The sequence below is a fragment of the Burkholderia sp. NLJ2 genome (assembly GCF_049487195.1).
Classification (GTDB): domain Bacteria; phylum Pseudomonadota; class Gammaproteobacteria; order Burkholderiales; family Burkholderiaceae; genus Burkholderia; species Burkholderia pyrrocinia.
The window spans coordinates 287,144-400,511 of the sequence record NZ_CP137808.1 but is presented as its reverse complement, the minus strand read 5'-3'; the positions used below and the strand labels follow the sequence as shown (position 1 = coordinate 400,511).

General features: G+C 64.3%; 109 protein-coding genes, 7 tRNA genes and 3 rRNA genes (2 of these 119 cut by a window edge). 34 read left to right on the top strand and 85 right to left on the bottom strand.

What is annotated here, in order from left to right:
• The 3 genes from ccsB to R9B84_RS01805 form a co-directional block, all read right to left on the bottom strand.
• Positions 1-389, bottom strand: the 5' end (the start) of a protein-coding gene (gene ccsB, locus R9B84_RS01815) for a c-type cytochrome biogenesis protein CcsB (RefSeq protein WP_423759003.1). 802 nt of this gene lie to the left of the window's left edge; 389 of the gene's 1,191 nt are visible here — the first part of the coding sequence; it begins with the start codon at positions 387-389; the stop codon falls past the left edge of the window.
• Positions 390-393: 4 nt separating this feature from the next.
• Positions 394-2,610, bottom strand: a complete 2,217-nt coding sequence (locus tag R9B84_RS01810; RefSeq protein WP_423759002.1) for a cytochrome c biogenesis protein ResB — start codon at positions 2,608-2,610, stop codon at positions 394-396.
• Between the two features lie 216 nt (positions 2,611-2,826).
• Positions 2,827-3,480, bottom strand: coding sequence for a c-type cytochrome (locus R9B84_RS01805; RefSeq protein WP_423759943.1), 654 nt, complete (start codon positions 3,478-3,480; stop codon positions 2,827-2,829).
• A 214-nt stretch (positions 3,481-3,694) separates the two neighbouring features.
• Here R9B84_RS01805 and yihA point away from each other — a divergent pair, with 214 nt between their 5' ends.
• Positions 3,695-4,354, top strand: a complete 660-nt coding sequence (gene yihA, locus R9B84_RS01800) for a ribosome biogenesis GTP-binding protein YihA/YsxC (RefSeq protein WP_423759001.1) — start codon at positions 3,695-3,697, stop codon at positions 4,352-4,354.
• Positions 4,355-4,607: 253 nt separating this feature from the next.
• The gene (gene hemB, locus R9B84_RS01795; protein WP_034209736.1) at positions 4,608-5,606 is read left to right on the top strand and encodes a porphobilinogen synthase; all 999 of its coding nucleotides are present in this window, start codon (positions 4,608-4,610) and stop codon (positions 5,604-5,606) included.
• 156 nt (positions 5,607-5,762) lie between these two features.
• Here hemB and dsbD read toward each other — a convergent pair whose 3' ends face one another.
• The 55 genes from dsbD to R9B84_RS01520 all read right to left on the bottom strand — a co-directional run bounded on the left by dsbD (position 5,763) and on the right by R9B84_RS01520 (position 53,275).
• The gene (gene dsbD / locus R9B84_RS01790) at positions 5,763-7,616 is read right to left on the bottom strand and encodes a protein-disulfide reductase DsbD (RefSeq protein WP_423759000.1); all 1,854 of its coding nucleotides are present in this window, start codon (positions 7,614-7,616) and stop codon (positions 5,763-5,765) included.
• Positions 7,609-7,935, bottom strand: coding sequence for a divalent-cation tolerance protein CutA (gene cutA, locus R9B84_RS01785; RefSeq protein WP_034183607.1), 327 nt, complete (start codon positions 7,933-7,935; stop codon positions 7,609-7,611). The genes dsbD and cutA overlap by 8 nt, the downstream gene beginning before the upstream one ends.
• A gap of 201 nt (positions 7,936-8,136) precedes the next feature.
• A complete protein-coding gene (gene rplQ, locus R9B84_RS01780) occupies positions 8,137-8,532 on the bottom strand; it encodes a 50S ribosomal protein L17 (RefSeq protein WP_006477175.1) in 396 nt (131 codons plus the stop codon).
• A 138-nt stretch (positions 8,533-8,670) separates the two neighbouring features.
• Entirely contained in the window at positions 8,671-9,648 is a 978-nt protein-coding gene (locus R9B84_RS01775) for a DNA-directed RNA polymerase subunit alpha (protein WP_006477176.1), read from the bottom strand.
• Positions 9,649-9,772: 124 nt separating this feature from the next.
• Entirely contained in the window at positions 9,773-10,396 is a 624-nt protein-coding gene (gene rpsD / locus R9B84_RS01770) for a 30S ribosomal protein S4 (RefSeq protein ID WP_129513518.1), read from the bottom strand.
• Positions 10,397-10,550: 154 nt separating this feature from the next.
• Entirely contained in the window at positions 10,551-10,952 is a 402-nt protein-coding gene (rpsK, locus tag R9B84_RS01765) for a 30S ribosomal protein S11 (protein WP_004197937.1), read from the bottom strand.
• Between the two features lie 28 nt (positions 10,953-10,980).
• Positions 10,981-11,346, bottom strand: a complete 366-nt coding sequence (gene rpsM, locus R9B84_RS01760) for a 30S ribosomal protein S13 (RefSeq protein ID WP_047899584.1) — start codon at positions 11,344-11,346, stop codon at positions 10,981-10,983.
• Positions 11,347-11,384: 38 nt separating this feature from the next.
• Entirely contained in the window at positions 11,385-11,501 is a 117-nt protein-coding gene (gene rpmJ / locus R9B84_RS01755) for a 50S ribosomal protein L36 (protein ID WP_004199844.1), read from the bottom strand.
• A 20-nt stretch (positions 11,502-11,521) separates the two neighbouring features.
• Positions 11,522-11,740, bottom strand: coding sequence for a translation initiation factor IF-1 (infA, locus tag R9B84_RS01750; RefSeq protein ID WP_004521905.1), 219 nt, complete (start codon positions 11,738-11,740; stop codon positions 11,522-11,524).
• Positions 11,741-11,748: 8 nt separating this feature from the next.
• Positions 11,749-13,098 (bottom strand): preprotein translocase subunit SecY, encoded by a 1,350-nt coding sequence (gene secY, locus R9B84_RS01745; RefSeq protein ID WP_006482915.1) that lies wholly within the window; start codon positions 13,096-13,098, stop codon positions 11,749-11,751.
• Positions 13,099-13,140: 42 nt separating this feature from the next.
• Complete coding sequence (rplO, locus tag R9B84_RS01740; protein ID WP_006482880.1) at positions 13,141-13,575, bottom strand: 50S ribosomal protein L15; 435 nt, start codon at positions 13,573-13,575, stop codon at positions 13,141-13,143.
• A gap of 26 nt (positions 13,576-13,601) precedes the next feature.
• A complete protein-coding gene (rpmD, locus tag R9B84_RS01735) occupies positions 13,602-13,784 on the bottom strand; it encodes a 50S ribosomal protein L30 (RefSeq protein WP_006400644.1) in 183 nt (60 codons plus the stop codon).
• Between the two features lie 15 nt (positions 13,785-13,799).
• On the bottom strand, positions 13,800-14,318 hold the full coding sequence (rpsE, locus tag R9B84_RS01730) for a 30S ribosomal protein S5 (RefSeq protein WP_006482895.1): 519 nt from the start codon (positions 14,316-14,318) through the stop codon (positions 13,800-13,802).
• Between the two features lie 14 nt (positions 14,319-14,332).
• Positions 14,333-14,698 (bottom strand): 50S ribosomal protein L18, encoded by a 366-nt coding sequence (gene rplR / locus R9B84_RS01725; protein ID WP_006477183.1) that lies wholly within the window; start codon positions 14,696-14,698, stop codon positions 14,333-14,335.
• A gap of 12 nt (positions 14,699-14,710) precedes the next feature.
• Positions 14,711-15,241 carry a 50S ribosomal protein L6 gene (gene rplF / locus R9B84_RS01720; RefSeq protein ID WP_006758786.1) on the bottom strand — a complete coding sequence of 177 codons (531 nt, stop codon included), beginning with the start codon at positions 15,239-15,241 and terminating at the stop codon, positions 14,711-14,713.
• A gap of 18 nt (positions 15,242-15,259) precedes the next feature.
• Entirely contained in the window at positions 15,260-15,655 is a 396-nt protein-coding gene (rpsH, locus tag R9B84_RS01715; protein ID WP_034183605.1) for a 30S ribosomal protein S8, read from the bottom strand.
• Positions 15,656-15,669: 14 nt separating this feature from the next.
• Positions 15,670-15,975 carry a 30S ribosomal protein S14 gene (rpsN, locus tag R9B84_RS01710; RefSeq protein ID WP_006482884.1) on the bottom strand — a complete coding sequence of 102 codons (306 nt, stop codon included), beginning with the start codon at positions 15,973-15,975 and terminating at the stop codon, positions 15,670-15,672.
• Between the two features lie 7 nt (positions 15,976-15,982).
• Positions 15,983-16,522, bottom strand: a complete 540-nt coding sequence (gene rplE / locus R9B84_RS01705) for a 50S ribosomal protein L5 (RefSeq protein ID WP_006477186.1) — start codon at positions 16,520-16,522, stop codon at positions 15,983-15,985.
• 16 nt (positions 16,523-16,538) lie between these two features.
• A complete protein-coding gene (gene rplX, locus R9B84_RS01700; RefSeq protein WP_006477187.1) occupies positions 16,539-16,847 on the bottom strand; it encodes a 50S ribosomal protein L24 in 309 nt (102 codons plus the stop codon).
• A 9-nt stretch (positions 16,848-16,856) separates the two neighbouring features.
• A complete protein-coding gene (gene rplN / locus R9B84_RS01695; RefSeq protein ID WP_006482918.1) occupies positions 16,857-17,225 on the bottom strand; it encodes a 50S ribosomal protein L14 in 369 nt (122 codons plus the stop codon).
• A gap of 309 nt (positions 17,226-17,534) precedes the next feature.
• Positions 17,535-17,807 carry a 30S ribosomal protein S17 gene (gene rpsQ, locus R9B84_RS01690; protein ID WP_047899582.1) on the bottom strand — a complete coding sequence of 91 codons (273 nt, stop codon included), beginning with the start codon at positions 17,805-17,807 and terminating at the stop codon, positions 17,535-17,537.
• Positions 17,804-17,998, bottom strand: a complete 195-nt coding sequence (gene rpmC / locus R9B84_RS01685) for a 50S ribosomal protein L29 (protein WP_006400652.1) — start codon at positions 17,996-17,998, stop codon at positions 17,804-17,806. Before rpmC ends, rpsQ begins: the two co-directional genes overlap by 4 nt.
• Before the next feature lie 9 nt (positions 17,999-18,007).
• The gene (gene rplP / locus R9B84_RS01680) at positions 18,008-18,424 is read right to left on the bottom strand and encodes a 50S ribosomal protein L16 (protein ID WP_006482873.1); all 417 of its coding nucleotides are present in this window, start codon (positions 18,422-18,424) and stop codon (positions 18,008-18,010) included.
• 2 nt (positions 18,425-18,426) lie between these two features.
• The gene (gene rpsC / locus R9B84_RS01675; RefSeq protein ID WP_006482899.1) at positions 18,427-19,227 is read right to left on the bottom strand and encodes a 30S ribosomal protein S3; all 801 of its coding nucleotides are present in this window, start codon (positions 19,225-19,227) and stop codon (positions 18,427-18,429) included.
• An 11-nt stretch (positions 19,228-19,238) separates the two neighbouring features.
• Positions 19,239-19,568, bottom strand: coding sequence for a 50S ribosomal protein L22 (gene rplV, locus R9B84_RS01670; RefSeq protein WP_004199272.1), 330 nt, complete (start codon positions 19,566-19,568; stop codon positions 19,239-19,241).
• A 12-nt stretch (positions 19,569-19,580) separates the two neighbouring features.
• Positions 19,581-19,856: a 30S ribosomal protein S19 gene (gene rpsS / locus R9B84_RS01665; protein ID WP_004199273.1), complete on the bottom strand. Its 276-nt coding sequence runs from the start codon at positions 19,854-19,856 to the stop codon at positions 19,581-19,583.
• A 10-nt stretch (positions 19,857-19,866) separates the two neighbouring features.
• Complete coding sequence (gene rplB, locus R9B84_RS01660; protein WP_006482900.1) at positions 19,867-20,694, bottom strand: 50S ribosomal protein L2; 828 nt, start codon at positions 20,692-20,694, stop codon at positions 19,867-19,869.
• 2 nt (positions 20,695-20,696) lie between these two features.
• On the bottom strand, positions 20,697-21,011 hold the full coding sequence (gene rplW, locus R9B84_RS01655) for a 50S ribosomal protein L23 (protein WP_004199275.1): 315 nt from the start codon (positions 21,009-21,011) through the stop codon (positions 20,697-20,699).
• Positions 21,008-21,628, bottom strand: coding sequence for a 50S ribosomal protein L4 (gene rplD / locus R9B84_RS01650; protein WP_011350675.1), 621 nt, complete (start codon positions 21,626-21,628; stop codon positions 21,008-21,010). The genes rplW and rplD overlap by 4 nt, the downstream gene beginning before the upstream one ends.
• Positions 21,628-22,278 carry a 50S ribosomal protein L3 gene (gene rplC, locus R9B84_RS01645; RefSeq protein ID WP_006482922.1) on the bottom strand — a complete coding sequence of 217 codons (651 nt, stop codon included), beginning with the start codon at positions 22,276-22,278 and terminating at the stop codon, positions 21,628-21,630. Before rplC ends, rplD begins: the two co-directional genes overlap by 1 nt.
• A gap of 177 nt (positions 22,279-22,455) precedes the next feature.
• Positions 22,456-22,767 (bottom strand): 30S ribosomal protein S10, encoded by a 312-nt coding sequence (gene rpsJ / locus R9B84_RS01640; protein ID WP_004199280.1) that lies wholly within the window; start codon positions 22,765-22,767, stop codon positions 22,456-22,458.
• A gap of 286 nt (positions 22,768-23,053) precedes the next feature.
• Positions 23,054-24,244, bottom strand: coding sequence for an elongation factor Tu (gene tuf / locus R9B84_RS01635; RefSeq protein ID WP_129513512.1), 1,191 nt, complete (start codon positions 24,242-24,244; stop codon positions 23,054-23,056).
• 39 nt (positions 24,245-24,283) lie between these two features.
• Complete coding sequence (gene fusA / locus R9B84_RS01630) at positions 24,284-26,386, bottom strand: elongation factor G (RefSeq protein ID WP_047899581.1); 2,103 nt, start codon at positions 26,384-26,386, stop codon at positions 24,284-24,286.
• 122 nt (positions 26,387-26,508) lie between these two features.
• Entirely contained in the window at positions 26,509-26,979 is a 471-nt protein-coding gene (gene rpsG, locus R9B84_RS01625; RefSeq protein ID WP_006477195.1) for a 30S ribosomal protein S7, read from the bottom strand.
• A 172-nt stretch (positions 26,980-27,151) separates the two neighbouring features.
• A complete protein-coding gene (gene rpsL, locus R9B84_RS01620) occupies positions 27,152-27,532 on the bottom strand; it encodes a 30S ribosomal protein S12 (protein ID WP_006400662.1) in 381 nt (126 codons plus the stop codon).
• A 227-nt stretch (positions 27,533-27,759) separates the two neighbouring features.
• Positions 27,760-29,607 carry a DNA helicase RecQ gene (recQ, locus tag R9B84_RS01615; protein WP_423758999.1) on the bottom strand — a complete coding sequence of 616 codons (1,848 nt, stop codon included), beginning with the start codon at positions 29,605-29,607 and terminating at the stop codon, positions 27,760-27,762.
• Positions 29,608-29,907: 300 nt separating this feature from the next.
• On the bottom strand, positions 29,908-34,155 hold the full coding sequence (gene rpoC, locus R9B84_RS01610) for a DNA-directed RNA polymerase subunit beta' (RefSeq protein WP_423758998.1): 4,248 nt from the start codon (positions 34,153-34,155) through the stop codon (positions 29,908-29,910).
• 21 nt (positions 34,156-34,176) lie between these two features.
• Positions 34,177-38,283: a DNA-directed RNA polymerase subunit beta gene (gene rpoB, locus R9B84_RS01605; protein ID WP_423758997.1), complete on the bottom strand. Its 4,107-nt coding sequence runs from the start codon at positions 38,281-38,283 to the stop codon at positions 34,177-34,179.
• A gap of 377 nt (positions 38,284-38,660) precedes the next feature.
• Positions 38,661-39,035: a 50S ribosomal protein L7/L12 gene (rplL, locus tag R9B84_RS01600; RefSeq protein ID WP_048252067.1), complete on the bottom strand. Its 375-nt coding sequence runs from the start codon at positions 39,033-39,035 to the stop codon at positions 38,661-38,663.
• 63 nt (positions 39,036-39,098) lie between these two features.
• The gene (gene rplJ, locus R9B84_RS01595) at positions 39,099-39,596 is read right to left on the bottom strand and encodes a 50S ribosomal protein L10 (protein WP_021161756.1); all 498 of its coding nucleotides are present in this window, start codon (positions 39,594-39,596) and stop codon (positions 39,099-39,101) included.
• Positions 39,597-39,891: 295 nt separating this feature from the next.
• Positions 39,892-40,590, bottom strand: a complete 699-nt coding sequence (gene rplA, locus R9B84_RS01590; RefSeq protein WP_006482906.1) for a 50S ribosomal protein L1 — start codon at positions 40,588-40,590, stop codon at positions 39,892-39,894.
• Positions 40,591-41,022 carry a 50S ribosomal protein L11 gene (gene rplK / locus R9B84_RS01585; protein WP_006753591.1) on the bottom strand — a complete coding sequence of 144 codons (432 nt, stop codon included), beginning with the start codon at positions 41,020-41,022 and terminating at the stop codon, positions 40,591-40,593.
• A 140-nt stretch (positions 41,023-41,162) separates the two neighbouring features.
• On the bottom strand, positions 41,163-41,720 hold the full coding sequence (nusG, locus tag R9B84_RS01580) for a transcription termination/antitermination protein NusG (RefSeq protein ID WP_006400672.1): 558 nt from the start codon (positions 41,718-41,720) through the stop codon (positions 41,163-41,165).
• Position 41,721: 1 nt separating this feature from the next.
• A complete protein-coding gene (gene secE, locus R9B84_RS01575) occupies positions 41,722-42,102 on the bottom strand; it encodes a preprotein translocase subunit SecE (RefSeq protein WP_006477202.1) in 381 nt (126 codons plus the stop codon).
• A 43-nt stretch (positions 42,103-42,145) separates the two neighbouring features.
• Positions 42,146-42,221: transfer RNA gene (locus R9B84_RS01570), tRNA-Trp, on the bottom strand.
• 59 nt (positions 42,222-42,280) lie between these two features.
• A complete protein-coding gene (gene tuf, locus R9B84_RS01565) occupies positions 42,281-43,471 on the bottom strand; it encodes an elongation factor Tu (protein ID WP_129513512.1) in 1,191 nt (396 codons plus the stop codon).
• 64 nt (positions 43,472-43,535) lie between these two features.
• Positions 43,536-43,610 (bottom strand) — tRNA-Thr (locus R9B84_RS01560).
• A gap of 25 nt (positions 43,611-43,635) precedes the next feature.
• A tRNA-Gly gene (locus R9B84_RS01555) sits at positions 43,636-43,709 on the bottom strand.
• Between the two features lie 44 nt (positions 43,710-43,753).
• A tRNA-Tyr gene (locus tag R9B84_RS01550) sits at positions 43,754-43,839 on the bottom strand.
• A 2,292-nt stretch (positions 43,840-46,131) separates the two neighbouring features.
• Positions 46,132-46,244, bottom strand: a 5S ribosomal RNA gene (rrf, locus tag R9B84_RS01545).
• Positions 46,245-46,427: 183 nt separating this feature from the next.
• A 23S ribosomal RNA gene (locus R9B84_RS01540) occupies positions 46,428-49,309 on the bottom strand.
• A 336-nt stretch (positions 49,310-49,645) separates the two neighbouring features.
• A tRNA-Ala gene (locus tag R9B84_RS01535) sits at positions 49,646-49,721 on the bottom strand.
• A 42-nt stretch (positions 49,722-49,763) separates the two neighbouring features.
• Positions 49,764-49,840: transfer RNA gene (locus tag R9B84_RS01530), tRNA-Ile, on the bottom strand.
• Positions 49,841-49,902: 62 nt separating this feature from the next.
• Positions 49,903-51,435 (bottom strand): 16S ribosomal RNA (locus R9B84_RS01525).
• Together the 16S, 23S and 5S rRNA genes with 2 tRNA genes alongside form the textbook arrangement of a ribosomal RNA operon.
• 574 nt (positions 51,436-52,009) lie before the next feature.
• Positions 52,010-53,275, bottom strand: coding sequence for an SGNH/GDSL hydrolase family protein (locus R9B84_RS01520; protein WP_423758996.1), 1,266 nt, complete (start codon positions 53,273-53,275; stop codon positions 52,010-52,012).
• A 199-nt stretch (positions 53,276-53,474) separates the two neighbouring features.
• Here R9B84_RS01520 and paaA point away from each other — a divergent pair, with 199 nt between their 5' ends.
• From paaA to R9B84_RS01480, 8 genes are all read left to right on the top strand, one after another.
• Positions 53,475-54,473, top strand: coding sequence for a 1,2-phenylacetyl-CoA epoxidase subunit PaaA (gene paaA, locus R9B84_RS01515; RefSeq protein ID WP_047899576.1), 999 nt, complete (start codon positions 53,475-53,477; stop codon positions 54,471-54,473).
• Between the two features lie 44 nt (positions 54,474-54,517).
• On the top strand, positions 54,518-54,802 hold the full coding sequence (gene paaB / locus R9B84_RS01510; protein WP_010092957.1) for a 1,2-phenylacetyl-CoA epoxidase subunit PaaB: 285 nt from the start codon (positions 54,518-54,520) through the stop codon (positions 54,800-54,802).
• A gap of 10 nt (positions 54,803-54,812) precedes the next feature.
• A complete protein-coding gene (paaC, locus tag R9B84_RS01505) occupies positions 54,813-55,616 on the top strand; it encodes a 1,2-phenylacetyl-CoA epoxidase subunit PaaC (protein ID WP_423758995.1) in 804 nt (267 codons plus the stop codon).
• 25 nt (positions 55,617-55,641) lie between these two features.
• Positions 55,642-56,205 (top strand): 1,2-phenylacetyl-CoA epoxidase subunit PaaD, encoded by a 564-nt coding sequence (paaD, locus tag R9B84_RS01500; protein WP_423758994.1) that lies wholly within the window; start codon positions 55,642-55,644, stop codon positions 56,203-56,205.
• A gap of 124 nt (positions 56,206-56,329) precedes the next feature.
• Entirely contained in the window at positions 56,330-57,394 is a 1,065-nt protein-coding gene (gene paaE, locus R9B84_RS01495; RefSeq protein ID WP_423759942.1) for a 1,2-phenylacetyl-CoA epoxidase subunit PaaE, read from the top strand.
• 128 nt (positions 57,395-57,522) lie between these two features.
• Positions 57,523-58,347: a DUF1835 domain-containing protein gene (locus R9B84_RS01490; RefSeq protein WP_423758993.1), complete on the top strand. Its 825-nt coding sequence runs from the start codon at positions 57,523-57,525 to the stop codon at positions 58,345-58,347.
• 16 nt (positions 58,348-58,363) lie between these two features.
• Positions 58,364-58,969 carry a TetR/AcrR family transcriptional regulator gene (locus R9B84_RS01485; protein ID WP_065498720.1) on the top strand — a complete coding sequence of 202 codons (606 nt, stop codon included), beginning with the start codon at positions 58,364-58,366 and terminating at the stop codon, positions 58,967-58,969.
• 243 nt (positions 58,970-59,212) lie between these two features.
• On the top strand, positions 59,213-59,860 hold the full coding sequence (locus tag R9B84_RS01480; protein ID WP_423758992.1) for a GNAT family N-acetyltransferase: 648 nt from the start codon (positions 59,213-59,215) through the stop codon (positions 59,858-59,860).
• A gap of 70 nt (positions 59,861-59,930) precedes the next feature.
• On the opposite strand, the gene R9B84_RS01475 is transcribed toward R9B84_RS01480, so the two are convergent.
• A complete protein-coding gene (locus tag R9B84_RS01475) occupies positions 59,931-60,455 on the bottom strand; it encodes an Lrp/AsnC family transcriptional regulator (RefSeq protein WP_423758991.1) in 525 nt (174 codons plus the stop codon).
• A 213-nt stretch (positions 60,456-60,668) separates the two neighbouring features.
• Here R9B84_RS01475 and hppD point away from each other — a divergent pair, with 213 nt between their 5' ends.
• Positions 60,669-61,766: a 4-hydroxyphenylpyruvate dioxygenase gene (gene hppD / locus R9B84_RS01470; protein WP_072443206.1), complete on the top strand. Its 1,098-nt coding sequence runs from the start codon at positions 60,669-60,671 to the stop codon at positions 61,764-61,766.
• Positions 61,767-61,898: 132 nt separating this feature from the next.
• Here the strand turns inward: hppD and R9B84_RS01465 are convergent, their stop codons facing one another.
• On the bottom strand, positions 61,899-62,093 hold the full coding sequence (locus R9B84_RS01465; protein ID WP_174421958.1) for a hypothetical protein: 195 nt from the start codon (positions 62,091-62,093) through the stop codon (positions 61,899-61,901).
• 317 nt (positions 62,094-62,410) lie between these two features.
• Here R9B84_RS01465 and R9B84_RS01460 point away from each other — a divergent pair, with 317 nt between their 5' ends.
• A complete protein-coding gene (locus tag R9B84_RS01460; protein WP_423758990.1) occupies positions 62,411-66,001 on the top strand; it encodes an indolepyruvate ferredoxin oxidoreductase family protein in 3,591 nt (1,196 codons plus the stop codon).
• Between the two features lie 138 nt (positions 66,002-66,139).
• On the opposite strand, the gene R9B84_RS01455 is transcribed toward R9B84_RS01460, so the two are convergent.
• On the bottom strand, positions 66,140-68,410 hold the full coding sequence (locus R9B84_RS01455) for an NADP-dependent malic enzyme (protein ID WP_047899566.1): 2,271 nt from the start codon (positions 68,408-68,410) through the stop codon (positions 66,140-66,142).
• A 460-nt stretch (positions 68,411-68,870) separates the two neighbouring features.
• On the opposite strand from R9B84_RS01455, the gene R9B84_RS01450 reads away from it, so the two are divergent.
• The 7 genes from R9B84_RS01450 to R9B84_RS01420 all read left to right on the top strand — a co-directional run bounded on the left by R9B84_RS01450 (position 68,871) and on the right by R9B84_RS01420 (position 76,374).
• The gene (locus R9B84_RS01450; RefSeq protein WP_034183954.1) at positions 68,871-69,557 is read left to right on the top strand and encodes an orotate phosphoribosyltransferase; all 687 of its coding nucleotides are present in this window, start codon (positions 68,871-68,873) and stop codon (positions 69,555-69,557) included.
• Between the two features lie 240 nt (positions 69,558-69,797).
• Positions 69,798-70,391 carry a YbhB/YbcL family Raf kinase inhibitor-like protein gene (locus R9B84_RS01445; protein ID WP_423758989.1) on the top strand — a complete coding sequence of 198 codons (594 nt, stop codon included), beginning with the start codon at positions 69,798-69,800 and terminating at the stop codon, positions 70,389-70,391.
• Between the two features lie 219 nt (positions 70,392-70,610).
• On the top strand, positions 70,611-71,183 hold the full coding sequence (locus tag R9B84_RS01440; RefSeq protein WP_047899563.1) for a flavodoxin family protein: 573 nt from the start codon (positions 70,611-70,613) through the stop codon (positions 71,181-71,183).
• A gap of 154 nt (positions 71,184-71,337) precedes the next feature.
• The gene (gene argC, locus R9B84_RS01435; RefSeq protein WP_423758988.1) at positions 71,338-72,288 is read left to right on the top strand and encodes an N-acetyl-gamma-glutamyl-phosphate reductase; all 951 of its coding nucleotides are present in this window, start codon (positions 71,338-71,340) and stop codon (positions 72,286-72,288) included.
• Between the two features lie 430 nt (positions 72,289-72,718).
• Complete coding sequence (locus R9B84_RS01430) at positions 72,719-74,140, top strand: DUF2957 domain-containing protein (RefSeq protein ID WP_423758987.1); 1,422 nt, start codon at positions 72,719-72,721, stop codon at positions 74,138-74,140.
• Positions 74,141-74,280: 140 nt separating this feature from the next.
• The gene (locus tag R9B84_RS01425) at positions 74,281-75,522 is read left to right on the top strand and encodes a DUF2957 domain-containing protein (protein ID WP_423758986.1); all 1,242 of its coding nucleotides are present in this window, start codon (positions 74,281-74,283) and stop codon (positions 75,520-75,522) included.
• Positions 75,523-75,540: 18 nt separating this feature from the next.
• Entirely contained in the window at positions 75,541-76,374 is an 834-nt protein-coding gene (locus R9B84_RS01420; RefSeq protein ID WP_034183948.1) for an OmpW/AlkL family protein, read from the top strand.
• 185 nt (positions 76,375-76,559) lie between these two features.
• Here R9B84_RS01420 and R9B84_RS01415 read toward each other — a convergent pair whose 3' ends face one another.
• Complete coding sequence (locus R9B84_RS01415) at positions 76,560-77,489, bottom strand: LysR family transcriptional regulator (protein WP_423758985.1); 930 nt, start codon at positions 77,487-77,489, stop codon at positions 76,560-76,562.
• Between the two features lie 97 nt (positions 77,490-77,586).
• Between R9B84_RS01415 and R9B84_RS01410 the strand changes: the two genes are divergently transcribed.
• The gene (locus tag R9B84_RS01410; protein WP_423758984.1) at positions 77,587-78,870 is read left to right on the top strand and encodes an MFS transporter; all 1,284 of its coding nucleotides are present in this window, start codon (positions 77,587-77,589) and stop codon (positions 78,868-78,870) included.
• 85 nt (positions 78,871-78,955) lie between these two features.
• Here R9B84_RS01410 and R9B84_RS01405 read toward each other — a convergent pair whose 3' ends face one another.
• Complete coding sequence (locus R9B84_RS01405) at positions 78,956-79,597, bottom strand: LysE family translocator (protein WP_423758983.1); 642 nt, start codon at positions 79,595-79,597, stop codon at positions 78,956-78,958.
• 79 nt (positions 79,598-79,676) lie between these two features.
• A complete protein-coding gene (locus R9B84_RS01400) occupies positions 79,677-80,546 on the bottom strand; it encodes an NAD(P)-dependent oxidoreductase (RefSeq protein WP_047899555.1) in 870 nt (289 codons plus the stop codon).
• An 89-nt stretch (positions 80,547-80,635) separates the two neighbouring features.
• Here R9B84_RS01400 and R9B84_RS01395 point away from each other — a divergent pair, with 89 nt between their 5' ends.
• Positions 80,636-81,394 (top strand): Mut7-C RNAse domain-containing protein, encoded by a 759-nt coding sequence (locus tag R9B84_RS01395; protein ID WP_423758982.1) that lies wholly within the window; start codon positions 80,636-80,638, stop codon positions 81,392-81,394.
• Between the two features lie 78 nt (positions 81,395-81,472).
• On the opposite strand, the gene R9B84_RS01390 is transcribed toward R9B84_RS01395, so the two are convergent.
• Positions 81,473-81,709 carry a hypothetical protein gene (locus R9B84_RS01390; RefSeq protein WP_152864836.1) on the bottom strand — a complete coding sequence of 79 codons (237 nt, stop codon included), beginning with the start codon at positions 81,707-81,709 and terminating at the stop codon, positions 81,473-81,475.
• 401 nt (positions 81,710-82,110) lie between these two features.
• Between R9B84_RS01390 and R9B84_RS01385 the strand changes: the two genes are divergently transcribed.
• From R9B84_RS01385 to R9B84_RS01370, 4 genes are read left to right on the top strand one after another with little or no spacing between them, the layout of a single operon-like run.
• Positions 82,111-83,316 (top strand): efflux RND transporter periplasmic adaptor subunit, encoded by a 1,206-nt coding sequence (locus R9B84_RS01385; RefSeq protein WP_423758981.1) that lies wholly within the window; start codon positions 82,111-82,113, stop codon positions 83,314-83,316.
• A gap of 7 nt (positions 83,317-83,323) precedes the next feature.
• Entirely contained in the window at positions 83,324-84,022 is a 699-nt protein-coding gene (locus R9B84_RS01380; RefSeq protein ID WP_423758980.1) for an ABC transporter ATP-binding protein, read from the top strand.
• Positions 84,023-84,043: 21 nt separating this feature from the next.
• The gene (locus R9B84_RS01375; RefSeq protein WP_423758979.1) at positions 84,044-85,198 is read left to right on the top strand and encodes an ABC transporter permease; all 1,155 of its coding nucleotides are present in this window, start codon (positions 84,044-84,046) and stop codon (positions 85,196-85,198) included.
• Between the two features lie 8 nt (positions 85,199-85,206).
• Complete coding sequence (locus R9B84_RS01370; protein ID WP_423758978.1) at positions 85,207-86,373, top strand: ABC transporter permease; 1,167 nt, start codon at positions 85,207-85,209, stop codon at positions 86,371-86,373.
• A gap of 13 nt (positions 86,374-86,386) precedes the next feature.
• On the opposite strand, the gene R9B84_RS01365 is transcribed toward R9B84_RS01370, so the two are convergent.
• Entirely contained in the window at positions 86,387-87,718 is a 1,332-nt protein-coding gene (locus tag R9B84_RS01365) for a carotenoid oxygenase family protein (protein ID WP_423758977.1), read from the bottom strand.
• A gap of 16 nt (positions 87,719-87,734) precedes the next feature.
• Positions 87,735-88,358, bottom strand: coding sequence for a DUF2239 family protein (locus tag R9B84_RS01360; RefSeq protein WP_423758976.1), 624 nt, complete (start codon positions 88,356-88,358; stop codon positions 87,735-87,737).
• Between the two features lie 313 nt (positions 88,359-88,671).
• Between R9B84_RS01360 and R9B84_RS01355 the strand changes: the two genes are divergently transcribed.
• On the top strand, positions 88,672-90,012 hold the full coding sequence (locus R9B84_RS01355; RefSeq protein WP_423758975.1) for an MFS transporter: 1,341 nt from the start codon (positions 88,672-88,674) through the stop codon (positions 90,010-90,012).
• Positions 90,013-90,074: 62 nt separating this feature from the next.
• The gene (locus tag R9B84_RS01350; RefSeq protein WP_423758974.1) at positions 90,075-91,478 is read left to right on the top strand and encodes an enolase C-terminal domain-like protein; all 1,404 of its coding nucleotides are present in this window, start codon (positions 90,075-90,077) and stop codon (positions 91,476-91,478) included.
• 72 nt (positions 91,479-91,550) lie between these two features.
• On the opposite strand, the gene R9B84_RS01345 is transcribed toward R9B84_RS01350, so the two are convergent.
• The 9 genes from R9B84_RS01345 to R9B84_RS01305 form a co-directional block, all read right to left on the bottom strand.
• Positions 91,551-93,308 (bottom strand): flotillin family protein, encoded by a 1,758-nt coding sequence (locus tag R9B84_RS01345; protein WP_423758973.1) that lies wholly within the window; start codon positions 93,306-93,308, stop codon positions 91,551-91,553.
• A 90-nt stretch (positions 93,309-93,398) separates the two neighbouring features.
• Complete coding sequence (locus R9B84_RS01340; RefSeq protein ID WP_423758972.1) at positions 93,399-94,058, bottom strand: YqiJ family protein; 660 nt, start codon at positions 94,056-94,058, stop codon at positions 93,399-93,401.
• Between the two features lie 33 nt (positions 94,059-94,091).
• Entirely contained in the window at positions 94,092-94,739 is a 648-nt protein-coding gene (locus tag R9B84_RS01335) for a PspA/IM30 family protein (protein ID WP_423758971.1), read from the bottom strand.
• Positions 94,740-94,862: 123 nt separating this feature from the next.
• Positions 94,863-95,297: a hypothetical protein gene (locus R9B84_RS01330; RefSeq protein ID WP_262539662.1), complete on the bottom strand. Its 435-nt coding sequence runs from the start codon at positions 95,295-95,297 to the stop codon at positions 94,863-94,865.
• A gap of 207 nt (positions 95,298-95,504) precedes the next feature.
• Positions 95,505-95,580 (bottom strand) — tRNA-Ala (locus R9B84_RS01325).
• A 66-nt stretch (positions 95,581-95,646) separates the two neighbouring features.
• The gene (locus R9B84_RS01320; RefSeq protein ID WP_065498752.1) at positions 95,647-96,000 is read right to left on the bottom strand and encodes a c-type cytochrome; all 354 of its coding nucleotides are present in this window, start codon (positions 95,998-96,000) and stop codon (positions 95,647-95,649) included.
• A complete protein-coding gene (locus R9B84_RS01315) occupies positions 95,997-96,797 on the bottom strand; it encodes a BON domain-containing protein (protein ID WP_423758970.1) in 801 nt (266 codons plus the stop codon). Before R9B84_RS01315 ends, R9B84_RS01320 begins: the two co-directional genes overlap by 4 nt.
• A 17-nt stretch (positions 96,798-96,814) precedes the next feature.
• A complete protein-coding gene (locus R9B84_RS01310) occupies positions 96,815-97,396 on the bottom strand; it encodes an SIS domain-containing protein (RefSeq protein WP_065498753.1) in 582 nt (193 codons plus the stop codon).
• Positions 97,397-97,522: 126 nt separating this feature from the next.
• The gene (locus tag R9B84_RS01305) at positions 97,523-97,951 is read right to left on the bottom strand and encodes a YraN family protein (RefSeq protein ID WP_172902952.1); all 429 of its coding nucleotides are present in this window, start codon (positions 97,949-97,951) and stop codon (positions 97,523-97,525) included.
• A 46-nt stretch (positions 97,952-97,997) separates the two neighbouring features.
• Here R9B84_RS01305 and rsmI point away from each other — a divergent pair, with 46 nt between their 5' ends.
• Positions 97,998-98,876, top strand: a complete 879-nt coding sequence (gene rsmI / locus R9B84_RS01300) for a 16S rRNA (cytidine(1402)-2'-O)-methyltransferase (protein ID WP_423758969.1) — start codon at positions 97,998-98,000, stop codon at positions 98,874-98,876.
• A gap of 79 nt (positions 98,877-98,955) precedes the next feature.
• On the opposite strand, the gene R9B84_RS01295 is transcribed toward rsmI, so the two are convergent.
• Positions 98,956-99,567 carry a septal ring lytic transglycosylase RlpA family protein gene (locus R9B84_RS01295; protein WP_423758968.1) on the bottom strand — a complete coding sequence of 204 codons (612 nt, stop codon included), beginning with the start codon at positions 99,565-99,567 and terminating at the stop codon, positions 98,956-98,958.
• Between the two features lie 655 nt (positions 99,568-100,222).
• Here R9B84_RS01295 and R9B84_RS01290 point away from each other — a divergent pair.
• The 3 genes from R9B84_RS01290 to R9B84_RS01280 all read left to right on the top strand — a co-directional run bounded on the left by R9B84_RS01290 (position 100,223) and on the right by R9B84_RS01280 (position 102,073).
• Positions 100,223-100,867 (top strand): MBL fold metallo-hydrolase, encoded by a 645-nt coding sequence (locus tag R9B84_RS01290; protein ID WP_069246884.1) that lies wholly within the window; start codon positions 100,223-100,225, stop codon positions 100,865-100,867.
• On the top strand, positions 100,864-101,523 hold the full coding sequence (locus R9B84_RS01285; protein WP_027788625.1) for an exonuclease: 660 nt from the start codon (positions 100,864-100,866) through the stop codon (positions 101,521-101,523). Before R9B84_RS01290 ends, R9B84_RS01285 begins: the two co-directional genes overlap by 4 nt.
• Positions 101,524-101,602: 79 nt before the next feature.
• Positions 101,603-102,073, top strand: coding sequence for an Lrp/AsnC family transcriptional regulator (locus R9B84_RS01280; protein ID WP_006477376.1), 471 nt, complete (start codon positions 101,603-101,605; stop codon positions 102,071-102,073).
• 42 nt (positions 102,074-102,115) lie between these two features.
• Here R9B84_RS01280 and R9B84_RS01275 read toward each other — a convergent pair whose 3' ends face one another.
• From R9B84_RS01275 to R9B84_RS01265, 3 genes are all read right to left on the bottom strand, one after another.
• The gene (locus R9B84_RS01275) at positions 102,116-103,273 is read right to left on the bottom strand and encodes a cation diffusion facilitator family transporter (RefSeq protein ID WP_423758967.1); all 1,158 of its coding nucleotides are present in this window, start codon (positions 103,271-103,273) and stop codon (positions 102,116-102,118) included.
• 239 nt (positions 103,274-103,512) lie between these two features.
• Positions 103,513-103,806: an H-NS family nucleoid-associated regulatory protein gene (locus R9B84_RS01270; RefSeq protein WP_006491875.1), complete on the bottom strand. Its 294-nt coding sequence runs from the start codon at positions 103,804-103,806 to the stop codon at positions 103,513-103,515.
• Between the two features lie 356 nt (positions 103,807-104,162).
• Entirely contained in the window at positions 104,163-104,822 is a 660-nt protein-coding gene (locus R9B84_RS01265) for a HugZ family protein (protein WP_423758966.1), read from the bottom strand.
• 325 nt (positions 104,823-105,147) lie between these two features.
• Here R9B84_RS01265 and R9B84_RS01260 point away from each other — a divergent pair, with 325 nt between their 5' ends.
• On the top strand, positions 105,148-106,365 hold the full coding sequence (locus R9B84_RS01260) for an MFS transporter (protein ID WP_423758965.1): 1,218 nt from the start codon (positions 105,148-105,150) through the stop codon (positions 106,363-106,365).
• 79 nt (positions 106,366-106,444) lie between these two features.
• Here R9B84_RS01260 and R9B84_RS01255 read toward each other — a convergent pair whose 3' ends face one another.
• Both R9B84_RS01255 and R9B84_RS01250 read right to left on the bottom strand, forming a co-directional pair.
• On the bottom strand, positions 106,445-107,587 hold the full coding sequence (locus tag R9B84_RS01255; protein WP_423758964.1) for a branched-chain amino acid ABC transporter substrate-binding protein: 1,143 nt from the start codon (positions 107,585-107,587) through the stop codon (positions 106,445-106,447).
• A 426-nt stretch (positions 107,588-108,013) separates the two neighbouring features.
• Positions 108,014-109,093 (bottom strand): NAD(P)H-dependent flavin oxidoreductase, encoded by a 1,080-nt coding sequence (locus tag R9B84_RS01250; RefSeq protein ID WP_423758963.1) that lies wholly within the window; start codon positions 109,091-109,093, stop codon positions 108,014-108,016.
• A 223-nt stretch (positions 109,094-109,316) separates the two neighbouring features.
• Here R9B84_RS01250 and R9B84_RS01245 point away from each other — a divergent pair, with 223 nt between their 5' ends.
• Together R9B84_RS01245 and R9B84_RS01240 are read left to right on the top strand one after the other, a co-directional pair.
• Positions 109,317-110,009 carry a dienelactone hydrolase family protein gene (locus R9B84_RS01245; protein ID WP_047899532.1) on the top strand — a complete coding sequence of 231 codons (693 nt, stop codon included), beginning with the start codon at positions 109,317-109,319 and terminating at the stop codon, positions 110,007-110,009.
• A gap of 81 nt (positions 110,010-110,090) precedes the next feature.
• On the top strand, positions 110,091-111,569 hold the full coding sequence (locus tag R9B84_RS01240) for an amidase (protein WP_423759941.1): 1,479 nt from the start codon (positions 110,091-110,093) through the stop codon (positions 111,567-111,569).
• 90 nt (positions 111,570-111,659) lie between these two features.
• Here R9B84_RS01240 and metF read toward each other — a convergent pair whose 3' ends face one another.
• From metF to ahcY, 3 genes are all read right to left on the bottom strand, one after another.
• On the bottom strand, positions 111,660-112,490 hold the full coding sequence (metF, locus tag R9B84_RS01235; protein ID WP_262539636.1) for a methylenetetrahydrofolate reductase [NAD(P)H]: 831 nt from the start codon (positions 112,488-112,490) through the stop codon (positions 111,660-111,662).
• A gap of 19 nt (positions 112,491-112,509) precedes the next feature.
• A complete protein-coding gene (locus tag R9B84_RS01230) occupies positions 112,510-112,863 on the bottom strand; it encodes a phage holin family protein (RefSeq protein ID WP_011882923.1) in 354 nt (117 codons plus the stop codon).
• Between the two features lie 104 nt (positions 112,864-112,967).
• A protein-coding gene (gene ahcY, locus R9B84_RS01225) for an adenosylhomocysteinase (RefSeq protein ID WP_423758962.1) crosses the window boundary here: on the bottom strand, positions 112,968-113,368 show its 3' portion. The gene runs 1,018 nt beyond the window's last position; the window shows 401 of its 1,419 coding nt (coding positions 1,019-1,419); its start codon lies off the right edge, out of view; its stop codon occupies positions 112,968-112,970.

The window sequence follows — 113,368 nt, the reverse complement described above, 5'->3', positions numbered from 1 at the left end:
AGCGCGCTCATCCACAGGATCGCCGACTGGCTCGACAGGAAGTACTTGAGGAAGAACGCCGCATCGGCGCGCGCGAGATCGCCCTGGTAGATCTGGATCGACAGCAGCGACAGCACGGCGATCGACGCCATCATCAGCCGCGCGGGCTTCCAGCGCCAGCCGAGCGTGACGAGCGCCGGCACGGTGCCGATCATCACTGCCTTGTCGTAGTAATCCATGTGCGCGTTGTAGTGCACGAGCGCATAGCCCGCGCCCACCACGAGCGCCAGTGCGAACAGCCAGTCGATCAGCGACAGGCGCGCGAGGAACGGACGATCGTCGAACAGCGGCGCCAAAACCGGGGCCTGGGTCGACGCCCGACGGGAAGAGGAGACTTGCGTGAGATCCATGATGTTACCGGGTGGAATTCTCGGAATCGGAACCGCCGCCGGAAGGCGGGCGGGCCGTCGATGCCGCACCGGCGGGCGCGGCGTCGCGAGGTGCGACGCGCAAGGCGACGCCGGCCGCGTCGCGCGTCTGCACGAATTCTTTCTCGAAATCGAAGGTCCTGCGGGCCGTGGACATCGCCATCACCACGTCGACACCCGAACCGGCATCCTTGAGCCAGAACCAGAGGCGCCGTTCGCGCACGTAGAACATCGAGAAGATGCCGGCGACCAGCAGCAGGCTGCCAAGATACACCAGATTCTTGCCAGGTGCGCGCGTCAACTGAAATACCGAAGCTTGCACCTGCTTGAATGAGTCAAGCTGCAGATAGACGGGCGATCCATACAGAAAGCTGTCGGATAGCGCATTGATCGCGTTCTGCACGAAGCGGATCGTGTCGGTGCCCTGCTGGGCGGCCGGCTCGCCGGCGCGCTCGCGCGAGATCTGCCAGACCTCCCACATCGAGCCCTCGAGCATCCGCAGCAGCAGGCTCGCGGCCTTCTCCTGCTCGGCCTTCGGCACCGAGCGGTCGATGAACGTCGCCACGGCCTGGAAGCCGCCGATCGGCTGGCCGTCAGCGCCGCGGCCGACGCCGTCGTCGCTCGCAGCAAACAGGGTCAGCACCTTCGATGCGCTGTCCTGCAGGCGGGCGCGCAGCGATGCGTCGGCGCCCGGCAGCGAACGCTGCGCGAAGCGCGCGGCGGCTTCGGCGCGCACGGCCGGATCCTCGAGCGCGGCGCGCAGGTGCATCCATTCGCCGATCGAATCCTGGCCGTCGGCCGGAATCCGCATGTAGCGGAACGGATCGTTCGGGCTCGCGCGCACGCCGGCGAGGAACACGCGCTCGCCGTTCATGTCGACGGGCAGCATGTAGTTGTTGAATTCGCGCGCCTGGCCGTCCTTGCCGCGGACCTTGTACTGCACGGAGGGGCCGATGTTGTGGAGCTGCATCGGCTTCGACGTCTTCGCGCCGGAGCCGAGCCGTTCGTCGAACGCTTCTTTAAGCGACGCCGTCTTCGCGACGCCGCGCACGTCCAGCTTGCCGTTCGCGTCGGCCATGTTCTCGACGTTGATCGCGCGGAAATCGGCGAACTCGATCGTGTCGCCGTCGGCGCCCGGCATCTGCAGCGGCGCCGAACTGCCGATCGTACCGTGCACGGCGAAGCTCTTCGCATTGCCGCCCGTCATCGGGTAGGCCGTCATCTGCATCTGCGAGCCGCCGTCCTGGAAGCTCGACTGGTAGATCGACACGCCCTTGTACGTGAACGGCTTGTTGACCTCGACGCGCGCCGGGATCTTCTGGCCGGTCTCGCGATCGATCACGACGATATCGCTCGCGAACAGCTTCGGCATGCCCGTCGTGTAGTAGTCGACGATGAACTTGTTGAGCTGGATCGAGAACGGCAAGTCCTGGATCAGCGAGCCGCTCGGCTGGTTCAGGATCGCGGTCGACACGAACTGGCCCTCGGGCACCCACGCATAGCCGCGGAACGTCGGGTTCGACGCGGACAGGCGATGGTCGGGCGAGATCTCGCTGATCGTCGCGCTCGTGTTGACCGGGCTCTTGCCGAACATCCGCATCTGGAATTTGATCGGCAGGTTGCTGTCGAGCAGGCCGCCGATACAGATCACGACGATCGCGAGGTGGGCGGAGATGTAGCCCCACTTGGTCATCGCACCGCGCTTCGCGGAGATCAGCGTCGCGTCGCCGGTTTCACGCACGACATGCTTGTAGCCGGCCTTGGTGACGAACGTGGCGAGCGTCGCCGCAACGGTCGCACGCGTGCCGGAAGCCGTGTACTCGGCCTTGTGGTGGAACGCGCGCAGGCTGCCTTCGCGGACCTTGTCCTTCCAGCTCTTCGCATCGGCGAGCATCTTCGGCGCGTTGCGGATCACGCACAGCGAGATCGACACGACGAGGAAGATCAGGATCAGCATGAACCACCACGCGCTGTACACGTTGTAGAGGCCGAGCGAGCGGAAGATGTCCGCCCAGAACGGCCCGAACTGGTTCACGTAGTTCGGATACGGATCGTCCTGGGTCAGGACCGTGCCGATGATGCTCGCGATCGACAGCACCACCAGCAGCGCAATCGCGAAGCGCATCGAGCTCAGCAGCTCGACCGCGCGCTTCGGCGCACCCTGACCCGACTTCGACTGCAACCCCGACGTGGTAACGCTCATTCAAACTCCGACTAAGGGGAAACAGCCCCCACGCTCACTGTGTTCGCCTGGGGGGCGCAGCCCCCCATCGCCTGCAAGCCTCTTCATCCCGGCTTGGCCCGGCGAGTGCCGACAAAAAAGGGCGAGGCAACCGCAATGGCGCGGCGCCCCACCCTTTTCTTGTTCTGACTCCGGCCGCCCTTCGGGCGCCCGGTCATTCCATTCGCGACTGGCCGCTCAACGCAGGCCCGCGATGTAATCCGCGACGGCCTTGATCTCGCTGTCCGACAGGCGCGTCGCGATCTGATGCATCGCCTCGTTGTTGCTGCGCGCGCCGGCACCCTGCTGGAACGCGGTCAACTGCGCGACCGTGTAATCGGCCCACTGCCCCGACAGACGCGGGTACTGGACCGGGATCCCCTGCCCTGTCGGCCCGTGGCAGCTCGCGCAGGCGGGCACGCCCTTCTCCGCGATGCCGCCGCGATAGATCTTCTGGCCGATCGGCACGGTCGCCGCATCGCGTGCGGTACCGAGCTTCGTCGTCTGCGACCCGTAGTACGCCGCGACGTTGCGCATGTCGTCCGCGCTCAGCGCACTCGCGAATCCGACCATCACAGCGTTGGTACGCACCGGCCCCTTCGCGCCCGGCTGCGTCTTGAAGTCGTTCAACTGCTTGACCAGATATTCGGGATGCTGGCCGGCAAGCTTCGGGAAACTGCCCGACGCGCTATTGCCGTCGGCACCGTGACACGACGCGCAGACCTGCCCGGCAATCGCCTTGCCGCGGTCGAGATCCGGCTTTGCCGCATCCGCCGCGTTTGCCTCCGCTACGAAACCTACGAACCCTGCTGCAACCTGAAGCACCATCAGAGACTTGCACAGTCGATTCATTCGCACACCCTGTTTCGTCTTGTGGGAATTTGAGGTTCTGCAAAAAACGACGGCGACCAGTCTACCGCAGAAGCCACATAAAAGCGCGAGGCAGGCGCCCGGTGGCCTTCGGTAAAACCGTCGTATTGTACAATATCGTGTTGAAAGCTCCCGCGCCTATCGGGGCTACCCCGCCTCCACCAAGCGGCTCGCGCCGCCCGTCCTTCCGGTTCCCATGGCCTTTCTGCTCCATCAAGCCCGCTTCTACACGACCGTCAACCATCTGCGCGACCTGCCGCCGACGGTACAGCCGGAAATCGCGTTCGCGGGCCGCTCGAATGCCGGCAAGTCGACGGCGATCAACGTGCTGTGCAACCAGAAGCGGCTGGCCTTCGCATCGAAGACGCCCGGCCGCACGCAGCATATCAACTACTTCTCCGTCGGCCCGGCCGCCGAGCCCGTCGCGAACCTCGTCGACCTGCCCGGCTACGGCTACGCGGAAGTCCCCGGCGCCGCGAAGGCGCACTGGGAAATGCTGCTGTCGTCCTACCTCGCGACCCGCTCGCAGCTCTGCGGCCTGATCCTGATGATGGATTCGCGCCGTCCGCTGACCGACCTCGATCGCCGCATGATCGAGTGGTTCACGCCGACCGGCAAGCCGATCCACACGCTGCTGACGAAGTGCGACAAATTGACGCGGCAGGAAAGCATCAACGCGCTGCGGACCACGCAAAAGGGGCTGGATGCGTATCGTGACCAGGGCGTCCAGGGCAAGCTGACGGTCCAGTTGTTCTCCGCGCTGAAGCGCACGGGGCTCGACGACGCGCATGAGCTGATCGAGAGCTGGTTGCGACCGTCCGTCGCCGACGAAAATATCGAGCCTGTAGCACAATGATCGGGCAACGCGCGGCCGGGATCGGCGGCGCGCACCTGACGGCGCCTGCGGATTCGGCCGGCTCATAAAAAAACCCGCCGTTTAACGGCGGGTCAAACAGCCTAATCGAAAAACGACAGGCACCCGCTCAGGGAGGAGAAGCGGGGAGCTGCACGCAACGCGTGCCGCTCGATCGCTATCATATACCAACGCTCCCGAAAATGACCTAAGGGTTCCGTAAGGTCCTTACTGCCCTGATTTCTGCCCAATCGCCATGAGCTTCCATCCGCTTCATCGTCCGCGCCGGATGCGCCGCGACGACTTCTCCCGCCGCCTGATGCGCGAAAACCGCCTGACCACCGACGATCTGATCTATCCGGTGTTCGTCGTCGAAGGCACCAACGAACGGCAGCCGGTGCCGTCGATGCCCGGTGTCGAGCGCGTGTCCGTCGATCTGCTGATGCATGTCGCCGAGCAATGCGTCGAACTCGGCGTGCCCGTGCTGTCGCTGTTCCCGGCCATCGAACCGTCGCTGAAAACGCCTGACGGCCGCGAGGCAGCCAATCCGGAAGGCTTGATCCCGCGGGCGGTGCGCGAGCTGAAGAAGCGCTTCCCCGAACTCGGCGTGCTGACCGACGTCGCACTCGATCCGTATACGAGCCATGGCCAGGACGGCGTGCTCGACGAGAACGGCTACGTGATCAACGACGACACGATCGAGATCCTGGTCGATCAGGCACGCGCCCAGGCCGAAGCCGGCGTCGACATCGTCGCGCCGTCGGACATGATGGACGGCCGCATCGGCGCCGTCCGCGAGATGCTGGAAAGCGACGGCCATATCCATACGCGCATCATGGCCTATTCGGCGAAGTTCGCGTCGGCGTTCTACGGCCCGTTCCGCGACGCGGTCGGCTCGGCGTCCAACCTGGGCAAGGGCAACAAGATGACCTACCAGATGGATCCGGCGAACAGCGATGAAGCGCTGCGCGAAGTGCGCCTCGACATCGACGAAGGCGCCGACATGGTGATGGTCAAGCCCGGCATGCCGTACCTCGACATCGTGCGCCGCGTGAAAGACGAGTTCCGCTTCCCGACCTACGTGTACCAGGTGAGCGGCGAATACGCGATGCTGAAGGCCGCCGCGATGAACGGCTGGCTCGACCACGACAAGGTCGTGCTCGAATCGCTGCTCGCGTTCAAACGTGCGGGCGCCGACGGCGTGCTCACGTACTTCGCGCTCGATGCCGCGCGTCTGCTGAAAGCGCAACGCTGATCGCGCGCCGGCGGGCGAAAAGAAAAACGGCGGGACACCTCGGTGTTCCGCCGTTTTTTGTTTGTCGCCGATCGCGGCCGCGTGTCGACGTCGAGTCGTCAGCTCATGTCGCGCGAGCGCTCCGGTGCGCCACCGGCACGCACGCGGCAGACGCCGTCATACCGTCGGGACAGCGGCCCGATCGAGGCTGCGCAGGAACGCCTCGGCCGACTGATAACCGACCACGCGCCCGATTTCGTTGCCGCTTCGATCGAAGAAGATGATGCCCGGCGGCCCGAACAGGTTGAAGCGCTTGAGCAGCGCCTGGTCGTCCGGGTTGTTCGCGGTGACGTCCGCGCGCACGAGGTGAAGCTGCGCGAGCCGCGCCTGCACGCGCGGGTCGGTAAACGTCAGATGCTCCATCTCCTTGCAGCTCACGCACCAGTCGGCGTAGAAGTCGAGCATCACGGGCTGGCCCGACGTCTTCAGCAGCGTGTCGAGTTCGGCACTGGAGCGCACCGATGCGAACGCGGGCCCGTCCTGCGCGGCAGCCGTGCCGGCCGCCGCCGCGGCACCGCCCGACGCAACCGTGCGCGCCGCAAGCACGGCCAGCGGCTTGACGGGATCGTTCGATCCCGCAGCCAGGCCGACGAGCAGCGTTGCGGCCCAGATTGCGAGCGCGGCGCCCACGCCGCGACCCAGGCGGCGCCAGATCGACGCGGCGCCAGCGTTCGGTGTGAACAACCCGAGCGCCGCGGCCGCGATGAGCAGCCACAACGCGGCGAGCACCATCTTCAGACCGCCCGCGAGCACCGGCCACACGATCCATAGCGCAGCCGCGAGCAGCACGATGCCGAAGAACACCTTCACGCCATCCATCCATGCGCCCGCACGCGGCAGCACCGTTCCGGCGCCGACGCCGACGACGAGCAGCGGCACGCCGAGCCCCAGCCCCATCGCGAACAGCGCCGCACCGCCGAGCAGCGCATTGCCGGTATGTGCGATGAAGGCGAGCACCGCGAACAGCGGCGCCGTCATGCATGCGCCGACGACCAGCGCCGACAATGCGCCCATCGCCGCAACCGCGACGAAGTGGCCGCCCTGGCGCGCGCTCGATTTCTCGGCCGCACCGTTCTGCCAGCGCTCGGGAAGCGCAATGTCCTTGCCCGAAATCAGCGATACGGCGAATGCGGTAAGCAGCACGCCGAACGCGCCGAGCACCCACGGGTTCTGCAGCCACGCACCGAGACTCTGGCCGACCAGCGCCGCGACGATGCCGAGCACCGTGTAGACCAGCGCCATGCCGACCACGTAGGTCAACGACAGCGCGAAGCCGCGTGCATGGGTCGCGCGCGTGCCCTGGCCAATGATGATCGCGGACACGATCGGAATCATCGGATACGAACAGGGCAGGAGGCTCAGCACGACGCCTGCGACGAAGTACAGCGCGACGATCGTGAAGAACCCGTGCCCTTCGAGCAGCGACTGCGCGAAATCGGCGCTCGTGACCTTGTCGAACCAACTGCCCGCGGCAGCCGTCTCGCCGGACGACGATGCGGCAGCGCCGAGCGCGGCGCCGTCGACCTTCACGACGTGCTCCGCCGGCGGATAGCAGATCCCTTCGTCCGCGCACCCCTGCGACGTCACCGCGAGCTCGAACGGCCCCGACGCCTGCTTGACCGGCACGTGCACCACGACTTCGTCGCGATAGGTCTCGACGTTCTTCTGGAACGTCTGGTCGAACTTCACGTGGCCGGCCGGCAATTGGGGCTCGCCGAGCGTCGCCTGCCCGCTCTTCACCGCGAACGCGAACCGCTCGCGATACAGGTAATAACCGTTGGCGACTTTGAAGCGGACGTCCACCTGTCCCGGCGATTCGCTCGCGCTGAACTTGAACGCAACCGACGGATCGAGGAAATCGTCGGCCGCGCGCGCGACGGACAGGCCGCCCAGCACGAACACGAACGACAACAGGACTGCAAGAAACCGCAGCGCGCGCACGCGCACGGGAAGCGCCATACCGTTAAACATGAAATAGACGTTGAGTTTCGCTGGTCACCCACTGACCGTACGCGGCCGATGCCGTCGCCTGCCACGAAACGATTTCCGGCGTCTCGTAAGGGTGATGCGCGAGAATAAATCGCTCCAGTTCGAGCGCCCGCACGGGGCTCGTCTTGAACAGCAACTGGATCTCGTCGGCCGTTTCGACCTTGCCCTGCCAGTGATAGCGCGACTTGATCGCACCGAGCTCCGACACGCACGCGGCAAGCCGCGCGTCGAGCGCGCCGTCAGCGAGCGCCGTGGCCGTCGCCGCATCGGGCACCGTCGTCAGCATCAGCACCACTATCATCTGCGCCTCCTGGCTGGTCTACCGGCTCCTGCCGACGCGGATTGCCCACCCAGGAACCACGCCGGCTGCCCCGTATCGTAGCGCAGCCCGCGCAACGCTGCCGGTGCCCGCCTGCGACAATCGATCGCAGCCAGCATCTCAAAAACAAAAAGGGCCAAGCAATCGCTCGGCCCCTTTCAGATACTGCTGCGTACCGGAAGCTTATTCAGCTTCTTGCACGTTTTCCGTTTCGTCGACTTCCGGACGGTCGAGCAGCTCGACCAGTGCCATCGGTGCGTTGTCGCCAACGCGGAAGCCGAACTTCAGCACGCGCAGGTAGCCGCCCGGACGGTTCGCGAAACGCGGACCGAGCACGTCGAACAGCTTCGCCACCGAGTCACGATCGCGCAGGCGGTTGAACGCCAGTCGACGGTTTGCCAGCGACGGCTTCTTGCCGAGCGTGATCAGCGGCTCGACGACTTTACGGAGTTCCTTCGCCTTCGGCAGCGTCGTCTTGATGACTTCGTGCTCGATCAGCGAGTTGGACATGTTACGGAGCATAGCCAGACGGTGGCTGCTCGTGCGGTTCAGTTTCCGCAGACCATGACGATGGCGCATTTCAGTTTCCTTGATTCAAAGTTTTGGTCCAGCTCTTCTATCGCACCTCGAAGGGTGCACGGGCCGGTAACGAAAAAAAGCAAGATGCGGATTCTAAAGGAAAATCCGCATCTTTGCCAACTGCAGCAACAACCGGGCTTACTTGTCGAGACCAGCCGGCGGCCAGTTCTCGAGCTTCATGCCCAGCGTGAGACCGCGCGAAGCGAGCACTTCCTTGATCTCGTTGAGCGACTTGCGACCGAGGTTCGGCGTCTTCAGCAGCTCGTTTTCCGTGCGCTGGATCAGGTCGCCGATGTAGTAGATGTTCTCGGCCTTCAGGCAGTTCGCCGAACGAACCGTCAGCTCGAGATCGTCCACCGGACGCAGCAGGATCGGATCGATCTGCGGCGCACGCGACGGTGCCTCGGCAGCCGTTTCCGTGCCTTCCAGCGCCGCGAACACGGACAACTGGTCGACCAGGATGCGGGCCGATTGACGGATCGCTTCTTCCGGCGTGATCACACCGCTCGTCTCGATGTTCATCACGAGCTTGTCGAGGTCGGTACGCTGCTCGACACGTGCGCTTTCGACCGCGTAGCTCACGCGGCGAACCGGCGAGAACGATGCGTCGAGGACGATGCGGCCGATGATCTTGGCCGTGTCTTCGCCGTAGCGACGGACGTTGCCGGGCACATAGCCGCGACCCTTCTCGATCTTGATCTGAACGTCGAGCTTGCCGCCCTTCGACAGGTGCGCGATCACGTGATTCGGGTTGATGACTTCGCAATCGTGAGCCAGCTCGATATCGCCGGCCGTGACGACGCCTTCGCCTTCCTTGCGCAGCGTAACCGTCACTTCGTCACGGTTATGCAGCTTGAACACCACACCCTTCAGGTTCAGCAGCAGGTTGACGACGTCTTCTTGCACGCCATCAAGCGTCGAGTACTCGTGCACCACGCCCGCGATCGTGACTTCGGTCGGCGCGTAGCCAACCATCGACGACAGCAGCACGCGGCGAAGCGCATTGCCCAAGGTATGGCCGTAACCGCGCTCGAACGGTTCCATGACCACCCGCGCGTGGTTCTCGCCCAGCGATTCCACGGCGATGATCTTGGGTTTCAGCAAACTGGTTTGCATGGGTTTTCCTTTTCAATACCCTCGGCTCGTTACACCGATAAGGCTGACCGGTAACAACCAGAAAATAAACAGCCGAGGCCCCTCCTTGCGTAACGCAATCGGGGTACCTCGGCCGTCAATCGGATTAACGCGAATACAATTCGACGATCAGGCTTTCGTTGATGTCGCCTGCGATGTCAACGCGTTCCGGCATTTGCTTGAACGTGCCTTCGAACTTCTTCGCATCGACTGCAACCCAGCTCGGCATGCCGCCTTGCTCGGCCAGCGACAGCGATTCGACGATACGCGCTTGCTTCTTCGCCTTTTCGCGGATCGCAACGACGTCACCTGCCTTCACTTGCTGCGACGGGACGTTCGCGACGACGCCGTTCACCGTGATCGACTTGTGGCTCACGAGCTGACGCGCTTCAGCGCGGGTCGAGCCGAAGCCCATGCGATACACGACGTTGTCGAGGCGCGACTCGAGCAGTTGCAGCAGGTTTTCACCGGTGTTGCCCTTGCGGCGATCGGCTTCGGCGAAGTAGCGGCGGAACTGACGCTCCAGCACGCCGTAGATACGCTTGACCTTCTGCTTTTCGCGCAGCTGCGTACCGTAGTCGGACGTACGTGCGCCCGAGGTACGACCGTGCTGACCCGGCTTGCTGTCGAGCTTGCACTTGTCGGCGAGCGAGCGGCGCGCGCTCTTCAGGAACAGGTCGGTGCCTTCACGGCGGGACAGCTTGGCTTTAGGGCCGATATAACGTGCCACTTTGCATTCCTTTATCAATCGGTCACGCGGATCGAAATCCGCGCTAGTCCGCTCCCTTTGGGGCGAACGGTGGGCTTAGTCAATCAAAAAAGCAACGCCCGTCGACGCTACGCGGCGACAGGCAATGAGCTAGCACGAACGTGCCAGCACATTCTTAGATACGACGACGCTTCGGCGGGCGGCAGCCGTTGTGCGGAATCGGGGTGACGTCCGAAATCGCGGTGATCTTGATGCCGAGGCCGTGCAGTGCGCGCACTGCCGACTCACGACCCGGGCCCGGGCCCTTGATCCGCACTTCCAGATTCTTCACGCCGTATTCCATCGCGACGCGGCCAGCCGACTCGGCTGCGACCTGAGCAGCGAACGGCGTCGATTTGCGCGAGCCCTTGAAGCCCTGACCGCCCGACGTCGCCCATGCCAGTGCGTTGCCTTGGCGATCGGTGATCGTGATGATCGTGTTGTTGAACGACGCGTGGACGTGAACCACACCTTCAGCGACGTTCTTCTTAACCTTCTTGCGAACGCGTTGCGCCGCGGTGTTCGAAGCCTTAGCCATTACGTTTTCCTGTAACTGTCAGTTCCGCTTACTTCTTCAGCGCTTGCGCTGCACGACGCGGACCCTTACGGGTACGTGCGTTCGTACGCGTACGCTGACCGCGCATCGGCAGGCCCTTGCGATGACGGACGCCACGGTAGCAACCGAGGTCCATCAGGCGCTTGATGTTCATCGTCACTTCACGGCGCAGATCGCCTTCGACGACAAACTTGCCCACTTCTTCACGCAGCTTTTCGAGATCTGCGTCGGTCAGGTCCTTGACCTTCTTCGAGAATTCCACGCCAGCTGCCGCGCAGATGCTGCGCGAGCGCGTGCGGCCGACACCGAAGATTGCCGTCAGGCCAATCTCGGTATGCTGGTGATTCGGGATGTTAACCCCTGCGATACGAGCCATTGTTTTTCCTCAAACAAAAAGCGCAAACAAACGCGCGGTCAGCCTTGGCGCTGCTTGTGGCGCGGATCCGAGCTGCAGATCACGCGAACGACGCCTTTGCGCTTGATGATCTTGCAATTGCGGCAAATGCGCTTAACCGATGCCATCACTTTCATGATAATACCCTTTTTTCAAATCACTTCGCCCGGAACACGATCCGCGCACGAGACAGATCGTAAGGCGTCAACTCAACCGTCACCTTGTCGCCCGGGAGAATGCGGATGTAGTGCATCCGCATCTTTCCGGAAATATGCCCCAACACGACATGGCCGTTTTCCAGCTTCACACGGAAGGTCGCATTCGGGAGGTTTTCGATCACCTCACCCTGCATCTGGATTACATCGTCTTTGGCCATAGTCCTATTTAACGCATCGGGATGTTGCCGCCCTTGAAGTTCGCCTTCTTGAGCAGTGACTCATACTGTTGCGACATAACGTACGACTGCACCTGCGCCATAAAGTCCATCGTGACGACGACAATGATCAGCAGCGACGTTCCACCAAAATAAAACGGCACGTTCCAGCGCAGCACCAGGAATTCCGGCAGCAGACACACGAAGACGATGTAGATCGCACCGGCCAGCGTCAGACGCGTGAGGATGCGGTCGATATATCGTGCGGTCTGATCGCCCGGACGGATGCCCGGAACAAACGCGCCGCTCTTCTTCAGGTTGTCTGCGGTCTCCCTGCTGTTGAACACCAGTGCGGTGTAGAAGAAGCAGAAAAACACGATTGCCAGCGTGTACAGCAGCACATAGACCGGCTGGCCCGGCTTCAGCGCTTCCGCAACGTTATGCAACGTATTGGAAATCCAGCTTCCCGTCGGCTGACCGGTACTGAACCAGCCGAGAATCGTTGCCGGGAACAGGATGATCGACGATGCGAAGATCGGCGGAATCACGCCCGACATGTTCAGCTTCAGCGGCAGGTGCGACGACTGCCCACCGTAGATCTTGTTACCGACCTGGCGCTTCGCGTAGTTCACGAGGATCTTGCGCTGACCGCGTTCGATGAACACGACCAGGTAAGTCACCGCGGCAATCAGAACGACGATGATGATCGCCGAAATGATGCTCATCGAACCCGTACGCACCAGCTCGAACAACCCACCGACGGCATTCGGGAACCCTGCTGCGATCCCGCCGAAGATGATGATCGAGATACCGTTGCCCAGACCACGCTCGGTAATCTGCTCGCCGAGCCACATCAGGAACATCGTGCCAGTAACCAGCGTCACGACCGTCGTCAGACGGAACAGCATGCCGGGATCGGTCACGAGGCCCGGCTGGTTTTCCAGCGCAGCCGCGATACCGAACGCCTGGAAGGTCGCGAGCACCACAGTGAAATACCGCGTGTACTGCGTGATCTTCCGTTGCCCTGCCTGCCCTTCCTTCTTCAGCGCCTCGAGCTGCGGCGAAACGATCGCCAGCAACTGCATGATGATCGACGCCGAGATGTACGGCATGATCCCCAGCGCAAAGATCGTGAAGCGGGAAAGTGCGCCACCCGAGAACATGTTGAACATGCCCAAGATGCCACCCGCCTGGCTCTGGAACAGCTTAGCCAGTTGATCCGGATCGATGCCCGGCACGGGAATGTGCGCGCCGATGCGATAGACGATCAGCGCCAGGAGCAGGAACATCGCTCGCCGACGCAGATCGCCGAATTTCGCCGTGCTTCGACCGGGTTTTGCAAGACTCGGGCTGTTAGCCAAGTACCTTCTCCGATGAATGCAAGTGACGACGCGCTACGCGTGTCACTCGGCGAACGAACCGCCAGCCGCTTCGATCGCAGCGCGCGCACCCTTGGTGGCACCGAGACCCTTCACGACGATCTTGCGCTTCAGTTCGCCCGTCGCGATGATCTTTGCGCTCTTCGTCAGCTCGCCGACCAGGCCGGCTTGCTTCAGTGCGAGCAGATCGATCTCGTCGACCGGCAGCTTCTCGAGGTCGCCCAGGCGCACTTCACCGACGAATTCCTTCGTCAGCGACGTGAAGCCGCGCTTCGGCAGACGACGTTGCAGCGGCATCTGACCGCCTTCGAAACCGACTTTGTGGAAGCCGCCCGAACGCGATTTCTGACCCTTGTGACCACGGCCAGCCGTCTTGCCGAGGCCCGAACCGATGCCACGACCGACGCGACGCTTGGCGTGCTTGGCGCCAGCTGCCGGCTTCAGGTTATTCAATTCCATATCAACTCCTTGATCCGTAGGGCCGCTTACGCGATGACCTTAACGAGGTACGAGACCTTGTTGATCATGCCGCGGACCGCCGGCGTGTCCTGCAGCTCGCTGACCGAGTTGAGTCGGCGCAGGCCCAGGCCACGCACGGTCGCGCGGTGCGATTCGCGGGTCCCGATCAGGCTCTTAACGAGCTGAACCTTGACAGTTTTTTCAGACATGGTGACCACCCGGGCTTAGCCCAAAATTTCTTCGACGGACTTGCCGCGCTTCGCCGCGATGTCTGCCGGGGTGGACTGCTTGCGCAGGCCGTCCAGCGTGGCGCGAACGAGGTTGTACGGGTTCGTCGAACCGTGGCTCTTCGCCACAACGTTCTGAACGCCCATCACGTCGAACACTGCGCGCATCGGGCCGCCGGCGATCACGCCCGTACCTGCCTTCGCCGGAGCGAGGAGGACGGCCGATGCGCCGTGCTTGCCGTGCACTTCGTGCTGCAGCGTGCCGTTCTTGAGCGGCACCTTGAACATGTTGCGGCGAGCTTGTTCCATTGCCTTCTGGACAGCGACCGGCACTTCCTTCGCCTTGCCCTTGCCCATACCGATGCGGCCATCACCGTCGCCAACCACGGTCAGTGCGGCGAAGCCGAGAATACGGCCACCCTTCACGACCTTGGTCACGCGATTGACCGAAATCATCTTTTCACGAAGGCCGTCGTCGCGCTCGTCAGCCTGAACTTTCGCTTGCATCTTTGCCATGACGAATTCCTTCCTTAGAACTTGAGCCCAGCTTCGCGAGCTGCCTCAGCCAGCGCTTTCACGCGGCCGTGGTAGCGGAAGCCCGAGCGGTCGAAGGCGACGGATTCGATGCCGGCGGCCTTTGCCTTCTCGGCAATGCGCTTGCCGATCAGCGTCGCGGCGTTAACGTTGCCGCCCTTGCCCGACTTGTCGGCGAGCTCGGCGCGCACTTCTGCCTCGAGCGTCGACGCGCTGGCGAGCACCTTGGTGCCGCAGGGCGAGAACACTTGAGCGTAGATGTGCGTGTTCGTGCGATGCACGGCGAGACGCGCGACCTGCAGCTCAGCGATCTTGATACGCGTCTGGCGAGCGCGGCGCAGGCGAGATTGAGTCTTATCCATGATTGCGCACCCTTACTTCTTCTTCGTTTCTTTGAGGATCACAACCTCGTCGGAATAGCGCACGCCCTTGCCCTTGTAGGGCTCCGGCGGACGGTAACCGCGGACTTCCGCAGCCACTTGACCGACTTGTTGCTTGTTGATCCCCTTGATCACGATTTCGGTTTGCGTCGGGGTTTCAGCCTTGACGCCTTCCGGCATCTGGTGCACCACCGGGTGCGAGAAACCCAGCGACAGGTTCAGCTTGTCGCCTTGCGCTTGTGCACGGTAACCGACGCCAACCAGCGTCAGCTTGCGCTCGAAACCCTTGGTCACGCCGTGCACGGCATTCGCGATGATCGCGCGCATCGTGCCCGACAGTGCATTTGCTTCGCGGCTTTCGTCGACCGGCGACAGATTCAGCGTGCCGTCGTTGTTCGCCACGTTCACGAGCGGATTGATCGCTTGCGTGATGGTGCCCAGCGGGCCCTTGACGGTGATTGCACCGTCGGCCAGCTTGACTTCCGCGCCTTGCAGCGCGATCGGGCTCTTACCTACTCGAGACATGTTTCTCTCTCCTCGGCTTTAAGCGACGTAGCAGATGACTTCGCCGCCGACGCCGGTAGCGCGCGCCTTGCGGTCGGTCATCACGCCCTTCGGCGTCGACACAATTGCCACGCCGAGGCCATTCATGACCTGCGGAATGTCGTTACGGCCGCGGTAGACGCGCAGGCCAGGCTTCGACACGCGCTCAAGGCGTTCGATGACCGGACGGCCAGCGTAGTACTTCAGCGCGATGTTCAGTTCTGCCTTCGCGCCTTCAGCCTTCACCGCGAAATCGTCGATATAACCTTCGTCCTTCAGGACTTGCGCGATTGCAACCTTGACCTTCGACGAGGGCATCGCGACCGATACCTTCTCGACCATCTGCGCGTTGCGGATGCGAGTCAGCATATCGGCGATAGGATCACTCATGCTCATTTACGTTTCTCCTATTACCAGCTCGCCTTGGTCAGGCCAGGAATCTCGCCACGGAATGCGATTTCACGAATCTTGTTACGCGCGAGGCCGAATTTACGGAACGTGCCACGCGGACGGCCCGTGATCGCGCAGCGGTTACGCTGGCGGGTCGGGTTTGCGTTGCGGGGCAGTTGCTGCAGCTCCAGGCGTGCTTCGTAGCGCTCTTCTTCCGACTTGCTTTGGTCTTCGACGATCGCCTTCAGCGCTTCGCGCTTTGCTGCGAACTTCGCGACCAGGCGGGCGCGCTTCTTTTCACGTTCGATCAGTGCCAGTTTAGCCACGGTAACCTCAGTTTCTGAACGGGAACTTGAAGCTGGCGAGCAGAGCCTTTGCTTCGTCGTCGGTCTTCGCAGTCGTCGTGATGCTGATGTTCAGCCCACGCAGTGCGTCGATCTTGTCGTAATCGATTTCGGGGAAAATGATCTGCTCTTTCACACCGATGTTGTAGTTGCCACGGCCATCGAAAGCACGACCCGACACGCCGCGGAAGTCACGCACGCGGGGCAGGGCGACGGTCACGAAACGGTCGAGGAATTCATACATCGCCTGGCCGCGCAGCGTCACCATCGCGCCGATCGGGTAACCCTGGCGAATCTTGAAGCCTGCGATTGCCTTGCGTGCCTTCGTCACGACCGGCTTCTGACCAGCGATCTTCGTGAGGTCGCCAACGGCGTTCTCGATGATCTTCTTGTCAGCGATCGCTTCGCCAAGACCCATGTTCAGCGTGATCTTGGTGATGCGCGGCACTTCCATGACCGACTTGTAACCGAACTTCTCGATCAGGCCGGGCACAACCTTTTCTTTGTAAAACTCTTGAAAACGAGCCATTTTTTACTCCGCTGCGTCAGGCGCTCAGTACGGCACCGGTCGTCTTCAGGAAGCGAACCTTCTTGCCTTCCTCGACCTTGATGCCAACACGCGACGCCTTGCCATTCGCGTCGACCAGTGCGACGTTCGAAATATGCAGGGGCATCGTCTTCGCTTCCACGCCGCCCGTCGTACCCTTCATCGGGTTCGGCTTCACATGCTTCTTGACGAGGTTGATACCTTCAACCGTCACATGCTCAGCACCGACAGCCAGCACGACGCCGCGCTTGCCCTTGTCCTTGCCGGTAACGACGATAACCTCGTCACCCTTGCGAATCTTGTTCATCGCGACTCCTTACAGCACTTCCGGCGCCAGCGAAACGATCTTCATGAATCGTTCGCTACGCAGCTCACGCGTCACCGGCCCGAAGATACGGGTGCCGATCGGCTCGAGCTTGTTATTCAAAAGCACAGCGGCGTTGCCGTCGAACTTGATCAGCGAGCCGTCTTGACGGCGCACGCCCTTGGCGGTGCGAACCACCACGGCGTTGTAGATTTCGCCTTTCTTCACGCGCCCGCGCGGCGTTGCCTCTTTGACGCTCACCTTGATGATGTCGCCAATGCCGGCATAACGACGCTTCGAGCCGCCGAGCACCTTGATGCACAGGACTTCACGTGCACCCGTGTTGTCGGCTACTTCGAGCCGAGATTCGGTCTGGATCATGGTTTGTCTTTCCCAACTTAATCCGGATGCACCACCATGATGCATTCGGTCAGTCTTGGTCCCGTCAGCCAATCGGCTGCTTGGGTTGGAACAGCAGCGACGGCAAACGAAACCCGCCATCGCAATTCGGTGAATCTTTCGGACAGGCTGGCGCCAGTCCGCTTCCCCCACCAACTTCGCCCGCGACGGGGCTCCCATAAAGAGGGAAGACCAGGATTATAACAAATAACCCTGGTCACGCAAGCAAAAACTTTGCGATTTCAAGCACTTCGTGGAGAAGTGCTTGTTACTGCCTACTGCACGGCCCGCTTAGATGACGCGAGCTGCTTCGACGAGGCGCGACACCGCCCAGGCCTTCGTCTTCGAAACAGGACGAGTTTCCTGGATTTCGACGAGATCGCCTTCGTTGCAGGTGTTCGCTTCATCATGCGCGTGGTACTTCTTCGAGCGCACGACATACTTGCCGTAGATCGGGTGCTTGACGCGGTGCTCGATCAGCACGGTGACGGTCTTGTCCATCTTGTTGCTGACGACCCGACCGACCAGCGTCCGCTTCAGCGAGGTTTTCACGCTATCGTTCATTTCTGGTTCGCCTTCTGAGTCATGACGGTCCGCACACGTGCGATGTCGCGACGAACCTTCTTCAGCTGGCTCGTGTTCGTGAGCTGCTGGGTCGCGAGTTGCATGCGCAGGCCGAATTGCGCCTTCAGCAGGTCCGCCAGCTCCTTGTTGAGCGCGGCCTGGTCTTTCTGGAGAAGTTCGGAAGCCTTCATGTTTTCTCCTTAGGCGCCGAGCTGGCGCACGATGAATGCCGTCTTCAGCGGCAGCTTGGCTGCAGCCAGACGGAACGCTTCGCGTGCCAGTTCTTCGGTTACGCCGTCCATTTCATAGAGCATCTTGCCCGGCTGAATCTCGGCGACGTAGTACTCCGGGTTACCCTTACCGTTACCCATACGTACTTCGGCCGGCTTCTGCGAAATCGGCTTGTCCGGGAAGATCCGGATCCAGATGCGGCCGCCACGCTTGATGTGACGCGTCATTGCACGACGCGCCGCTTCAATTTGACGTGCGGTCAGACGACCGCGACCGATCGCCTTCAGGCCGAATTCACCGAACGACACTGCGTTGCCGCGCGTCGCCTTGCCGGTGTTACGACCCTTCTGCTCTTTACGATACTTCCTGCGTTTCGGTTGCAGCATCGTTATTCTCCAGTCTTGCCGTCTTCGGGCTTGCCGGCGCCACGGCGCGGTGCGCCACGGCGAGCACCCGGAGCGCCGCCTTCGCCGTCACGGCGCGGACGACGGTCGCCCGGACGCGCATTGCGACGCGGACGCTTGTCTTCGGCTACTTCTTCCACCACCGGTGCGTCATTGCGGCCGAGCGTGTCGCCCTTGTACACCCACACCTTGACACCGATGATCCCGTAAGTCGTCTTCGCTTCCGAGGTCGCGTAGTCGATATCGGCACGCAGCGTGTGAAGCGGCACGCGACCTTCGCGATACCACTCCGTACGAGCGATTTCAATACCGTTCAGACGGCCTGCGCTCATGATCTTGATGCCCTGGGCACCCAGACGCATCGCGTTCTGCATCGCACGCTTCATCGCGCGACGGAACATGATCCGGCGCTCGAGCTGCTGCGTGATCGAGTCGGCGATCAGTTGCGCATCGGTTTCCGGCTTGCGGATCTCTTCGATGTTGACGTGAACCGGAACGCCCATGCGGCGTTGCAGTTCCGTCTTCAGCTGTTCGATATCCTCGCCCTTCTTGCCGATGACCACACCCGGACGCGAGCTGTAAATCGTGATGCGCGCGTTCTTCGCCGGACGCTCGATGACGACCCGACCGACCGAAGCGTTCTTCAGCTTCTTCTTCAGGTATTCACGAACACCGATGTCTTCCTGCAGCATCGCCGCGAAATTGTTGTTGTTCGCGTACCAACGCGAAGCCCAATTACGGCTGACAGCCAGGCGGAAGCCAGTCGGATGAATTTTCTGTCCCATCGTATGGCTCCTTAATTCCCGACCGTCACAGTGATGTGACAGGATTGCTTCTCGATGCGGTTACCGCGGCCCTTGGCGCGCGCGGTGAAACGCTTGAGCGATGCAGCCTTGTCGACGTAGATGCTCTTGATCTTGAGCTCGTCGATATCGGCGCCTTCGTTGTGCTCCGCATTCGCGATTGCCGACAGCACAACCTTCTTCACGATGCCAGCCGCCTTCTTCGGCGAGAACGTCAGAACGTTCAGCGCCTTGTCGACCGGCAAACCGCGGATCTGGTCAGCCACAAGGCGCGTTTTTTGCGCCGAGATGCGGGCACCGCGATGAATTGCTTTCACTTCCATCTTGATTGCCCCTTATTTCTTGGCCTTCTTGTCGGCTGCGTGACCCTTGAACGTACGGGTCAGTGCGAACTCGCCAAGCTTGTGGCCGACCATGTTTTCCGAGATGTACACCGGAACGTGTTGACGGCCGTTGTGAACAGCGATCGTCAGGCCGATGAAATCCGGCAGAATCGTCGAGCGACGCGACCAGGTCTTGATCGGCTTTTTGTCGCGCGAAGCTGCAGCCGCCTCAACTTTCTTCAGCAAATGGGCGTCGCAGAACGGACCTTTTTTAACAGAACGTGCCATTGCCTACTCCTTAACGCTTGTGACGGCGCTGGACGATCATCGTCGTCGTGCGCTTGTTGCTGCGGGTGCGATAACCCTTAGCCGGCGTACCCCACGGGCTCACCGGGTCGCGACCTGCAGCCGTCTTGCCCTCACCACCACCGTGCGGGTGATCAACCGGGTTCATCGCAACGCCACGCACCGTCGGGCGGATACCGCGCCAGCGGTTCGCGCCAGCCTTGCCGATCTGGCGCAGGCTATGCTCTTCGTTGCCGACTTCACCGATCGTTGCACGGCACTCGATGTGCACGCGACGGATTTCGCCCGAACGCAGACGAACCTGCGCGTAGACGCCTTCACGTGCCAGCAGCATGGCCGACGTGCCAGCCGAACGCGCCATTTGCGCGCCCTTGCCCGGCAGCATCTCGATGCAGTGGATCGTCGTACCGACCGGAATGTTGCGGATCGGCAGCGTGTTGCCTGCACGGATCGGCGCTTCCGAACCCGACATCAGCTGTTGGCCGACGGTCAGGCCCTTCGGGGCGATGATGTAGCGACGCTCGCCGTCTGCGTAGAGCACCAGCGCGATGTTCGCGCTACGGTTCGGGTCGTACTCGAGACGCTCGACCTTTGCCGGGATGCCATCCTTCGTGCGACGGAAATCGACGATACGATAGTGCTGCTTGTGACCACCGCCCTTGTGGCGCGTGGTGATGCGGCCGTTGTTGTTACGGCCGGCGGTCGAGCTCTGCGAGTCGAGCAGTGCCGCGAACGGCTTGCCCTGGTGCAGATTCTTGTTGACCACCTTGACCATCGCGCGGCGACCCGGCGAAGTCGGCTTAACTTTAACGATTGCCATGATTACTTGGCCTCCGCTTCAAAGTTGATTTCCTGGCCGGGCTTCAGGCAAACGTACGCCTTCTTCACGTCCTTGCGGCGGCCCATCGAACGGCCAAAGCGTTTCTGCTTGCCCTTCTGAACCAGCACGTTGACGGAGTCAACCTCAACCTTGAACAGCAGCTCGACAGCCGCCTTCACTTCCTGCTTCGTGGCATCCGGCGCGACTTCGAACACGACTTGCTCGTTCTTGTCGGCAACCAGCGTCGCCTTTTCCGAGATCACCGGTGCGAGCAGGACCTGCATCAAACGATGATCGTTCTTGCGAATCTCGCTCATGACAGCAACTCCTCGATCTGGGCGACCGCAGCCTTCGTGACCAGGACTTTCTTGAAGTAGATCAGCGACAGCGGGTCAGCGTAGCGCGGCTCGACAATTGCCACGTGCGGCAGGTTGCGCGAAGCCAGGTACAGGTTTTCGTCGACCGTGTCGGTAATGATCAGCACGGAGTCGAGACCCATGGTCTTGAATTTTTCGGCCAGCAGCTTGGTCTTCGGCGCTTCGAGGATGATGTCCTCGACAACCGACAGACGGCCTTCACGGGCCAGCTGCGAGAAGATCGAGCAGAGACCTGCGCGATGCATCTTCTTGTTGACCTTGTGCGAGAAGTTTTCTTCCGGCGAGTTCGGGAAGATACGACCACCGCCACGCCACAACGGGCTCGACGACATACCGGCACGAGCACGGCCCGTACCCTTCTGGCGCCACGGCTTCTTGGTGGTGTGCTTGACCTGCTCGCGGTCCTTCTGCGCGCGGTTACCCTGGCGAGCATTCGCCTGGTAAGCGACGACGACCTGGTGGATCAGCGCTTCGTTGTAGTCACGGCCGAACACGACGTCCGATGCGTTGACCACTGCACCTTCCTGACCATTTTCGTTCAGGAGCTTGAGTTCCATTATTTCGCCCCCTTGGTCTTGACGGCCGGCGTGACAAAAACCTTGCCACCCTTCGCGCCCGGAATCGCACCCTTGACGAGCAGCAGCTTGCGCTCTGCGTCGATACGAGCGATTTCGAGGTTCTGCACCGTCACCGTCACATCACCCATGTGACCCGTCATGCGTTTACCCGGGAACACGCGACCCGGATCCTGCGCCATACCGATCGAGCCCGGCACGTTGTGCGAGCGCGAGTTACCGTGCGTGGCACGGCCGGAGGAGAAGTTGTAACGCTTGATCGTACCGGCGTAGCCCTTACCGATCGACACGCCTTGCACGTCGACCTTCTGGCCCACTTCGAAAAGATCTGCACCGACCACGGCACCATTCGACAGCTCGGCTGCCTTGGCCGCGTCAATGCGGAATTCCTTGAGGATTTCACCGGCTTCGACACCGGCTTTGGCGAGATGACCTGCCAGCGGCTTCGTCACGCGCGATGCGCGGCGGGAGCCGAATGCAACCTGCACGGCCGTGTAGCCGTCGGTTTCAACAGTCTTGATCTGCGTCACGCGGTTGTCCGACACGTCCAGCACGGTGACGGGAATCGAATCCCCTTCAGCCGTGAAGATACGGGTCATGCCAACCTTGCGACCTACGAGTCCAAGGCTCATCATTTTCTCCATTCCCGACTGCGATTGGTCGGGGCTGATTTACAAAATGCCGGGCACGCAAGGCCCAACTTTTTTACGCGAATACGCGAAAAGCCAAGCAGTATAGCCCGATTCTTCGTTTTCCGCAAGCAATCAAAGACTTAGCGCCGCCCGACAAGCCGTTCGGCGCTGGAAGCCTTACTGCAGCTTGATTTCCACGTCGACGCCAGCCGGCAGATCGAGCTTCATCAGCGCGTCAACCGTCTTGTCGGTCGGATCGACGATGTCCATCAGGCGCTGGTGGGTGCGGATTTCGAGCTGATCGCGCGACGTCTTGTTGACGTGCGGCGAACGCAGGATGTCAAAACGCTGAATGCGCGTCGGCAGCGGCACCGGGCCACGGACGATTGCACCAGTCCGCTTCGCGGTATCGACGATCTCGGCAGCCGATTGATCGATCAGACGATAGTCGAAAGCCTTCAGGCGAATGCGGATTTTCTGTTGCTGCATGACGATTCCTTGAAAAGAGCGAGGCGATGTTGCATCGCCGGACACTAAAAGAACGTGAAACATGACGCCTGCGGAGAGCGAGACATCAGGTTCCGGACAGTACTTCCACTGCTAAGCCCGCGATTCTACACGAAATTGTGGAGCGGTGGTGTGGGTTTCTCGCCCCACGCAACGGAGTACCGGAAAAACAAAACCGGGTGCCAGCGCAAGCTGGACACCCGGTTTCGACGGTACAACTGCATACCGCGGAATCGCGGACCCCGTCGGGATCCGCGGATCGTCGATATTACTCGATGACCTTGGCGACGACGCCGGCACCGACGGTACGGCCGCCTTCGCGGATTGCGAAGCGCAGACCTTCTTCCATCGCGATCGGAGCGATCAGCTTCACCGTGATCGACACGTTGTCGCCCGGCATCACCATTTCCTTGTCCTTCGGCAGCTCGATCGAGCCCGTCACGTCCGTCGTACGGAAGTAGAACTGCGGACGGTAGTTGTTGAAGAACGGCGTGTGACGGCCGCCTTCGTCCTTGCTCAGCACGTACACTTCAGCCGTGAAGTGCGTGTGCGGCGTGATCGAACCCGGCTTCGCCAGAACCTGGCCACGCTCCACGTCTTCACGCTTCGTGCCGCGCAGCAGGATACCAACGTTGTCGCCTGCCTGACCTTGGTCCAGCAGCTTGCGGAACATTTCAACGCCCGTGCAGGTCGTCTTCACCGTCGGCTTGATACCGACGATTTCGATTTCTTCGCCGACCTTCACGACGCCGCGCTCGATACGACCCGTCACCACCGTACCACGGCCCGAGATCGAGAACACGTCTTCCACCGGCATCAGGAACGCGCCGTCAACTGCACGCTCCGGCGTCGGGATGTACGTGTCCAGCGCATCGGCCAGGCTCATGATCGCCACTTCGCCCAGCTCGCCCGTGTCGCCTTCCAGCGCCAGCTTCGCCGAACCCTTCACGATCGGCGTGTCGTCGCCCGGGAAGTCGTACTTCGACAGGAGTTCGCGAACTTCCATCTCGACCAGCTCGAGCAGTTCAGCGTCGTCCACCATGTCGCACTTGTTCAGGAACACGATGATGTACGGAACGCCAACCTGACGCGCCAGCAGGATGTGCTCACGCGTTTGCGGCATCGGGCCGTCTGCTGCCGAGCAAACCAGGATCGCGCCGTCCATCTGTGCCGCGCCCGTGATCATGTTCTTCACGTAGTCAGCGTGGCCCGGGCAGTCGACGTGGGCGTAGTGGCGGTTAGCCGTTTCGTACTCGACGTGTGCCGTGTTGATCGTGATGCCGCGCGCCTTTTCTTCCGGTGCCGCGTCGATCTGGTCGTATGCCTTCGCTTCGCCGCCGAACTTCTTCGTCAGAACCGTCGTGATCGCTGCCGTCAGCGTCGTCTTGCCGTGGTCAACGTGACCAATCGTACCAACGTTCACGTGCGGCTTGGTCCGCTCGAATTTACCTTTTGCCATGATTCTCTTCTTTCAAAAATAATCGATTGTGATAGCGAATTACTTCGACTTCGCGCTGATGATCGCTTCTGCAACGTTCTTCGGAGCTTCAGCGTAGTGCTTGAACTCCATCGTGTACGTTGCGCGACCCTGCGTCAGCGAACGCAGCGACGTGGAATAGCCGAACATTTCCGACAGCGGCACTTCGGCGCGCACGATCTTGCCGCCGCCCACCATGTCGTCCATGCCCTGGATAATGCCGCGACGACCCGACAGGTCGCCCATCACGTTACCCATGAAGTCTTCCGGCGTTTCCACTTCCACGGCCATCATCGGTTCGAGCAGAACCGGATCAGCGCGGCGCATCGCTTCCTTGAACGCCATCGAACCAGCCATGCGGAACGCATTTTCGTTCGAGTCGACGTCGTGGTACGAACCGAACGTCAGCGTGACCTTCACGTCGACGACCGGGAAGCCCGCCAGCACGCCGCTCTTCAGCGTTTCCTGGATACCCTTGTCAACCGACGGAATGTATTCGCGCGGGATCACGCCGCCCTTGATCGCGTCGATGAACTCGTAGCCCTTGCCCAGTTCGCTGCGCTCGAGCGTGATGACCGCATGGCCATACTGACCACGGCCGCCCGACTGCTTGACGAACTTGCCTTCGACGTCCGCGGCCGACTTGCGAATGGTTTCGCGGTACGCCACCTGCGGCTTGCCGACGGTCGCTTCCACGCCGAATTCACGCTTCATCCGGTCGACGAGAATTTCGAGGTGGAGCTCGCCCATGCCCGAAATGATCGTTTGACCCGATTCTTCGTCGGTCTGCACGCGGAACGATGGATCTTCCTGAGCGAGACGGTTGAGCGCCAGGCCCATCTTTTCCTGGTCAGCCTTCGTCTTCGGCTCGACTGCCTGCGAAATCACCGGCTCCGGGAAAATCATGCGCTCGAGCACGATCGGATGTGCCGGATCGCACAGCGTGTCGCCCGTGGTCGCTTCCTTCAGGCCGACCGCAGCAGCGATGTCGCCTGCGCGAACTTCCTTGATTTCTTCGCGCTGGTTCGCGTGCATCTGCAGAATACGGCCGAGACGTTCCTTCTTGTCCTTGGTCGCATTGAGCAGCGTGTCGCCCGAATTGACAACGCCCGAGTAGACGCGGAAGAAGATCAGCTGGCCGACGAACGGGTCGGTCATGATCTTGAACGCGAGTGCCGCGAACTTCTCGTCGTCGGCAGCACGACGCTCCGTCTTCTCGCCGTTTTCGAGTTCGCCCGTAACCGGCGGAATATCGACCGGCGACGGCAGGAAATCGATCACGGCGTCGAGCATGCGCTGCACGCCCTTGTTCTTGAACGCGGTACCGCACAGCATCGGCTGAATTTCGCACGCGATCGTACGGTCACGCAGACCCTTCACGATCTCGGCTTCGGACAGCTCGCCCGCTTCCAGGTACTTGTTCATCAGGTCTTCGTTCGACTCTGCAGCCGCCTCGACCATCTTTTCGCGCCATTCGTTGCACGTGTCGGCGAGTTCCGCCGGGATGTCCACGTAGTCGAACTTGGTGCCTTGCGACGCCTCGTCCCAAATGATCGCCTTCATCTTGATCAGGTCGACGACGCCCTTGAAGCCTTCTTCCGCGCCGATCGGCACCACGACCGGAACCGGGTTTGCCTTCAGGCGCAGACGGAGCTGGTCGTAGACCTTGAAGAAGTTCGCGCCGGTACGGTCCATCTTGTTGACGAACGCGAGACGCGGCACCTTGTACTTGTTCGCCTGGCGCCACACCGTTTCCGACTGCGGCTGCACGCCGCCCACTGCGCAGTACACCATGCACGCGCCGTCGAGCACGCGCATCGAACGCTCCACTTCGATCGTGAAGTCGACGTGGCCCGGGGTGTCGATGATGTTGATGCGGTGTTCCGGATAGTTGCCGCCCATGCCCTTCCAGAAGGCCGTGGTAGCAGCGGACGTGATCGTGATGCCACGCTCCTGTTCCTGCTCCATCCAGTCCATCGTGGCTGCGCCGTCGTGGACTTCACCGATCTTGTGGTTCACACCGGTGTAAAACAGAATGCGCTCGGTCGTCGTCGTCTTGCCGGCGTCGATGTGAGCGCTAATACCGATATTGCGGTAGCGCTCGATAGGAGTCTTGCGAGCCACTTTGATCCTCTACTGGGATGGCGCGATGCAGCCCTGCTGCATCGCGCTTCAACACAAACGGGCGAGGCGCCTGAAAAGCGCACCCGCCCGGAATTTATTTCCGAAAAAGCCCAGCCAGGCGCTTAGAAACGGAAATGCGAGAACGCGCGGTTGGCTTCTGCCATGCGGTGAACTTCGTCGCGCTTCTTCATCGCGCCGCCACGGCCTTCGGCCGCTTCGGAGAGTTCACCTGCCAGGCGCAGGGCCATCGACTTCTCGCTGCGCTTCTTCGCAGCCTCACGCAGCCAGCGCATCGCCAATGCCATACGACGCGACGGGCGCACTTCGACCGGAACTTGATAGTTGGCACCACCAACGCGACGGCTCTTCACTTCGACCACCGGCTTCACGTTGTTGAGCGCAACCGTGAACACTTCCAGCGGGTCCTTGCCACCCTTGGTCTGGATCTGTTCGAATGCGCCATAAACGATGCGCTCTGCGACCGACTTCTTGCCGGACAGCATCAGCATGTTCATGAACTTGGCTACATCAACGTTGCCGAACTTCGGATCCGGCAACACTTCCCGCTTGGGGACTTCGCGACGACGCGGCATGATTCTTCCTTTACTTGTTCAGTTGGAGCTGGATCCAGCCCCGCGGCCACCAACAAACCCGATCACATCTTCACGACTAACCAGCTTGGCCGGGTGACCACTTACTCGACAGCACCGGCAATCCGGCACTCCCGCCTTGACCGCCCAGAGGCGATCCCTGATCAAAAACTGCTTACTTGGCAGCCTTTGCACGCTTCGCGCCGTACTTCGAGCGCGCTTGCTTACGGTCCTTGACGCCCTGGGTATCCAGCGAGCCGCGAACCATGTGGTAACGCACACCCGGCAAGTCCTTCACACGGCCGCCGCGGATCAGCACAACCGAGTGTTCCTGCAGGTTGTGGCCTTCACCGCCGATGTACGAAATCACTTCGAAGCCGTTCGTCAGACGAACCTTGGCGACCTTACGGAGTGCCGAGTTCGGCTTCTTCGGCGTCGTCGTGTACACACGGGTGCACACGCCGCGACGCTGGGGGCAGTCCTGCAGGGCCGGGCTCTTGCTCTTCGTCGTTTCCGACTGACGGCCTTTGCGAACCAGTTGGTTGATGGTTGGCATTGTTTATTCCTGAAATTGAACAAAATCTGCAAACCGATTTCGGGCAAAGCGAGAATCGGCGCACAGTTGACTTCCGAACCGGCGAAACGGACGCGAACCTTCGAACGCGACTCGGCCCACCGAATACCGGAACCCAACATAATATTCCGGAAATACCAACTAAGTCAACGGCTTGCGTGATTTGCCGGCGGGTCGCGTGGTTTACGGGAAGGGTCGGAACACCTGTGTCAGGCCGATTCGACGACGTCGATGATCTCGTCGCCGAAGCGCTCGAGCTTGCGCACGCCCATGCCGGGGATATGGCGCAGGTCGTCGATCGTCTCCGGCGCGTTGCGCGCGATTTCGGCGAGCGTCGCATCGTGGAAGATCACGTAGGCCGGCACGCCGTCCGTCTTCGCGGTTTCCGCGCGCCACGCGCGCAGCGCATCCCACCGTGCACGCTCACGCGTGCCCATGCCGGCCGTCGGATCGACGCGCGTGCCGCTGCGGCTCGACGACTGCCGCGTGCGCTGCGGCTTCACGTAGCGGCGCAGCGTGACCTTCTCCTCGTTCTTCAGCACGGGCTTCGCTGCCTCGGTCAGCACGAGCGCGCCGAAGCCGCCATGATCGACCGCCAGGTAGCCGTACGCGACGAGCTGCCGGAAAATCGCGCGCCACTCGGGCTCGGACAGCGACGCGCCGATCCCGAACGTCGTGAGCTGGTCGTGGCCGCGTTGCAACACTTTCTCGGTACGCCCGCCACGCAGGATCTCGATCAGGTGACTCGAACCGAAATTGAAGCCGCTCGCACGCTGCGCGCGGAACACGCACGACAGCGCCATCTGCGCCTCGCGCGTCGCGTCCCACGAATCAGGCGGCTCGATGCACGTGTCGCAGTTGCCGCACGGCCTGCTCTCTTCGCCGAAGTAGTTCAGCAGTCGCACGCGGCGGCACGAGATCGTCTCGCACAGCCCGAGCAGCGCGTCGAGCTTCGACGTCTGCACGCGCTTGTGCGCGTCGTCCGCGTCGGACTCGTCGATCATCTTGCGCTGCTGGACGACATCGCCGAGGCCATACGCCATCCACGCATTCGCGGGCATCCCGTCACGGCCCGCGCGGCCCGTTTCCTGATAATAGCCTTCGACGCTCTTCGGCAGATCCAAGTGCGCAACGAAGCGCACGTCGGGCTTGTCGATGCCCATGCCGAACGCGATCGTCGCGCACATCACGATGCCTTCCTCGCGCTGGAACATTTCCTGGTGCTTCTGCCGCACCTCAAACTCCATCCCCGCGTGATACGGCAGCGCGCGCACGCCCTGCGCCTTCAGCCACTCGGCCGTCTCCTCGACCTTGCGGCGCGACAGGCAATAGACGACACCCGCATCCGTCGTACCGTCGGCGTTCGTGTGTTCGGCGCGGATGAAATCGAGCAGTTGCGAACGCGCGTTGTCCTTTTCGACGATCCGGTAGCGTATGTTCGGGCGATCGAAGCTCGACACGAACACGCGCGCGTCGTCGAGCGCGAGGCGATGGATGATCTCGTCGCGCGTGATCGCGTCGGCCGTGGCGGTCAGTGCGATGCGCGGCACCGACGGGAACCGCTCGTGCAGCACCGATAGCTGGATGTATTCCGGGCGGAAATCGTGCCCCCATTGCGACACGCAATGCGCTTCGTCGATCGCGAACAGGCCGATCTTCGCCCGCTCGAGCAAATCGAGGAAACGCCCCGTCATCAGCCGTTCGGGCGCGACGTACAGCAGGTCGATCTCGCCTTCGCGCAGCGCGCGCTCGGTCGCCGCGGCCTCGGCGCCCGACAGCGTCGAATTCAGGTAGGCCGCGCGCACGCCGACTTCGCGCAGCGCGGCGACCTGGTCCTGCATCAGCGCAATCAGCGGCGACACGACGATGCCGGCGCCCTGCCCGGCCTCGCGGCGCAGCAGCGCCGGGATCTGGTAGCACAGCGACTTGCCGCCGCCGGTCGGCATCAGCACGAGACAATCGCCGCCGCCGGCGACGTGTTCGACGATCTCGCCCTGCTGGCCGCGAAATGCGGAATAACCAAAGACTTCGTCGAGGATTTCGAGGGCGCGGGACATGAATGATGAGAACGAGGACGGCAGGACGATGACCGCAAGTTTAACAACCCGCTCGCGCGACGCGTGGCGAATCGTGCAATGTTGGCCAATCGGACAGGGTTCGTTCGCGTGCATGACGGGCCTGCCGCGGCCGCGCCGCAAGCGACCGCGGTGCACGGCGATGTGGCACGCCGCTCGCAAACCGCCGGGGCCGGCGATGCGCAGGCGCGTCATGCACGTGAACGACGGATAAAAAAAACCGCCCGGCAAAACCGGGCGGTTTCGATGACAGCGAGGCGAGGCGGCTCGCGCCGCCCGCACTTACTCGGCTGCCGGGTGCTGTTGCGGCTCTTCCGCAGCAGGCGTGCTCGGCGTGCCGAAATCGAACGCCTCTTCCGCTGCGATCTGGTCGAAACGCTCGCGATCCGACGATTCCTTCGCCTTGCGTGCCTTGTGGAACGCGAGACCCGTACCGGCCGGAATCAGACGGCCGACGATCACGTTTTCCTTCAGACCGCGCAGATCGTCGCGCTTGCCCATGATCGCCGCTTCGGTCAGCACGCGGGTCGTTTCCTGGAACGATGCCGCGGAGATGAACGAGTCGGTCGACAGCGACGCCTTCGTGATACCGAGCAGCACGTTGTCGTACGAAGCCGGACGCTTGTCGTCGGCGATCATGCGATCGTTCTCGTCCAGCATGTCGGAACGTTCGACCTGTTCGCCCGGGATGAAGCGCGTATCGCCGTTGTCGGTGATCTGCACACGACGCAGCATCTGGCGAACGATCACCTCGATGTGCTTGTCGTTGATCTTCACGCCCTGCAGACGATACACGTCCTGCACTTCGTCGACGATGTAGCGCGACAGCGCCTCGATACCCTGCAGACGCAGGATGTCGTGCGGATCGGCCGGACCGTCCACGATCATTTCGCCCTTGTTGACGACCTGAGCATCGTGGACCAGCACCTGCTTTTCCTTCGCGATCAGGAACTCGTGCTGGTTGCCCTCGAGATCCGTGATGACGAGACGCTGCTTGCCCTTCGTGTCCTTACCGAACGACGTCGTACCGGTGACTTCCGCGAGAATGCCGGCATCCTTCGGCGAACGCGCTTCGAACAGTTCCGCCACCCGCGGCAGACCGCCGGTAATGTCACGCGTCTTCTGCGCTTCGGTCGGGATACGTGCGAGCACTTCACCGACCTGCACCTGCTGGCCATCCTTCACGGTAATCAGTGCGCCGACCTGGAAGCCGATCTGCACTGCGTGTTCCGTGCCCGGAATCTTCACTTCTTCGCCGTTTGCGTCGAGCAGCTTCACCTGCGGCCGCACGCTCTTCGAAGCCTGCGAACCGCGACGCTTCACGTCGATCACGACCAGCGTCGACAGGCCGGTCACGTCGTCGATCTGCTTCGCGACCGTCACGCCTTCCTCGACGTTCTCGAACTTCACCGTACCACCGTATTCGGTGATGATCGGACGCGTCAGCGGATCCCACGTGGCGAGCTGCGTGCCTGCCTTGATGGTCGCGCCGTCGAGCTGCAGCAGCGTCGCGCCGTACGGCACTTTGTGACGCTCGCGCTCGCGACCGAAGTCGTCGGTGATCATCGCTTCGCCCGAACGGGAAATGACGATCTGCTCGCCCTTCGCGTTCGTGACGTAGCGCATCGTAGCCGTGAAGCGCACGATACCGTTGCTCTTCGCTTCGACCGACGAAGCCACTGCCGCACGCGATGCCGCACCACCGATGTGGAACGTACGCATCGTCAGCTGCGTGCCCGGTTCGCCGATCGACTGCGCCGCGATCACGCCGACTGCTTCGCCGACGTTCACGAGCGAGCCGCGGCCGAGGTCACGGCCGTAGCAGGCTGCGCACAGGCCGTAACGCGTTTCGCAGGTCAGCGGCGTGCGCACGCGCACTTCGTCGATGCCGAGGCGTTCGATTTCCTCGACCGCCGTTTCGTCGAGCAGCGTGCCCGATTCGTACAGCGTTTCCTGCGTTTCCGGGTTCACGACGTCCGCGACCGCGACGCGGCCGAGGATACGGTCGCGCAGCGCTTCGACGACTTCACCGCCTTCGACCAGCGCCTTCATCGCGACGCCGTTCGACGTGCCGCAATCGTCTTCCACCACGACCAGATCCTGCGTGACGTCGACCAGACGACGCGTCAGGTAACCCGAGTTCGCGGTCTTCAGTGCCGTATCAGCCAGACCCTTACGTGCACCGTGGGTCGAGATGAAGTACTGCAACACGTTCAGGCCTTCGCGGAAGTTCGCGGTAATCGGCGTCTCGATAATCGAGCCGTCCGGCTTCGCCATCAGGCCACGCATACCGGCCAGCTGACGAATCTGCACCGCCGAACCCCGGGCACCCGAGTCGGCCATCATGTAGATCGAGTTGAACGACTCCTGGCGCGTCTCGTTGCCGTCGCGGTCCGTCACCGGCTCCGTCGACAGCTGTTCCATCATCGCCTTGCCGACCGCTTCCGACGTCGCCGACCAGATGTCGACCACGTTGTTGTAGCGTTCCTGCGCGGTGACGAGACCCGACATGTACTGGCGGTCGTATTCCTTCACCTTCTTCGCGGCGTCGCCGACGATCGTTTCCTTCTGCGGCGGCACGAGCATGTCGTCCACGCAGATCGAAATGCCGGCGCGCGTCGCGAGACGGAAACCCGACTGCATCAGCTGGTCGGCGAACACCACCGTCGCGCGCAGACCGCACTTGCGGAACGCCGTGTTGATCAGGCGCGAGATTTCCTTCTTCTTCAGCGGCTTGTTCAGCACCGAGAACGGCAGGCCGTGCGGCAGGATCTCCGACAGGATCGCGCGACCGACGGTCGTCGCGTACAGCGAGATCTTCGGCACGAATGCCGGTGCGCCTTCCGACTTGTCTTCGTTGTGGACCATTTCGGTGATCCGCACGTTGACGCGCGATGCCAGCTCGACTTCCTTGTTCTCGTACGCGCGGATCGCTTCCGACACGCCCGTGAACGACAGGCCTTCGCCCTTGCCGTTGATCGCTTCGCGGGTCGCGTAGTACAGACCCAGCACGATATCCTGCGACGGCACGATCGACGGATCGCCGTTGGCCGGGAACAGCACGTTGTTCGACGCCAGCATCAGCGTGCGCGCTTCCATCTGCGCTTCGAGCGACAGCGGCACGTGAACGGCCATCTGGTCACCGTCGAAGTCGGCGTTGAACGCCGCGCAGACGAGCGGGTGCAGCTGAATTGCCTTGCCTTCGATCAGCACGGGCTCGAACGCCTGGATACCGAGACGGTGCAGCGTCGGCGCACGGTTCAGCATCACCGGGTGCTCGCGGATCACCTCTTCGAGGATGTCCCACACCACCGGCGTCTGGTTCTCGACTTCCTTCTTCGCAGCCTTGATGGTCGTCGCGACGCCCATCACTTCCAGCTTGTTGAAGATGAACGGCTTGAACAGCTCGAGCGCCATCAGCTTCGGCAGACCGCACTGGTGCAGCTTCAGCGTCGGGCCGACCACGATGACCGAACGGCCCGAGTAGTCGACGCGCTTGCCCAGCAGGTTCTGACGGAAACGACCGCCCTTGCCCTTGATCATGTCGGCGAGCGACTTCAGCGGACGCTTGTTCGCGCCCGTCATCGCCTTGCCGCGACGACCGTTGTCGAGCAGCGAGTCGACGGCTTCCTGCAGCATCCGCTTTTCGTTGCGGACGATGATTTCAGGTGCCTTCAGCTCGAGCAGACGCTTCAACCGGTTGTTACGGTTGATCACGCGGCGATACAGGTCGTTCAGGTCCGACGTCGCGAAACGGCCGCCGTCCAGCGGCACGAGCGGACGCAGTTCCGGCGGCAGCACCGGCAGCACTTCGAGGATCATCCACTCGGGCTTGATGCCCGAGCGCTGGAATGCCTCGAGGACCTTCAGGCGCTTCGCGTACTTCTTGATCTTCGCTTCCGAGCCGGTGTTCTTCAGCTCGGTGCGCAGCGTCTCGACCTGCTCGTCGATGTTGATCGCGCGCAGCAGTTCACGCACGCCTTCCGCGCCCATCTCGGCACGGAATTCGTCGCCGTATTCCTCGACCTTGTTGTAGTAATCCTCTTCGGTCATGATCTGCCGCGCCTTCAGCGGCGTCATGCCCGGTTCGATCACCACGTATGCTTCGAAGTACAGCACGCGTTCGATGTCGCGCAGCGTCATGTCGAGCACCATGCCCAGACGCGACGGCAGCGACTTCAGGAACCAGATGTGCGCGACCGGCGAGGCCAGTTCGATGTGGCCCATGCGCTCGCGACGCACCTTCGCCAGCGTCACTTCGACGCCGCACTTCTCGCAGATCACGCCGCGATGCTTCAGGCGCTTGTACTTGCCGCACAGGCACTCGTAGTCCTTGATCGGCCCGAAGATCTTCGCGCAGAAGAGACCATCGCGTTCCGGCTTGAACGTACGGTAGTTGATGGTCTCCGGCTTCTTCACTTCGCCGAACGACCACGAACGGATCTTGTCAGGCGAAGCCAGACCGATCTTGATCGCGTCGAAAACTTCTTCCTGTTGGACTTGCTTGAATAGATCGAGCAGAGCTTTCATTGCTTTCTCTCCGTAGTCCGATTAATTGCGGTCGAGATCGATGTCGATACCGAGCGAGCGGATTTCCTTCACGAGCACGTTGAAGGATTCCGGCATGCCTGCATCGATGACGTGATCACCCTTGACCAGGTTCTCATAGACCTTGGTCCGGCCGTTCACGTCGTCCGACTTCACCGTCAGCATTTCCTGCAGCACGTAGGACGCGCCGTACGCTTCGAGTGCCCACACTTCCATTTCACCGAAACGCTGGCCACCGAACTGCGCCTTACCACCCAGCGGCTGCTGCGTGACGAGCGAGTACGGGCCGGTCGAACGCGCGTGCATCTTGTCGTCGACCAAGTGGTGCAGCTTCAGGTAGTGCATGTAGCCAAGCGTCACGCGACGTTCGAACATTTCACCCGTGCGGCCGTCGTACAGACGGACCTGGTTCTTCGACGGGTTCATGCCGAGCTGTTCCGCGATGTCGTCCGGGAAGGCCAGATCGAGCATCTTGCCCATTTCTTCCTCGGTCGCACCGTCGAACACCGGCGTTGCGAACGGCACGCCTTCGCGCAGGTTCTTCGCGAGTTCGAGGATCTCGTCGTCGGTGAAGCTTTCCAGATCTTCCTGGCGGCCCGAGTCGTTGTAGATCTTCGTCAGGAATACGCGCATTTCCTCGATCTTCGCCTGACGCTGCAGCATTTCGCCGATACGCCAGCCGAGGCCCTTCGCGGCCCAGCCGAGGTGCACTTCCAGAACCTGACCCACGTTCATCCGCGACGGCACGCCGAGCGGGTTCAGCACGACGTCTGCCGGACGGCCATCGGCCATGTACGGCATGTCTTCGATCGGGACGATCTTCGACACGACACCCTTGTTACCGTGACGGCCTGCCATCTTGTCGCCAGGCTGCAGGCGGCGCTTCACCGCGAGGTACACCTTGACCATCTTCAGCACGCCCGGCGGCAGTTCGTCGCCTTGCGTGAGCTTCTTGCGCTTCTCTTCGAACGCGAGGTCGAACTGGTGACGCTTTTCTTCGATCGAGTTCTTGATCGCTTCGAGCGATGCCGCTGCTTCGTCGTCCGCCAGGCGGATGTCGAACCAGTGGTAGTGGTCGAGGTCTTCCAGGTAAGCCTGGTCGATCTTCGTGCCCTTCGCCAGCTTCTTCGGACCGCCGTTCGCGACCTTGCCCACGAGCATGCGCGCGAGACGCTGGAACGCGTCGCCTTCCACGATACGCAGCTGGTCGTTCAGGTCGAGACGGTAGCGCTTCAGTTCGTCGTCGATGATCTGTTGCGCACGCTTGTCGCGCTGGATACCTTCACGCGTGAACACCTGAACGTCGATCACGGTACCGCTCATGCCCGACGGCACGCGCAGCGACGTGTCCTTCACGTCCGAAGCCTTCTCGCCGAAGATCGCGCGCAGCAGCTTCTCTTCCGGCGTCAGCTGGGTCTCGCCCTTCGGCGTGACCTTACCGACCATCACGTCGCCTGCTTCGACTTCCGCACCGATGTACACGATGCCCGATTCGTCGAGACGGCCGAGCTGGACTTCCGCCAGGTTCGAGATGTCGCGCGTGATTTCTTCCGGCCCGAGCTTCGTGTCGCGTGCAACGACGTTCAACTCTTCGATGTGGATCGACGTGTAGCGATCGTCGGCCACGACCTTCTCCGAGATCAGGATCGAATCCTCGAAGTTGTAGCCGTTCCACGGCATGAACGCGATCAGCATGTTCTGGCCGAGCGCGAGCTCGCCCAGGTCCGTCGAGGCGCCGTCGGCCAGCACGTCGCCGCGCGAGACCTTGTCGCCCATCTTCACGATCGGACGCTGGTTGATGTTCGTGTTCTGGTTCGAACGCGTGTACTTGATCAGGTTGTAGATGTCGACACCGACTTCACCTGCGACCGCTTCGTCGTCGTTCACGCGAATCACGATACGGCCTGCGTCGACATAGTCGACGACGCCGCCGCGGAACGCCTGAACCGTCGTGCCCGAGTCGACCGCGCAGGTGCGCTCGATGCCCGTACCGACGACCGGCTTTTCCGGACGCAGACACGGCACGGCCTGACGCTGCATGTTCGAGCCCATCAATGCACGGTTCGCATCGTCGTGCTCGAGGAACGGGATCAGCGAGGCTGCAACCGACACGATCTGCGACGGCGCGACGTCCATGTACTGGATACGGTCCGGCGTGACCATCATCGTTTCGCCGGCTTCACGCGACGACACGAGTTCGTCGATCAGCGTGCCGTTCTCGTCGATCGCGGCGTTCGCCTGCGCGATCATGTAGCGGCCTTCTTCGATCGCCGACAGGTAGTCGATCTGGTCGGTCACCTTGCTGTCCACGACCTTGCGGTACGGCGTCTCGAGGAAGCCATACTCGTTCAGGTGCGCGTACAGTGCGAGCGAGTTGATCAGGCCGATGTTCGGACCTTCCGGCGTTTCGATCGGGCACACGCGGCCGTAGTGGGTCGGGTGCACGTCGCGGACTTCGAAGCCTGCGCGTTCGCGCGTCAGACCGCCCGGGCCCAGTGCGGAAACACGGCGCTTGTGCGTGATTTCCGACAGCGGGTTGGTCTGGTCCATGAACTGCGACAGCTGCGACGAACCGAAGAACTCGCGGATCGCCGACGAAATCGGCTTCGAGTTGATCAGGTCGTGCGGCATCAGGTTTTCGCTTTCGGCCTGGCCGAGGCGTTCCTTGACCGCGCGCTCGACACGCACGAGACCGGCGCGGAACTGGTTCTCCGCCAGTTCGCCGACGCAACGCACGCGACGGTTGCCGAGGTGGTCGATGTCGTCCACTTCGCCCTTGCCGTTGCGCAGCTCGACGAGGATCTTGATCGTCGCGAGGATGTCGTCGTCCTGCAGCGTCATCGGGCCGGTGATCTCGTCACGGCTGACGCGGCGGTTGAACTTCATACGGCCGACCTTCGACAGGTCGTACGCTTCTTCGCTGTAGAACAGACGGTTGAACAGTGCCTCGACCGCTTCTTCGGTCGGCGGCTCGCCCGGACGCATCATGCGGTAGATCGCGATGCGCGCGGCCGTCTTGTCGGTCGTTTCGTCGACGCGCAGCGTCGACGAGATGTACGGGCCCTGGTCCAGATCGTTCGTGTAGAGCGTCTGGATGTCCTTGATGCCCGCTTCGCGCAGCTTCTCGAGCACGCTTTCCGTGACTTCGTCGTTCGCGCTCGCGATCACTTCGCCGGTGTCGCCGTCGACGACGTTCTTCGCCAGCACGCGGCCGAGCAGATAGTCTTCCGGCACCGAGATGAACTTGGTCTTCGCGGCTTCGAGGTCGCGAATGTGCTTCGCGTTGATCCGCTTGTCCTTCTGGACGATGACCTTGCCGTCGCGATCCGTGATGTCGAAACGCGCGACTTCACCACGCAGGCGCTCGGGCACGAACTCGAGTTGCGCGCCTTCGTCCATCAGCGTGAAGTTGTCGAACACGAAGAAGTTCGCGAGGATCTGTTCCGGCGTCAGGCCGATGGCCTTCAGCAGGATCGTGACCGGCATCTTGCGGCGACGGTCGACGCGGAAGTACAGGATGTCCTTCGGATCGAATTCGAAGTCGAGCCACGAGCCGCGGTACGGAATGATCCGTGCCGAGAACAGCAGCTTGCCCGAGCTGTGCGTCTTGCCCTTGTCGTGTTCGAAGAACACGCCCGGCGAACGGTGCAGCTGCGAGACGATGACACGCTCGGTGCCGTTGATGACGAACGAGCCCGTCGGCGTCATGAGCGGAATTTCGCCCATGTACACTTCCTGCTCCTTCACTTCCTTGACGACCGGCTTGTTCGGCGATTCCTTGTCGAGGATGACGAGGCGGACCTTCGCGCGCAGCGCGGAGCAGTACGTCAGGCCACGCTGCTGACATTCCTTGATGTTGAATGCCGGCGAGGACAGCGCATAGCTCACGAACTCGAGGCGCGCGAAGCCGTTGTGCGAAACAATGGGAAATACCGATGTGAACGCAGCCTGCAAACCTTCAGGCTTGCGTTGCGTCGCGAGCACATCGGCTTGCAGAAACGTGCTGAATGATTCAAGCTGGGTAGCCAGCAAGAAAGGAACTTGGTGAACGATGGGGCGCTTCGCGAAACTCTTGCGAATGCGCTTCTTCTCGGTGAAGGAATATTGCATACGATCTCCGAATCACGGCGGGTGCTATCGAGGCGGAATACCTGGACGTTTCAAACCCGAGTGTTCACCGACTGAGACCCGATGGCCGTCCAACGGCTTGAACGAGCCGAGAAGCTTGGTGGTTGGCCGCTACCAACCGCTGGCTGACGGCAGCGGATGCCTGTGTTGCCCGCTACCCGACCAAACTTGCCTTCTGCAGTCGCTTCAGAAGACAAAGAGAAACGCCAATCGTGACCAATGACAACGATTAGGCGATTTTCTTTGGCTTCTGGGGCCGATTATTCAGGCTCCCGAATGAGTGCCAGAATAACGTCCCCACAAAGCACAAAAAGGCCGGCGGTGAAAATACCGCCAGCCTTCGCACAGCGCGTCGAAACTTACTTGATTTCGACCTTCGCGCCTGCTTCTTCCAGCTTCTTCTTGGCTTCTTCAGCAGCAGCCTTGTCGACGCCTTCCTTGACGGGCTTCGGTGCGCCGTCAACCAGGTCCTTCGCTTCCTTCAGGCCCAGGCCCGTCAGTTCGCGAACGGCCTTGATCACGCTGACCTTGTTGCTACCGGTTTCAGCCAGAACGACCGTGAATTCGGTCTTCTCTTCAACAGCAGCAGCAGCGCCGCCGCCTGCCGGGCCAGCGACTGCCACTGCAGCTGCCGACACGCCAAACTTCTCTTCGAACGCCTTGACCAGTTCGTTCAGTTCCAGAACGGTCATCCCTTCGACTGCTGCCAGGATGTCTTCTTTTGCGATTGCCATTTGAAATACTCCTAAATTGAATTCGGATACAGCCAGCGATCAATGACGCTGATGCACGCTCGATTACGCAGCTTCTGCTTGCTTCTTCTCGGCCAGCGCGGCCAGAGCACGCGCGAAGCCCGAAACAGGCGATTGCATAACGAACAGCAGCTTCGAGAGCAGTTCTTCGCGGCTCGGGATGCTTGCCAGCGCTTGCACGCCAGCCTTGTCCATCACCTTGCCATCGAACGAACCAGCCTTGATGACCAACTTGTCATTGCTCTTGCTGAAGTCGTTGACGACCTTAGCAGCAGCAATTGCATCTTCCGAGATGCCGTAGATCAACGGGCCAGTCATCTGCTCTGCCAGCGGAGCAAACGGCGTACCTTCGACAGCGCGACGCGCCAGCGTGTTCTTCAACACGCGCAGGTAAACCTGTTGCTCACGCGCTTTCGCGCGCAGCTTGGTCAGATCGCCAACCGCAATTCCACGATACTCAGCCAGCACAACGGTCTGGGCCTTCGCGACTTGCGCGGAAACCTCAGCTACGACGGCTTGCTTGTCTTCTCTATTAAGCGGCACGGTTAGCCTCCAGAAACGATACGTTCGGCACGAAACCTCACGTACCTCGTTCAACAACGGCGTCCGACCTCGTTAGGAGTATTTCCACCTCACACCGCGAATCGCTTCACGGCCTGCGGCTTCACCACTGCAAAACTTTTTCGGGTTCGCCATCTGCGTTGGCTTGAATTAAGGGATCGCCTGCCTGCTGCGCCCCACCAACGGTCTTTGATAACCGGTTGCCCGCCTTGCTGCACGAACAACCGCCCAAAGCCCATGAAGGCCGCTTCGCGAACGAAGCGGCCTGAATACTTGCTTACTGTGCTGCCAGCGTAGCCTGGTCGACACGCACGCCGACGCCCATCGTGCTCGACAGTGCGATCTTGCGCAGGTACACGCCCTTGCTCGTTGCCGGCTTTGCCTTCTGCAGCGCTTCGATCAGTGCCGACAGGTTCGAACGCAGCGCGGTCGGCTCGAACGATGCACGGCCGATGGTCGCGTGGATGATACCGGCCTTGTCGACACGGAATTGCACCTGACCAGCCTTCGCGTTCTTGACGGCGGTTGCGACGTCCGGCGTGACCGTACCGACCTTCGGGTTCGGCATCAGGCCGCGCGGGCCGAGGATCTGACCGAGCGTACCGACGATACGCATCGTGTCCGGCGAAGCGATCACGATGTCGAAGTCCATCTGGCCAGCCTTGATCTGCTCAGCCAGGTCTTCCATACCGACGATTTCCGCGCCTGCTGCACGAGCCTGCTCGGCCTTTTCGCCTTGCGCGAACACTGCAACGCGAACCGACTTGCCCGTACCGGCCGGCAGAACGACCGAACCACGAACGACCTGGTCCGACTTCTTTGCATCGATGCCGAGTTGGACTGCGACGTCGATCGATTCGTCAAACTTCGCGCTCGCGCATTCCTTCACGAGGCTCAGTGCGTCTTCGATCGCGTACAGCTTCTGACGATCAACCTTGGCGGCAAATGCCTGACGGCGCTTGGAGATCTTAGCCATTTACACGCCCTCCACAGTGATGCCCATCGAGCGTGCGCTACCAGCGATGGTGCGAACGGCTGCGTCCAGATCAGCTGCCGTAAGGTCCGGCATCTTGGTCTTCGCGATTTCTTCAGCTTGAGCGCGCGTGATCGAACCGACCTTGTCGGTGTGCGGCTTGCTCGAGCCCTTGTCCACCTTCGCCGCCTTCTTGATCAGGACGGTCGCCGGCGGCGTCTTCATCACGAACGTGAAGCTCTTGTCAGCGAATGCCGTGATGACCACCGGCACCGGCAGACCCGGCTCCATGCCTTGAGTCTGCGCGTTGAACGCCTTGCAGAACTCCATGATGTTCAGGCCGCGCTGGCCCAGTGCCGGACCGACCGGCGGCGACGGGTTGGCTTTACCTGCAGGGATCTGCAGCTTGATAAAGCCGACAATCTTCTTTGCCATTTGTAAACCTCGTTGGAACGCCAAGCGGCGTTCGGTGAGTGATAACGCGCTTTCGCCGCTGGCTACTGACGCTCCTCAACGGCCATGACGCGGGCCGTAAGCGCGAAGGTGGGCAGCCGAGGCTGCCCACCGAATCGGGATCAAACTTTTTCGACCTGGCCGAACTCGAGTTCGACCGGGGTTGAGCGGCCGAAGATGGTGACCGACACACGCACGCGCGATTTTTCGTAGTTGACTTCTTCGACGGTGCCGTTGAAGTCCGTGAACGGGCCTTCCTTGACACGCACCATCTCGCCAACTTCGAACAGGGTCTTCGGGCGCGGCTTTTCGACGCCTTCCTGCATCTGCGACATGATCTTCTCGACTTCCTTCGGGGAAATCGGGGTCGGGCGGTTGCGCGCACCGCCGACGAAACCGGTGACCTTCGCGGTGTTCTTCACGAGGTGCCACGTTTCGTCCGTCATTTCCATTTCCACCAGCACGTAGCCGGGGAAGAAACGACGCTCGGTCACAGCCTTGTGGCCGCCTTTGACTTCGACCACTTCTTCGGTCGGAACCAGGATCTGACCGAATTTGTCCTGCATGCCAGCACGTTCAATGCGCTCCTGAAGCGCACGTTGCACGCTCTTCTCCATACCGGAGTAGGCGTGCACGACGTACCAACGTTTTCCGCTCGGGGATGCCGGAGTATCGCTCATATCATTTCCAACCCAGAATCGCCGAGAAAATCACCCATTCGATCGATTTGTCACTCAACCAGAGGAAAATCGCCATCACGAGCACGAAACCGAACACGACGAGTGTGGTTTGCGTTGCTTCCTTGCGGGTGGGCCAAACGACCTTCCGGACTTCCTTGTACGAATCCTTGGCAAAGGCGATGAGGCTCTTGCCAGGTGCGGACATCAGCCCGACGGCCACGCCGGCGATGATACCTACCGCCAACGCGGCACCGCGGACATACCATTGCTGATTGGTCAGCCAGAAGAAGCCCACGAATCCGGCCAACACCAGCAATACGCCCAGGGCCAGCATCAGCTTATCGCCGGAGGTATTTACAGTTTCGACGGATGGATTCGCCATAACACCTTAAAACAAATGCCACGTAGAACACGTGGCTATTTTTTGGCAGGGGCAGAGGGAATCGAACCCCCAACCTTCGGTTTTGGAGACCGACGCTCTGCCAGTTGAGCTATACCCCTAAACCATGTTGGGGCTGGCTGTTGCCAGCCCCAAAACTGTCGATCAACGAATAACTGGCTTACTCGATGACCTTGGCGACGACGCCGGCACCGACGGTACGGCCGCCTTCGCGGATTGCGAAGCGCAGACCTTCTTCCATCGCGATCGGAGCGATCAGCTTCACCGTGATCGACACGTTGTCGCCCGGCATCACCATTTCCTTGTCCTTCGGCAGCTCGATCGAGCCCGTCACGTCCGTCGTACGGAAGTAGAACTGCGGACGGTAGTTGTTGAAGAACGGCGTGTGACGGCCGCCTTCGTCCTTGCTCAGCACGTACACTTCAGCCGTGAAGTGCGTGTGCGGCGTGATCGAACCCGGCTTCGCCAGAACCTGGCCACGCTCCACGTCTTCACGCTTCGTGCCGCGCAGCAGGATACCAACGTTGTCGCCTGCCTGACCTTGGTCCAGCAGCTTGCGGAACATTTCAACGCCCGTGCAGGTCGTCTTCACCGTCGGCTTGATACCGACGATTTCGATTTCTTCGCCGACCTTCACGACGCCACGCTCGATACGACCCGTCACCACCGTACCACGGCCCGAGATCGAGAACACGTCTTCCACCGGCATCAGGAACGCGCCGTCAACTGCACGCTCCGGCGTCGGGATGTACGTGTCCAGCGCATCGGCCAGGCTCATGATCGCCACTTCGCCCAGCTCGCCCGTGTCGCCTTCCAGCGCCAGCTTCGCCGAACCCTTCACGATCGGCGTGTCGTCGCCCGGGAAGTCGTACTTCGACAGGAGTTCGCGAACTTCCATCTCGACCAGCTCGAGCAGTTCAGCGTCGTCCACCATGTCGCACTTGTTCAGGAACACGATGATGTACGGAACGCCAACCTGACGCGCCAGCAGGATGTGCTCACGCGTTTGCGGCATCGGGCCGTCTGCTGCCGAGCAAACCAGGATCGCGCCGTCCATCTGTGCCGCGCCCGTGATCATGTTCTTCACGTAGTCAGCGTGGCCCGGGCAGTCGACGTGGGCGTAGTGGCGGTTAGCCGTTTCGTACTCGACGTGTGCCGTGTTGATCGTGATGCCGCGCGCCTTTTCTTCCGGTGCCGCGTCGATCTGGTCGTACGCCTTCGCTTCGCCGCCGAACTTCTTCGTCAGAACCGTCGTGATCGCTGCCGTCAGCGTCGTCTTGCCGTGGTCAACGTGACCAATCGTACCAACGTTCACGTGCGGCTTGGTCCGCTCGAATTTACCCTTGGCCATTTTCGACTCCCAAAAGGAATTTCACAGGTTGCGCCGCGCGCAAACAGACACTGACTTTAACTGCTGGTGCCCATGGGCAGGATCGAACTGCCGACCTCTCCCTTACCAAGGGAGTGCTCTACCACTGAGCCACATGGGCGCTTTTACGCTTCAACTTCACGGTCTGGAGCGGGTGAAGGGAATCGAACCCTCGTCGTAAGCTTGGAAGGCTTCTGCTCTACCATTGAGCTACACCCGCACGGGCTACCAACGATTCCCTACCGCTCTTTCAGCTGATGTTCTTGGTGGAGGAGGTTGGATTCGAACCAACGTAGGCGTAAGCCAACAGATTTACAGTCTGCCCCCTTTAGCCACTCGGGCACCCCTCCGTAGAGAACTGACGATTATGGGGGTGCATCGCACTCCTGTCAAGCACATCCGGAAGATTATTTTCACTCTCTTCCCGACCCTTGCCCACCACCGATCTTCCGCCCTTGCCCGGCTAAGGCAAGCACGAGATATTGCCGATCGGCGCCACATCTTCGTCAGACTCCGCCTTTGGCGCTGATCTGCATCTGCGCTAAAAACGAAAGACCGCCATGATACGACCTCTCGCGCACAATGCCAAGCGGGTAGATGCAAAATTTCCGCAAATTTCGTGCCGGGCCGCTTCGACGACCCCACGTCCGGTGTTCGCGACGGCTTTCAGCCTCGTTATCGACAGGAAACAGGGGCTTCGTATCCGGCACTGCGAGTTGCCTGGTCGCGACCTGTGGGCGGTAAAACACGGCAGGGCTTTCACGCGTTTCCCGGCAGTCGCATCTGAAACCTGGCCCAAGCTTCCAGCACGGAATTGTGGTTCTTCCCCCTCCCCGGCTTGGCTGACTTTGCCGCAAGGCGCGATACCGTCCCGAGTCGCCTGCCCACTCCCGAGACAAACCCTCGTGCGCCTGCTCGCTCTTGTGATGGTCTTCATGGTCATGACCGCACATGGCGCCGGCCCGGCAGATGGCTGGTGTTTCTCGAGTACGATCGCGAAGATCCGCCAATAGGCATTGGCCGGCGGCCACGCTCCCGGGCGTCCGAAGGAGACCGCCGCGCTTGCTGCCTATGAGCGGCTGAAACTTGTCGTCGACGCCGGCCGCCTTGGCGCGACAAACGTAGCGCCGCCGCCGGCGCTCCCCATAAGCAAGAATGCAATCGCGTACGCATGGCTGCTCAACGATGCCGGTGCGCCGCGTCGCCGCAGGCGCCAGCAATGACAGGCCACAAGATGTGTCCGGCAGCCCAGCCTGCCTGGACGTGCTGCAGCTGCTACCTAGCGACGTTATGCGTCCACGCACCGGATTGCCTCGCAACTTCGGCGATGCAGTCACGGCGAACGTTCAGCAATGCGGCGCCCCGCCGTGCAAACCGGTCAGATCGACATTTGCTTATGCCTATCGCAGCGTTTCCGCAGCGTACACACGGTATCCCGCCTGTCCGTACGAAGCCCGCCTCGTTCGACTGAGCAAGGATGCCTGCGTTGGCTTCGACGCGGGAGCCTTCCCCGCGCCCCATGCGTCCGAGGATGCCGGATAGCTGACTTGCGACGCGCAGTCGCCGACGTCCGCCACTCGCTGCCCGACGATGTTCGTTCTGATTCGGGATCAAGGCCGGAACACGATCCGGCGGTTTCCACCGGCCAAGCACTCCGCGCTCGGCGATTCGAGTACCGCATGCACGATGCGATCGACCGCATTGACGCCGGCGGTGCGCACTTCGCGTTGACGGGTGAAGGTCGGGACCGCTTCGGCGGCGCTTCCTATTCGCCTACCGAGGAGATCAACGTATTGCGAGACTGTCGGCCTGTGCCGATCAAGAGCAACAGAACGCAGATTTCTGAGGGCAGCCGCCTCACGAGCTCACACTTGCCACTGCGAAGGCGTCGCTGCCCGACTTCTTGTCGCCAGCCACGCAGTTTCTTTCGCACCCAATAAATCAATTTTCCAGAAGAAGCAGTGATTTTGACCTTGAAATGACGCTCGATAGCGACACGATGCTGAACTTGATGCTACACAGCCGCGCAACTTCAAGTGGCACCGGTTGTTCAAGACTTTCAGCAAGAACACCCCCGAAAATCGGTCATACGGCATCTAGTGCTTGGCTCACGTGAACGACGCGATCCGATCAGTGATCGCCGGATGATTCTTTATGTTGGCTGTCGGTTCGATCAATATGGTGGCAGGAGACACATGGGGCACCCTGAAACTGATGGATGATCATTTCGATTTTGGCCGAAGATGCATTCCATATGCCCGCGATTACGATGAGATGACTGATCGTTCGAAGATAAGACGGCGCTACGCCAGATCGCACTCGGCGATGGGCAGATCCGCGAAGGAGGTTACAGCGAGGAATTTGCCGGCCGTTTGATCAACCAGGTTGCCGGTCTTATCGCCGTCGCGGCGAGAGTAGATGGGTCGATGCTGGTCACTGTAGCTCGAGCCGCCGTCGTGTGGGCCGACCTGATGGTTGGCCTGAACGTGTTCTGTCCAATCGCGTGGGCGGACTGCAATGCTCGGATCAACGCCTTCGGCGCTCCAGCTCCGAGCGCACTGCCCGTTGCCCGGCCAACCTGCATTTTATCCGCGCCAATGCAAAAACCCCCGCCTTTCGGGCGGGGGTTCTTGGCTTAGGGAGCCTGACGATTACCTACTTTCACACGGGAATCCGCACTATCATCGGCGTAGAGTCGTTTCACGGTCCTGTTCGGGATGGGAAGGGGTGGGACCGACTCGCTATGGTCATCAGGCAAAGAGGGTTGTCGCGTTGCTTCGCAGCGCGACCAATCGGGAAGAAGCAGTAATTTTGGGTTGTGAGGTTGTATCTCACACGTACGCGGTTGCTCAACCGTCGTACGTCGAGTGCCTCGCACTCGACGCTCGATATCCGTAAAGCGCTGAAGCGCTAACGGCTATCGAGACAGACTTGTTATAGGATCAAGCCTTACGGGCAATTAGTATCAGTTAGCTGAACGCATTACTGCGCTTACACACCTGACCTATCAACGTCCTGGTCTCGAACGACCCTTCAAGGGGATCTAGTCCCCAGGGATATCTCATCTTAAGGCGAGTTTCCCGCTTAGATGCTTTCAGCGGTTATCTCTTCCGAACATAGCTACCCGGCGATGCCACTGGCGTGACAACCGGTACACCAGAGGTTCGTCCACTCCGGTCCTCTCGTACTAGGAGCAGCCCCCTTCAAATATCCAACGCCCACGGCAGATAGGGACCAAACTGTCTCACGACGTTTTAAACCCAGCTCACGTACCTCTTTAAATGGCGAACAGCCATACCCTTGGGACCGGCTACAGCCCCAGGATGAGATGAGCCGACATCGAGGTGCCAAACACCGCCGTCGATATGAACTCTTGGGCGGTATCAGCCTGTTATCCCCAGAGTACCTTTTATCCGTTGAGCGATGGCCCTTCCATACAGAACCACCGGATCACTATGACCTGCTTTCGCACCTGCTCGACTTGTCGGTCTCGCAGTTAAGCACGCTTATGCCATTGCACTATCAGCACGATTTCCGACCGTACCTAGCGTACCTTCGTACTCCTCCGTTACGCTTTGGGAGGAGACCGCCCCAGTCAAACTGCCTACCATGCACTGTCCCCGACCCGGATCACGGGCCAAGGTTAGAACCTCAAACAAACCAGGGTGGTATTTCAAGGACGGCTCCACCGAAACTAGCGTTCCGGTTTCATAGCCTCCCACCTATCCTACACAGATCGGTTCAAAGTCCAATGCAAAGCTACAGTAAAGGTTCATGGGGTCTTTCCGTCTAGCCGCGGGTAGATTGCATCATCACAAACACTTCAACTTCGCTGAGTCTCGGGAGGAGACAGTGTGGCCATCGTTACGCCATTCGTGCAGGTCGGAACTTACCCGACAAGGAATTTCGCTACCTTAGGACCGTTATAGTTACGGCCGCCGTTTACCGGGACTTCAATCAAGAGCTTGCACCCCATCATTTAATCTTCCGGCACCGGGCAGGCGTCACACCCTATACGTCCACTTTCGTGTTTGCAGAGTGCTGTGTTTTTATTAAACAGTCGCAGCCACCAGTTTATTGCAACCCCTTCACCCTTTGCCCGCAGGGGCATCAAGCTACAAGGGCGTACCTTATCCCGAAGTTACGGTACCAATTTGCCGAGTTCCTTCTCCCGAGTTCTCTCAAGCGCCTTAGAATACTCATCTCGCCCACCTGTGTCGGTTTGCGGTACGGTCATCGTTAGACTGAAGCTTAGAGGCTTTTCTTGGAACCACTTCCAATTGCTTCGCTCCCTAAGGAGCTCGCGCCACACCCTTGAATTCCGCGCCCGGATTTGCCTAAGCGCCTTCTCCAATGCAGCGACCGGGACTTCCAACACCCGGACAACCTTCCGCGATCCGTCCCCCCATCGCATCTAACAATGGTGCAGGAATATTGACCTGCTTCCCATCAGCTACGCATTTCTGCCTCGCCTTAGGGGCCGACTCACCCTACGCCGATGAACGTTGCGTAGGAAACCTTGGGCTTACGGCGAGGGGGCCTTTCACCCCCTTTATCGCTACTCATGTCAGCATTCGCACTTCCGATACCTCCAGCACGCTTTTCAACGCACCTTCGCAGGCTTACGGAACGCTCTCCTACCATGCGTGCAAAGCACGCATCCGCAGCTTCGGTATATAGCTTAGCCCCGTTACATCTTCCGCGCAGGACGACTCGATCAGTGAGCTATTACGCTTTCTTTAAAGGGTGGCTGCTTCTAAGCCAACCTCCTGACTGTTTTAGCCTTCCCACTTCGTTTCCCACTTAGCTATATTTGGGGACCTTAGCTGGCGGTCTGGGTTGTTTCCCTCTTGACACCGGACGTTAGCACCCGATGTCTGTCTCCCGTGATTGCACTCTTCGGTATTCGGAGTTTGCTATGGCGGGGTAATCCGCAATGGACCCCCCAACCATGACAGTGCTCTACCCCCGAAGGTGAGACACGAGGCACTACCTAAATAGTTTTCGGAGAGAACCAGCTATTTCCAAGTTTGTTTAGCCTTTCACCCCTATCCACAGCTCATCCCCTAACTTTTCAACGTTAGTGGGTTCGGACCTCCAGTACGTGTTACCGCACCTTCATCCTGGCCATGGATAGATCACTTGGTTTCGGGTCTACGCCCAGCAACTGAACGCCCTATTCGGACTCGCTTTCGCTACGCCTGCCCTATACGGTTAAGCTTGCTACTGAACGTAAGTCGCTGACCCATTATACAAAAGGTACGCCGTCACCCCTTACGAGGCTCCGACTGTTTGTATGCATGCGGTTTCAGGATCTATTTCACTCCCCTCCCGGGGTTCTTTTCGCCTTTCCCTCACGGTACTGGTTCACTATCGGTCGATCACGAGTATTTAGCCTTGGAGGATGGTCCCCCCATCTTCAGACAGGATTTCACGTGTCCCGCCCTACTTGTCGCACACCTAGTTCTTTCATACTGTTTTCGCCTACAGGGCTATCACCTGCTATGGCCGCACTTTCCAGAGCGTTCGGCTAACAATACAAATAAAGAGTGCAAGGCTCATCCCATTTCGCTCGCCACTACTTTGGGAATCTCGGTTGATTTCTTTTCCTGCGGTTACTTAGATGTTTCAGTTCACCGCGTTCGCTTCACTAGACCTATGTATTCAGTCTAGGATGACCCAAAAGGGCCGGGTTTCCCCATTCGGACATCTACGGATCAAAGCTCGTTTGCCAGCTCCCCGTAGCTTTTCGCAGGCTACCGCGTCCTTCATCGCCTGTGATCGCCAAGGCATCCACCACATGCACTTGTTCGCTTGACCCTATAACGAGTCTGTCTCTCCGACAGTCGTTACAGGTTGAGTTTTCGCGTTGTGCCGTATTCCAATTGATGTCGGTCCGGCGTTAGCGCTTTAGCGCTTACGCTGGCCCCACTCCCGAAGGGAGTAGACCCGAATCATCTTGAGATACATCGATACAATCACAACCCGGATAACTTCCACGTCCATCTCGAGACGCTTCCGCTATCCAAATTACTTACTTCTTCCAGATTGTTAAAGAACGACAGCCGATACAACCTACGTATCACTCTGACTGGCTCAATCGCCAATGCAAAATTCTCGGTTCAGTGTCTGAACCAAGCCCTTAGCGTTGGTGATTGGTGGAGGCAGACGGGATCGAACCGACGACCCCCTGCTTGCAAAGCAGGTGCTCTCCCAGCTGAGCTATGCCCCCATGAGTACAGATTCCTCAGGTACCTACCATCAGACAAGACATTGGTGGGTCTGGTTGGATTCGAACCAACGACCCCCGCCTTATCAAGACGGTGCTCTAACCGACTGAGCTACAGACCCCTGAGTCTGTCTTTAATTTACAGCCGATAAGCGTGAGCGCTCAACTTTGCGAGAAGCTCTGGAAAGGAGGTGATCCAGCCGCACCTTCCGATACGGCTACCTTGTTACGACTTCACCCCAGTCATGAATCCTACCGTGGTGACCGTCCTCCTTGCGGTTAGACTAGCCACTTCTGGTAAAACCCACTCCCATGGTGTGACGGGCGGTGTGTACAAGACCCGGGAACGTATTCACCGCGGCATGCTGATCCGCGATTACTAGCGATTCCAGCTTCATGCACTCGAGTTGCAGAGTGCAATCCGGACTACGATCGGTTTTCTGGGATTAGCTCCCCCTCGCGGGTTGGCAACCCTCTGTTCCGACCATTGTATGACGTGTGAAGCCCTACCCATAAGGGCCATGAGGACTTGACGTCATCCCCACCTTCCTCCGGTTTGTCACCGGCAGTCTCCTTAGAGTGCTCTTGCGTAGCAACTAAGGACAAGGGTTGCGCTCGTTGCGGGACTTAACCCAACATCTCACGACACGAGCTGACGACAGCCATGCAGCACCTGTGTATCGGTTCTCTTTCGAGCACTCCCGCCTCTCAGCAGGATTCCGACCATGTCAAGGGTAGGTAAGGTTTTTCGCGTTGCATCGAATTAATCCACATCATCCACCGCTTGTGCGGGTCCCCGTCAATTCCTTTGAGTTTTAATCTTGCGACCGTACTCCCCAGGCGGTCAACTTCACGCGTTAGCTACGTTACTAAGGAAATGAATCCCCAACAACTAGTTGACATCGTTTAGGGCGTGGACTACCAGGGTATCTAATCCTGTTTGCTCCCCACGCTTTCGTGCATGAGCGTCAGTATTGGCCCAGGGGGCTGCCTTCGCCATCGGTATTCCTCCACATCTCTACGCATTTCACTGCTACACGTGGAATTCTACCCCCCTCTGCCATACTCTAGCCTGCCAGTCACCAATGCAGTTCCCAGGTTGAGCCCGGGGATTTCACATCGGTCTTAGCAAACCGCCTGCGCACGCTTTACGCCCAGTAATTCCGATTAACGCTCGCACCCTACGTATTACCGCGGCTGCTGGCACGTAGTTAGCCGGTGCTTATTCTTCCGGTACCGTCATCCCCCGGCTATATTAGAACCAAGGATTTCTTTCCGGACAAAAGTGCTTTACAACCCGAAGGCCTTCTTCACACACGCGGCATTGCTGGATCAGGCTTTCGCCCATTGTCCAAAATTCCCCACTGCTGCCTCCCGTAGGAGTCTGGGCCGTGTCTCAGTCCCAGTGTGGCTGGTCGTCCTCTCAGACCAGCTACTGATCGTCGCCTTGGTAGGCCTTTACCCCACCAACTAGCTAATCAGCCATCGGCCAACCCTATAGCGCGAGGCCCGAAGGTCCCCCGCTTTCATCCGTAGATCGTATGCGGTATTAATCCGGCTTTCGCCGGGCTATCCCCCACTACAGGACATGTTCCGATGTATTACTCACCCGTTCGCCACTCGCCACCAGGTGCAAGCACCCGTGCTGCCGTTCGACTTGCATGTGTAAGGCATGCCGCCAGCGTTCAATCTGAGCCAGGATCAAACTCTTCAGTTTAAACCTGTTACTGTTTTCGGTTCGGTTAAGAACCGGTCGCTCACTCAAAGCTGACAGGAATATGAATTGCTTCATAAACCTGACTTACTTTAGTGTGAGACTCTTGATACTTTCGCTTTCTGATCCGAAGATCAGCTCGCTACCATCAAGCGCCCACACTTATCGGCTGTTAATTTTTAAAGAGCATTTCTGCAAGAAACCTGAAGTTTCTCAGCAGCGCTGCGTTTTCAGCAGCAGAGAAGCGAGATTATGAACCGTGTTTTGCAGATCGTCAACAACTTTTTAACTGCTTCGTTGCGACTGCGGGGTTCTTCTTCCTGCGCCAGCCGTGCGCCCAACCTGCTGCACACCACCGACTCCGCTTCCCCTCTTCCGCACCGCGTTTCCGTTAGCGCGAAAGAGGCGTGATTCTATGCACCCGCCCGCATCTCCGCAAGCCCCTTTGTGAAAATATTTTGAAAAAGCCACCGTGCGCTGGCGCGCACGGTGGCTCGGGGCTCGACGGGCCGGGCGCCACCGTTGACCTCCCGGCCGCCGGCAACGCTTCACCCTCTATATGGTAGGAGCGAGCGCGTCACTTGCCGCCCACGGCAGCCTGCAACTGCTCGACCGGCACTGCGTCGGCCATCGCCGTGTAACCGGCGTCGCTCGGATGAATGCCGTCGCCGCTGTCATATCGGCGCTGCAGCACGCTCGGGCGCGCCGGATCGCGCAGCACCGCATCGAAGTCGACCACGCCGTCGAACCCGCCGCCGCTCCGGATCCACCGGTTCACCTCGAGCCGGATCGCCTCGCGTCCGGCCGGCAGCCCGGCCGGCGTAAGCGTCGCGCCGAAGACCTTCACGCCCTGGCGGTGTGCCGCCTCGATCAGCCGGCGATAGCCGTCGATCAGCGACGCAGCCGTGACCTGCGTATGCGGATGGTCGCAATCGAGCCCCGCGCGCGGCGGCATCGCCGCGAAGTTGATGTCGTTGATCCCGATCAGCACGACCGCGGCCTTCACTCCCGCGCGCGACAGCGCATCGCGCTCGAACCGAGACGCCAGCGACGTGCCGTAGCACGCGGAATCGCTGAGCAGCCGATTCCCGCTGATGCCCAGATTCACGACGCCGATCGAATCGGCGCCCGACACCGTCAGCCGACGCGCCAGCGCGTCCGGCCAGCGGCGGTTCCGGTTCATGCTCGAACGCAGTCCGTCGGTGATCGAATCGCCGATCGCAGCTACGCTGGCATGCGCCGAACCGGCCTCGACGGCCAGCTCGGTCACCCATGCAAATTGGGTAAAACGGGTGCGGAACGCAGCGGCGCCGGGATCGTTCACGTGATCGCCCGGCGCAGAGACATAGTTGAACTGGTTCGACACGCGGTGCCAGACCGTCATCCGTTGATTCGGTCCCATCTGGACACTGATTGCATACGGTTGTCCCGCCGTCACGTCGATCGCAACCGGATCGCTTTCGAGCTCCTGGCCCGGTGCGAGCGTGACCGACGCCTTGCCGCCGAACCGGACCGGCACCACCGCGCCGCCGGCGAGCGCAGCGCCGTCGCCGGCGCGCGCGAGGCTCGCAGCCTCGACGACCAGCGGTGCGTGACCGTATGCATTGCTCACGCGAATCCGTGCTGCCCGCCCGGACACCGTCGGATAGACGATCTGGCGAACGGTCCGCCCGGCCACATCGGGTGCGCGATAGAGCGGCGGCGGTGCGGCAAGGTCGGGAATCGGCTGCAGCGCGGTCGCCCACGCGGCGACCCATCCTGCCGGCGCGGCCGAAGCCGCAAGCGGCGGCACGAAAACGGCCGCACCCAGCACGGCCGCGGCGAAACTGCTTCGGAATGACATCGGCAAAATCCTCATCGGAAAGCGGGCATTGTGCCGCAGAAGACGCGGGGCTCACGCACCGGACCGCGCTTGCGCCGCCCGATCGCGCCCCGACGTCCCTCGTTTACCCGAGTCTCGCCGCAATTCCGCAAGAAATTTATTAACCGACCGGTCGGTTGGTTTATACTTCGCACACATTCAACCGGACGAGAACCTCGCCATGTACACGCAATCCCTCGACATCCCCGGCAACGTCGCGCCGCTCGACGCCGCCGCCGAGTCGCCCGAGCAGGCGCGGTTCGATGCGGTGATGGCCGCGGACGGCAAGATCGAACCGCAAGACTGGATGCCCGACGCCTATCGCAAGACGCTGGTTCGCCAGATCTCGCAGCACGCGCATTCGGAAGTCGTCGGCATGCTGCCGGAAGGCAACTGGATCTCGCGCGCGCCGAGCCTGAAGCGCAAGGCGATCCTGCTCGCGAAGGTCCAGGACGAGGCCGGCCACGGCCTCTATCTTTATAGCGCGGCGGAAACCCTCGGCGTGTCGCGCGATTCGCTGATCGACGCGCTGCACGCAGGCAAGGCGAAATACTCGAGCATCTTCAACTACCCGACGCCGACCTGGGCCGACGTCGGCGTGATCGGCTGGCTCGTCGACGGCGCTGCGATCATGAACCAGATCCCGCTGTGCCGCTGCACGTACGGCCCGTACGCGCGCGCGATGATCCGCGTGTGCAAGGAAGAGTCGTTCCACCAGCGCCAGGGTTTCGACGCTCTGTTGTCGATGATGAAGGGCAGCGACGCACAGCGCGCGATGGTCCAGCAGGCCGTGAACCGCTGGTGGTGGCCGGTGCTGATGATGTTCGGCCCGAGCGACGCCGATTCGGTCCACAGCAGCCAGTCCGCGAAATGGGGCATCAAGCGGATCTCGAACGACGACCTGCGGCAGAAGTTCGTCGACGCGACGGTCGACCAGGCGAAGGTGCTCGGCGTCACGCTGCCCGATCCCGACCTGAAGTGGAACGACGCGCGCGGCCACCATGACTACGGCACGATCGACTGGGACGAATTCTGGCGCGTGGTCAACGGCGACGGCCCGTGCAACAAGGAACGCCTCGCGACCCGCGTGAAAGCGCACGAGGACGGCGCATGGGTGCGCGAAGCCGCGCTCGCGCACGAAGCGAAGCGCCGCGCGCGCGCCGAACAGCACGCCGCCTGAGCGGCAACCATCGAATTCAGGAATGAGGGAATCAGGAGAAAGTGATGAACAAGGAATGGCCGATCTGGGAAGTGTTCGTGCGCAGCAAGCAGGGCCTCGACCACAAGCATTGCGGCAGCCTGCACGCCGCCGACGCGTCGATGGCGCTGCGCATGGCGCGCGACGTCTACACGCGCCGCCAGGAAGGCGTGAGCATCTGGGTGGTGCCGTCGTCGGCGATCACCGCATCGGATCCGAACGAGAAGGCCGAACTGTTCGAGCCGGCGGGCGACAAGATCTACCGTCACCCGACGTTCTACACGCTGCCCGATGAAGTCAACCACATGTAACGCCCGCGCCATGACGATCACGCCCGAACACCTCTCCTACGTGCTGCGCCTCGCGGACAACGCGCTGATCCTCGGTCAGCGCAACGCCGAATGGTGCGGCCACGGCCCGATCCTCGAGGAAGATATCGCGCTCACCAACATGAGCCTCGACCTCATCGGCCAGGCGCGCATGTTGTATACGCACGCGGCCGAACTCGAGCGCCAGCTCACCGGCGCGACGAAGACGGAGGACGACTACGCGTACTTCCGTACCGAGCGCGAGTTCGCGAACTTCACGCTCGCCGAGCTGCCGCACTACGGCCCGGTTTCCGGCACCGCGCACGCCGACAAGGACTACGCGGTGACGATCGTGCGCAACTTCCTCTATGCGGCGCTGATGCTGCAGGTATGGACCGCGCTGGAAACATCGACCGACACGCAGCTCGCCGCGATCGCCGCGAAATCGGTGAAGGAAACCCGCTATCACGTGCAGCACGCACGCGAGTGGCTCGTTCGCCTCGGCGACGGCACCGACGAATCGCACCGTCGCGCGCAGGATGCGCTCGACTACCTGACCCCGTACACGCGCGAATTCTTCGCAGCCGATGCGATCGACGATGCGATTGCCGCACCGGGCATCGGCCCGGCACCGGCCGCGATCGAAGCCGCATGGCGCGCGGACGTGGACGATGCGCTCGCCGAGGCGACGCTCACGCTGCCGGCGCCCGTGATGCATGTGACGACCGGCAAGCAGGGCGAGCACTCGGAGCACATGGGTTATCTGCTCGCAGAAATGCAGAGCCTCGCGCGCCAGCACCCCGGCGCGACCTGGTAACCAGCCAACACCACGGAGCCCGACGATGTCCGTCCAGACCGCCGCCCCCGCCAACGCCGCGCCCGCCGCGCGTCACGACGATCCGCTGCTCGCCCGCGCATGGGACGTGCTGGAAACGGTGCCCGATCCGGAGATCCCGGTCGTGTCGATCCGCGAGCTCGGCATCCTGCGCGACGTCCGCCGCGCGGACGACGGCCTGCTCGAAGTCGTGATCACGCCGACCTACTCGGGCTGCCCGGCCATGTCGCAGATCGCGGAGGACGTCGCTGCCGCCCTGCAGGCGGCCGACCTCCCGCCGCACCGGATCGAAACGGTGCTCGCGCCCGCGTGGACGACCGACTGGATCACGCAGGAAGCGCGCGACAAGCTGCGCGCGTACGGCATCGCGCCGCCGGTCGGCCAGTGCGGCAGCACCGCGCCGCGGGAAAACGTCGTGCGTTTCGTGCCGCGGCCCGTCGCGGCGCCCGCGTGCCCGCGCTGCGACTCCGCCCGCACCGAGCGTCTCGCGCAATTCGCGTCCACGGCCTGCAAGGCGCTGTATCGCTGCGTCGACTGCCGCGAACCCTTCGACTACTTCAAACCCTATTGAGATGAAACAGCCCCCACGCTCTCTTCGTTCGCTTGGGGGGGTGCAGCCCCCCCATTCCCCGGAAGCAGATCCGTCGCGCGAGGCGGCCCGGCAGGGGTCGTCGTCGACCCCGCAATTTCATCCGCTGCGTATCCGCGACGTGCGGCCCGAGACCGCCGACGCCGTTACCGTCTCCTTCGACGTGCCGCCGGAGTTGCGCGACGCGTACCGCTTCACGCAGGGCCAGTTCGTCACGCTGAAGACCCACATCGACGGCGAGGAAACGCGCCGCTCATATTCGATCTGCGTCGGCACGACGGACTACGACCGCGACGGCGAACTGCGCATCGGCATCAAGCGCGTGCGCGGCGGCCGTTTCTCGAACTTCGCGTTCGACACGCTGAAGCCGGGCCATACGATCGACGTGATGACGCCGGACGGCCGCTTCTTCACGCACCTGAATGCCGACCATGGCAAGCAGTACATCGCGTTTTCCGGCGGCTCGGGGATCACGCCCGTGCTCGCGATCGTGAAGACGACGCTCGAACTCGAGCCGCGCAGCACGTTCACGCTGATCTACGGCAACCGCAGCGTCGACGCGATCATGTTTGCGGAGGAGCTCGAGGACCTGAAGAACCGCTACATGAACCGCTTCGTCCTCTATCACGTGCTGTCGGACGACCAGCAGGACGTCGAGCTGTTCAACGGCGTGCTCGACCAGGCGAAATGCGCGGAATTCCTCGCTACGCTGATGCCGGCCGACGCGATCGACGAGGCGTTCATCTGCGGCCCCGCGCCGATGATGGACGCGGCCGAAGCGGCGCTGAAGGAAGCTGGCGTGCCGCAGGCGAAGGTGCATGTCGAGCGCTTCGGCACGCCGCTGCCGCAAGCCGGCGCGCCGGTCGTCGAGATCACCGACCAGACGCCGGCCGCCGACCTGGAAATCGTGCTCGACGGCAAGAAGCGCAAGCTGCGCCTGCCGTACGAAGGCGTGAGCCTGCTCGATGTCGGCCTGCGCGCGGGCCTCGCGCTGCCTTACGCGTGCAAGGGCGGCGTGTGCTGCACGTGCCGCGCGAAGGTGATCGAAGGCGAAGTGCGGATGGAGAAGAACTACACGCTAGAGGAGCACGAAGTGAAGGACGGTTTCGTGCTCACGTGCCAGTGCCACCCGGTCAGCGACAAGGTCGTCGTGAGCTACGACGAACGTTGAGCGGCGTCGCGTCGCGGCGCCGGACGGTTTCTCGTCGTCACACATCTCGCTTACACTAGGGGCCGCCGGCCGGCTGGACATCGCAACGTCCACCCGGCCGGCGGTTTTCTTTTGTTGACGACAGGCCGATGAGTACCATTCATGTGATTCAGGGCGGCACCGCCGCCGCGTCGCTGCGCGAGGCACTCGTGCAAGCCGGACGCGACGAGCGCGTCGTCGGATTGCTCGACGATCTCGGCGTCGGGCCGCTCAAGGGCGCCGACGAGACGCCCGACACGCGTGCTGCCTTCTGGCAGCACGTGCTCGGCGACCAGATTCCCGACTGGAACGCGGAAATCGAAGACGAATTCGCTCGCCTCGACCAGCTCGCGACGGAGTCGGGCCAGGTGGTCGTCTGGCACGCGCCGAGCGTCGGCGACAAGCTGCTGCTGCGCCGCGTCGCCTATCACCTGCGCAATGTCCCGCAGCGCCTGAACGAGGTGCGACTGTCGGCCGCCGATCTCGACACGGCGCAGCGCACGTCGCTGTCGCGCACCGACCAGGCGTGCTCGACCGGGATGTTCTCGCCCGCGGAACTCGCGCGGAAACGGCCGGTGGCCGCGCCGATCTCGGTGCTGCGCATCGGCCGCCTCGCGCTCGAATGGCAGGAGGCGAAGCACCTGAACGCCGAACTTCGCTATTGGGTCAGCAACACGATCAAGAGCGGCTACTACGCCGATCTCGACGCGCTGATCGTCGCACGCACGGAAACCGACTGGCTGCCCGCGCGGCGCCTCGTCGGCGGCATCATGGCCGACGCCGACCGCGGCGGCCTGTTCGTCAGCGACTCGATCGCCTGGTGGCGCTGCCGCGAACTCGCGGCGGCCGGCCGACTCGAGCTGCAGGATGATGCGCCCGCCGCCCTCTCCTCCACGCAGGTGCGCGCGGCCCGCGCGGCCACCACGCACCGCTAATCTTCCGCATTCGACCATGGCCCGTACCCGAGCGCCCGACCACGAATCCCAGCGCGAGCAGATCCTCGATCTCGCCGCCGAGAAATTCGCGCAGACGAGCTACCCGAGCACGTCGATGTCCGATCTCGCGACCGCGAGCGGCACGTCGAAGGCACGCCTCTATCACTATTACGAGAGCAAGGAAGCGATCCTGTTCGACCTGCTCGACCGCTACACGAAGCGGCTGATGCTGATCATCGCCGAGGTGGAAGGGGCGAGCCAGCGGCGCGGCCTCACCGAGCGCGACGCGTTCGCCGAGCTCGTGCGCGCGTTCCTCGCCGAATACGAGACGTCGCACAGCCGTCATGTCGCGCTGCTCAACGATGTGAAGTATCTCGAGGACGCACAGCGCGAGATCGTGCTCGACCGCCAGCGCGATATCGTCGCCGCGTTCACGCGGCAGCTCGCGCGTGCATACCCTGACCGCATCTCGAAGGAAAACCAGACATCCGTGACGATGATGGTGTTCGGGATGATCAACTGGACGTTCACGTGGCTGAAGCCGGGCGGCCGTCTCGGCTACCGCGACTTCGCCGAGCAGGTGATCGACCTGATCGAACGCGGACTGTCGACGGCGACCTGATTGCCGCACAGCAGCAAGCGTTGCACGACGGGCACACTGCGACCGCCCGTCGCGCGTTTCATATGATGAATTTTAAATTTGTTAAAAATCAAATAGATACGAGATTAACTAAGCGGATTTAGAATTCATCCTCCAGCATAAATAAGGTTAAATACGGGTTTTCCCCAATCCGGGGGCTGACGGTCGGGTAAAATGCTGTTGCGTTGCACAACCCGCTGTACGGTCACACTTGAGGAACCCACGATGAACACGCAATTGAACGGCAATGCCGATGTCGTCGGCACCGCCGGTAGTGCGCCGGTTCTCGTCAGGGAACTGGCTTCCAAAGACCGCGAGCAAATGCTCACCCACTTTCTCTCGCTCGGCGAAGAGGACCGCCTGCTGCGCTTCGGCCAGATGGTGCCCGACCACGTGATCGAGAACTATGTCCGCACGATGGACTTCGGTCGCGACACCGTGTTCGGCGTGTTCGACCACGAACTCGAACTGATCGGCGTCGGCCACCTGGCTTACCTGCCGGTCGAGGGCGACAAGCGCACGGCCGAATTCGGCGTGTCGGTGCTTGAAAGCGCACGCGGCCGCGGCGTCGGCTCGAAGCTGTTCGAGCGCGCGGCGATCCGCAGCCGCAACACGCGCGTGACGATGCTGTACATGCACTGCCTGTCGCGTAACGCGACGATGATGCACATCGCGAAGAAGTCCGGGATGCGGATCGAGTACGCGTACGGCGAAGCCGATGCGTACCTGTCGCTGCCGCCGGCCGACCACTCGACGATCATCGCCGAGATGCTGCAGGAACAGGCGGCGGTGTTCGACTACGCGCTCAAGCGCCAGGCGCACCGCACGTCGAAGTTCATCGAATCGCTGATGCCCGCCGCGCTGACGGCGTAACATCGGCCGACCGGGCCGCGCCTGCCGCGCGCCCGGCCCCCTTTCCCCCTCCTCCCGCCGCCGGGGTGCACTAGCGCACCGAACGAATCGGCAACGCCGTCGTCTCCTTGAAGCATTCGAGTGAAAAGCTCGTCTTCACGTCGATGACCGACGGGTGATGCAGCAAATGCTCCTGCACGAAGCGGGAGAAATGCGCCATGTCCTCGACCTGCACGCGCAGCAGGTAATCCATGTCTCCCGTCATCGCGTGGCACGCGACCACTTCCGGCCACGTTTGCACGGCCGCGCGAAACAGCTCCGCATGGGTCGCACCCGCGCGCGCCGACGTCTCGTCGACCCGGACCGGCGCCACGCCGCCGCGCTTCTCGAGCCGCACGCTCACATACGCGAGCAGGTCGAGCCCGAGCTTCTGCGGATCCAGCAGCGCGACATAGCCGGTGATCACGCCAATCTCCTCGAGCCGCCGGATCCGCCGCAGGCACGGGCTCGGCGACAGGTTCACGCGCTCGGCGATCTCCTGGTTCGACAGGCGCCCGTTCTCCTGAAGAATCGCGAGAATCCGCCGGTCGATGGCATCCAATTCGGTTTGCGCCATCTTATGCCCTCCAATGATTATTTAGAGACTGGAAATTGCGCCATCGTAGGACCGGGCGATTAAGTTCGCAAGTTTCCGCTCGCGACCGCCCGCTACACTCTGTCGCATGTACCGATTCGTTGCGCACGCCGACGCGTGCGCCGCCTTCGACATCGAACCGGGCCGGACACGCGCACGTCGCGCCGGCCCATCGCCCCGCACAGGAGACACGACATGCAGATCCCCAACTGGGACAACCCCGTCGGCACCGACGGCTTCGAATTCATCGAATACACGGCACCGGACCCGAAAGCGCTCGGACAACTGTTCGAACGGATGGGTTTCACTGCGATCGCGCGCCACCGCCACAAGGACGTGACGGTCTACCGCCAGGGCGACATCAACTTCATCATCAACGCCGAACCCGATTCGTTCGCACAACGCTTCGCGCGCCTGCATGGCCCGTCGATCTGTGCGATCGCGTTTCGCGTACAGGACGCCGCGAAGGCATACAAGCACGCGCTGGAACTCGGCGCATGGGGCTTCGACAACAAGACGGGCCCGATGGAGCTGAACATCCCGGCGATCAAGGGCATCGGCGATTCGCTGATCTACTTCGTCGACCGCTGGCGCGGCAAGAACGGCGCGCAGCCGGGCTCGATCGGCGACATCAGCATCTATGACGTCGACTTCGAGCCGATCGCCGGCGCGAACCCGAACCCGGTCGGTCACGGCCTCACCTACATCGACCACCTGACGCACAACGTGCATCGCGGCCGCATGCAGGAGTGGGCCGAGTTCTACGAACGCCTGTTCAACTTCCGCGAAGTGCGCTACTTCGACATCGAAGGCAAGGTGACGGGCGTGAAGTCGAAGGCGATGACGTCGCCGTGCGGCAAGATCCGCATCCCGATCAACGAGGAAGGCTCGGACACGGCCGGCCAGATCCAGGAATACCTCGACGCGTACCACGGCGAAGGCATCCAGCACATCGCGCTCGGCACGAACGACATCTACGGCGCGGTCGACGGGCTGCGCGGCAAGGAAGTGAAGCTGCTCGACACGATCGACACGTATTACGAGCTGGTCGACCGCCGCGTGCCGAACCACGGCGAATCGCTGGACGAGCTGAAGAAGCGCAAGATCCTGATCGACGGCGCGCGCGACGACCTGCTGCTGCAGATCTTCACCGAGAACCAGATCGGGCCGATCTTCTTCGAGATCATCCAGCGCAAGGGCAACCAGGGCTTCGGTGAAGGCAACTTCAAGGCGCTGTTCGAATCGATCGAGCTCGACCAGATCCGCCGCGGCGTCGTGCAGGACAAGGCCTGACGCGTCCGGCTCTCGGCGGCCCGGGGCAACCGGGCCGGCCGCACGTGCCGGCGGCACAAAGAAAAAGGGCGGGAATCCTCGGATTCCCGCCCTTTTTGCATTCCGGCGCGGCCAGCAAGCCGCGCGACCGGATCAACGCGCGTTCGCCTTCGACTCGACGACGCGCTCGGCCGCCGGCTGCGCGACGGCATCCTGGGCCGGCACGATCTGACGCATCTGCGCGCCGGCTGCCGCCAGTGCGCTCGCGCCTTGCGCGCGCACCGGGCCGGTCATCGCGAAAAACGCGGCGGACACGATCAGGAAACTCTGGATATGACGTGTGTTCATTGCACCTCCTGTAAGACTGCCGGCGCCTCCCCGATTGCGTCGAAACGAACCAACGCAGCCGGGCACCTCCGGCAGGCCGACAAGATTAACGGCATTTGCCCGCAGATCGCGCCGGCTTTACATGCATTTACATGATGTAACGCATCATCCCGCCCTTTTCCCTGGTGCGCTGCCGCATTTCGACCGGCGGGTGGCGGGTTTGCCCCAGTGCTACCATCGCTTAAAACCGGCCAATATGCCGGCCACTGCCGACGCGTTCACAAGACGCCGGAGCAGTCGAGTTTTGGTGATCCCAAACTGGGTGGAGGAGACTGTTAATGAATGCCCCGCTAGACGCAGACCAACGCGCGTCGCTAGAAGCCGCGCTGAAGTCCGTCACGCTTGATGACAAATACACACTGGAACGCGGTCGCGCGTACATGAGCGGCATCCAGGCCCTCGTGCGCCTGCCGATGCTCCAGCAGGAACGCGACCGCGCCGCCGGTCTCAATACGGCCGGTTTCATTTCCGGCTATCGCGGTTCGCCGCTCGGCGGCCTCGACCTCTCGCTCTGGAAAGCCAAGCAGCACCTGGCGGCCCACCAGATCGTCTTCCAGCCCGGCCTCAACGAAGATCTCGCCGCCACCGCCGTGTGGGGCTCGCAGCAGGTGAACCTGTACCCCGGCGCGAAGCACGACGGCGTGTTCGGCATGTGGTACGGCAAGGGCCCGGGCGTCGACCGCACCGGCGACGTATTCAAGCACGCGAACTCGGCCGGCTCGTCGCAGCACGGCGGCGTGCTGGTGCTCGCCGGCGACGACCACGCAGCGAAATCGTCGACGCTCGCGCACCAGTCCGAACACATCTTCAAGGCCTGCGGGCTGCCCGTGCTGTTCCCGTCCAACGTGCAGGAATATCTCGATTTCGGCCTGCACGGCTGGGCGATGAGCCGCTACTCGGGCCTGTGGGTTGCGCTCAAGTGCGTGACGGACGTCGTCGAATCGTCGGCGTCGGTCGACATCGACCCGCATCGCACCGAGATCGTGCTGCCGACCGACTTCATCGTCCCGGACGGCGGCCTGAACATCCGCTGGCCCGACCCGCCACTCGTGCAGGAAGCGCGGCTGCTCGACTACAAGTGGTACGCGGCGCTCGCGTATGTGCGCGCGAACAAGCTCGACCGGATCGAGATCGATTCGCCGAGCGCGCGCTTCGGGATCATGACCGGCGGCAAGGCGTACCTCGACGTGCGCCAGGCGCTGACTGACCTCGGCCTCGACGACGAAACCTGCGCGCGGATCGGCATCCGGCTCTACAAGGTCGGCTGCGTATGGCCGCTTGAAGCGCAGGGCGCGCAGGCATTCGCGCGCGGCCTCGACGAAATCCTCGTCGTCGAGGAAAAGCGCCAGATCCTCGAATACGCGATCAAGGAAGAGCTGTACAACTGGCCCGACGGGCAACGGCCGCGCGTGTTCGGCAAGTTCGACGAGAAGGACGGCGCCGGCGGCGAATGGTCGGTGCCGATGGGCAACTGGCTGCTGCCCGCGCACTACGAGCTGTCGCCCGCGATCATCGCGAAGGCGATCGCGACGCGCCTCGAGAAGTTCGAGTTGCCGTCCGACGTGCGCGCGCGCATCGCCGCGCGGCTCGCCGTGATCAACGCGAAGGAAATGGCGCTCGCGAAGCCGCACGTGCAGACCGAGCGCAAGCCGTGGTTCTGCTCGGGCTGCCCGCACAACACGTCGACCAACGTGCCGGAAGGCTCGCGCGCGATCGCCGGCATCGGTTGCCACTACATGACCGTGTGGATGGATCGCAGCACGAGCACCTTCAGCCAGATGGGCGGCGAAGGCGTGCCGTGGATCGGCCAGGCGCCGTTCACGGACGAGAAGCACGTGTTCGCGAACCTCGGCGACGGCACCTATTTCCACTCGGGCCTGCTGGCGGTGCGCGCGGCGATCTCGTCGAAGGCGAACATCACCTACAAGATCCTCTACAACGACGCGGTCGCGATGACGGGCGGCCAGCCGGTCGACGGCGTGCTGACGGTGCCGCAGATCACGCACCAGCTCGCGTCCGAAGGCGCGAAGAAGATCGTGATCGTCACCGACGAGCCGGAGAAGTACGACAGCCAGAAGGCGCTGCTCGCGCCCGGCGTGACGATCCATCACCGTGATCAGCTCGACGACATCCAGCGCGAGCTGCGCGAGATCGCCGGCACGACGATCCTGATCTACGACCAGACCTGTGCGACCGAAAAGCGCCGCCGCCGCAAGCGCGGCACCTATCCGGACCCGGCCAAGCGCGTCGTGATCAACGAAGCGGTGTGCGAAGGCTGCGGCGACTGCTCGGTGCAGTCGAACTGCCTGTCGGTCGAGCCGCTGGAAACCGAGTTCGGCACGAAGCGCCAGATCAACCAGTCGAGCTGCAACAAGGACTTCTCGTGCGTGAAGGGCTTCTGCCCGAGCTTCGTCACGGTCGAGGGCGGCCAGTTGAAGAAGCCTAAGGCGGTTTCAGTCGACGGCGCCGCACTGCCGCCGATCCCGGAACCGACGCTGCCGGACATCGACCGCGCGTACGGCGTGCTCGTCACGGGCGTCGGCGGCACCGGCGTCGTCACGATCGGTGCGCTGCTCGGGATGGCCGCGCACCTCGAGAACAAGGGCGTGACCGTGCTCGACGTCACGGGCCTCGCACAAAAAGGCGGCGCCGTGATGAGCCACGTGCAGATCTCGCACGCGCCGACCGACATCCACGCGACGCGGATCGCGATGGGCGAAGCCGACCTCGTGATCGGCTGCGACGCGATTGTCACGGCCGGCGACGAGTGCACGTCGCGGATGCGGCACGACACGACGCGCGTGGTCGTCAACAGCGCGCAGACGCCGACTGCCGAGTTCATCAAGAACCCGAACTGGGCGTTCCCCGGCGTGTCCGCGGAGAACGACATCCGCGCGGCGGCAGGTGAAGCCGTCGATTTCATCGACGCGAACCGCTTCGCGGTCGCGCTGCTCGGCGACGCGATCTACACGAACCCGTTCGTGCTCGGCTACGCGTGGCAGAAGGGCTGGCTGCCGCTCACGCTCGCGTCGCTCGAACGCGCGATCGAGCTGAACGCCGTGTCGGTCGAGAAGAACCGCGCGGCCTTCGACTGGGGTCGGCGCGCCGCGTACGACCTGGCCAGCGTGAAGCACGCCGCGGCCGGCGATGCGCGCCCCGCGCAAGGCGCCACGGTGATCGCGCTGCACACGAAGAAGGCGGTCGACGCGCTGATCGCGAAGCGCGTGGAATTCCTCACCGCGTACCAGAACGCCGCGTACGCATCGCGCTATGCGGCGTTCGTCGACCAGGTGCGCGCAGCCGAGCGCACGCTGGCGGACGGCGACACGGTGCAGGAGCAACTGACCGAAGCGGTCGCGCGCAACCTGTTCAAGCTGATGGCGTACAAGGACGAATACGAGGTCGCGCGGCTGCAGTCCGATCCCGCGTTCCTCGCGCGCCTGTCCGCGCAGTTCGAAGGCGACTGGAAGCTGAAATTCCACCTCGCGCCGCCGTTGTTCGCGAAGACGGACGCGCACGGCCATCTCGTGAAGAAGGCGTACGGCCCGTGGATGATGTCGGCGTTCCGGCTGCTCGCGAAAGCGAAGTTCCTGCGCGGCACGGGGCTCGACCCGTTCGGCCGCACCGGGGAGCGCCGCACCGAGCGTGCGCTGATCGGCGAGTACGAAGCGCTGATCGGCGAGGTGACGGCCAAGCTGAACGCGGCCAACCGCCCGCTCGCACTCGAACTCGCGGCGCTGCCGGACGGCATTCGCGGCTACGGCCACGTGAAGGAGAACAACCTGCGCGCGGTACGCCAGAAGTGGGACACGCTGCTCGCGAAGTGGCGTTCGCCGACGGGCGGCCAGTCGCACCAGCAGGTCGCGTAACGGCGCGCGGCGGGCGTTCGCGGTTCGGACGTCCGCCCGCGCCGGCAGCGGTTCACGATAAAAAAACGCCACGGAACGCAGGTTCCGTGGCGTTTTTCATTGCGCCGCGCCCGAAGCGCGGCACACGCGGGCGCGAACTTACTTCGTGTTCACGTTCGCGGCGGCAACGGCCGTCATGTTGATGATCCGGCGCACGGTCGCGGCCGGCGTCAGGATGTGGACCGGCTGCGCCGCGCCGAGCAGGAACGGGCCGACCGTCACGCCTTCGCCGCCGACCATCTTCAGCAGGTTGTACGCGATGTTCGCGGCTTCGACGTTCGGCATGATCAGCAGGTTCGCTTCGCCCGACAGCGTCGTGCCCGGGAAGGCCTGCTTGCGGATCACTTCCGACAGCGCCGCGTCGCCGTGCATTTCGCCGTCGACTTCCAGGTTCGGCGCACGTTCGGCGATCAGCTTGCGAGCCTCGGCCATCCGGCGCGACGACGCCGACGGCGCGCTGCCGAAGTTCGAGTTCGACAGCAGCGCGGCCTTCGGCGCGATGCCGAAGCGCTCGATCTCGGCCGCGGCCTGGATCGTCATGTCGGCGAGCTGTTCGGCGCTCGGCAGCTCGTTCACGTACGTGTCGCACAGGAACAGGTTGCGGCCCGGCAGCATCAGCAGGTTCATCGCCGCGAAGTGCTCCGCGCCCTTCGCACGGCCCAGCACCTGCTCGATGAACTTCAGGTGGCTGTGGAACGTGTCGATCATCCCGCAGATCATCCCGTCCGCGTCGCCCAGGTGCACGAGCATCGCGCCGATCAGCGTGTTGAACTTGCGCATCGCGGCCTTCGCGACTTCCGGCGTCACGCCGTCGCGCGCAGCGATGTCGTGGTACGCCTGCCAGTAGCGGTGGTAACGCGTGTCGTCTTCCGGATTGACGATTTCGAAGTCGACACCGGCCTTCAGCTTCGAGCCGATCTTCGCGAGGCGCATCTCGACGACCGACGGACGGCCGACGATGATCGGCTGCGCGATCTTTTCCTGCAGCACGAACTGCGCGGCGCGCAGCACGCGCTCGTCCTCGCCCTCGGCGAACACGATGCGGGCCTGCTTCTTCTTCGCGGTCGCGAACACCGGGCGCATCACCATGCCGGTGCGGTAGACGGTCGCGCCGAGCTGCTCGCGGTACGCGTCCATGTCCTGGATCGGACGCGTCGCGACGCCCGAATCCATCGCGGCCTGTGCGACGGCCGGCGCGATCTTGATGATCAGGCGCGGGTCGAACGGCTTCGGGATCAAGTAGTCGGGCCCGAATTCGAGCGAGTGGCCTTCATACGCCTTCGCGACTTCCTCGCTCTGGTCGGTTTCCTGGGCCAGCTCGGCGATCGCGCGCACGCACGCGAGCTTCATTTCTTCCGTGATCGTCGTCGCGCCGACGTCGAGCGCGCCGCGGAAGATGAACGGGAAGCACAGCACGTTGTTGACCTGGTTCGGGTAGTCCGAACGGCCGGTCGCGACGATCGCGTCCGGGCGCACGGCCTTCGCGTCTTCCGGGCGGATTTCCGGCTCCGGGTTCGCGAGCGCCAGGATCAGCGGCCGGTCGCCCATCGTCTTGACCATGTCCTGCTTCAGCACGCCCGCGCTCGAGCAGCCGAGGAACACGTCCGCGCCGACGATCGCATCGGCGAGCGTGCGCGCGTCGGTGGTCGCCGCATAGCGCTGCTTCGACGGATCGAGATTGCCGCGCCCTTCGTAGATCACGCCCTTCGAATCGGCGACGAGGATGTTCGACTTCGTCAGGCCGAGGTTCACCAGCAGGTCCAGGCACGCGATGGCCGCGGCGCCGGCGCCCGAGCACACGAGCTTCACTTCGGACAGCTTCTTGCCGACGACTTTCAGGCCGTTCAGGATCGCGGCCGACGCGATGATCGCGGTGCCGTGCTGGTCATCGTGGAAAACGGGGATCTTCATGCGCTCGCGCAGCTTCTGCTCGATGTAGAAGCATTCCGGCGCCTTGATGTCCTCGAGGTTGATGCCGCCGAGCGTCGGCTCGAGCATCGCGATTGCCTCGACGAGCTTGTCGGGGTCGGACTCAGACAATTCGATGTCGAACACGTCGATGCCCGCGAATTTCTTGAAGAGGCAGCCCTTGCCTTCCATCACCGGTTTCGCGGCGAGCGGGCCGATGTTGCCGAGACCGAGCACGGCCGTGCCGTTCGTGATGACGCCGACGAGGTTGCCGCGCGACGTGTACTTCTGCGCGTCGAGCGGATCGGCGTGGATCGCCTCGCACGCCGCGGCGACGCCCGGCGAATACGCGAGCGACAGATCGAGCTGGTTCGACAGCGGCTTGGTCGGGGTGACCGAAATCTTGCCGGGTTTCGGGTTCAGGTGATAAGCGAGAGCGGCCTGCTTCAGTTGTTCGTCCATGATTGACCTGCGAGAGACATGCGAAATTTTGACGGTTCAGTACACAGCACCTTCGGCCGCGTCTGCTTGAATCGAGGGGATGGTCGACTGAGAGACGGCACGCGACGCGCCGGGTCGGCACGCCATCGAACCTTGGCGGGTGGCAAGAGGAAAGTACAAAGTACTGAACGATTTCTAAGGGTCGCCTAGTGTACACCCCGCGCATGACACATGTTGGTGCAGCGCCGCATCCCCGGCATCGGCGCGCGAGCGGTCAGTCCCCGTTTGTTTCGCCAGTGGTGAGACGCACCGCGAACCTGCGCGAATTCCGCCGAAAACCGGCCTGAATCGGGTAAAATAGCGGGCTACGCGCGCAGCGATGCGATTGGCCCTCCGATCGCGCCCCGGCCCCCTGGGCAGGTTCCCCTTGCTGCGCCACCGGGCCCGCGCCCGATCCTCGCTCAACACCCAAGGAATGCCCATGACAGGCTACGATCGTCAGTCGATCTCGGATACGACCGCCAAAATCCTGCTCGAAGTGCAGGCGGTGCACTTCAACGCCGAAAAACCGTTCATCTTCACGTCCGGCTGGGCAAGCCCCGTCTATATCGACTGCCGCAAGCTGATTTCGTATCCGCGCGTGCGCCGTGCGCTGATGGAAATGGCGGAAACGACGATCACGCGCGACATCGGCTTCGAGCAGATCGACGCGGTGGCGGGCGGCGAGACGGCCGGCATCCCGTTCGCGGCATGGATCGCGGACCGGATGATGGTGCCGATGCAGTACGTGCGCAAGAAGCCGAAGGGTTTCGGCCGCAACGCGCAGATCGAGGGCCATCTGGAAGAAGGCTCGCGCGTGCTGCTGGTGGAAGACCTGACGACCGACAGCCGCAGCAAGATCAACTTCGTCAACGCGCTGCGCACCGCGGGCGCGACGGTGAACCACTGCTTCGTGCTGTTCCACTACGACATCTTCAAGGAAAGCGTGTCGGTCCTGAAGGACATCGACGTCGACCTGCACGCACTGGCGACGTGGTGGGACGTGCTGCGCGTCGCGAAGGCATCGGGCTACTTCGAGACGAAGACGCTCGACGAAGTCGAGAAGTTCCTGCACGCGCCGGCCGAGTGGTCGGCTGCGCACGGCGGCGCGACGGGCGCCCAGGAGTGACGCCGCGCCGGCATGCATGCCGGCGCCCTGGCTGAGAAAGCCGCCTGCTTCATCGCAGGCGGCTTTTTTTCGTCCATCGATTCACGCTATGACCGGTCGCGACTGCGGGTCGCGGTGTGCATCGCTCATCGAACCCTAATGCTAGACTTGATCCATCGTCGCCATCAGCAACGCGGGCAACGCACAACGCCAACAACGCCGGGAGCATCGGCCCGGCCCACGTGACGGGAGAAGCGCCATATGCGTGTGGATCGCCGGATCACTCCGCCTGCGCCATCGGGTCGCCCGTCTCCGTTCCTCGCCCTCCTCCTTTGTTGCGCCGTCTTCGCTGCGCTGCCCGTGCATGCGGAAGGCCCGTTCACCGTGTCGAGCGACGACCTGACGCCCGGCGGGCGCGTCCGCGCCGCGAACGTGTTCGATCGCGGCGACTGCAAGGGTGCGAACCGCTCGCCGCAGCTCACCTGGCACAACCCGCCGCCCGGCACGCGCGGCTACGCGGTCACGATCTTCGATCCCGACGCGCCCGGGCACGGCTGGTGGCACTGGGCCGTGGCGGGCATCCCGGCCACGGTCACGAGCCTGCCCGCCGACGCGAGCGCATCCGGCTTCCTGCGACGCATCGGCGCAAGCGAGGCGCGCAACGATTTCGGGATCGACGGCTACGGCGGCCCGTGCCCGCCGCCCGGCAAGCCGCACCGCTACGTGATCACCGTCTACGCGCTGAAGGGCAGCGACCTGCGCGTCGCGCAGGGCCGCCCCGCGCCGATGTTCGAGCACGAGATCGGCACGCTCGCGATCGGTACCGCGCAATTCACGGTCAACTACGGGCAATGACGGCAGTAGCGAACACCACGCGCCGCCGCGCCGCGATTGCCGGCCGCCGCGAATTTCAGTGCGCCGCACGCACGCGTTTTCCCGTCATTTCGGCTTGCTAGACTCGTCGTCACCGGTCGCGGCATCACACGCCGCGCATCGGTCGCGCCGCCCGCCGGCGACGCGCGACGCGGCAGGCCGCTGCGGCCGCCGTTCCCGCCCCTTTCCGGAGAACGCTTCATGTCGAACATCGTCATCGTCTATCACAGCGGCTACGGTCACACGCAGAAACTGGCCGAGGCCGTTCACGCGGGCGCGCAGGACGCCGGTGCGACCGTACGCCTGATCGCCGTCGGCGACCTCGACGACGCGGGCTGGGCCGCCCTCGACGCGGCCGACGCGATCGTCTTCGGCGCGCCGACCTACATGGGCGGCCCGTCGGCGCAGTTCAAGCAGTTTGCCGACGCGACGTCGAAAGCGTGGTTCACGCAGAAATGGAAGGACAAGATCGCCGCGGGTTTCACGAACTCCGCGACGATGAACGGCGACAAGTTCTCGACGATTCAATATTTCGTCACGCTGTCGATGCAACATGGGATGGTGTGGGTCGGCACGAGCCTGATGCCGGCCAACTCGAAGGCGGCCACGCGCAACGACATCAACTACCTCGGCGGCTCCACGGGCCTGCTCGCGCAGTCGCCGGCGGATTCGACGCCCGACGAAGGCCCGCTGCCGGGCGACCTCGAGACCGGCAAGGCATTTGGCCGGCGCGTCGCCGAAGCGACGGCACGCTGGGTTGCCGGCAGCCGCTGAGCCCGCCCCGACGCCCGCGCCGGCGGGCGTCAAAGGGACACAAGACGGCCCGCCGGCCGTCTTTTTTTCGCCCCGCGCGGTGCAGGCCCGCCGGATGACGTCTTAAAATGGCGGTTTCCGGGCGCGGGCCCCCGTTTCATTCAGTGAGAGCGAAATGAGCACCAAAGTTTTTGTCGACGGCCAGGAAGGCACGACCGGCCTCAAGATCTTCGAATACCTGTCGGCACGCAACGACATCGAGATCCTGCGTATCGATGAAGCGAAGCGCAAGGACGTCGACGAGCGCCGCCGCCTGATCAACGCGTCGGACGTCACGTTCCTGTGCCTGCCGGATGTCGCATCGCGCGAATCGGCCTCGCTCGTCGAGAACCCGAACACGACGCTGATCGACGCGAGCACCGCGTTCCGCACGAGCGCCGACTGGGCCTACGGCCTGCCCGAACTGACCCGCGCGCAGCGCGAAAAGATTCGCACGTCGAAGCGTATCGCGGTGCCGGGCTGCCACGCCTCGGCCTTCGTGCTCGCGATGCGTCCGCTCGTCGATGCGGGCATCGTCGCGCCGACGTTCGCCGCGCACAGCTACTCGATCACCGGCTACAGCGGCGGCGGCAAGTCGATGATCGCCGACTACGAGAACGCGGCGCCGGGCGGCAAGCTCGCGAGCCCGCGCCCGTACGCGCTCGGCCTCGCGCACAAGCACCTGCCGGAAATGGCCGCGCACACGGGCCTCGCGAACCCGCCGATCTTCACGCCGATCGTCGGCCCGTTCCTGAAGGGTCTCGCGGTGACGACCTACTTCACGCCCGAACAGCTCGCGAAGCGCGCGACGCCGCAGGACGTGCAGCGCGTGTTCGCCGAGTACTACGCGGACGAAGCGTTCGTGCGCGTCGCGCCGTTCAACGCGGACGCGAACCTCGACGGCGGCTTCTTCGACGTGCAGGCGAACAACGACACGAACCGCGTCGACCTGTTCGTGTTCGGCAACGAAGAGCGCTTCGTCACGGTCGCGCGCCTCGACAACCTCGGCAAGGGCGCGTCGGGCGCCGCGATCCAGTGCATGAACCTCGCCATCGGCGCGGCCGAGGATGCGGGCCTCGCGCGCTGATCATCCTCTCCTGCGATGCAAAGCCGGCCGCTGGCCGGCTTTTTATTTACCCATATCAGGCAATAAATAAAATCCCGGTCGCGCATTTACAATTATTTACAAGCTTTCCATTGCGCGATTACCAGCGAATTAATTGCCCCCTTCTTTCTCCAGTCAATCCCGAATAGGGATAAACCGGATACCGTCGCTTTAAACGCTGCCGTTATACGCGGGAAGGCCCTTCGGCAGCCTGCCGAGCGTGGCACATCCCCCACTCCCGAAGCTTTCGGCAGCCCCTCGCCCGTTTTAATTCTTACCGAATTCCATACCGGACAAGGATTTAAAACACGACACCCGTTTCAATCGCCTTTTTTAGACGGGTTCATCAATTGACAGCAAAAATCCAGGCAGCGACATTAGCTCGCACAATTAAACGATTGGAGACAGCGGCATGTCGCACGCCTTATCGAAGGGGGTGGCAACGGCCTTTGCCATCGCCCCTTTCCTGGTTGCATGTGGTGGGGGGGATTCCGGCGGCGCGCCCGCGCCGATCAATGCGCCCCAATGTTCCGGATCGAGCTGCGGCACGCAAGGGCCGCCGCCGTCACAACCCGTCAACGGTTCGCTGTGTCCGGCCAACGCCGACATCGTGAAGAGCACGTATCTCGGCGGTGCAGGTAGCGGCGAGATCGTCAGCGTCAACATCGACGCGGTCGCGATGACGTACACGCTCAAGTGGCTCGAATCGCCGATTCCGCTGAAGACGGGCACCGTCACGCCCAGCCGCGTCGGCACGACGATCGCCGGCAAGGTCATCCACCCGCCGACCGGCATGCTGCCGACCGCCGAGCAGACGCGCTGCGCGTTCGTCCTCACGCCGGGCACGGGCCCCGCGCCGGACGGCTCGACCTATTCGACGGCCGCCGACTTCAACCAGGCGAACCCGCCGATGCTGCTGGTCGGCATGGGCGTCGCGGGCGGCGGCATCCCCGGCGCGACGATCCAGTACGACGGGCTGACGATCATCCCGGGCATCGTGCAGAACGTCGGCCAGGTGCCGAACCGCCACTTCGATTTCTATCCGTTCCTCGGTTTCGCGAACACGACGACCGACCTGTCGAAGCTGCCGGGCACGTACAACGCGCTGATCTACCACCTCGTGCCGTCGGGCAACTACGCGACGAAGGGATCGAACTCGAGCGAGACGTTCGACGCGAACGGCGCGTGCACGTCGACCGGTTCGGGCGGCTGCCAGACGACCGGCGACCCGTGGAAGACGAGCGCGAAAGGCGGCTACTTCGACAGCACGAAGGCACCGCAGACGCTGCCGCAGACGCAACTGCCGATCGTCGGCGCGACCGGCAAGTCGGCGACCGCGCACATGGTGATCGGCCAGCTCAACGGCGCGACGGTGCCGGTGATCGTGCGCACGGGCAACGTGAACCTCGGTACGCCGCCGTTGCACACCGACGCGCAGGTCGACGACGAATCGGGCATCGCGGTGCTCGGCGCGGCGACGGCGATCACGTCGGGCACGATCGACGGCGGCTACGCGGGCGCGGACTCGAACTTCAAGTACACGGCCGCGCTGATCCGCGGCAGCAACGCGTCGTTCATCAACCCGACCACGCAGGCCGAGGAAGACGGCTTCACGCTCGACTACGGCCAGGCCACGCCGGGCCTGCTGAACGCGACGACGAAGCCGCCGAGCGGCGCGACCTACCCGTCCGCGACTGGCGTGGTGATCGCGACGGGCGGGCTGTACGCGGCACTCGTGCAGGGCACGGTGAACGGCGGCGTCACGGCGACGTCGGCGAACGCGACGACTTCGTCGACACCGTACTTCGGCGTGGGCGCGCAGATCAGCAAGTAGCGTTCGAGGGCGCGGCAGCGCACGACGCCGCCGCGCAACGCAGGAATGCGCCCCGGCACGGCGCACGCAGCACGAGCACAAGTAACAGAAGCGGCCGACAGGGAGCTGGCCGCCGCACAAGACAAATCTGGAGGAGCAACATGAAGCGCAACCTCATTCTGGCGGCGGCCCTTGCCGCCCCCCTTCTTTCCGCATGCGGCGGCGGCAGCGACAACCCGCCCCCGCTCGTCGAAGACCGGCTCTGCCCTGCGTCGCTCGACTACAGCACCGTGTTTACGGGCGGCGCGGGCAGCGGCGAACTCGCCAAGGTCCAGCTCGACACGACCAAGATGACCTGGCAGGTCACGTACGTCGAATCGGCGGTTCCGCAAACGACCGGCACCGTCGTGCCGACCCGCGCGGGCACCGTCGACAGCGGCACGCTCACGCAGGAAACGCTGCTGCCGACCAACAAGCTGAACCAGTGCGCGTTCCGCCTGAACGGCGCGAGCCTCGACGCGACGCGCCCGGCGCGGATCTTCGTCGGCTTCGGCGTCGCCGGCGGCACGATTCCCGGCAAGGAAATCCAGTTCGGCGGCGTGCTCGGCCAGGCCGCGGTGCCCGACACGAAATTCCCGTACTACCCGTTCATCGGCTTCTCGTCGATCGAGACCAACATCGCGAACGTCGCGGGCACGTACAGCCATGTCGGCTTCGGCGAAGTGCCGTCGCAGAACTTCGCGCCCGCGTCGATCGACGCGAAGGTGACGATCAACGCGGACGGCTCGTGGACCAAGTGCGACACGACCGGCCAGTTCGCCGGCGGCGCGTGCACGCAGCAGGGCACGAACTTCGCGCAGTCCGCGGATGGCAGCGGCGCGTTCCAGTCCAACAACTACCAGAGCCAGTTGAAGCCGACGCTGTCGGCAACGCCGCAGGGCAAGGGCTTCATGATCGTCGGCAAGCTGCGCAACCAGCTCGTGCCGATCCTCGTGCGCACCGGCGTCGCGAACCCGAACCCGACGCCCAACAGCAACGGCGTGCCGGGCCTCACCGCCGACGACGAATCGAGCATCTCGATCCTCGCGCCGCAGACGGCGATCGCGACCGGCTCGCAGAACGGCGAGTACATCGGCGTCGACAGCGAGTTCAACTACCGGACCACCGCGCTGATCAACACCCAGGCGACGCTGCTCGATCCGTTCCAGCCGTCCCAGGCGTCGCTCACGCGAGTGCTCGACCTCGACTACACGCAGAAGGTGCCGGGCACGGTCACGACGATCCACACGGGTTCGGGCAGCACGTCGCCGACCGGCAAGTTCATCTTCTCGGGTGGCGTGTTCGGTTTCCTCGATAACGCGGGATCGACGCCGTATTTCACGATCGGCGCGTTCGTCCAGTAAGCGGAGGGGAATGCCGTGATGAAGAAAACCCTTCTCTGCGCGGCGGCCGGCGCCGCCGCACTGGCGCCGCTCGCGGCGCACGCGCAGAGCGCCGGCAGCAACGTCGTCACGCTGGGCTGGTTCCACGTGATGCCGCAGCAGAGCAGCACGCCGATGACGACCAACGTCGCACCGACACCGATCAACACGCCGCTGCGGCTGCCGCCGTCGTTCACGTCGCCGGGCACCGGGTTGCGCACGAGCGGCGCCGACACCGTCGGCCTGACGATCAGCCACTTCCTGACCGACCACATCGCGGTCACGTCGGTGGCCGGCGTGCCGCCGGTGTTCAAGGTGTCGGGCCAGGGCACGATCAAGCCGCCCGGCCCGGCCGGCGCGCTCGGCACGCAGAACATCGGGCTGGCGTCGGTCAACCCGATCGTGAAGAGCGTGCGGCAGTGGAGCCCGGCCGTGCTGCTGCAGTACTACTTCGGGCAGGCGACCGCGAAGTTCCGGCCGTTCCTCGGCCTCGGCGTGTCGTACAACTGGTTCAGCGACCTGCAGCTCAATACGAACTTCATCAAGCAGACGCAGGACAACCTCGGCGCGATTCTCGCGGCGGGCGCGGGCAAGCCGGGTACGACATCGGTGGAGGCGAAGGCGTCGTCGTCATGGCAGCCGGTGTTCAACGCGGGCCTTCAGTACAACATGACGGAGCATTTCGGGTTGATCGCGTCGGTGACGTACATCCCGCTGAAGACGACGTCGACGGTCACGATCAAGGCGGCCGACGGTTCGGTGCTGGCCGAGTCGAAATCGGACCTGAAAGCCGACCCGATCATCAGCTACGTCGGGATGACGTACAAGTTCTGAGCCCGGCGACGGACGACGAACGGAAAGCCGCGGCAAAATCGCAGGCAAAAAAAAAGCCCGCCTAAGAGGCGGGCTGAATCCATATCAGAGGAGACATGGAGGAGACAGGTGCAACTATAGCGAATCGGTTTCCGCAACGCAACATTTCCGTAGAGAAAATAAGGATTTTCCCTCGAATGCTGCCTCTAGTTCGCTTCCACAGCATCTGACCCCTTCCCGTTCTCCCGGTCGAGCACCTCGCCCAGCGCGTCGCGCAGCAGCGCGACGGGCCGCACCAGCCGGCCCGGCAGCGCGCCGTGCACGATCCACACGTTGATCCGCGTCTCCAGCCCCGCCGTTTCCACCACCCGCAGCGCATCGCGATGCGCGCTGCGCGCCAGCGCGTTCGGCGGCGCGATTCCGATGCCGGCGCCGCGCGCGACGAGCGACAGTTGCAGCTCCGAGCCGAACGCCTCGACCGCGACGTCGAACGGCAGCCCGGCCGCGCCGAGTGCACGGCTCAGCGCCGAGCGCATCCCGCAGCCGTCCTGGCTCAGCACCCACGGAAAACCCGACAGCATATCGAGCGACAGCGGACCGTCCGGCAGCGGGAAGTCGCGCGCGGCGACGAGCACCGTCGGCTGCGTGGCGAGCAGCGTCGCGGTGAACGTGTCGGGCAGCACCGCGCTCGCCGGCACCATCACGGCCGCGACGTCGAGCGCGCCGCGCTCGATGCCCTGCATCAGCGCCGGCGACCAGCCCGCCGTCACGCGCAGCGTCAGGCGCGGGAACGCGTCGCGCAGCCGGTCGATCGGCCGCTCGAGCGCCAGTTCGGACAGGAACGGCGGGACGCCGATGCGCAGCTCGCCCGACGGCTCGCTGTCCGGCGCGCCCGCCGCCATCAACTCGTCGACCGCGCCCAGCACGTTGCGTGCAAGCGCATAAACGTCGCGCCCGGCGGCGGTCGGCTTCAGCGGCTTGCTTTGACGTTCGAGCAGCGGCATGCCGAGCAGCGTTTCGAGGTTCTGCACGCGCCGCGTCAGGCCCGGCTGCGTCAGGTGGAGCTTCGCGGCCGCGGCGACCATCGACCCGCTGTCGACCACCGCGACGAACGCCAGGAGATCACGCGTATTCAAAACAAACTCGCATAATCATGTTAGACATATTTCAATTGTCGCATAAACATCGGCCACCTACGATGGGAACTCCTTCGACCCATACCCCAGGCTTCCGATGAACTGCCCTGCCGACTCCTGTCCCGCCGCCGTTCGCACGCCGGTCGACGCGCCGCCCGCGCTGAGCGCGGGCATGACGCTGTTCTTCGCCGCGACGGTCGGCGTGATCGTGATGGACCTGTTCGCCGCGCAACCGCTGACAGGCCCGATCAGCGCCGACCTGCACCTGCCGCCGGGCCTCGCCGGCCTCGTCGCGATGCTGCCGCAGCTCGGCTACGCGGCCGGGCTCGTGCTGCTCGTGCCGCTGGTCGACCTGCTCGAAAACCGCCGCCTGATCGTCGCGACGCTCATCGCATGCGCGGCCGCGCTCGCGCTGCCCGCGTTCACGCAGTCGGGCACCGTGTTCCTGCTGGCAACGCTCGTGGCCGGCGCCGCGTCGAGCGTGATCCAGATGCTCGTGCCGATGGCCGCTTCGATGGCGCCCGAAGCGCAGCGCGGCCGCGCGGTCGGCAACGTGATGAGCGGGCTGATGCTCGGCATCCTGCTGTCGAGGCCGCTCGCGAGCCTGATCGCGGGCTCGGCCGGCTGGCGCGCGTTCTATGCGCTGGCCGCGCTCGCGAACGCGGCGATCGCCGTCGTGCTCGCGTTGCGCCTGCCGTCGCGCACGCCGTCGATCACGGCCGGCTATCGCGCGCTGCTCGCGTCGATGGGGCGCCTGCTCGCCGACGAACCGGTGCTGCGCCGGCATGCGCTGTCGGCCGCGCTCGCGATGGCCGCGTTCAGCGCGTTCTGGACCGCCGTCGGGCTGCGGCTCGCGCAGCCGCCGTTCGGCCTCGACCTGCACGGGATCGCGTTGTTCGCGTTCGCGGGCGCCAGCGGCGCGATCGTCACGCCGCTCGCTGGCCGCGCCGGCGACCGCGGCCACGGCCCCGCAGCGCAGCGGATCGCGCACGGCACGATGCTCGCGGCGCTCGTCGTGCTCGGGATCGCGGGCGCCGGCTGGTTCGGCTTCGACGCGCATGCGCATCGCGGTCTCGCGCTGGCGCTGCTCGCGGGCGGCGCGGCGCTGCTCGATGCGGGTGTCATCGTCGACCAGACGATCGGCCGCCGCGAGATCAACCTGCTGAATCCGGCCGCGCGCGGGCGCCTGAACGGGCTGTTCGTCGGGTTGTTCTTCGTCGGCGGCGCGCTCGGCGCGGCGCTCGCGGGCAGCGCGTGGGCATGGGGCGGATGGAGCGCGGTGTGCGGCGTCGGGTTCGCGTTCGCCAGCGCGGCCGCCCTGTTCGGGTTCTCGGCCGGACGCCGGACCGGCGCGGCGGCGCCGGCCCGCCCGCGCGCGTAAGCGGACGTGAAGCGGACGCGAAAAGACGAACGCTCCGCCCTCTGGCGAGGGACGGGGCGTTCAGCGTGCCTGAGTCAGCCGGAAATCAGTGACGGACCAGCGCCATCATCGCGCCGAAGCCGACGAACAGCCCGCCCGTCAGCCGGTTGAAGATCTTCGCGACGCTCTGGCTCTTCAGCGTCGCGCCGATGCGCGTGCCGAACGACGCGTAGACGAGATACCAGCTCACCTCGATCACCGCAAACGTGACGACGAGGATGCCGAACTGCGGCAGCGTCGGCTCGGCCGCGTTGATGAACTGCGGCAGCAGCGCGGCCGCGAACAGGATCGCCTTCGGGTTGCTGCCCGCGACCAGGAAGCCGTTGCGGAACAGCGTCCAGCGCGATGCCGACGCAGCCTGGCGCGACACGGTTTCGACGTCGGCGGCCGGCGAGTCGTCGTCGACGCGCGCGCGCCACGCCTTCACGCCGAGATAGACCAGGTAGGCCGCGCCCGCGAAGCGCAGCGTGTTGAACATCGCCGGCCATGCCTCGAGAACCGCGCCGAGGCCCGCCGCCGACACCGACAGCATCAGCACCAGCGCGCTCAGGCAGCCGGCCATCGTCGACGACGAGCGCCGCAGCCCGTGCCGCGCGCCGTGCGTCATCACGAGCAGCATGTTCGGGCCCGGAATCGCCGACACGACGAACACCGTCGCCACGAAAAGCCACCACGTATGCAGGTTCATGCTCGCCTCTGCGTGAAAGAAAGAAGAAAGACGAAACGCCGATTATGCCGTGCGCGCCGCGCTTCTGTCGCGCCCGGGATCAGCGGCCCGCGCGGCGCAGCGCGACTTCGCCGAGCACCGCGAAATCCTGCTCGCCGCCGCCGTGCGCGAGCGCGTCGAGCAGGTTGTCGCGCACGACGCTCGCCACCGGCAGCGGCACCGACGTGGCGTCGCCGGCCTCCAGCGCGAGCCGGACGTCCTTCAGCCCGAGGCGTGCCTTGAAGCGCGCGGGCTCGTAACGCCGCTCGGCGATCATCGAACCGTAGCCTTCGTAGACCGGCCCCGGAAACACGCTGTTCGTGATCACGTCGAGGAAGTCGCGCATCGCGACGCCGTGCGCGCCGAGCAGCGCGGACGCCTCGCCGAGCGTCTCGATCGCCGACGCGAGCGTGAAGTTCGCGGCGATCTTCGCGATGTTCGCGTGCTGCGGCAGCGAACCGAACCGCCAGGTCTTCTGGCCGATCGCGTCGAACAGCGGCTGCACGCGGTCGATCGCCTCGGCCGGGCCGCCCGCCATGATCGTCAGGCGCGCGGCGGCCGCGACGTCGGGCCGCCCCATCACCGGCGCGGCGACGTAGTCGATGCCGCGCGACGCGTGCGCATGCGCGAGCGATTCGGCGAGCGCGACCGACACCGTCGCCATGTTCACGTGGATCAGGCCGCGCGGCGCCTGCGCGAGCAACGCATCGTCGAACACGGCGCGCGCGGCCGCGTCGTCGCCGAGCATCGAGAACACCGCGTCGCCGCGAAACGCGTCGGCCGGCGTGTCGACGATCTGCGCGCCGAATGCCGCGAGCGGCTCGGCGCGCTCGCGCGACCGGTTCCAGACCCGCACCGTGTGCCCCGCCTTCAGCAGGTTCGTCGCAACCGCCTGCCCCATTTCGCCCAGCCCGATAAACCCGAGATCCATTGCCCGCTCCTTCGTTCGGTGAAGCCGCGAGTTAAACACAGATGCCGACCGTCTGCAGCGCCGGCCGGGCGCGGTGCGATACTGCACGAATGGCGACCGCGACCTTCCGCTTCCACGGCGAACTGAACGCCTTTCTCCCGCGCGCGCAGCGCGACCGCGCGTTCGGGCACCCCTGTGCGCGCGATGCGACGGTGAAGCATGCGATCGAGGCGCTCGGCGTCCCGCATACCGAAATCGGCCGGCTCCGCGTGAACGACGCGCCGGCCGCGCTCGACCGGCCGCTCGGCGACGGCGACCGTGTCGAAGCCTTTCCGGAGCGCGCGCAGCCGGCCGCGAACGGCGCAACTGCGCCGCCCCCGGAGCAATGGCGCTTCGTCGCCGACGCGCATCTCGGCGGCCTCGCGCAACTGTTGCGCCTCGCCGGCTTCGACACCTGCTACGACAACCACTACCGCGACGACGAGCTCGCGGCGCTCGCGGGTCGCGAGGGCCGGATCGTGCTGACGCGCGACCGCGAACTGCTCAAGCGGCGCGCGGTCGCGCGCGGCTGCTACCTGCACGCGCTGCAGCCGGCCGACCAGTTGCGCGAGCTGTTCGAGCGGCTCGATCTCGCGCCGCACATGCGGCCGTTCCGCCTGTGCCTGCGCTGCAATGCGCCGCTGCATCCGCTCGACGCGGCCGCTGCCGCGCCGCGCGTGCCGGACGGTATCCGGCAGCGGCACCGGCGCTTCGCCGCGTGCGACGTCTGCCGACGCGTGTTCTGGGAAGGCTCGCACTGGCGGCGCATGCGTTCGGTCGTCGACGCGATGCGTGCGCCGGCGCCTCCATCCGGCCCAAGCGACACCTGAAAAAAACAAAACCCCGCATGCCGAAGCATGCGGGGTCTCGCGACTGGCGGCCGGCAGTGCCGGCCCCGGCCGAGGCGCTTAGTTTGCTGCGCCTGCGTCGTTCGTGCCGGCTGCCGATGCGGCTGCGGCCTTTGCCTTGCCCTTGGCCGAACCGTGTTGCTTCAGCTGGTGCTTCGGCTTGCTGTGATCCTTCTTCATCGGTGCGGAAGCGGGTGCCATCGCGCCTGCCGGCGCCGACGCCGCCTCCTGTGCGAATGCCGAAACCGATGCGAGTGCGAATGCTGCGGTCATGATCGAAGCGAGCGTCTTCTTCATTGTTCTTCCTTTAGCGGAGAAAAAGTCAAACGTACCGGTGACAGATGCGAGGCATTCGCATCGGAACGCCAGTCGCGCCGGGGTTTCCGGTCGCCGCCGGGCGGCCGGCTTGCGCCGTTTCGCCGCGACAAAGACTGACGTACTGGCTCCATAACGCGCCGCCTTCGCGGCAAGTTGACACGCGGCTTGCGCCTCTCGGGTTTTCCCCGACGACGCGGGTTTCCGGCCGACCGGCACGCGTATCCGGCATCGCGCGGCCCGTCCGCCGGCGGTCGCGGCGGCTCCGCAAACCGACTCTCGCGCACTTCCCCGCGACGCTATACTGGGCGTCCATCCGTCCCTTTCCCCGGAAACCGGATCGCGGCCGGTCGCCAGACCGCCGCCGTCGCGAGGCGCTCAAATTGCCCGATCACAATCTGGACAAACTGAAAATCGACCGGCGTCCGATCGCACCGGCGCCACGCCGGCGCCGGTGGATCCGTTATGCGGTCGCCGCCGCGATCGCCATCGTCGCGATCGTCGCCGGGGTCGCACTCACCGGCCGGCCGACGGTCGAAACCACGTCCGTCACGTCTGCCTACCCGTACCAGAACGACACGCAACTCAATGCGACCGGCTACGTCGTGCCGCAGCGCAAGGCCGCGGTCGCGTCGAAGGGCCAGGGGCGCGTCGAATGGCTCGGCGTGCTCGAGGGCACGCGCGTGAAGAAGGATGAAATCATCGCGCGCCTCGAAAGCCGCGACGTCGAGGCGTCGCGGGCACAGGCGCTCGCGCAGGCGAAGGTCGCCCGCGCGAACCTCGGCGTGCAGCAGGCCGAGCTGAAGGACGCCGAAATCGCGTTCCGCCGCACCGCGGCGCTTGCGCCGAGGGGCGCCGTGCCGGCCGCGCAGCTCGACATCGATACGGCCCGCGTGAACAAGGCGCGCGCGTCGCTCAGCAGCGGCGAGGCCGCGATCGCGTCCGCCGACGCCAACGCGCAGGCCGCGCAGGTCGCGGTCGACCAGACGGTGATCCGCGCGCCGTTCGACGGCATCGTGCTCGCCAAGCATGCGAACGTCGGCGACAACATCACGCCGTTCTCGTCCGCGTCGGACAGCAAGGGCGCGGTCGTGACGATCGCCGACATGGACACGCTCGAGGTCGAGGCCGACGTCGCCGAATCGAACATCGCGAAGATCCGCGCCGAGCAGCCGTGCGAGATCCAGCTCGACGCGCTGCCCGACATGCGCTTCGCGGGCCGCGTGTCGCGCATCGTGCCGACCGTCGACCGCTCGAAGGCCACCGTGCTCGTGAAGGTGCGCTTCGTCGACCGCGACGACCGCGTGCTGCCCGACATGAGCGCGAAGATCGCGTTCCTGTCGAAGCCCGTGTCGGCGCAGGACCGGCAGCCCGTGACGGCCGTACAGGCGAGCGCGGTCGTCGAGCGCGACGGCCGGCCGGTCGTGTTCGTCGTGAAGGACGACACCGTGCGCGCGGCGGCCGTGACGACGGGCATGCGGATCGGCGAACTCGTCGCGATCCGCGGCGTGAAGCCCGGCGATACGGTCGTGCTCGCGCCGGGTGCGAAGCTGAAGGACGGCGCGCAAGTGACCGTCGCGAAGAAGTAGCGCCAGCGTGAACGACGCGTCGCCGCCCCTCGTCGAGATCAGCCACGTCGCGAAGTCGTACCGGCGCGGCAACCAGATCGTGCCCGTGCTGACCGACATCACGCTCGATATCGGCGAGGGCGACTTCGTCGCGCTGATGGGGCCGTCGGGCTCCGGCAAGAGCACGCTGCTGAACCTGGTGGCCGGCATCGACCGGCCCGACAGCGGCGAGCTGCGCGTGGGCGGCCTCGACATCTCGCAGCTCGCGGAGGCGCAACTGGCCGAATGGCGCGCGGCGAACGTCGGCTTCATCTTCCAGTTCTACAACCTGATGCCGGTGCTCACCGCGTACGAGAACGTCGAGCTGCCGCTGATGCTCACGCACCTGTCGCGCCGCGAGCGGCGCGAGCGTGTCGAGCTGGTGCTCGACATGGTGAACCTCAGTGACCGGACGAGCCATTACCCGTCCGAGCTGTCGGGCGGCCAGCAGCAGCGCGTCGCGATCGCGCGCGCGCTGATCACCGATCCCGTGCTGATCGTCGCCGACGAACCGACCGGCGACCTCGACCGCGCGTCGGCCACCGACGTGCTCGCGATGCTGCAGCGGATGAACGCCGAGCTCGGCAAGACGATCATCATGGTGACCCACGACGCGCACGCGGCCGGCGCCGCGCAGTCGCTCGTGCATCTGGAAAAAGGGGAGCTGATCGATGGGCACGCCGGCTGACCGGCTGCGGGAGCGCGCGCGATGTACGTGCTGAAACTGATCGCGCGCAACGCGCTGCGGCACCGGCTGCGCACGCTGCTGACCGTGCTCGGGCTCACCATCGCGGTGCTGGCGTTCGGGCTGCTGCACACGGTCGTCGACGCGTGGTACGCGGGCGCGGCCGCCGCGTCCAGCGGGCGGCTCGTCACGCGCAACGCGATCTCGCTCGTGTTTCCGCTGCCCGTCAGCTACGAGAACCGGATACGCGGCATCGACGGCGTGACGGCCGTGGTCCGCTCGAACTGGTTCGGCGGCATCTACCGCGACCCGAAGAACTTCTTCGCGAGCTTCGCGGTGTCGGAGAACTATCTCGACCTGTATCCGGAATTCATCCTGCCCGCGCAGCAGCGCGCCGACTATAACCGCGACCGCCGCGGCTGCCTGGTCGGACGCCAGCTCGCGACGCAGTTCGGCTTCAAGGTCGGCGACGTGATTCCGCTGAAGGGCACCATCTATCCGGGCACGTGGGACTTCGTCGTGCGCGGGATCCTCGACGGCCGCGACGATTCGACGATCACGCGCCAGATGGTGTTCCACTGGGACTACCTGAACGAGACGGTGCGACAGCGCACGCCGAAGCAGGCCGACCAGGTCGGCGTATTCGTGCTCGGCGTCGCGAACCCCGACGATGGCGCGTCGATCGCGCGCAACGTCGACGCCGTGTTCAAGAACTCGCTCGCCGAGACGCTGACCGAGACCGAGAAGGCGTTCCAGCTCGGTTTCGTCGCGATGTCGAACCAGATCATCGCGGCGATCCGCCTGGTGTCGTACGTGGTGATCCTGATCATCATGGCCGTGATGGCCAACGCGATGGCGATGAGCGCGCGCGAACGCACGGCCGAATACGCGACGCTGAAGGCGCTCGGCTTCGGCCCCGGCTTTCTCGCGCTGATCGTATTCGGCGAATCGGTCGTGATCGCGGTGGCCGGCGGCGGGCTCGGGATCCTCGCGACGCCGCCCGCCGCGAGCCTGTTCAAGCAGGCGGCCGGCGGCATCTTCCCGGTATTCAGGGTGTCGGCCGAGACGGTCGTGCTGCAAGCCGCGTGCTCGGTCGCGGTCGGCGTCGCGGCCGCGATCGTGCCGGCGTGGCAGGCGGCGCGCGTGCGCGTCGTCGAAGGCCTGCGGGCGATCGGATAAACACACGCATGGCGATCCCGCTCACCTACATCGCGCGCAACCTGTGGACCAGGCGGCTCACCACCGCGCTCACCGCGGGCGGGATGGCGCTCGTGATCTTCGTGTTCGCGACGGTGCAGATGCTCGACGCGGGGCTCACGCAGACGCTCGTGTCGACCGGCGAACCCGACAACGCCGTGGTGATCCGCAAGGGCGCCGAAACGGAGATCCAGAGTTCGATCGACCACCAGCAGGCCAACGCGCTCGAGATGCACCCGGCCGTCGCGCTCGGCCGCGACGGCCGGCCGCTCGTGTCGAAGGAAGCGGTCGTGCTGATCTCGCTCGTGAAGACGTCGAGCGGCAAGCCATCGAACGTCGTGATCCGCGGCGTGTCGCCGTCCGGCCTCGCGCTGCGCCCGCACGTGAAGCTGGTGGCCGGCCGCATGTTCGTGCCCGGCTCGTCGGAAATCATCGTCGGCAGCGCGATCGCGAAAGGCTTCAGCGGCACGCAGCTCGGCGACAGCCTGCATTTCGCGCAGCGCGACTGGACCATCGTCGGCATCTTCGACGCGGGCGGCAGCGGCTTCGATTCGGAGATCTGGGGCGACGTCGACCAGCTGATGCAGTCGTTCCGGCGCACGAGCTACTCGTCGATGGTGCTGCGCATCCCGAGCGCCGACGGCTTCGCGCGCTTCAAGGCCGACATCGACGTCGACCCGCGGCTGACCGACGAGGCGAAGCGCGAGCAGACCTTCTACGGTGACCAGTCGAAGGCGCTGTCGAAGTTCATCAACATCCTCGGCATCACGCTGTCGACGATCTTCTCGATCGCCGCGATGATCGGCGCAATGATCACGATGTATGCGTCGGTCGCGAACCGCGTCGCCGAGATCGGCACGCTGCGCGCGCTCGGCTTCAAGCGCATGAACGTGCTCGCCGCGTTCCTGCTGGAAGCGCTGCTGCTCGGCTTCGTCGGCGGCGTCGCGGGGCTCGCGTGCGCGTCGCTGATGCAGTTCGCGTCGTTCTCGACGACCAACTTCCAGACCTTCGCGGACCTGTCGTTCCGTTTCGTGCTGACGCCCGCGATCGTCGTGAAGACGCTGCTGTTCTCGCTCGTGATGGGGCTCGTCGGCGGATTCCTGCCGGCGATGCGCGCCGCGCGGCTGAAGATCGTCGACGCGCTGCGCGCGCAGTGACGCGCGCGGCCGCTCAGCGCACGTGCGGCACCCACGCGCCGTGGAACCCGGCCGGCACGCGGCGCGGCAGGTGCACGGTCGCGACCGGCCCCGCATCGATCGCGCGCGCATCGAGGATCACGACGTCGCTCGTATCCGTCGCCGCGCGGTAGACCACCACCAGCAGCCAGCCGTCGTCCTCGTCGACGCCGCCCGGGCGCGGCACGAACACCGGCTCGCCGTTCTGGTCGCCGGCCGGCACCGCGTAGCGCGTCGTCGTGCCGCGCGCGTGGTCGAAGCGCATCACGCCGCGCATTTCCGCCGGGTTCGGCTGCTCGACCGCATACACATAGCGGTAGCGGCGCCCCGTGCGGCTTTCGTTGATGCGCGGCAGCTCGATGCCGCCGTCGGCGAGCAGCCCTTCGTCGATCAGCCCGTTCGCCGTATCGATCACGTAGCGCCACAGCTCGCCGACCGGGTTGTCCGCAAAGCGGCCCCTGCGCGCATCGAGCCGCAGGAACCACGGATAGCGCACCACGTCGAGCACGATGCACGATTCGTCGCAGTCGTACGCGTTCACGACGTGCTGGATGAAGCACGGCTCGATGTCGAACCAGCGGACCTCGCCGCCGTGGCGCGCGATCACGCCGATGCGCGCAGGCCGGTCGTCGTGCCAGCGCAGCGGCATCCGATGGCCCTGCTTCAGCATCGAGAAGTCGTAGCCGACGTTCAGGTCGAGCAGCAGGCTGCGGGTTGCCGTGATCGCGAGGTCGTGCATCATCGACGGCGCGGGCACCTCGACCGCCATGTCGACGCGCTGCACGCCCTGTGCGTCGACGACGCCGTAGCGCAGCCAAGGCGCGCGCCAGTCCGCGCGAAACGCGATCAGTTCGCCTGTTTCCGGATCGACCTTCGGATGCGCGGTCATCCCGCCGTCGAAGCCCGCGTGCCGCGCCGGCACGCCGAGCGAATCGAGCGCGGCGGTGATCGCGAACGGCGCGCCGCCCTCCGCCAGCGCGAGCAATTCGCCGGCGTGCTGCAGCACGTTCACGTTCGGATTGGTGTCGGGCAGATGCGGCGCCTGTGCCGGCGCATGCACGGCGGCCCAGCGGCGCGTGCGCGCCCAGCGGTTCCGGTAGCCGGCCGCGCGGCCGCCTTCGAACGCGATCGCGTGCAGCATCGCGGCTTCCGGCCACCACGACAGCACATCGTTCCCTTCGAAGCGGCCGCCCGGCGGATTCGGGCCGTTGCGCAGCAGCGTGCCGTCGAGTTCGCGCGGGATGGCGCCGGTCACGCGCAGGTCGACGACGTCGACTTCGTCGGCAACCGGCGCGATCGCGCCGCGGTTCAGGTCGAATGAGGTCATCGCGTCGAGCGTTCCGTCAGCAGTCTTCGGTGGACGGCGGCAGGTCGCCGCGCGCCAGCGCGAGCGCATGGTCGCGCACGTCGTCCGGCCATCCGGCGATCAGCTCGGCCAGCCGCGCCGGGTCGTTCGCATACAGCGCCCGCGCGGCCTCCTCGAAACCGGGCAGGTCGCCCGCCATCGCCGACATGAAGTGGTACGCGCGCGCCTGCGCGTCGCGGCGCCGGTCGGCCGCCGCATGCGTGCGCCGCGCGTCCTCGACGAGCTTGCGCAGCGCGACGGACGCGCCGCCCGGCTGCGTGCCGAGCCATTCCCAGTGACGCGGCAGCAGCGTGACCTCGCGCGATACGACGCCGAGCTTCGGCCGGCCGCGGCCGCGCTGTTCGCCCGCGCCGGCCGGCTCGCCGGCGGCACCGGGCGCGTCGCCCGGCGGCGGCGCATAGCGCGCGCGGATATCGTCCGCCGTGCCGCGCAGGTCGAGGTCGATCGAGCGGCCCGTCGCGTCGTCGAAGATCAGGATCGTGCCTGACGTTGCATCGCCGGCTTGCCTGACCGCGAGTGCAACCGTCGCAAGCGGGCCCGACGCGAGCCGCCGGTGGCCGTCGAAAGCCGTGTACGAAGGAAGAAGCGTGGAGGTTGTCATCGTGGTCGCCCGCAGGCAGGAATCAGAATGTCGTTATTTTTATCCGGGTATAAATTGAATGTCAATATCATCCGGGTAAAATTCGGCAACCGCCCCGATGCTGGCCACTTCGGGCCGATCGATTCAAATGCTGAATCGATCGAGTCAGCAATTGGCATGAAAGCGAAGCTTTCGACATGACAGAATGGCCCGGACGCCCTGCCTGTATCGGCGTCCGGCGCCCGGCCTCCGGTCGGGGCGCCTGCACAATCAACGCGCGCACCCGACGCGCCTGCCGCACGACGGCACCTTCCGCCTTTCGGAGGAGACAGTCATGAATCCGCTTCAAGCGCTGCCGGCGTCCGCGTCGGCAACGGCCCGGCGCACACGCGTGCGCTGGCTCGTGCTGGCCGTCCTGTTCGCGGTCACGACGATCAACTACGCGGATCGCGCGGCGATCGCAATTGCCGGCCCGAGCCTCGCCCGCGCGCTGCACCTGAGCCACGTGCAGATCGGCTTTATCTTCTCCGCGTTCGGCTGGTCGTACGTGGTCGCGCAACTGCCGGGCGGCTGGCTGCTCGACCGCTACGGGTCGCGCATCGTCTATGCGTTCAGCATCTTCTTCTGGTCGCTGTTCACACTGCTGCAGGGCTCGATCGGCTTCTTCGGCGGCGCGGCCGCGTTCGCGCTGCTGTTCGGGCTGCGCTTCCTGGTCGGCGCGGCCGAGGCGCCGTCGTTTCCGGCCAACAGCCGGATCGTGTCCGCGTGGTTCCCGGCCGCCGAGCGCGGCACCGCGTCGGCGATCTTCAACGCCGCGCAGTACGCGGCGACCGTCGTATTCGCGCCGCTGATGGGCTGGCTCGTGCACGCGTTCGGCTGGCAGTCGGTGTTCGCGGTGATGGGTGTGATCGGGTTCGCGTTCGTCGTGGTGTGGAACCGCACGATGTACGACCCGAAGGACCACCCGAACATCAACCGCGCGGAACTCGACTACCTCGCAGAAGGCGGCGCGCTCGTCAACATCGACCAGGCGACGGGCGCGCACGGCGGCGGCCCGTCGATGCGCCACGTGAAGGCGCTGCTGAAGAGCCGGATGCTGATCGGCGTGTACGTCGCGCAGTACTGCATCAACGCGCTCACCTATTTCTTCATCACGTGGTTTCCCGTCTATCTCGTGCAGGCGCGCGGGATGTCGATCCTCAACGCGGGGCTCGTCGCGTCGATCCCGGCCGTGTGCGGGTTCCTCGGCGGAATTCTCGGCGGCGTCGTATCCGACGCGCTGCTCAAGCGGGGCCGGTCGTTGTCGGTCGCGCGCAAGGTGCCGATCGTGTTCGGCATGCTGCTGTCGATGTCGATGATCGTCTGCAACTACACCGATTCGCATGTGCTCGTCGTGCTGTTCATGGCGCTGTCGTTCTTCGGCAAGGGGCTCGGCGCGCTCGGCTGGGCCGTCAACGCGGACACCGCGCCGCGCCAGATCGCGGGGCTGAGCGGCGCGCTGCTCAACACGTGCGGCAACCTGTCGAGCATCACGACGCCGATCGCGATCGGCTACATCGTCGACCGCAGCGGCTCGTTCAACGGCGCGCTCGTTTATGTCGTCGCGCACGCGCTCGTCGCCGTGATCTGCTACCTGTTCGTCGTCGGCGAGATCCGCCGCGTCGAGCTTCAATGAACGGCGCGGGCCGCGCCGGCGCGTCCGGCGGCCCGCGCGCCACCGGAACCAGGAGCGAACCGATGTCCGAATCACGCCGTGCCGGCACCCCGCGCGTCACGCACATGCAGGTGATTCCCGTCGCCGGCCGCGACAGCATGCTGCTCAATCTGTGCGGCGCGCATGCGCCGTACTTCACGCGCAACCTCGTGATCCTCGACGACAGCAGCGGGCACACCGGCGTCGGCGAAGTGCCGGGCGGCGAAGGAATCCGCCACGCGCTCGAGCGCATGACGGATCGGGTGGTCGGCCAGTCGATCGGACGCTACCAGGCAACGCTCAACGCGGTGCGCGCGGCGCTGTCCGGCGCAGGTGCGGGTGCGGGTGCGGGCCGCACGATCCGGCACGAGGTGACGTCGGCCGGCGAGGCGGCCGTGCTGCGCCAGCCGCACGAGATCAACCTGCGGCTCGACAACGTGATCACCGCGATCGAGGCCGCGCTGCTCGACCTGCTCGGCCAGCATCTCGACGTGCCGGTCGCGGCGCTGCTCGGCGAAGGCCAGCAGCGCGACGCGGTACCGATGCTCGCGTACCTGTTCTACATCGGCGACCGGCGCCGCACCGATCTGCCGTATCGCGACGAAACGAACGCATCGGATCCGTGGTTCCGGCTGCGCAACGAAGCGGCGCTCACGCCGGCCGCGATCGCGCGGCAGGCCGAAGCCGCGGTCGAGCGCTACGGCTTCGCCGACTTCAAGCTGAAGGGCGGCGTGATGGCCGGCGCCGACGAGATGGAAGCGATCGCGGCGATCAAGGCGCGTTTCCCGGATTCACGCACGACGCTCGACCCGAACGGTGCGTGGTCGCTCGACGAAGCCGTCGCGCTGTGCCGCGGGCAAGGCCACCTGCTCGCGTACGCGGAAGATCCGTGCGGGCCGGAAGGCGGTTATTCGGGCCGCGAGGTGATGGCCGAATTCCGCCGCGCGACCGGCATTCCGACCGCGACCAACATGATCGCGACCGACTGGCGGCAGATGGATCACGCGGTGCGGCTGCAGGCGGTCGACATCCCGCTCGCCGATCCGCATTTCTGGACGATGCAGGGCTCGGTGCGGCTCGCGCAGCTGTGCCGCGACTGGGGGCTCACGTGGGGCTCGCACTCGAACAACCACTTCGACGTGTCGCTCGCGATGTTCACGCATGCGGCCGCGGCCGCGCCCGGCACGATCACCGCGATCGACACGCACTGGATCTGGCAGGAAGGCGACGCGCGGCTCACGCGCGAGCCGCTCGCGATTGTCGGCGGCAAGGTGGCCGTGCCGGAGCGGCCGGGGCTCGGGATCGAACTCGACATGGCACAGGTCGAGGCCGCGCATGCGCTGTACAACGAGGTGGGCGGCACCGCGCGTGATGACGCGGTTGCGATGCGCTATCTCGTGCCGGGGTGGACGTACGATCCGAAGCGGCCGAGTTTCGGGCGGGGGTGACGGGACGGCGGGAAGCAAGAAGCACCTGCCGGGCCGCCGGCCCGGCCGGCGGCCGATGCGCCGCTTCCCGCGTCATGCGGTCTCGGCACCGCCCTCGCGCGAAGCCGCGGCGGCTGGTGCGGGGTGCGCCACCGGTACGGCGTGCGTCACCGGTGCAGGACTCGCCGCAGGCTTGCTCGGATGGATCGCCGGCACCATCCCTTGCAGCGATCCGCCGGACAGGCCGATTTCGCCGAGCAGCGAATCGATCAGCGGTGCGTGCGCACGATAGGACAACGCCGCGGACATCGCCTGCTCGGCCAGATTGCCCCCTGCCGCGGCCGGTGCGCCGCCGTCCGCCGCGCCGTTGCGATTGAGCCCGTCGACCTGGATGATCTTGATGCCGTCGATCGACTTCATCGGCTCGACGGTCTGCTGAATCACGCCCGGCAGTGCCTGCAGCAGCGCGAGCTTGAACTTGAGGCTGGTCTGGTCCGACGACAGCGCGTTGATCGCGTCGTTCAGCGCACGCTGCGCCTCGGCCTCCGCGAGCCCCTTCTTGCGCGCCGCCTCGGCCAGCTCGACCATCGCGGCAGCCTGCATCTGGGCCGCATCCCGTTCCGCCCGCGCTTGCGTCGTAATGTGAACCGCCTGCGTTTCCGCCTCCTGGGACGCTTCGATCAGCGCGACCTGCTTCGCGCGATCCGCCTCGGCGGTCTTGCGCGTCGTCTCGACCAGTTGCTCGGCACGCACCGCGTCCGCGAGCGATGCACTCGCGCGCGCCTGCGCCTGAGATTGCGCCTCGGACTTCTCCGCGATCACGATCTCCTTCTCCTGCTGCGCGATTTCGGTCACTTTCGCCTGCTCGATCGCCGCCATCTGCGTCACCCGCGTCTGTTCGATCTCCTTCACGCGCACTTCGCGTTCCGCCTCCACCTTGCGGGTACGCACCGCCTGCTCGCGCTGGATCTCGGATTCCTGGATCTGCCGTTCGGCGACGATCCGGCTTTGTTCCGCCTCCTGGTGACGCTCGGCCTCGAACGCGGCAATGCGGGCGTTCTGCTCAGCCGAGCGCGTCTTGACCTGCTGCTCCTGCTCGAGCTTCATGAACGCTTCCTGCTGCTCGATTTCGAGCTTGCGGGAAAGCGCGTCGCGGTTCTTTTCACGGACGGCCACCTCGGTGTCCTGCTCGACCTCGTTGCGCTCCTTGCGGCGCCGCTCGGTTTCCTGGGTCAACTTCGTCAGACCTTCGGCGTCGAACGCATTGTTCGGATCGAAGTACTGCTTCGACGTCTGGTTGAAATTGGTCAGCGACACGCTTTCCAACTCCAGCCCGTTTTTCGTCAGATCTTCCGCGACCGTGTTCTGCACACCCTGCACGAATTTTTCGCGGGCGTCCTGCAGGTCCTGCATCGTCATCTGCGCGGCAGTCGAGCGCAGCGCATCGACGAACTTGTCGTCGACAAGCGCGCGCAGGTTTTCCGGCGCGAGCGTGCGCTGGCCGAGCGTCTGCGCCGCGGTCGACACGCCTTCCTCGGTCGGTGCGACCCGCACGAAGAATGCGACGACCACGTCGACGCGCATCCGGTCCTTCGTGATGAGGCTGTCGTGCGACGCGCGGCTCACTTCGAGCTTCAGCGTGTTCATGTTGATCGGGATCACCTCGTGAAACACCGGCAGCACCACCGCGCCGCCGCTCATGATCACCTTCTGCCCGCCGAGACCGGTGCGGACGAAGGCCCGCTCCGCGGACGCGCGGACGTATAGACGCGCGAAAATCATGCCGATCACGCAGATACCCACCACCACTGCCAATGCGACAGCGCCCCAGAATGAGAGTGCATTCATCATGATGTTTGTTCGACTCCTGTGTACGGATGGTGACAGCAAGGTGCGCCAGTCCCCGCCGCCCGAAACGGCGGCCGCCTGGCAAAACGGGATTCAGAGCAGTTCGGGGCGGGGATTTTCGATTGCGTGATAACGCGAACCCGAAATGCGCGATACGAGCAGGACCGTCGTGCCTTTCGCGAAAGTCCGGCCTGCCTCGTCCGGCTCCACCCGGACGTAGTGCTGCTGACCGTGTTCGTCGACAAGCCGCGCTTCGGCCGGATTGCCGAGCGACGCTTCACCGGTGACGATCCGCGCGGTGCGGCCGATGAAATCGGCTTCGGAAACCGCCGTGGTTTCGCTTTGCGGGAGAAAGCGCGCGACGAACTTGCCGGTATGACGCACGAACGGCAGCGCCGCGACCGTCGCCAGCCCCACGGCCAGCGCGGTGGGCAGCATGAAACCCGCCACGGCCTGCAGGGACGTCTGCAATGCGAGCCCGAGAACCGAAAAGCCGAGCAGGAACAGGATCAGCAGGATCAGCAGCGGAACCCGGCCGACATGCAGCCAGCCGAGAAACTGGCCGACGACGCCGGCGTCGGGGCCGCCGTCGGCGTGGTCGAGACCGAAATGCAGGACGAGCAAGTGGCCCGCATGCTCGGTCAGGCTCAGCCCCAGCAGCATCGACACGCACTCCAGTACCCCGATGACGATCATCAGTGCGATCGCGACGATGAACGGTGCGTTGCCCGGCAGCATCAGTGAAGAAGTCATTATCGTTTTGCTCTCAGGTTCGGAAACGAAGCATCAGGACATGTCGTCCGCCAGCGTTCCGGGTTGCGACTTCAGGCGGGCGACGCGCTCCTCGATCCGCTGTTCCTTGTGCAGCGTTTCGAGGCGATGCAACAACGACGGATCGGCCGACGAAGGACTGGTGCCCAACCCCGCCGTCCCGGTCGCGCCGGCCATCGTTCGGTTGAAACCCTGTTCGAGCTGCTCCGCCCTCGGGTCGGCGCCCGCCGTGCCCTGCGTGCGACGCTCGCCTTCGCCGGGCGCGGCCGCGCGCGCCGCGATCAGCTCGCGCAGCCCCGCTTCCATCTCCGCCCGCTTCGCGCGCAGGCCCAGCAGGTCGGCCTCGGCGACCTGCGCGCACTCGCTCGCCTCGTGAAGCGACTGCTGGAGCACGCCGAGCTGGTCCTCCAGCTCGATCTGCCGTTCCGCGCCGGCACGCACGGCCGCATCGTCGTTCCGCCCGAGCGCGGTGCCAAGCAGGTCGTTCAGCCGCTCGATCTCGTTGTTGATGCGCGCGATCGCCTTGGCCGCCTGGTACCGCGCGGCTTCGTGTCGCCCCAGCACCACCCGCGCCTGCGCGATCACATCGTCGAATTCGCGCAGGTACTGCTCGAGGATGGCTTGCGGCATGCGGCTTTCCAGCGAACCGATCAGCGCATGCACGTTCGCGGTCAACAGCCTTTTGACCCGGATTCCGAAATGTTCTGTCGTCACGACTTGTCACTCCTTCAGGGATTCAGGCGGGCCAGGTCGGCCCGGCCTCCAGATGCCGGCTTCGCGGGCTGCTCACGGATTTGCCTGCGCCGGCTGAATGAGGTTCGCCAGTTCCTTGACCTCGTGCACGTATGAATCGAGCACGGCCGGTTGATAGACGGGGGGATTGCCGGTCACGGCCAGGCGCAGCATGCCGAGCAGCAGGCGCATGCTCTTCGCGGTCAGCCGCGCTTCAAGTTCGCCGGCGGCCTCGCCGATCGGCTTGCCCGGCGGCGCCGCCGTTACGAGGCTGGCCATGAGTTCCGGGAGTTGTGCCGCGAGCAACGTCACGATTTCGGAGCGCTGATGCGTGGCGTGTTCGTAGGCGTCGATCGCGTCGAGCACCGGCCGCACCTGTTCCCTGAACAGCGCCGCACAGCGAACGAAATCGTGCGCCCCCTTGACCCGGCGGCGCGCGTCGGCAATCAGCGCGCGAATCTTGTCGCTCGGGCTCGTCGCATCCGGCAATTGCAGTTCGACCAGCCACGCGAGATCGTCCTCTGGAATTCGTACCGATACGGTTTGCATGACGTTCAGCCCCTTCGAGTCGCTTGCTCAAAGCATAGTGCGTCCGTATGCAAATGTATACGTTTGTATTTTGGGATAAATGCGAGGCGCCGGCGTCGCCAAAAACAAAAAGGGCCCGGTCTTGCGACCGAGCCCTTCGAATTCCGTTGGTGGAGCGGAGGAGGATCGAACTCCCGACCTTCGCATTGCGAACGCGACGCTCTCCCAGCTGAGCTACCGCCCCATCAGTCGACCATCATACACACGCATTTCCGCGCTTGGCAATAGGGGGTTCATCACCCCTGAAGCGTCACTTTGACGGCGCGCCGGCCAGCACCCACTCGACCACCGAACGGACGTCGGCGTCGCTCATGCGCGGGTGCGCAGGCATCGGAATTGCACCCCAGACGCCGGAGCCGCCTTCCTTCACCTTCTTCTGCAGCTTCGCCACGGCCTGCGGATCGGACTTGTAGCGGGCAGCGATATCCTTGAACGACGGGCCGACCAGCTTGCGGTCGACCGCATGGCAGCCCATGCATGCGTTGCCACGCGCCACCTTCAGGCCGTCGCCGACGTCCGCGTGCGCGGCGCCCAGCGTGCCGGCCACGAGCGCCGCGGCCGCGGCGCCCTGCACCATCCACTGTTTCATCTGCGCGACCTTCATTGCGACGGCGCCTTCGGGTTGCCCGGGTGCACGTTCGACGAATTCGAGATCGGCGCGGGCGGCTGCAGCGGCGTGGACTGCACCGACGCGTCGGGCACCGCACCGACCGTCGCGGTGTCCGCCGGCGCGGCGGCAGCCTGCGTGCCGGACGCGCCGCTCGCGGGCGACGCGGCCTGCAGCGCCTGCGCATCCTGCGGCTTGACGTACTGGAACACCTTCACGACCTTCTCGACGCCCGGCACCTGGCTCGCGGCTTCGGCGCCGCGATTGCCTTCGTCGACCGTCACGAGGCCCATCAGGTAAAGATTGCCGCGCTCGCTGACGACCTTGTAGTAGTTCGCCGAAATGCCCTTCGTCGCGATCAGCTCGGACTTCACGCGCCCTTCGAGGTACGAGTCGTTCGCGCGCGACGACAACGACGCCGCCGGCTCAACCGACAACTCGTTGACGATGCCGTTCACGTTGTTGATGGCGCGCACGATTTCCTCGGCGCGCTGCTTCGACGCGTCGTTCGGCACTTCGCCCGTCAGCAGCACGCGGCGGTTGAACACCGTCACGTTCACGTGCGACTGGTCGGGCAGCCCGTTGTTGATCTGCGAAAGCGCCTTGACCTGGATCTCGCGATCTTCCGTCTGCGCGCCGAGCGTACGGCGATCGGTCGCGATCAGCGCGCCGCCGCCGGCCGCTGCGCCCACGACCCCGAGCACACAGCCCTGCAGCGACACGGCGAGGCCCGCGGTCAGCGCGGCGAGCAGCGTGGTTCTGACGAGCGTCTGTTTGACGCGGCTTTGATTCATCGACGGCTCTCCTTCGTTCAATCCTCACCCAGCAGCATCGCGTCGATGCCGTCGCACAGGCAGTGGATAGTCAGCAGATGGACTTCGTGGATGCGCGCCGCGCGAACGGCGGGCACGCTGATCGGAATATCGGTGTCGGCCAGCGCGGCCGCGACCGTGTGGCCGCTGCCGCCCGTCAGCGCGACGACGGTCATCTCGCGCTCGTGCGCTTCGTCGATCGCCGCCAGCACGCGCGGCGACGCACCGGTCGGGTCGAGCACCAGCAGGATGTCGCCGGTCTGGCCGAGCACGCGCACCTGTTGCGCGAACAGTTGCTCGGCAGCCGCACCCGCGAGGCCGGCCTGCGACGCATCGGTGGCCAGCGCGATCGCCGGCAGGCCCGGACGCTCGCGCTCGAAGCCGCCGACGAGCGACACTGCGAGATAGTGCGCGGCGGCGGCCGACGGGCCGTCGCCGCACGCGACGATCTTGTTGCCGTTCGCCAGCGCGGCGAACATCGCGTCGACCGCGGCTGCGATCGGCAACGACAGCGCGTCGGCCGCTTCGGCGTGAAGCGCGGCGCTGTCGCGAAATTGTTGCTGAATACGTTCGACTGACATCGATTCCTGGTGAACTGGGCGCGTGGCACGCATCGCGCGACATCGTGGGTGCGGCGAGTTTACCGTACTCCGGCACCCTCTCCGGGGCTTCGGCAAGAACTCTTTACATCTCGTCACAGCTCGCGGCTACGCATCGTCGGTACGAAATGCGTCGCGCAGCCACACGAGCCGCCCGGCCTCGAACGCGACGACGTCGAAACGGCATGCGGCACCTGCACCGTGCCGCGCCCAGAACTGCAGCGCCGCCGCGACCAGACGCCGCCGCTTGCGCCAGCCGACGCTCGCGGCCGCGCCGCCATGACGGACGCTGCGCCGCGCACGCACTTCGACGAACACGAGCATGCCGTCGGGCTCGCGCATCACGAGATCGAGCTCGCCGCGCCGCATCGTCACGTTCGCCGCAACGAACACGAGGCCACGGCGTTCGAGAAACTGCCGTGCACGCTGCTCGAATGCCGCGCCGACCGGTTTGGATCGCGCCGCACCGGAAAAGTTGTCGCCCGCGCGCGGCAAACCGCGCCCGCCATCCGGCCGCGCCGCCTCCGCGTGGCACAATGCCGTCCTTGTTCCGCCTGCGCCGCGATTGCGTGCACTGCCTGCCATGACTGCCCTCCTCGAACTCGCGCATACGCAGCACTACCCGAGCGCCGCGCTCTACGTGGTCGCCACGCCGATCGGCAACACCGCCGACATCACGCTGCGCGCGCTGCACGTGCTCGGCCTCGCCGACCGCATCGCGGCCGAAGACACCCGCAACACGGGCCAGTTGCTCGCCCGCTACGGGATCTCGAAGCCGCTCGTCGCCGTGCACGAGCACAACGAACGCGAAGCCGCGCAGCGCGTGATCGAACTGCTGCGCGGCGGCGAACGCGTGGCCTACGTATCGGACGCCGGCACGCCCGGCATCTCGGACCCCGGCGCGCGGCTCGTCGATGCAGTGCGCGCCGCCGGCTTCGCGGTGATCCCGCTGCCGGGCGCGAGCGCGGCCGTGACCGCGCTGAGCGTGGCCGGCGACTGGGCCGGCGCATTCACGTTCGCGGGCTTCCTGCCGCCGAAGGCCAAACAGCGCGCAACCGCGCTGCAGGCACTGGTGTCGCACCCGTATGCGCTGGTGTTCTACGAAGCGCCGCACCGGATCGCCGAAACCGTCGCCGCGCTCGCCGACGCATTCGGCCCCGCGCGCCGGCTGCTGATTGCGCGCGAACTCACCAAGCTACACGAGCAACTGTTCCAGGGCACCCTGGCCGAAGGACAGACCTGGCTCGCCGGCGATGCGAACCGGCTGCGCGGCGAATTCGTGCTGGTCGTCGAAGGCGCGCCCGCGACGAGCGGCGAAGCCGACGACACCGCACACGACGCGCTGCTCAGGCTGCTGCTGGAAGAAGTACCGGTGAAGAGCGCGGCCAAGCTCGCGGCCGCGCTGACGGGCGCGTCGCGCAATGTGCTGTATGCGCGTGCGCTGGTGCTGAAGGAGGGCTGACGCGCGACGGTGCCGCGCGGAAACGACAAAGGGCTGCCGGAAGGCAGCCCTTTGTGCATGAGCGGACGGATCCGCCGCGTTACTTCGTCGAGACCGACGCGAGCATTTCGTCGCGTGCCTCGCGCGCTTCCTGCGGCGACAGCCCTTCGATCTTCACGCGGCCCGTGCCGGCGTGCACGAGGCCGATCACCTTGGCGGCCGCATACGACAGGTCGAGCACACGGCCGCGCTTGAACGGCCCGCGATCGTTGACCTTCACGACGACCCACTTGCCGGTCGACGCGTTCGTCACCTTGATGTATGACGACAGCGGCAGCGTGCGGTGCGCGGCGGTGAGCGCGTTCATGTTGAAACGCTCGCCGTTCGCGGTGCGGCGACCGTGGAAATCCCGCCCGTACCAGGACGCGCGCCCCGTCTGGCGGAAGTCGGACACGTCCTTGCCGTCGATCGGCTCGGCATCCGCCAGCGACGGCTTCTTCCCGTCCTTGCCGTCGGCAGCCGGCATCGACGCCAGTGCGGAATCGAAATTCAGTTGCTGCTTGTCGTTGTCTGCCTTCGCGGCAGCGGCCGTCTTGTCGACCGCGTTCTTCTGGTTCGCGCTGCCGGTGGTCTGGCTGGGTGGCACCGCGCAGCCCGTCAACGCAAAAAATAATGCAATGGTCCCGAATCGACTCGGAAATCGTACGTTCATCGACGTGTCGCCTTCTGGTTCGAGCCGCTCCTTCACGACGCTGCTTCACAGCGCACATACGCGGCCCGGACGGCAAATGCGTGCACGCCCCGCTCGAATGCGAGCAGGCGGCTAGCATGGGCGCGGCTTTCGTCTATGCCGCAACCGTCCTGATTAGCTTTCACGTCTGGCGCAACCTGTCCCCAACAGCCTGACCAGACCCCACATGCCGCCATCGAACATGGCTTCACGTTCGCGCGCGTCGATACGACCAACGCACAGGAACGGCGGCACAGGCCTCATCCGGCGGCGCGGCAGCAGGGCCGCAGGCGGGCGCGCAGCACCCGGCCGGACAAGACGTGAGCACCGAATGCTCGGTGCTGGATACACCGCCGGACTCCCCGGCGGCTGATGCTTGACGGTGATTTCGACGCCTCTTTTAACGGGGCCGAAACACCAGCGAATTGCGCGAAATTCACGCTCAATAGGGCGCATTATACATAAATCAAAACGCCGTCTCGAAAAGCGGCCCGGCCGGACCATTGATTCTCTCTATTGCGGTAACAATCGACATGCTCCGGAATTGCCCGTAGACGCGCGTCGCTCGGTGCACCACGCGGGCGGCAGGCAGCGCGCGCGACCGGTACAATCGCTTCTTTTAGCCGCCGGTGTCTCCATGAAAGTCACGCTCATTCCGGTCACGCCGTTCCAGCAGAACTGCTCGCTGCTCGTCTGCGAGAAGACGGGCCGCGCCGCCGTCGTCGATCCGGGCGGCGATCTCGACCGGATCGAACAGGAAGTCGCGCGGCAGAACGTGCAGGTCGAGAAGGTGCTGCTCACGCACGGGCACATCGATCACTGCGCGGGCGCGAAGACGCTCGCGACGCACTACGGCGTGCCGATCGAGGGGCCGCAGGAAGAGGAGCGCTTCTGGATCGAGAAGCTGCCGATGCAAAGCGAGCGCTTCGGTTTTCCGGCCGCCGAAACGTTCGAGCCCGACCACTGGCTGAACGACGGCGACACCGTGCGGTTCGGCGACGAGACGCTCGAGGTCTATCACTGCCCGGGCCACACGCCGGGCCACGTCGTGTTCTTCAGTCGCGCGCACCGCGTCGCGATCGTCGGCGACGTGCTGTTCGCGGGCTCGATCGGCCGTACCGATTTCCCGCGCGGCAATCATGAAGACCTCGTCCGTTCGATCAAGGAAAAGCTGTGGCCGCTCGGCGACGACGTCACGTTCGTGCCGGGCCACGGCCCCGTGTCGACGTTCGGCGACGAGCGCCGCACGAACCCGTTCGTGTCAGACAAGGTGTTCGGATGAACCAGACCGCCATCCCGGAAATCTACGTCAGCACCGACGTCGAGGCCGACGGCCCGATTCCCGGCCCGCACTCGATGCTGAGCTTCGCATCGGCCGCCTATACCGAGGACAAGCAGTTGATCGCTACGTTCTCGGCGAACCTCGAGACGCTGCCCGGCGCGCAGGCGCATCCGGTGCAGGAAGCGTGGTGGAAGACGGAGCCCGAAGCATGGGCCGCGTGCCGGCGCGACCTGCAGGCGCCCGAGGCGGCGCTGGTCGCGTACGTCGACTGGGTCGAGGCGCTGCCCGGCAAGCCCGTGTTCGTCGCGATGCCGGCCGGTTTCGACTTCACGTTCATGTTCTGGTACATGATGCGCTTCGCGGGACGCTGCCCGTTCTCGTGGTCGGCGCTCGACATCAAGACGCTCGCGTTCGCGATGACGGGGCTGCCGTACCGCAAGGCGATCAAGCCGCGCTTTCCGAAGCATTGGTTCGACGATCACCCGCACACGCACGTCGCGCTCGACGACGCGATCGAGCAAGGCGCGCTGTTCTGCAACATGCTCGCCGACCTGCGCCGGCAGCAGGCCGCGCTCGCGGGCCTCGCCGTGTCGGACACCGATCGGTCGGAAAACGCGGGGGCGGGACAAAATCCCACGGATCCGCGAGCAAATTAGCGAATCTCGCTCAACGGCGCCACGCCAGATTGCCTTTCCTTTCCCGGCCCTCTAACATTCAGCGTGTTGTAGCTGCCGCATGGAGGCGCAGGTGACGCTCGATTCCTTTTCGCAAAAAATCCTTCGCCTGTTGCAGCTCGACGCGCGCCGTTCCGTGCAGGAAATCTCCGACCAGGTCGGCCTGTCGAGCACGCCGTGCTGGCGCCGCATCAAGGACATGGAACAGTCCGGCGTGATCCAGCGCTACACGGCGCTGCTCGATCGCGAGAAACTCGGCCTGCACGTCTGCGCGCTCGCGCACGTGCACCTGACCCGCCACAACGAAGGCGGCGTCGAGCAGTTCGAGCGCGAGATCGCGACCTGCCCGGAAGTCACCGAGTGCTACAGCACGACCGGCGAAGCCGATTACATCCTCAAGATCGTCGCGCCCGACATCAAGGCCTACGACGTGTTCCTGCACGAACGCATCTTCAAGATCCCGGCCGTGTCGCAGGTGCGCACGAGCGTCGTGCTGCGCGAAATCAAGTTCGACACGCAACTGCCGCTGTAACGCACAGGCCCGCACGGCCGGCCCGCGTTCGCGGGCGTCACGTCACGCCTGCCCGGGCATCGCGCGCGTGAAGCCGATCCGGCGCGCGCCGAACTCGCGCTTGAGCGCGTCGGCGTCGAGCCGGCCGGCCAGCACCGCATCGGTGTCGCCCGGATCGCTCGCGAGCGTCACGTCGATCTCGAGCCCCGTACTCAGGTAATGCAGGTTGATCGCCGCCGCGCGCAGCCCGCGCTGCGCGAGCGCGGCTTCGAGCCGTGCCGCGATCTCGCCGCGCGGCGGCAGCGCGAGCGCCGGACGGCGCGCCGCGTCGTTCTCGGGATCGACGTGGATCAGCGCATCGAGCACGCGCGGGTCGGTCAGCACGCGCGCACGCGCGGTCTCGGCGATGTAATGCCCTTCGGAGACGGATATCTTCGGATCGACGAGGATGTGCGCGTCGACGAGCGCGGCATCGCCCATCTTGCGCGTGCGCAGGTCGTGCACGTCGCGCACGCCGGGCGTCGCCGCGAGCAGCGCGCGGATTTCGGCCGTGTCGGTCGTGTCCAGCGCGCGGTCGGAAAGGTCCTGCAGCGCGTCATAGCCGAACGTCCAACCCATCCGCGCGACCATGAAGCCGACGATCGCCGCCGCGATCGGGTCGAGCAGCCGCACGCCGGCCAGGCTGCCGACGATGCCGATCGCGACGACGAGCGACGACGCGGCGTCCGAGCGCGCATGCCATGCATTCGCGACGAGCATCGCCGAGCGCACGCGCCGCGCTTCGCGCAGCATGTAGCGAAACAGCGCTTCTTTCGACACGAGCACAGTCAGCGCGACGATCAATGCGGAAAAATGGACGGCCGGGATGTTTTCGAGATTAACGAGCCGGTCGCCGGCGCGCCAGAGCATGCCGATTCCGACCGCAATCAGGATCGCGCCGAGAAACAGCGACGCGACCGTCTCGTAGCGGCTGTGTCCGTAATTGTGGTCGGCGTCCGGCGATGCGCCGCTATGCCGATTCGCAACCAGCACGACGAAATCCGAGATCAAATCGGAAATCGAATGCACACCGTCGGCAATCAATGCCTGCGAATGCGCAATCGCGCCGACGACTATCTGAAATGTCGCAAGCACGACATTCAGAACAATACTGACGAGCGTGCTCTTGCGCGCAACAGCGTGCTTATCTGCGCTTTGCGCGTCGCCGGAAAACGTGGACATGAAATATGAGATATCGGTGTGCGATACGCAATTCTATCAAAGGCGCCCCGCGAACCCCGCCAATACCCACAAATTTCTTATTCAAATCAATCGCTTATACGAACGTGTCGCATTTTCATTCACGCGGCATTATTACATTTTCATGACATCGCTCGCGTGCCGGCCGGCGTCCGGAAACAAAAAAGCCGCGCTCCTGAACGGACACGCGGCTCTTTTGAGCAGACGACTTAAACAAACGTTTAAATCGCGAACTGTTCGCGGTTCTTGCCGGCGATCCAGCGCGGCGGCTTGCCACGGCCCGACCACGTCGCGCCCGTTTCCGGATCGCGGTATTTCGCGGCCACACCTGCGCGCGGACGGCCAACCTTACCTGCCTTCGCGCGGCTGAGACCGAGTTCGGCGAGCGAAAAGCCGTAGTCGGCAATTTTCTGCTTCACGTCATTCAGCACTTCAGCGTATTCACGCGACTTCGCTTCCTCGATTTGCTTCTCCAGCTTCTCCCGCTGGGCCAGCAGGTCCTTGTAAGAAGACATAGTTTCCCTTTCTATCTGACTAATGGCGCCAGTCTTCTGCCAGCTCACCATTCATGAAATATATGTGCCTCGGATTTTCGAAGGCAGAGATTAGCACAAAAAAGATTTGATAGAAGCGAGATTCACGAAAATCCCGAGACCAATTGTAATTCGCACATGTCATTTTGACCGGCCGCGGCCTTTTCTCAAATTTTTACGTTGCTACACAGAGATTAGGACATTAGCGATTGCCCATTAAGGTTATCAATATACGCAATTACCCTGCATACGAAAAATCAAAGCTTTCATCGGACGACAGGTTTGCGAAAATCGGATGACGCAGCTTGCCAAATGGACAAGCCGAGTTGCCCGCGACGTCACGTCACATCCCGCGCGCATGCGATCAGCCGGTCGCGCAGCGCGCCGGCATCGGCCGGCGGCGCGTCGAACGGCGTGCGCACGCGGCGGCCGCCGCACCGCCAGTCGGCGCCGTGGCGATCGACGCCGAGCAAGTCGAGCCCGTCGCGGCACGCGTCGCCGGTATCGTATGCGTCCCACAGCGCCTGTTCCTCGTCGAACCCGAGCGGCGGCAGCGCATCGAGATGCGTGCCGTCGACCCAGCCCATAAGCCCGAAGCCGCCGATATAGCGCAGCCGCTCGGTATCGAGCGCCCAGAACGTGAAATCGCCGAGCGCGAGATAGCGCGCGGCGTCCGGCTCGTAGCGCAGGTATCGTGCGGCGACGTGCGGATCGTCGCCAAGCGGCACGAAACGACCGAGCAGCGTCGCGCGTTCGGCGTTCAGCACGTCGCCGTCGGGCGCGTCGACGACGAGAAAACCCGCGCGCGGATCGGCGGCGAGATTGCGCGTGTGTTCGGCGAGGCCGCTCACGAGAATCACGGGACGATGGCTTGCATCGGGTGCAAACGGGACGACCGTCGGATACGGGAAGCCCTGCGGATCGTGCGCATGGGTGGCAAGCGTGCCGAGCGCGCAGCGGTGCAGCAGATGCAGGGCGAAGGCGGGATCGATGTTCAAGAGGACTCCTGCGGTCGAGAGGCGGCGCTTCGAGCACGCCGCGTGTGCTTCGATGTTACCCGCGGGCGCTGCGCGCCGCGTATCGGCCGAACGGCCGATGCGGCGCGAGGCACCGGACGGACGGCGCGCTGCCGCGACGTGGCCTGATCGCCGGATCGCCGGATCGCCGGATTGCCGGATTGCCGGATTGCCGGATTGCCGGATTGCCGGATTGCCAAATCATCGGTCCAACGGGCAGCACCCGGCAGGATCGTAAGCGGTTCGATAGAATCGGACGATTCCGACGGACGCCGCGTGCGTCCGCGCATTTCTAGACGAGCCTTCCGTGTCCGAATCCGCCTCCCCCGAATCGTCGTCCCCGTTTGCCGCGCCGCCCGACGCGCATCGCGTGCTGTCGCTCCCGGCCCGCCAGCGTGCGCGCACCGCGTCGATGGCGCTGTTCTTCGTCGCCGGCATGATGTACGCGTCGTGGGGCGTGCACGTGCCGACCGTGCGCGACAAGTTCGCGCTGAGCCCCGGGCTGCTGTCGATCGCGCTGTTCGCGGTCGCCGGCGGCTCGATCGCCGCGATGCTGACCATCGCGCGCTGGATCGCGCGCGTCGGCTCGCGTACCGCGTGCCTCGCGGGCGGGCTCGTGATGTCCGCGTGCGCGGCGCTGATCCTCGTCGTGCCCGACTACTGGATGCTGCTCGCCGTACTCGCGCTGTTCGGCTTCTCGATGGCGACGCTCGACGTCGCGATGAACGCCGAGGCCAGCGCGGTCGAGATCGCGATCGGCAAGCCGATCATGTCGTCGCTGCACGGGATGTTCAGCATCGGCGGGATGTCGGGCGCGGCGGCCGGCGGCGCGCTGCTGTCGGCCGGCATGGCGCCGGCCGCGCATCTCGCGCTCGCGGCGGCAGTGAGCGCTACGGTGCTCGTGGTGGCGAGCCCGGCCGTGCTGCCGCATGTGCCGCACCACGAACATGCGCACGGCGGCGGCAACCGCTGGCGCTCGCCCGCGCTGTGGATGCTCGGCGGCATCGCGCTCGTCGCGCTGATCGCCGAAGGCGCGATGTACGACTGGGCAACGGTCTACATGCGCGACGTCGTCGCGGCGAGCCCCGCGCTCGCGAGCGCCGCGTACGCGGCGTTCTCGGGCGGGATGGCCATCGCGCGCTTCGCGGGCGACGCCGTGCGCGCCCGCTTCGGCGCGCCGCAGCTGGTGTTCGCGAGCGCGTCGCTCGCGTGCGCGGGGATGATCGGCGCGCTGCTGCTGCCGTATCCGGCCGCCGTGTTGACCGGCTTCACGCTGATGGGCCTCGGCCTCGCGAACATGATGCCCGTGCTGTTCGCGGCCGCCGCGCGCGTGAAAGGCATCCACGCGGCCGAAGGGCTCGCGCATGTGGCCGGGCTCGCGTATTTCGGACTGCTGTTCGGTCCGGTCGTGATCGGTGCGGTCGCGCAGGCTGCGAACCTGACGATCGGCCTGTCGGTCGTCGCGCTGTGCGCGGCGCTCGTCGCAGCCGTCGCGCCGAAAGTACTCGCGCACCTGAAGATCTGACCCGCCCGTCAGCCAAAAAGAAAGCGCGCATGCGTTGCCGCATGCGCGCTTTCGCCCCTTCTGTTGACCGCTTGTTGCGTTACATCTTCACTTCGTCGAGCAGCGTCTTCTTGCCGCTCTTGTAGTTGTACAGCGAGATCACGCCGTGCTGCAGGTCGCCCTTCGAGTCGAAGGTCGTCGTGCCGATCACGCCCGTATAGTTCGTCGCCGGCATCGCCCCGAGGATCTTCGCCGGGTCCGTCGAGTTCGAGCGCTTCATCGCGTCGACGACGATGTACACGGCGTCATACGTGAACGGTGCGTAGATCTGGATCGGCTGGCCGAAGCGCTTCTCGAACTTCGCCTTGAACGTGCTGCCGCCCGGCATCTTCTCGAGCGAAGCGCCTGCTTCCGAGCACACGACGTTGTCGGTCGCGTCGCCGGCCAGGTCGGCCAGCTTTTCCGTGCACACGCCGTCGCCTGCGAGGATCTTCGCGCGCACGCCAAGCTGCTTCGCCTGCTTCGCGAACGGGCCGCCGGTGGCGTCCATGCCGCCGTACATGATCGCGTCCGGATTCTCACCCTTGATCTTGGTCAGAATCGCGCGGAAGTCGACCGCCTTGTCGTTCGTCGCGTCGTGCGACATCACCTTCAGGCCGAGCGCCTTCGCCTTCTTCTCGAACTCGTTCGCGAGACCCTGGCCGTATGCGGTCGAATCGTCGACCACCGCCACGCTCTTGATGCCCTTCGAGTGCGCGTAGTTCGCGAGTGCCGGGCCCTGCTGCGCATCGGTCGCCACCACGCGGTACGTGGTCTTGAAGCCTTGCTGCGTGTAGGCCGGGTTGGTCGCCGACGGCGAGATCTGCACGATGCCGGCATCGCTGTAGATCTTCGAGGCCGGGATCGACGTGCCCGAGTTCAGGTGGCCGATGACGGCGACGACCTTGTCGTCGACGAGCTTCTGCGCAACCTGCGTAGCCTGCCGCGGGTCGGCCGCATCATCCTGCGGGTCGAGTTGCAGCGTGACTTTCTGGCCGCCGACCATGAGACCCTTGGCGTTGATCTCCTCGACGGCGAGACGCGCACCGTTTTCGTTGTCCTTGCCCAGGTGTGCAATGCCGCCCGTCAAGGGCGCGACGTGGCCGATCTTGACGACTTGATCGGCGGCCGCGTTGCTTGCAGCTGCAACGCACAGCATCGCCGCAGCGGTGATCGGCAACAGCTTCTGCATTTTGATATTCATGTAAGTCTCCAGTTTCGGTCCCAATAAACGCCATCGCCCGGTGCCCCGCTGCCATCCCTGTGTTTGCAATCACTGGACGATTCGCCGGATGCATCGTTCATGCACTTGGCCTCAAGCACGTGAAAACAGCCGCTTTTAGCAGCCACCCGCCCGTACTTGCGCGCAAGTGTAGGTGATCAAATTAATTTGTGGGACTTTTTTGGGGTAGTGGTAACACTACTGATATGCGCACTTTGGAACGATGACTCGAATATCGCCACAAGCCCCGCCGGATAAGGGTTTCCGCTAATTTCCGGCAGCTTGCCGAAAGGTCGTTTCAAAAGATTCCCGGGGCATTTCGATTCGGTATTTTGTGCCCGTGATCATTGAATGAAACGCGCGTGACAACCCGCGCGTTTCTTCGTTTCGTCGTTCGATACGAACGATTCAGGCGGCCGACGCGCGCCACTCTGCGTCGAGCGCAGCGATGAGCTGCGACGTCGTCAGCGCATCGCCGCGCCGCCGCGCAAGCGGCGCGCCCTGGCCGGCCCACAGCGACAGGTAATCGCCGTCGTTCGCGCGCGCGGCGGCCTGGCGCAGCGGCTGCGTCAGCGCGTTCTGCACCGGGTACGGCGCGGCGTCGGCCACGCGTTCGCCGAGCCGCGCCATCAGCGTGTTGCGCAGCCCGCGCGCATGGCGGCCGGTGATCGCGCGCGTGACCTGTGTCGACGTATCCGCGCAAGCCAGAAGGCGTGCCTTCCAGTCCGCCGCGATCGCGCTTTCCGCGCAGGTCAGGAACGCCGTGCCGAGCTGTGCGCCCTGCGCGCCGAGCGCGAGCGCGGCCGCGATCCCGCGGCCGTCCATGATGCCGCCCGCGGCGAGCACGGGCAGCGCCGTCGCGTCGACGAGCTGCGGCACGAGTGCGAACGTGCCGATCAGCGCATCGTCGGCGGAACCGATGAACGTACCGCGATGGCCGCCCGCCTCGGCGCCCTGCGCGGACAGCGCGTCGGCGCCGGCCGCCTGCCACGCGAGCCCTTCGGCGACGTGCGTCGCGGTGCCGATCACATAGGTGCCGGCGGCCTTCAGGCGCGCGACGTCGGCCGCATCGAGCACGCCGAACGTGAAGCTCGCGACCGGCACGCGCAGCGACACGAGCGCATCGAGCTGCGCGCGGAAGTCGGGCGCATAACGCGCGGGGGCGGTGCCCGGCGGCAGCCCGAGCGTCGCGTTCAGCGGGTCGATCGCCGCGAGTGCGCGCGCGACGGTCGCCGCATCGGTCGCCGCGTCCGGCAGCACGAACAGGTTGACCGCGAACGGGCGATCGGTCGCCGCGCGGATCGCCGCGACTTCGGTCGCGAGACGCTCGGGCTCGAACGCGCCGGCGCCGAGGCTGCCGAGCGCGCCGGCGTTCGATGCGGCGGCGACCATCGCGGCCGTGGTCGCGCCGACCATCGGCGCCTGCACGAGCGGCAGGCGCAGGCCGAAGCGTTCGGAAAAGGGCGTGGAATACAGATGGGCAGGCATGACGAATCCTTCGATGACGATGCGCGAAAGCGCTTTGTGAAAGCCGGCACATCGACTCTATCGAAGCGGCTCGCCGCCGAAAAATGAATAATCGAGATCGAAACGATCGCTGCGCGAGAAGCGGGCGCGCGCCCTGCACCGCCGCACGATTGGTGGCACACTAGGCCGCCCTCTTCCACCCCCGGGGAGCCCGCTGCGCCCCCGTTCGCCAGGAGTTCAAAACGTGACTGCCCAATGGATCGACATCCCGACCGGTAACGACAGCTTCGGCGGCTATCTCGCGCTGCCCAAGCGCGGCAAGGGCCCTGCCGTCATCATCATCCAGGAGATCTTCGGCGTGAACTCGCACATCCGTGCGGTCGCCGACCAGTACGCGTCCGACGGCTACGTCGCGCTCGCGCCGGACGTGTTCTGGCGCACCCAGCCGCGCGTCGAACTGACCTACGAAGGCGCGGATCGCGACAAGGGCATCGAGCTGATGAAAAAGACCGACGTGGGTCTCGCGGTCGCGGACATCGGCGCCGCGGCCGACGCATTGCGCGCGCGCCCGGAAGTGGCCGGCAAGATCGCCGCGATCGGCTATTGCTTCGGCGGCCAGCTCGCGTACCGCGCGGCCGCGACCGGCAAGCTCGACGCGGCGGTCGCCTATTACGGCGGCGGCATCCAGAACGCGCTCGATCTGGCCGGCAAGGTCACGCAGCCGATCCTGTTCCACTACGCGGAAAACGACCACGGGATCCCGCTCTCGGCCGTCGATCAGGTCAAGGCCGCGTTCGCCGGCCACGGCCACGCATCCTTCCACGTGTATCCGGGTGCCGAACACGGCTTCAACTGCACGGACCGCGCGTCGTACAACCAGCGCGCGTCGGCGCTCGCGCACGGCCGCACGCTGACGTTCCTCGCCGAGCACCTGTAACAACATCCGGCCGCGGGCCCATCGCGCCGGGCCCGCGTTATTCTCCCTTCATCGCCACGAGTCACAACGGGGGTGACAGCGATGCACTCGGACTATCTCGCGCATGACGCGATCGGCCTCGCCGCGCTCGTGCGCGACCGCAAGGCAAGCCCGCGCGAATTGCTCGACGCTGCGATCGGCCAGGCCGAAGCGGTCAATAGCGCGATCAACGCGATCGTGCTGCAGGACTACGAAGCCGCGCGCCAGCGCGCGACCTCCACGCCCGACCCCGGCGCCGACGCGCCGTTCGCGGGCGTTCCGTATCTCGTCAAGGATCTCGGCGCGGCGGTCGCCGGGCTGCCGCTGTCGATGGGCAGCCGGCACTACCGGTACTACGTGCCCGCCGACGATTCGCCGGTGATCGCGCGCAGCCGCGCGGCCGGCCTCAACGTGTTCGGCAAGACCAACACGTCGGAGATCGGCCAGATGCCGTACACGGAACCCGAACTGTTCGGCGCGTGCCGCAACCCGTGGAACCTCGACCACACGCCCGGCGGCTCGAGCGGCGGCGCGGCGGCGGCCGTCGCGGCCGGCATCGTGCCGCTCGCGCATGCGTCCGACGGTGGTGGCTCGATCCGCATCCCGGCGTCGTGCTGCGGGCTGTTCGGCCTGAAGCCGAGCCGCAATCCAATGCTCGTCGACCAGCCGTCGAACGGCGAACTCGTCGTCCAGCATGCGGTGTCGCGCAGCGTACGCGACAGCGCGCTGCTGCTCGACGTGACGACCGGCCAGACGTTGCCGCACGGTGCTCCCGGCACGTTCCTCGGCGAACTCGATACGCCGCCCGGCCCGCTGCGGATCGGCCTCGTCGTCGATCCGATGCTCGCGCCGGCGCTCGCCGACGACACGCGCGCGGCGCTCGACGACGCGGCCGCGCTGCTCGAATCGCTCGGCCACCACGTCGAGCCGGCGACGCTGCACATCGACTACGCGCGCGCGGCCGAAACCTTCCTCACGCTGTGGGCGACGATCGCCGAGGAGATGGTGCTCGGCGCGCGCGCGCTGACCGGCCGCGCGCCGCGGCGCGGCGAATTCGAAGCGGCGACGTGGGCGATGGCCGTGGTCGGCCGGCGCCTCGCGCGCACGCGCCTGCCGGACGTACTCGAGTGGCAGCGCCAGCTCACCGTGCAGGTCTCGGGCCTCGTGTCGCGCTACGACGCCATTCTGTGCGCGTCGCTCGCGGCGCCGCCGGTGAAGATCGGCGAATTGCAGCCGACGCCGTTCGAATCGGCGCAGATGAAGCTGCTCGCCGCGCTGCCGGTGAAGCCGCTGTTGAAGGAAATGCTCGCGAAGTCGTCGGAGAAGGCGTTCGCGTGGGCCGGCTGCACCGAGCTGTTCAACCTGACCGGCCAGCCGGCGATGTCGGTACCGCTCTACTGGAATGCACGCGGGCTGCCGATCGGCGTGCAGTTCGTCGCGCGCCACACCGACGAAGCGCTGCTGCTCAGGCTCGCGCGGCAGCTCGAACAGGCGCGGCCGTGGTTCGACCGCCGCCCGCCGCTGATGCAAGCACAGCGCTGACGCGCGGCCTCGTCTCGAGGCAAGCATCGAAAAAAAGCCCCGCCGGCAAAACCGGCGGGGCTTTTGCGCATGCAAAACGCGCGGTGGCGCTTACATGGCGAGCCGTTCGCAGATCGTCCGCGTCGCGGTCGCTGCGTTCAGCGTATAGAAATGCAGCCCGGGCACGCCCGCGTCGATCAGGCGCCGGCACAGATCGGTGACGACGTCCGCACCGAACGCGCGGATCGCGTCGCGATCGTCGCCGAAGCTCTCGAGCCGGCGCGCGATCCAGCGCGGCACTTCGGCGCCGCACATCTCGGAGAAGCGCATCAGCTGCGAGAAGTTCGTGATCGGCATGATGCCCGGCACGATCGGCACGTCCACGCCCAGCTTGCGCGCATCGTCGACGAAGCGGAAATACGCGTCGGCGTTGAAGAAGTACTGCGTGATCGCGGAATTCGCGCCGGCTTTCACCTTGCGCGCGAAATTCTCGAGATCGGCCTTCGGCGAACGCGATTGCGGGTGGTACTCCGGGTAGCCTGCGACCTCGATGTGGAACCAGTCGCCATGCTCGGCGCGGATGAAGCTGACGAGCTCGGACGCATAACGCAGCTCGCCGACCTCGCCCATCCCCGACGGCAGGTCGCCGCGCAGCGCGACGATATGCCGGATGCCGTGCGAGCGGTACTGGTCGAGGATCGCGCGCAGGCTGTCGCGCGACGAACCGATGCACGACAGGTGCGGCGCGGCCTCGAGGCCGTCCTTCTGCATGTCGAGCACGGTATCGAGCGTGCCCTGCTGCGTCGAGCCGCCGGCGCCGAACGTCACGGAGACGAATTTCGGCTTCAGCGGCAGCAGCTGCGCACGCGTCGCGCGCAGCTTTTCGACGCCGTCCGCCGTCTTTGGCGGAAAGAATTCAAACGAAAGTTCGATCGGTTTCATGATTCGGTGGTTTAGCCCCTCAGCCGATGTCGCGCTGGCCGAAGATCAGCGCGGACAGCAGCCACGACACGATGCTGTACAGGATCGAACCGAAGAACGCGGACCAGAACCCCGACACCTCGAAGCCCTTCAGCAGCGACGACGCGAACCAGAAGCACAGCGCGTTCACGACGAGGATGAACACCCCGAGCGTGACGATCGTGACGGGCAGCGTCAGCAGGATCAGCACCGGGCGGATCACCGTGTTGATCAGGCCGAGCACGACCGCGACGATCAGCGCGGTGCCGAAGCTCTTGATGTGGATCGACGGCACGAGGTACGTGATGATCAGCAGCGCGAGCGCGTTGATGACCCAGGTGAGGATGACGCTCATGGAGTGCTCCGGTTCTGTTGTCGATCTTCGGTACGGTCAGCGGCCGCCGCCCCGCGTGCGCCGCATCGTCGGCGACGCGGCGCGCTCGGGACGGCGGCGGCGCATCAGTAGCGGTAGTGGTTCGGCTTGAACGGGCCGTCCTTCTGCACGCCGATGTACGAAGCCTGTTCGTCCGACAGCACGGACAGGTTCGCGCCGATGCGCGCGAGGTGCAGGCGCGCGACCTTTTCATCGAGATGCTTCGGCAGCACGTACACCTTGTTCTCGTACTCGGCGCCGCGCACGAACAGCTCGATCTGCGCGAGCGTCTGGTTCGCGAACGAGTTCGACATCACGAACGACGGGTGGCCGGTCGCGCAGCCGAGGTTCACGAGGCGGCCTTCCGCCAGCAGGATCACGCGCTTGCCGTCCGGGAAGATGATGTGGTCGACCTGCGGCTTGATGTTTTCCCACTCGTACTGGCGGGTCGACGCGACGTCGATTTCCGAGTCGAAGTGGCCGATAT

Excerpts from the sequence above, each read along its gene's own strand:
- R9B84_RS01810 (WP_423759002.1), bottom strand. The coding sequence starts at position 2,610 with ATGAGCGTTACCACGTCGGGGTTGCAGTCGAAGTCGGGTCAGGGTGCG.
- R9B84_RS01805 (WP_423759943.1), bottom strand. The coding sequence starts at position 3,480 with ATGAATCGACTGTGCAAGTCTCTGATGGTGCTTCAGGTTGCAGCAGGG.
- yihA (WP_423759001.1), top strand. The coding sequence starts at position 3,695 with ATGGCCTTTCTGCTCCATCAAGCCCGCTTCTACACGACCGTCAACCAT.
- hemB (WP_034209736.1), top strand. The coding sequence starts at position 4,608 with ATGAGCTTCCATCCGCTTCATCGTCCGCGCCGGATGCGCCGCGACGAC.
- dsbD (WP_423759000.1), bottom strand. The coding sequence starts at position 7,616 with ATGTTTAACGGTATGGCGCTTCCCGTGCGCGTGCGCGCGCTGCGGTTT.
- cutA (WP_034183607.1), bottom strand. The coding sequence starts at position 7,935 with ATGATAGTGGTGCTGATGCTGACGACGGTGCCCGATGCGGCGACGGCC.
- rplQ (WP_006477175.1), bottom strand. The coding sequence starts at position 8,532 with ATGCGCCATCGTCATGGTCTGCGGAAACTGAACCGCACGAGCAGCCAC.
- R9B84_RS01775 (WP_006477176.1), bottom strand. The coding sequence starts at position 9,648 with ATGCAAACCAGTTTGCTGAAACCCAAGATCATCGCCGTGGAATCGCTG.
- rpsK (WP_004197937.1), bottom strand. The coding sequence starts at position 10,952 with ATGGCTAAGGCTTCGAACACCGCGGCGCAACGCGTTCGCAAGAAGGTT.
- rpsM (WP_047899584.1), bottom strand. The coding sequence starts at position 11,346 with ATGGCTCGTATCGCAGGGGTTAACATCCCGAATCACCAGCATACCGAG.
- rpmJ (WP_004199844.1), bottom strand. The coding sequence starts at position 11,501 with ATGAAAGTGATGGCATCGGTTAAGCGCATTTGCCGCAATTGCAAGATC.
- infA (WP_004521905.1), bottom strand. The coding sequence starts at position 11,740 with ATGGCCAAAGACGATGTAATCCAGATGCAGGGTGAGGTGATCGAAAAC.
- rplO (WP_006482880.1), bottom strand. The coding sequence starts at position 13,575 with ATGGAATTGAATAACCTGAAGCCGGCAGCTGGCGCCAAGCACGCCAAG.
- rpmD (WP_006400644.1), bottom strand. The coding sequence starts at position 13,784 with ATGTCTGAAAAAACTGTCAAGGTTCAGCTCGTTAAGAGCCTGATCGGG.
- rpsE (WP_006482895.1), bottom strand. The coding sequence starts at position 14,318 with ATGGCAAAGATGCAAGCGAAAGTTCAGGCTGACGAGCGCGACGACGGC.
- rplR (WP_006477183.1), bottom strand. The coding sequence starts at position 14,698 with ATGGATAAGACTCAATCTCGCCTGCGCCGCGCTCGCCAGACGCGTATC.
- rplF (WP_006758786.1), bottom strand. The coding sequence starts at position 15,241 with ATGTCTCGAGTAGGTAAGAGCCCGATCGCGCTGCAAGGCGCGGAAGTC.
- rpsH (WP_034183605.1), bottom strand. The coding sequence starts at position 15,655 with ATGAGCATGAGTGATCCTATCGCCGATATGCTGACTCGCATCCGCAAC.
- rplE (WP_006477186.1), bottom strand. The coding sequence starts at position 16,522 with ATGGCTCGTTTTCAAGAGTTTTACAAAGAAAAGGTTGTGCCCGGCCTG.
- rplX (WP_006477187.1), bottom strand. The coding sequence starts at position 16,847 with ATGAACAAGATTCGCAAGGGTGACGAGGTTATCGTCGTTACCGGCAAG.
- rplN (WP_006482918.1), bottom strand. The coding sequence starts at position 17,225 with ATGATCCAGACCGAATCTCGGCTCGAAGTAGCCGACAACACGGGTGCA.
- rpsQ (WP_047899582.1), bottom strand. The coding sequence starts at position 17,807 with ATGAACGATAGCGTGAAAACCTCGCTGAAGCGGACGCTGGTCGGTCGG.
- rpmC (WP_006400652.1), bottom strand. The coding sequence starts at position 17,998 with ATGAAGGCTTCCGAACTTCTCCAGAAAGACCAGGCCGCGCTCAACAAG.
- rplP (WP_006482873.1), bottom strand. The coding sequence starts at position 18,424 with ATGCTGCAACCGAAACGCAGGAAGTATCGTAAAGAGCAGAAGGGTCGT.
- rpsC (WP_006482899.1), bottom strand. The coding sequence starts at position 19,227 with ATGGGACAGAAAATTCATCCGACTGGCTTCCGCCTGGCTGTCAGCCGT.
- rplV (WP_004199272.1), bottom strand. The coding sequence starts at position 19,568 with ATGGAAGTGAAAGCAATTCATCGCGGTGCCCGCATCTCGGCGCAAAAA.
- rpsS (WP_004199273.1), bottom strand. The coding sequence starts at position 19,856 with ATGGCACGTTCTGTTAAAAAAGGTCCGTTCTGCGACGCCCATTTGCTG.
- rplB (WP_006482900.1), bottom strand. The coding sequence starts at position 20,694 with ATGGCAATCGTTAAAGTTAAGCCGACTTCGCCGGGTCGCCGCGCGATG.
- rplW (WP_004199275.1), bottom strand. The coding sequence starts at position 21,011 with ATGAGCGAGATTCGCAAGAACGATCATCGTTTGATGCAGGTCCTGCTC.
- rplD (WP_011350675.1), bottom strand. The coding sequence starts at position 21,628 with ATGGAACTCAAGCTCCTGAACGAAAATGGTCAGGAAGGTGCAGTGGTC.
- rplC (WP_006482922.1), bottom strand. The coding sequence starts at position 22,278 with ATGAGCCTTGGACTCGTAGGTCGCAAGGTTGGCATGACCCGTATCTTC.
- rpsJ (WP_004199280.1), bottom strand. The coding sequence starts at position 22,767 with ATGCAGCAACAGAAAATCCGCATTCGCCTGAAGGCTTTCGACTATCGT.
- tuf (WP_129513512.1), bottom strand. The coding sequence starts at position 24,244 with ATGGCAAAAGGTAAATTCGAGCGGACCAAGCCGCACGTGAACGTTGGT.
- rpsG (WP_006477195.1), bottom strand. The coding sequence starts at position 26,979 with ATGCCGCGTCGTCGCGAAGTCCCCAAGCGGGAAGTGTTGCCGGATCCG.
- rpsL (WP_006400662.1), bottom strand. The coding sequence starts at position 27,532 with ATGCCAACCATCAACCAACTGGTTCGCAAAGGCCGTCAGTCGGAAACG.
- recQ (WP_423758999.1), bottom strand. The coding sequence starts at position 29,607 with ATGTCCCGCGCCCTCGAAATCCTCGACGAAGTCTTTGGTTATTCCGCA.
- rpoC (WP_423758998.1), bottom strand. The coding sequence starts at position 34,155 with ATGAAAGCTCTGCTCGATCTATTCAAGCAAGTCCAACAGGAAGAAGTT.
- rpoB (WP_423758997.1), bottom strand. The coding sequence starts at position 38,283 with ATGCAATATTCCTTCACCGAGAAGAAGCGCATTCGCAAGAGTTTCGCG.
- rplL (WP_048252067.1), bottom strand. The coding sequence starts at position 39,035 with ATGGCAATCGCAAAAGAAGACATCCTGGCAGCAGTCGAAGGGATGACC.
- rplA (WP_006482906.1), bottom strand. The coding sequence starts at position 40,590 with ATGGCTAAGATCTCCAAGCGCCGTCAGGCATTTGCCGCCAAGGTTGAT.
- rplK (WP_006753591.1), bottom strand. The coding sequence starts at position 41,022 with ATGGCAAAGAAGATTGTCGGCTTTATCAAGCTGCAGATCCCTGCAGGT.
- nusG (WP_006400672.1), bottom strand. The coding sequence starts at position 41,720 with ATGAGCGATACTCCGGCATCCCCGAGCGGAAAACGTTGGTACGTCGTG.
- secE (WP_006477202.1), bottom strand. The coding sequence starts at position 42,102 with ATGGCGAATCCATCCGTCGAAACTGTAAATACCTCCGGCGATAAGCTG.
- tuf (WP_129513512.1), bottom strand. The coding sequence starts at position 43,471 with ATGGCCAAGGGTAAATTCGAGCGGACCAAGCCGCACGTGAACGTTGGT.
- R9B84_RS01520 (WP_423758996.1), bottom strand. The coding sequence starts at position 53,275 with ATGTCATTCCGAAGCAGTTTCGCCGCGGCCGTGCTGGGTGCGGCCGTT.
- paaA (WP_047899576.1), top strand. The coding sequence starts at position 53,475 with ATGTACACGCAATCCCTCGACATCCCCGGCAACGTCGCGCCGCTCGAC.
- paaB (WP_010092957.1), top strand. The coding sequence starts at position 54,518 with ATGAACAAGGAATGGCCGATCTGGGAAGTGTTCGTGCGCAGCAAGCAG.
- paaC (WP_423758995.1), top strand. The coding sequence starts at position 54,813 with ATGACGATCACGCCCGAACACCTCTCCTACGTGCTGCGCCTCGCGGAC.
- paaD (WP_423758994.1), top strand. The coding sequence starts at position 55,642 with ATGTCCGTCCAGACCGCCGCCCCCGCCAACGCCGCGCCCGCCGCGCGT.
- R9B84_RS01490 (WP_423758993.1), top strand. The coding sequence starts at position 57,523 with ATGAGTACCATTCATGTGATTCAGGGCGGCACCGCCGCCGCGTCGCTG.
- R9B84_RS01485 (WP_065498720.1), top strand. The coding sequence starts at position 58,364 with ATGGCCCGTACCCGAGCGCCCGACCACGAATCCCAGCGCGAGCAGATC.
- R9B84_RS01480 (WP_423758992.1), top strand. The coding sequence starts at position 59,213 with ATGAACACGCAATTGAACGGCAATGCCGATGTCGTCGGCACCGCCGGT.
- R9B84_RS01475 (WP_423758991.1), bottom strand. The coding sequence starts at position 60,455 with ATGGCGCAAACCGAATTGGATGCCATCGACCGGCGGATTCTCGCGATT.
- hppD (WP_072443206.1), top strand. The coding sequence starts at position 60,669 with ATGCAGATCCCCAACTGGGACAACCCCGTCGGCACCGACGGCTTCGAA.
- R9B84_RS01465 (WP_174421958.1), bottom strand. The coding sequence starts at position 62,093 with ATGAACACACGTCATATCCAGAGTTTCCTGATCGTGTCCGCCGCGTTT.
- R9B84_RS01460 (WP_423758990.1), top strand. The coding sequence starts at position 62,411 with ATGAATGCCCCGCTAGACGCAGACCAACGCGCGTCGCTAGAAGCCGCG.
- R9B84_RS01455 (WP_047899566.1), bottom strand. The coding sequence starts at position 68,410 with ATGGACGAACAACTGAAGCAGGCCGCTCTCGCTTATCACCTGAACCCG.
- R9B84_RS01450 (WP_034183954.1), top strand. The coding sequence starts at position 68,871 with ATGACAGGCTACGATCGTCAGTCGATCTCGGATACGACCGCCAAAATC.
- R9B84_RS01445 (WP_423758989.1), top strand. The coding sequence starts at position 69,798 with ATGCGTGTGGATCGCCGGATCACTCCGCCTGCGCCATCGGGTCGCCCG.
- R9B84_RS01440 (WP_047899563.1), top strand. The coding sequence starts at position 70,611 with ATGTCGAACATCGTCATCGTCTATCACAGCGGCTACGGTCACACGCAG.
- argC (WP_423758988.1), top strand. The coding sequence starts at position 71,338 with ATGAGCACCAAAGTTTTTGTCGACGGCCAGGAAGGCACGACCGGCCTC.
- R9B84_RS01430 (WP_423758987.1), top strand. The coding sequence starts at position 72,719 with ATGTCGCACGCCTTATCGAAGGGGGTGGCAACGGCCTTTGCCATCGCC.
- R9B84_RS01425 (WP_423758986.1), top strand. The coding sequence starts at position 74,281 with ATGAAGCGCAACCTCATTCTGGCGGCGGCCCTTGCCGCCCCCCTTCTT.
- R9B84_RS01420 (WP_034183948.1), top strand. The coding sequence starts at position 75,541 with ATGAAGAAAACCCTTCTCTGCGCGGCGGCCGGCGCCGCCGCACTGGCG.
- R9B84_RS01410 (WP_423758984.1), top strand. The coding sequence starts at position 77,587 with ATGAACTGCCCTGCCGACTCCTGTCCCGCCGCCGTTCGCACGCCGGTC.
- R9B84_RS01405 (WP_423758983.1), bottom strand. The coding sequence starts at position 79,597 with ATGAACCTGCATACGTGGTGGCTTTTCGTGGCGACGGTGTTCGTCGTG.
- R9B84_RS01400 (WP_047899555.1), bottom strand. The coding sequence starts at position 80,546 with ATGGATCTCGGGTTTATCGGGCTGGGCGAAATGGGGCAGGCGGTTGCG.
- R9B84_RS01395 (WP_423758982.1), top strand. The coding sequence starts at position 80,636 with ATGGCGACCGCGACCTTCCGCTTCCACGGCGAACTGAACGCCTTTCTC.
- R9B84_RS01390 (WP_152864836.1), bottom strand. The coding sequence starts at position 81,709 with ATGAAGAAGACGCTCGCTTCGATCATGACCGCAGCATTCGCACTCGCA.
- R9B84_RS01375 (WP_423758979.1), top strand. The coding sequence starts at position 84,044 with ATGTACGTGCTGAAACTGATCGCGCGCAACGCGCTGCGGCACCGGCTG.
- R9B84_RS01370 (WP_423758978.1), top strand. The coding sequence starts at position 85,207 with ATGGCGATCCCGCTCACCTACATCGCGCGCAACCTGTGGACCAGGCGG.
- R9B84_RS01365 (WP_423758977.1), bottom strand. The coding sequence starts at position 87,718 with ATGACCTCATTCGACCTGAACCGCGGCGCGATCGCGCCGGTTGCCGAC.
- R9B84_RS01360 (WP_423758976.1), bottom strand. The coding sequence starts at position 88,358 with ATGACAACCTCCACGCTTCTTCCTTCGTACACGGCTTTCGACGGCCAC.
- R9B84_RS01355 (WP_423758975.1), top strand. The coding sequence starts at position 88,672 with ATGAATCCGCTTCAAGCGCTGCCGGCGTCCGCGTCGGCAACGGCCCGG.
- R9B84_RS01350 (WP_423758974.1), top strand. The coding sequence starts at position 90,075 with ATGTCCGAATCACGCCGTGCCGGCACCCCGCGCGTCACGCACATGCAG.
- R9B84_RS01345 (WP_423758973.1), bottom strand. The coding sequence starts at position 93,308 with ATGATGAATGCACTCTCATTCTGGGGCGCTGTCGCATTGGCAGTGGTG.
- R9B84_RS01340 (WP_423758972.1), bottom strand. The coding sequence starts at position 94,058 with ATGACTTCTTCACTGATGCTGCCGGGCAACGCACCGTTCATCGTCGCG.
- R9B84_RS01320 (WP_065498752.1), bottom strand. The coding sequence starts at position 96,000 with ATGAAGGTCGCGCAGATGAAACAGTGGATGGTGCAGGGCGCCGCGGCC.
- R9B84_RS01315 (WP_423758970.1), bottom strand. The coding sequence starts at position 96,797 with ATGAATCAAAGCCGCGTCAAACAGACGCTCGTCAGAACCACGCTGCTC.
- R9B84_RS01310 (WP_065498753.1), bottom strand. The coding sequence starts at position 97,396 with ATGTCAGTCGAACGTATTCAGCAACAATTTCGCGACAGCGCCGCGCTT.
- rsmI (WP_423758969.1), top strand. The coding sequence starts at position 97,998 with ATGACTGCCCTCCTCGAACTCGCGCATACGCAGCACTACCCGAGCGCC.
- R9B84_RS01295 (WP_423758968.1), bottom strand. The coding sequence starts at position 99,567 with ATGAACGTACGATTTCCGAGTCGATTCGGGACCATTGCATTATTTTTT.
- R9B84_RS01290 (WP_069246884.1), top strand. The coding sequence starts at position 100,223 with ATGAAAGTCACGCTCATTCCGGTCACGCCGTTCCAGCAGAACTGCTCG.
- R9B84_RS01285 (WP_027788625.1), top strand. The coding sequence starts at position 100,864 with ATGAACCAGACCGCCATCCCGGAAATCTACGTCAGCACCGACGTCGAG.
- R9B84_RS01280 (WP_006477376.1), top strand. The coding sequence starts at position 101,603 with ATGGAGGCGCAGGTGACGCTCGATTCCTTTTCGCAAAAAATCCTTCGC.
- R9B84_RS01275 (WP_423758967.1), bottom strand. The coding sequence starts at position 103,273 with ATGTCCACGTTTTCCGGCGACGCGCAAAGCGCAGATAAGCACGCTGTT.
- R9B84_RS01270 (WP_006491875.1), bottom strand. The coding sequence starts at position 103,806 with ATGTCTTCTTACAAGGACCTGCTGGCCCAGCGGGAGAAGCTGGAGAAG.
- R9B84_RS01255 (WP_423758964.1), bottom strand. The coding sequence starts at position 107,587 with ATGAATATCAAAATGCAGAAGCTGTTGCCGATCACCGCTGCGGCGATG.
- R9B84_RS01250 (WP_423758963.1), bottom strand. The coding sequence starts at position 109,093 with ATGCCTGCCCATCTGTATTCCACGCCCTTTTCCGAACGCTTCGGCCTG.
- R9B84_RS01240 (WP_423759941.1), top strand. The coding sequence starts at position 110,091 with ATGCACTCGGACTATCTCGCGCATGACGCGATCGGCCTCGCCGCGCTC.
- metF (WP_262539636.1), bottom strand. The coding sequence starts at position 112,490 with ATGAAACCGATCGAACTTTCGTTTGAATTCTTTCCGCCAAAGACGGCG.
- R9B84_RS01230 (WP_011882923.1), bottom strand. The coding sequence starts at position 112,863 with ATGAGCGTCATCCTCACCTGGGTCATCAACGCGCTCGCGCTGCTGATC.